Source organism: Bacillus cereus group sp. BfR-BA-01523 (assembly GCF_022662615.1).
Classification (GTDB): domain Bacteria; phylum Bacillota; class Bacilli; order Bacillales; family Bacillaceae_G; genus Bacillus_A; species Bacillus_A mycoides.
Genome location: NZ_JAKUDX010000006.1, coordinates 115343 through 230685 on the forward strand (window position 1 = coordinate 115343; position 115343 = coordinate 230685).

Sequence of the window (115343 nt, forward strand, 5' to 3'; positions counted from 1 at the left end):
TTTCTTGGCCTGCATATACTGACAAATTCCGAAGTGGTAAACTTGCATTTTGATAAACAACCTCAAGTGTCCAACCAGCAGAACGACTGATTGTTGGATCAGCTGAAGTTCTTGCAGCTGGCACGGCACCTGTTGTATATGCGCCTGCCCCACCTGCACTTACAAGATTCGTTACATTAGCAGAGCGAGCATAATAAAACTGCTTTCCTACTGAACCTTGCTGCGCGGTAGCGGGATCTGGCGTAACAGCAAACGTCCCTGATGGTGTTGTAAATGTAATATCATCATTTAAAAACGGTAAAACATCTTCCGTATCAGTCCGGTAAGTACCAGCCCAAACTAATTCCGCATATAACACACTACTCCCCGCCGGAAGATTTAAAATTGCACTTGAAGAATTCAATTGCCATTCATCCGTTGTTCCTGCTGGGAATCCTGGTACTTGTAGCGCTGTATTTACCGTTGTAAATACAGCAAGTGTACCAAAAATATTACCTGGCGCAGGCGATGTAGGGCTAAGCCCTAACGTATTCCCAGTGAACGTGACTGCACCAGGTACTGTCGTTGTAAAGCGATTCATAAAAGGCACATAATCATCTCATTTCATTTATAGTAAAAAGTGCTCTATACTATAAAATGTAGACAAACTATGCAACGTACGTTGTCCAACAAAATTCCACATATATGGAGAGGAGTTTATTACACTATGCGCTACGTTATCGTAACAGGAACTTCACAAGGTTTAGGTGAGGCAATCGCCGCCCAATTGTTAGAAGAAAACACGAGTATCATCTCTATTTCTAGAAGAGAAAATAAAGAGCTTACTAAACTCGCAGAACAATATAACAGCAAATGCATTTTCCATCCCTTAGATCTTCAAGATGTACATAATTTAGAAACTAACTTTAACGAAATCATTTCATCTATTAAAGAAGACAATGTATCTTCTATTCATTTAATTAATAATGCGGGTACAGTTGCACCTATGAAGCCGATTGAAAAAGCAGAAAGCGACCAATTCATTACGAACGTTCACATTAATTTACTTGCACCGATGATCCTTACTTCCGCTTTCATGAAACATACGAAAGACTGGAAAGTAGATAAACGCGTTATAAATATTTCATCTGGCGCAGGAAAAAATCCTTATTTCGGATGGGGAGCTTATTGTACAACGAAAGCCGGTGTAAATATGTTTACACAGTGCGTAGCTACTGAAGAAGTGGAGAAAGAATATCCTGTAAAAACTGTCGCTTTCGCACCTGGTGTTGTTGATACAAATATGCAAGCACAAATTCGTGAAACAAATAAGGAAGACTTTATTAACTTAGATCGATTCACCGCATTAAAAGAAGAAGGAAAGCTACTGTCACCTGAATATGTTGCGAAAGCTATTCGTAACTTACTAGAAACTGAGAATTTCCCGCAGGGTGAAGTAATTCGAATTGATGAATAACAAAGAGGTACGCTATAATAGCGTGCCTTTTCATTCTATTTCTCTAAAAATATGAGTACAGACTCCATCATCTTCTCATAACCAATCTCTTGATAAATTTTATTTGATGTTGGATTTGCCAGGTCCGTATATAATGTCGTTGTTTTGTAGCCTTCATCTAACATACGTTGACTAAGTGCAGCGATACAACTAGATGCGTACCCTTTTTTCCGAGCTTCTTTCGGTGTATATACGAAATTAACTGTTATATTGTTTGTAGTCGGTCTCGTTTTTGCAGCTACAGAAACAATCTTCCCGTCTACTTCTAAACCAAATAGACGATGATTAGTAATTAATGTATGAGCAGTTTGTTTCGCTTCTTCTTTCGTAGTAGGAAGCTTCACATCTTCGCAAAATTGATATATCCACTGCTCTATTAATGTTAGCTCATCACTACTTACTTCTCGAAAGATTCCATCTCCGTTCCACTTTTTCTTTACTTGTTTTAATTCATATATACCTTGCTCCATTGCAATATTAGTTTTCTTATTCTCTAACACTGCAATCTCTTCCGCTAATTTCTGTACGATTTTTTTATTACCAATCAATCCAGGAATATTTGGATATACTTTCGTTAACTCTTTTGCAAGTTCCTTAATAGCTACTGCCGAAATCTCAGACGTAGCAACAATTATTTGTTTCTTTTCTTCTGTTTGAAGAAATACAGCTGCAATTTCTTCCTCTTGTTTTGCTACTCCTATAAATATCGGTTCTTGGACCATTTGTAATACACCTAATATGAGATTATTTTCCTGCTCATTCTTCTCTAAAAATGGTGTAACCTCTTCTGTAAAATTAAGAATCTCTTCATATACATGTAGTTGAATCATCGATAATCTCTTCCCTCGATTTATATTTAAATTAAGTATTGGCGATTAATTCATTAAATCCTTCTTTTACGATTCAATAATATTCGAAGCTAACGTATTCAAATCATTTTCAGCTTGTAAAATTCTTTGTTTTTCCTTTTCAAATACCTCTTCTTCTTTTTGAAATGACTCTTTTCGATTTTTAATCATACGCTCCATCTCTTTTTTACTCGGTCCACCATATACATTTCTTTTTTGAATAAAAGCTTCTGGCGATATAATTTCTTTCCACTCTTCTTCTAATAAATTTACTTTCAAATTTTCTTGTAAGTATACATTTATATCTTTGAAATTTAATTCATGTAACTCCTTTTTCTGCTCCAATGACATATTCGCAATCGCACTTGCTGCATGATGTGCATGCCGAAATGGTATTTCATAGTTTTTTGTTAAAACATCTGCGAAATCTGTAATCGTAATCGCGTGTTTATATGAACGACTTTTTAACGTTTCCTCTTCTACTTTCATCGTTCGAATAACTGCGTTCATCATACAAAAAACACGAATCGCCTTTTCGATTCCTTTATATAAATACGGCTGCAAGTCATCCTCCGTATCGACAATATCGCCAAATGGTGTATTATGAATCATTTGAAATACAGTAAATGCTTCCCCTAAAGCACTACTCGTAATAGCACGGGCATGTTCTATTGAAACAGGATTTCGTTTTTGCGGCATAATACTACTTATTTGCACATATGGCTTCGCTACAGTAATCCCATCATATTCTTTCGTCGCTAATAGTAAAAAATCATGAATCCACCTACTCGTATTCGTCATAATTACCATTAGTAACGAGCTAACTTCTAATAAATAATCCGCTCCAGCAACAGCATCATATGAGTTCTCAATTACATTTGTAAACCCAAGTAACTGCGCCACTCGTTCTCGCTTAATTGGGAAGCTTGTTGTAGAAAGGGCAGCTGCCCCCATTGGAGAATGATTTAAAAGATGATACGCTTTTTTCATTCTTTCTAAATCTCGTTGCATCGTATCGTAAATTGCCAAAACATAATGACCAAATGTTGTCGGCTGCGCTGGTTGGGTATGTGTATACGCGGGCATAATTGTTTCCATATGTTCACTGGCGAGCTCCAGCATACTTTCTTGCAGCAATAAATGATGTTCCATTAACCGCAATACAAATTGCCGTAAACTCATGCGATACATCGTTACACCCATATCATTTCTACTTCTACCGATATGCATATTACTTACAAATTCACACTTTGCTTCTTGAGAAAGCAAATGTTCAACTAAGAAAAAAAGATCTTCATGCTGCTCCGTATATAATAATCTATCCTTGGGAATTGCCTCTACCTTTTTAAGTGCTGCTAGTATAACTTTAGCTTCTTCTCTTTTCATCAACTTTTCTTCAGTTAACATAATAATATGTGCCCTATGCACTTGAAACATATCTTTCAATAAATAATTGCGTTGAAAATCAAATACATGCTGTAATACACAATCCACATATGTTTTCCCAGGGAAATCAGCGCCTTCACTCTTTATAAACTCTTCTTTACTCTGTTTCATCACCTTTTCCCCTCTCACCTAAGTATTACTACCCATCATACCCAGGGATGGCAAAAAAGTGCTTGTACGTAAAAATAAACTCGGTGCTTATAGCACCGAGTTTATTTAATAAAAGTCGCATCATACTTATCACTTTGCAACACTTGGAAATGTAAATTTGCTAAGTGTTTACGTATTTCAGCACTGTCATCTTCATTTAAATTATTTGCTAAGAAAACAATTTCTGTACAGTTTCCGCGTTTATCCATTGCATAAACTGCTTTAGTTACCGTCCATGGTGTATAACCATTCTTTTGTCCAGCATGCCTGAATGTTTTACGATATTTCTTTGCGCTCATATCTGTTTCAACGATATTCGCCCACACTTTTTCTTCAGCTTCTGTAAGACCACCCTTATGATTTGCCTTTTGAAGCAATACCATATAATCATTTGCCGAAGCAGCAGGCAATCTATCCGACCAAATTTTGTCGTATCGTTCCTCTAAATAAAGAGGAATTTCCTTCTGTAATAATGGTCCCTTCTTTTTTAAGCGTTCATGAATAATCATGGCATACTCTCGATATTGCTCTTGGGACATTTCTTTTAACTTTTTCTCTATTTTATATTTTGGAACATGTAATTCTTTATGCAAATATCCTGGAATATATAATGATGAAACAATCGGAAATAGTGGTTGGTGTGCAGGGAGCGATAAGCTTTGTAAATTTCGATTAATGTTATCTAGCCCTAACAATTCCATTAAATATTCAGTATTTGCATTTGAACTGAACTTAACCATTCCTTTTGCAACTTCTTCTAAAGAAACCGCTCCTTCAGTTATCTTCCCTGTTTTTTGCAAATAATTTTGCCACCTGTCTTGTGCACCACCATCTGTATTTGGTACATAATAACGATTCACATCATTAATTGAGACGAAACTAGACGGATCAATTTTCCCTTCGGTAACTTGTTTCGTATATTCAAGCGCCACAATTAATTTCATCGTACTAGCAACTGGCAATACAACATTTGGATTTACAGAATAAACAACTTTATCATTTCTCTTTACTAGAAGCGCGCTATTTTTTTCATCTTTATGTTCTTCAATAAAGGATGCTATATATTCCGCATCATCATTATTTGAACTCCAAACTTTTTTCACTAAAAAGTTACCTGATATTAGCAAAACAAAAATACCCACAACCACTGCGCATACTATAGTTTTTTTCAAGTAAAATTCCTCTCCTATTGTGTAACTCTTCTCTATTTATCTTTTAAAAACAACATAATGGAGATGATTATTTAAATAATCATCTCCATTATTTTAACTTGTATGTTCCTATTATGTCTACGTCATAATTTTCACAAAATCCTCTAGAAACTTTTTATAATGTAAAGACCAGCCAATTTTAACCCAATTTTTCAACGCTTTTGCTTCAGGTTGCGGGCGAAAATCAGCGATACTTTCCCCTTTCGCAACTCCAACCGTATCTACATCAACACGACGATACACGTAATCTAAAAGAGATGGATTTGCCGCTACCATCATTGTAACAACGTCATGTACTGGACTACCTGTTATTTTGGGATTTAACTTTTTATAAGCTTTATAATAATACGTAAATATCGGTTCGATTAACTTATTAAAACTTGTTTTAGAGTTTTTCGTAATATATTTTACCATCTCTGGTGTAATAATTGCTTCGGATGTAACGTTAAGCGGCACTACTGTCACATTTTTTGCATTTTGCATAACTAATTGTGACGCAATAGGATCACCATGAAAATTCGCCTCTGCGACTGGTGTAACATTTCCAGGCATTAAGAACGCACCGCCCATTATATAATATTCTTTCACATACTTCATCATCGGTTTTTCTAAAATAAAAGCTGTTGCCAATGTTGTTGACCTACCAGCATCAACAATAATTAATTCTCCTTTATACTTTTCAAGAATATCGAAAAATGCACAAAAGGGTTTTATATTTGGTGAAAAAGCTTTTGGGGGTTTAATAGGTCCTAAGCCATCTACGCCGTGAATTTCTGGATAATACGTCACAAAATCACCAGACAAAGGTATTTTAGCACCATTAATAACAGGTATATCTTCCCTGCCAGCTATTTGCAATAAATACGCCGCATTACTCGTCGCCTTTTCCTGCGTTACATTCCCATATCCAGTTACTACTCCAACAATATCAATATCAGGATGCAATAATCCATACATAATTGCTAAAGAGTCATCAATTCCTGGGTCTCCTAAAAATAATATTTTTTTCATAGACCTCAACTCCATCCCATCAATTGTTATTACTTTATGAATACATGACGGAATACAGAATGAAAAAGATAAATTTTGTATAAACAAAAAACGTAGGAACTTCATATTAGAAATCCCTACGTTTTTCTATATTTTTATGCTACTTTTTTCATCGTAACCATACTACCAATTATATAAGAGATAAATGCAAAGCAAATCGGGAAAACAACTGTATGTATACCGAATGGATTAGGGTAGCAAAGGTGAATAAACATATAGGAACCTACTCCAACTAAAATAGATGCGAGAGCTCCAGTTGCATTTCCTTTTTTCCAATATAAACCTAACACAATCGGCCAAATGAACGCTGCTTCTAAACCACCGAAAGAAAATAAATTTAACCAAATTAAAAAGTCTGGTGGCTTAATAGCGGCAGCATATACGAGTAATCCTACGATACCAGTAATCAATAGGCTACCTTTCTTTATCGTACTATCCGCGGCATCTTTATTTATGTAGTTCACATATATATCTTTAATAATTGACGAACTTACAAGTAATAATAATGAGTTCACAGTAGACATTATCGCTGCCATTGGTGCAGCTAAGAAAACTCCAGCTAACCAAGGTGGCAACACTTCCATCGCGAGTAGCGGCATTACTTTATCTGGTACCGTTATGCCTGGAAGGACTACTCTTGCAAACACACCTGTTAAATGCATACCAATCATAATCGTACCGACGACAACCGTTCCAATGATTAATGCTTGGTGCATAGCTTTTGAATTTTTATAAGACATAGCACGCACACTAATTTGCGGTAATCCAACGACACCAATCCCAATTAAAATCCAAAATGATGTGACATATGATTTCGTTAAACTTCCATCCGCTCCGAACGGTGTTATTAAATTCGGATTAATTTGAATAAGTTCCTGCATAATCTTTTCAACTCCGCCACCAGCAATGACAGTAGCAATTAAAATGATTGTTGTTCCGACTAACATAATGATTCCTAATAACGTATCTGATAAAGCGACTGCACGAAATCCACCAATTAACACATACACAAGTACAGAAAATGTAAATAAAAATAGTGCCGTTGTGTAGGAAAGTCCTGTTAGCGACTCAATTAATCGTCCTCCGCCAACCCACTGGGCTACTGTTGCTGAGAACAAAAAGATTATAATACATAACGCAGAAAGAACAACTACCGCTTTATTATTGTATCTGCCCTTTAAATAATCAATAAGCGTAATTGCTTCCATCTTTCTAGCGATAATAGCAAACTTTTTACCAATAACCGTTAAAACGATATATCCTGTTACAACTTGAATCGCTGATAACAGCACCCAGCCAAGACCCATATTGTAAGCAATACCAGGCCCGCCGATAAAGCTACTTGCACTACCGTACGTAGCAATCATCGTCATAGCTAATAATAAGCCACCAAGTTCACGCCCACCAAGAAAATATTCTTGTAAAAATTTATTATTAGCGGTTGCTTGTACACGTCTTGATGCATATACACCAATTAAAAACACAACGATAAAAGAAATTATCATTGGGATTATTACATACCAATTCATCTATCATTCCTCACTTTTTTCTTCCTCATCGAGTGAAATATCTTGAAATAAAAAACGAACAACTAAAATAAGCAAAATAACCATTACGATAAATCCAACGATACAGCTATAAAAAAACCATGCTGGAAAACCTAATACATATGTATATTCACTCGGATCCTTACTTCCAAGCCCATAGGCAAATCCATACCATATTATAAAATTAATAATAGCTAATCCAAGACCAATTAACGCTTCTCTATGGGCAACTCGAAAGCGCGGATCATCATGATAATTCTTCATTTTCCCCCTCCTCTCACGATGTATAATTGTACCACTGTTTTTCTAGTTTTTCCTACTAGAAAACAAAAACGCGCAGGATTTTTTGTAATTATATAGAATACAATGTTTCATTACATATTTTTTACAATTGTAACGAAAATGAAATTTGAATTTTCAGCATTTTTTATTTATGATTTTAAGTAGAGGCTTTTCATCTAGTTCCCACATCCTTGATTTCGGAATAAACGCCGTCTCGTACTGCGTTTAAATTATATTTTCAAGGGGGTTATACAATGAGTCAACTAGCTGTAAATCTTCATGAAAAGGTAGAGAAATTTCTTCAAGGCACAAAGAAACTATATGTGAACGGAGCGTTCATTGAAAGCGCTTCCGGAAAAACATTTAAAACGCCTAACCCAGCAACTGGTGAAACACTCGCTATCGTTGCTGAAGCTGGTCGCGAAGACATTCATAAAGCTGTGGTAGCTGCTCGAATGGCTTTCGATGAAGGTCCTTGGTCACGCATGAGCACTGCTGAACGCAGCCGTCTTATGTACAAGCTCGCTGATTTAATGGAAGAGCATAAAGAAGAGCTCGCACAGCTCGAAACGTTAGATAACGGAAAGCCAATCCGTGAAACAATGGCGGCAGACATACCACTTGCAATTGAGCATATGCGCTATTATGCTGGCTGGGCGACGAAAATTGTTGGTCAAACAATTCCTGTTTCCGGTGATTACTTTAACTATACACGCCATGAGGCTGTCGGTGTCGTCGGTCAAATTATCCCTTGGAACTTCCCACTTCTTATGGCAATGTGGAAAATGGGAGCTGCGCTTGCTACAGGATGTACAATCGTTTTAAAACCTGCAGAACAAACTCCACTATCCGCTCTATACTTAGCTGAATTAATTGAAGAAGCTGGATTCCCAAAAGGTGTTATTAATATCGTTCCTGGATTCGGTGAATCAGCTGGACAAGCACTTGTTAATCATCCACTCGTTGATAAAATTGCATTTACTGGTTCTACTCCAGTCGGTAAACAAATTATGCGACAAGCATCTGAATCATTGAAACGTGTTACTTTAGAGCTTGGCGGTAAATCACCGAACATTATTTTACCAGACGCCGACTTATCTCGCGCGATTCCTGGTGCACTTTCTGGTGTTATGTTTAACCAAGGACAAGTATGCTCTGCTGGATCACGCTTATTTATTCCAAAGAAAATGTATGATAATGTCATGGCTGATCTCGTCCTCTATTCTAAAAAACTAAATCAAGGTGTCGGTCTTAACCCTGAAACAACAATCGGTCCTCTCGTTTCCGAAGAACAACAAAAACGTGTAATGAGCTACATTGAAAAAGGGATTGAAGAAGGCGCTGAAGTACTTTGCGGAGGAAGTAATCCATTCGATCAAGGCTACTTCGTTTCTCCTACAGTATTCGCTGACGTAAATGACGAAATGACGATCGCAAAAGAAGAAATTTTCGGTCCAGTTATTTCTGCAATACCTTTTAACGATATTGATGAAGTAATTGAACGTGCAAATAAATCACAATTCGGCTTAGCGGCTGGTGTGTGGACAGAAAATGTTAAAACAGCACACTATGTTGCAAGTAAAGTACGTGCTGGTACTGTATGGGTAAACTGTTATAACGTCTTTGATGCAGCATCTCCATTTGGAGGATTTAAACAATCCGGTCTTGGCCGCGAAATGGGATCTTACGCGCTGAACAACTATACAGAAGTGAAGAGCGTTTGGATTAACTTAAATTAACGAGAAGGAACCTGACCTACTCGGTCAGGTTCTTTTCATTATGTATTCATTTACACTTGCAACCCACCGCTCACATTTAATACCTCTCCTGTAATGTAAGACGCATACTCTGATGCTAAAAAGGCAGCTGCGTTTGCAATATCTTCCGGCGTTCCGATTCTTCCAACTGGAATCGCTCCAACCATTTTCTCTTTTACTTTATCCGGTATTGTTTTTGTCATATCAGTATCCATAAACCCTGGACAAATCGCATTACACGTAATACCAAAACTTCCAACCTCTTTCGCTGCTGTTTTTGTTAAGCCTACAACCCCTGCTTTTGTAGCCGCATAATTTGCTTGTCCAATATTTCCTTCCCTACTAATAGAAGAAATATTAATAATCCGCCCATACCCTTGTTGCCTCATATAAAGAAGCGCTGGCTGCATACAATAAAAAACGCCAGTTAAGTTCACTTGTAATACTTGTTCCCAAGCTGATTTCTCCATCTTATGTAACATTGCATCTTTTGTAATCCCAGCGTTATTCACTAAAATATGTAATGTACCAAATTTTTGCACCGCATATTCAATTAACGACTTCGCTTCATTTTGATTACTCACATCACATCGATATAAACTTATATCATACCCTTCATCTGATAATTCACGTGTCGTTTCTTGTAGCTTCTCTTCATTTACATCACTAATTAATACTTTGGCCCCTAGTTTTGCAAAAACTCGTGCGATTTCTTTTCCAATCCCCTGCGCAGCACCCGTTACAACAGCTGTTTTCCCATTCAACAATTCCATCTCTATCCCCCATTTCTATTAGTTATATTGTATATTTCGGCTCTATGCTTTCCAAATCCTCTTTGTATAAAAAAGTCTATTTGTGTCAAACTAACTTTGCAACGCCGCATAAAACACAAGGAGATTGTGTCGAATGAAAAAAAAGAATGTAAATCGAAACAAAGCTGCCGATGGCATTGATGTTGAGTTCGCTCGCGAACTCGCTGACCACAATGACTTAGAAGCAAACGCACGTGCAAATGCCGCTGATGCACGTCAAAAACGCCAATCAACAGAAAAATAAGGAACTACAACGTTCCTTATTCTTTTCAACAGGGACCTACTACCCATCAAAATAAACCGAGAGTATCTCTCGGTTTATTTTCTATATTTCTTTACGTAGTGCGCTAAAGCAAGTAACGGATATATATGCCCATAACTATGATAGCGAATATAAAAGCCCCCCGGTAACCCTGTACCAGTAGGATATTTTTCATTCATAGTAGACTGCGCGAGCAAATATGTAATTCCTTTTCGAATAATCGGTGTTTCTTGATCGTAGTAAGAAATGAGTGCATCAAGTGCCCACGCTGTTTGTGACGGCGTACTAAAAGGTAAAGAAATAAATTTTTTCTCTACACTACTTTGACAGGATTCTCCCCACCCTCCGTCTTCATGCTGCAAATGTTCGAGCCATGAAGCTGCTTTTTTCAACGATGGATGCGTAGAAGGCACTCCTAATGCACATAAGCCTGTCATCGTTGCCCATGTCCCATATATATAACATATCCCCCATTTTCCATACCATGATCCATTCTGTTCCTGTACATCCATTAACCATTTGATAGCTTTCTTTTTTTGCTCTTCAAGCAATTCATTCGGTGCATACGTTCCGAATAATTCTAACACCCTACCTGTAATATCTGGTGTGGACGGATCGGTTATCATATCACTCGCATTTTCAATCGGCAAATTCGATAGTAACTTGCTCGTTACCCCTCGTTCAAAAGCTCCCCAGCCTCCATCATTGTTTTGCAATCCTTTTACCCATTCCACACCTCTTCCCCACGCATCATCTACTCTATCATTCCCTCTACTTCGCGCTAACGCTCTAAGGGCAGCTGTAGTATCGTCTATATCAGGGATCGTCGTATTAACATCTGAAAATCCCCAACCGCCAGCTACAAGTGATGATGCATGTACGCTCCAATCTACCTTTTTAGTTTGTTGTTTTTGCAATAAATACTCCGTCGCCCTTTGAATCATCTTATTTTCATTTGTAACTTTAGCTTCTTGCAATGAATAGCTAAGTAAAGCGGTATCCCATACGGTAGAAGGAGAATTTTGCAAATGACTTCCTCTGTCCATCTTCCATATATAAGATTTTAATCCTGTCACAGCTTTCTCAATAATTGGAGACTGAATAGAGTGCCCTAATGCAAGCAAAGCATAAATCATATAAAACGTAGCACTGGCGTAACTATATAATGTTCCATTTTCATCTATACGCTCCTTCATAAAGCGCTCTACTTCTTCGTATCCTTTATGATGTAACGATAATGGATAAGATATTACCTTTTTCACATCACCTAACAACGATTGAAACAGCGGAGACCGCTCCTCTCGAAACCATTGCCCACCCCCGCCTGCAATATGATTTAAATTTGGCAATAACTTTTTCTCTACACGGAATCTCTTATTCATACAAATCATCATCGGAATTAAATGTATACGCGCTGAGCTGCTTAGCCCAAATATACTGAGGGGGGAGTCATCTTGTAAAAATAAGATTGGCGTTGGAAAGTGAAAAAGCGCAGGAAATTCATATTCTCCATGAATCGCTAATAAAAATTTCGTCATAAAATGAGCACGAGAAACTCCCCCATGTTCCTTAATAAACATTTCAGCTCGCCTCATATTCATATCTTCTTTCGAATATTTTTCCGAAGCAAGTAAAGCAGCATATGCTTGAATCGTCGCGGATAAATTCCCTCCCTTTTCATCTTCGTATAATTTCCAAGTCCCTTCATTTGTTTGAAGAGATACTAACCTTTTCACAAACGGTTCTATTTCGTCATTTCGCCCTAATAATTTGAGTAAAAAAATCATGTGACAATCCGTTAGCAAAGCTCCTTCAAAACAAAATTGCCACGTTCCGTCTTGCCTTTGCATCGTTTGAAGTGCAGTCGTTCTCCGCTCTATCTCCTCATGCACTTTGTCATATAGTAGCACACCGCTCACCCACCTTTTCTAAGTCCGTATACGATATTCGAAAACTCATCTAAATATGTATGAAAACAAAGAAAAGCAGAACGTGTATTACACACATTCTGCTTACAAACAATACCCAACCCCGACAACAATTCCTAATAGTGCACCAACAACAACTTGATACGGTGTATGTCCAACGAGCTCATTTAACTTTTTATATTCTGTTTGTCTACCATGAAAAAAATCATTCAATATTTTCGCTTGTTTACTTACCGCAAGCCTTACTCCTGAAGCATCGTACATAACAATAATGGCAAAAATAGCGGCAACCGCAAATATTGGACTCTCCACACCTTCCACCACTCCGACACCTGTAGCAAGTGCAGTAACAGTCGAAGCATGCGAACTTGGCATTCCACCTGAAGCAAAGAACTTAGCAAAATCAAACTCGCCTGTTTTTATTAATTTAAAAACGACTTTCGTTAACTGTGCTAAAAACCAAGAAATTATAGCTGCTATAAGTGGATCATTATGTAAAATTGTTTCCATGTTTTTCAGCTCCTCACTGACTATAATGGAATTTCTATATAATATAAGTATAAAGAAAAATGCGTAGAAAATACTACGCATTATGATACTTTTGCTGATTTATTTTTAATGAATTTTGGTTGCTTCTGTAGTAGAAACTTTGTTTTCGCCATTGAAAAGACAAATAAAGCAATCCATATACAGAAAAACGCAATCATATGAGTAGATGTGAAATGTTCACCAAAAACGAACACACCTAAAATTAAACTAATAGTCGGCGCGATGTATTGTAAAAACCCTATCATATAGAGCGGAATAAGTTGTGCTCCTTTAGCAAAATAAAAGAGTGGTAACGCTGTAACAATACCTGCCCCTATTAAAAGAAACGTTGATATTGCCGAAATAGAACCGAACGAACCAAAGCCATGAACTCCTGTCATAAACAAATATATAAGTGCAAATGGCGTCACTAACATCGTTTCCATCGTAAGCCCAATTGTTGCATCATAATTTAATAATTTTTTCGTTAATCCATATAATCCAAATGAAAAAGCAAGTGAAAGAGAGACCCATGGAATTGATCCGAAACGTATCGTTAAAATAACAACGCCCAATCCAGCTAAACCAACCGCAACATATTGCCAAAAATTAAGCTTCTCTTTTAAAACAACTGTACCAAGTAAAATACTTATAAGTGGATTAATATAATACCCAAGACTTGCTTCGATTACATGGTTATGATTTACGGCCCATATGTATACAAACCAGTTTCCACTAATAAGTACCGAAGCAATTGTTAATGACATTAATAATTTAGGTCGTTTAAAAAGGGCCACTAACTCCCCACCAAACTGACGAAACCTCTTCGTTACTCCTAAAACTAACAACATAAAAACAAATGCCCAAACGATGCGATGCGCTAATATTTCATCTGCCGGTACTTCCTCCACCCATTTCCAATAAATCGGAAGGACTCCCCACATCGTATACGCACCTGCTGCATATATAATCCCCTGCTTTTGCTCTGCTGTTTGACTCCCCATCTTCCTTTTTCTCCTCTTCTCTTTTTTTCTTCATTATAAAGTCTCACATGCTTACTTTACCAATATTCAATCTGCATTTCTTTCGACATTCCTTTTGCAAATCCCTTATATGTATAAAAACACTCCTACTGTTATAATAACGAGCACTGGAATACCGAAGACAAATTTACTTTTATGTGTCTTATGATGAAACATATACATACCAATCCAAGCTCCAACCGCTCCTCCAGCTGCAGCTGATAAAAACAACGTACTTTCTGGCGTTCTCCACTGCTTTTTCTTCGCTTTTCGCTTATCAAGCCCCATCATACTAAATGCTATAACGTTAATAATAATAAAGTATATCCATTTCATCTTATTCTCTCCCTTAAAAAATTCGCTTTATTGTAACACGAAAAAACCACGCAGGCGAGTAGCCTGCATGGTTTTATAATTCAGTCTCTTGATTTTCTTGTTCTTTCTGTTCTTCCATTTGTTGTTCAGCGATTTCCGCTGAAATCATTCCATAATAAATTTCTGGATATAATCCAAATATTTGATATACACTTCCTAAAAATGGCATCGGAATCCCTCATTTCTAAAGTTGTATTGTCATTCTTAAGGATTCCCTTTTCACTCATTATACATTCGTTTTTGGCACTTCTTCTTCATCGGGAACATGTAATATATTTTGCCATTTTTTATAAGGCGCACTATTTGGATCCACATACCCTTTCGCATACGAACGATCCCACAATTGTTTCATAAACATCTCTTTCTCTTTCTTCGCAACCATATCTGCACCTGTTCCGTAATAGTTTTGGAAATACAGCTCAATTTCATCAAGGAATAGCCTTAACAAATCGTCAGATGTTTCTTCTAACGTCGGGTCATATTTTGCCTCACGGTCATACATTAAAATCATATCTAAAATATTATGAACATGCTCTTTACGGAGCCATCTTATATCTTGAGCGCCTAATACAAATGCATGTGTATATAAATGTCCACCTTGTATCATTGCCTTTTCTTGTTCTTCTTCAAATCGTGACAAGATGTTTTCATAAATAAACGGATTATGAAGCAATGCTCTGTGCAACTTATAACTTTCACTTGAAATATTTTTCCCCATCGACTGAATTAAAAAGCTACGGCCAACACCGTTATATTGATACACGAACTGTCCATCAACAGCCACTAGGCTAATCCAGCGATACATATACGCGTACAGAAGAGCACGATTACATTTATCGTAATCTAACTTCGTTTGCGTTGCATTCAAGTCTGGCATAAAGGCTGGTAAGTGCCAATATTTATCTAAATGCGGCGTCAAACTAGATTTTTTACTATTTAATTTGTTCACGCGGCGATAATACGATTGAAAATAATCACCTTTATCGTTCATAAAGCCATTCGCAATATGTCCAGATGAAAGCTTAGGAAAATCTTGTAGCGATAATCCGTAATGAGCACGATAACAAATCACTTCAAATGGTGAAAACGCCTCGTTTACCGTATCTTTTTCTTTAAACATTTCTTGCAATAACTCTTCTTGCAATTCTTGTTTTAAAGAAGGATGTACGCCCCAATATTGTAACTCTCTATGATGAGAAACTTTCGGAACGAACGGACTTGCTAACTGGAAAAGATCTTCAATTTTTTCACGAACGTATTCATCACGATCACGTTTCTTGAAATCTGCTTCTTTTCGCAATGCTTCAACGATATTAAGCTCTAGTTTGTCACGATAGCGCACTTGAAGTTCGTCATAACAATAACTCAATATATGTTCACGATAGAAGTCTTCCACCTTTTTCGACTGAATTTCTTCGGCTTTCGCATCACGACAATATTCCCCGTACAAGCTCATATAAATTTCGGACGATATATCTTTCGGTAATACACCTAAATTTAAATGCTGCTGCATATCTTGCCAAATCTTTTCTTGCAATTTCTCTTCAGCTAATACGTATACATTCGTCGGGTTCGTTTTCCCCTCAAATTCCTTGCTTCGCTTTTGGATTTCAAACAATAAATTTTCACGTGTTTCGTGTAAATTATCAAAGAACCTTTCCCAATATTGAATCATTTTATCAACTGCTTGGTATAGCGATTGATACACGAGTTCTAATAACATTTCTTTACGATACTCACTTAATTTGTGGACATATTGCGTTACGATATCTTCAAATTCTTTTTTGAACACACGTTGCTGATTGTAAAACATTTTCCCGACCCAGCCTTGTTGCTGCGCAATTTCAACGCGGCGAACAGCCGTTACCGTTCCATCAATATTACTCACATTAAATTTCTTATCGTAGTTTTGAATTAAATTACGCTTTTGTTCATTATTTTCATGCAGTCGATTCATCTTCTCTACTAACTGCTTTCGAATTTCATACAGCATAAAACGTGCTGCGACTGGATGGACAGGATCCGTTTTCTTTAAAAACCATGTATTTAATTGATAAGACTGTCCTTCTGAGCCACTCGGTGTAAAACGATCTGATTCGATCATGTCATATAAAAGAGTAGTCACATGCTCATGTACACGGCTCGGAATGGCATAAGCATATAAACGAACCGCATGATCAACTCTCGCTACTTCCCCCTTCATTTGTTCCATCATTTTAAGCTTCGCAGCCGATATTTTACACTCATGCTGCAGGCGATTTAATTCTTCATCTTTTTGCACTGTACGGTGTACATAGCTTTCGACAGCCTCTAAAAACAACTTAGACTTCGCGACACCAACCTTACTGCCCTCTGCTCCTTCGCGCGTCTCATTGAACATTTGTCTATAAAAAATATGAGCCTGTTCTGGACGAGTAGCAAGATGCTCTAAATCTTCTAAATAACTTTTCCCACGCTCTGGCTGTTCACGCTGCATACCACGTTTTACATCTTGATCGTATCTTTGCTTCTTCTCTTGAAACAGTTGATCTAAATGAAGCCACGATTCATCTAAACCTTGCACCGCCCATTTTAAAGCACAGTATTTCAAAACGTGCTCATACGGATAAATGAGCTTCGCCGTTCCTGCTCCGCAATATCTCCCTTTCCCACTCGATTCTGCCAATTGCTGAATTTGATTATCTTCTTGGGCAAAATGATTTGCAGACATTGGACTAAATAACTGTAAATAAATCGTATTTGCCATTTGCTCCATATAATCCGATAAATTGTGCAAATGGTGCCCATGTAAATTTTCATAATCATATAAGAAACAATAATTGTACGGTAAATGATGCTGCTTTATCGTATGGTTTGTTCTTCCATCTTCATCCACTTGATCAGGACGATATTCTAATTCAATCGTTACGCCGCCTCGTTTTGATAATTCACCAGTCGACCCAAGCGTAATAGCGTGCAACTCTTTTAACGATGCATAACCATTCGCTTGCACAGTTTCAAACTCTTTCGCACTAACCGTTCTCGTCTTAACTAAAACATCTGGCATTAAAAACGCACCGCGAATTAAAATGTTATGATGCTGCAATTTCTTCCGGAGCATCTCACGCAAATATAATGCGATTTGTAAAAACATCCCTGAGCCTGTTCCGCCGGCTAGTGATGTTACAATAATGACACGTACACCATATTCGGTCTGATCACTTGTAACTGGAAAAATCTTCTCGATTTCTTGCCAAAACGATGTGAGTTTATCTTCTTTCATCGCAGCACGTAACGCTAACCGTGAAATGACGCGTAACTGTCCAGCCCCTTCTGTTAACGGTTTATCGAGTATAGTCGGGTCCATCGGAAACCACTCTGGAATCGTTGGATCTCCCGCAATATACTCTCTCGGTGTTTTACTCGAGCTCGTTTGCGTCTTAAACTTCCGAATATGATCAAATTTACTCAATGTATTCACATCTGTATCAAATACATGCATCGCTACCTTTTTACGACGCTCCTCAGGTAATCTTTCATATATTTGATGTGTGACAGTACTACCGATTCCACCTAAGCCAATTAAAATTGTTGGAACTTGTAATGTCATGTGAACCACCTTCCTATTCTTGCTTGTTTGAAAAGAAGAATAAAGAGAGCCGGGCCTCCTCCGCCCCTCTTACACCCTATCTACTATTCACATTCGTACCGGTAAATCTCCTTACCATATCCTCTATCAATTACTAAAAGTTCATTTGGATACAACGTCTTATGCTCCATTCCTACCTCTTCCTCTGTTATAAACATCCCATCAATAATCATCCCAACCACTTGCGATTCTTTCGCTACAAATATAGATTTCGATCCTTTTTTCGCTATTAATGTTACAGATTGCACAGTCTTTCTTTCTGCTCGGAATGGAATGCCAAAATAGTGCTTCCACCATTTATTTTTAAGTAACTCTGGTTCAGATTGATAAAGCCAATCTTTCGCTACTTCTTGATCCCATTCGTAATATAGTAATGCTTTCCGATGAAATCTCGGACGAACAATCCATCCTAAAATAATAATTCCTACTATTAAAAGTAATAAAGTGATAGGAATTACAAATTTAAAAATGAGCGCATACTTCTCAAAAAACGGCGCATTTTCAATGTGCAGTACGATCTTTTCCTTTACTTCTTGTAATGTTGAATCATTGATCGTGATGGTAGCCTCTACGGTGCCGGTATCTGTAAAATTGAATGTGTCGGAGTAATAAGGTCGAGGATAAACATAAACTTGACTACCATGCTGTTTTAATTCATAGTTGATCGATTGATTCGATGTGACACCAGTAGATTCTAATAGTTTCTTTACAGCCTCTTCTGTCATCGGTTTACCATTTAACTGGGGCTGTAAAATAAATGGTTTACTATTTTCTAAATTTGTTACCTTTTCTTCATAATCTTTCGTAACAGCTTGAAGTGTTAATTTTGGTTTTTCAGCTGGTTCAATCTTGAATTCTTTCGTCTGTCTATAAAATCCCTTTATATTCATATGGACTTTCCCGCGTACTAACTCTTTACCAACCTTTGTCTCGTAATAAAACACATGTCTTTTATCATCCCACTTCATCGGATACTGCTTTCCGTCTATTTCTACTTCTGCTTCGAAATAAGAAGTTTGAATTGGTAATTCAGTAGGTTTCGCTTCAATAACAGCTGTCACACCTTCATACATTTTCTCAACATTTTTTCTATCTTTATCATCTTTGTCGTACGTAGAAACAGTATAATTAAGCGCTGGTTCAACAAGTACTTGTAATCCCTCTTTTTCAATGTCCTGATCCACTTCTATCGTATATGTCCCTGGCTTAATCACTTCCTGATTCGCTGTACTTACATGCACTATATTTCCGAATAATTTAGCTTCTCCTGGTGCATGTATAGAAAAAGAAGACTGCAATTGTAACGGTTTGGAAAGTTGCATAACTTTATAATTAGACAAAGAAGGTGATTGTCGTACAAGCGTCATACGCTTTAATGGAAACGGTGTTGTAATCTCTACTTTTTTCCCTACTATTTTCGTTTTGACAATCGACTCAACAGAAGAAAATGGATCACGATTTGCAACTAATGCTGCCACTTGATTCACACTTTGTACAATACCATCCTCACCGCTAGACGGCATGACAACTCCATTCATTTCTTTTTTCCAAATCTCTTTAAACGTATTTAACTGCTCTTTTTCTTGCTGCCCTAAATCCTCTTCCATCGTGATTAAGACTGGGTGTAAAGAGATCTTTTTAGAATCCATCTCTTTCTTAAACTGTGCTAACTTCTGTGTAATTTGTTCTTTTCCGCCAATCTTATCTTTCTCCAAATCATTAAATGCCCCGTCAGTTAATACAATAAGCCAAAATTCACGTTTCCCATCTATATCTGCTTCCTTCTCTATAGATTGCATCGCCGTTTCTACTGCGCTAAATGGAGTATTTAAATATGTTTTCCACGCGCCGATTGCATTAATTTCTGTTTGCCTTTGATCCTTTGTTAACGAAATGTTTAACGGATCATTTGGCTTACTCATTGGAACGTAAGAAAATTTATCTTTCTCATCTAATAGCGCAACTAAACTTTGCAAGGCGTAATTGGCATACTTCCAGCGATCGTTATTTCTCATGCTGCCCGAATCATCATATACAAGTGAAACGACCCTTTCCTTTGCCTCCTCTCCTTTTGCAAAAACTGAAAAAGGTAAACATATAAATAGAAACAACATGAACGTGGCACAAATTCGAATTTTCATGATGAGGCTTCGCCACCTTTGTAGACAAATTCCTATGTTTAAATTTATGAGGGGAAACAAGATATATGACTTGTATTTTAGGACAACAGTTCAAAGCAATTACATTATGTAAATAAAAATGAACTACTCACATATTTTATTTCGAGTTTTTTCCTTATTATATATCTGAAATAACACATAGCTTTCATACTTTTCCCGCTATAAATTCCACCACTAAAGTTTGATTTTCTTTTCAATACAAGAAATAAAGAGCACGCTATAATTAGCGCACTCTTTATCCCTCTATTTGCGAGCCGTAAGACCCCCACCTCAAATTGGGCTGAAGCAAAGAAGTTAGATGGGAGATCAACTGCTCGTAAAAGACCGATTGGTGTGGGCTAATAATCAGTGGGGGAGGAACAGAACCCCCACTGATTAAAGTTTCACTTTATTTCTTCACATATACTTCAACAATCGGATTTTCCTTTTGATCTGCATGTAAACGTATATTCTCTTCACCCGTATTATAAATGCTAGCTACCAGCATAACTGTTAACAAATTAGGGATTTTCCCGTCACTCCCATATTTTCGTTCAAGAGCTTCTGTATACTCGAAATCCAAATCCCCCTGCACATATGTATACACTTCAAAACCATCTTCCAAATTACATACGACCGTATCAATAATATCCGCTCCTACTTGTTTCTTCATTTCACCTCGCAGTGCTTCTATTAATTCCTCCCAAGGAACTTCGTACGTCTGAAATTGGTCTGTAGATTTCATTTCTCTTCCTCCTCGTTATGTATCCTGTTCGTATATTTCCCCTTTCGTATAACAATTATGATAGATAGGTCATTCGTACAAGCCGCACTTGTCCTGCTTACATATCGTATTACGGTAATACGGAAGGAGGAAAGAACATGCATAGACAAAAATGTTATAATACATGCCAACGTTATTTCGGAAAAGTTGTTCGAATTGAAGATCGTGATGGTCATATCCATTTAGGAAAAATAATAGACGTGACAAATGATTCTGTTTGGATTGAGCCAGTACAGCAGCGTTCATCTTTTGATACAGGATTTGGATACCATGGCGCATATTCAAATGGCGGATGTGATATTTGCGGCGGTCTTAGCAGATGTGATAACTGTGGATTTGGATGTGGTGGTGGATTCGATGGTGGATTCGGTGGCTGCGGATGTGGCCGTCGTGGTTGCGGCGGTTGTGGCTTTGGCGGTGGCTGGGGCCTTGAACTCGGATTTGGCTTTATTTTTGGAATTACTTTGGCTGCATTATTTTTCATCTAACATAGTAAAGAGTTGACTATCTTTAGCCAACTCTTTTTCTATTTTTCACATATAAAAATCCGATGCCCTAAAATATGTTGATACATAAGCAGTACTTGTTCGTGTTGCACCCACGCCTCATACAATTCTTCCGGAATAAACGGTGATACATTCCACTCTGGCTCTTCCACATGTCCTGCAACTGTTTCTGCAATAGTTCCGCCACCGGCAATTGTAATTCTTTTAAAATTTGCTGCTTTAAATAAATGAATCCACTCATTCTCAGTTAATAATTCTTTCATACCGTATAACTGTCCAATCTTTTCCTCCTCTTTCTTCTCAATATGTTTTTCGGTAATCATTTCAATGACAACAAGCTTTCCATCCTTTTGTAATACACGATAACATTCCGAAATAACCTTTTCTTTATTTGTAAAAGCGAGTATAGATTCTCCAAGTACAAGCTCAAAAGAATCATTTAAACACGGTAACCCTTCTACATCGCCTTGAATCAATTGTATATTTAAACCATCAAACAACCATCTATCTTTCGCTTTTTGAATCATAATTTCATTCTTTTCAACCGCTGTCACTTTATAACCCAATTCTTTTGTCATATACGCCGCTGTTTTCCCAGTACCGCAACCTATCTCAAGAACATTTGCTCCGTGTCTAAGTGGCAATTGAGATAGCAATTGCTTCGTTAACGTAAAACCACCAGGATGAGCACTCCCTATTCCGTAATAAGCTAGAAAATCAATGTATGTGTTTCGTTTCATGAGATTCTCCTTTGAGTTTTCTATAATACATATATTCATCCATAAAAAAATAGTGCACAGAAAAACAAGCATTTTCAAGTGCTATAATACCGCAACTTGAAAATGCTTGTTTCTTTTATTATTTCTCTTCTACATACGCCCATTTGAAACTATATTCCGGACTAATATTATGTTTCACAATTCCCTTTACATTTGGTTGCATAACATATGCTTTAGCACTTTGATATAAAGGTACAAGCGCTACATCTTCTTCAAGTAACAATTTCTCTGCCTTCCCTAACTCTGCCCAACGTTTTTTTGCATCAGCCATCCATTCTGTCTTACTTTTATCAATAATGTCATCATATTTTGAATTTGAGTAGCTCATTTGGTTCTGAGAATTCTTTGTTTCAAACATATCAAGGTACGTCATCGGATCCGCATAATCTGGATTCCAGCCGCCATATGAGAAATCATAATCTTGATCTGATTCTAATTTTAGTTTTTGCTTAAATGGTTGAAGTTTAATATTTACTGTTACACCTTTTAGATTCTTTTCAATTTGATCTTTCACGTACTCCCCAACTTTTTTCGCATTACCAGTATCATAATTTAATAATTCAATTGTCACTTGATCTTTTCCAAGTTCTTTTTTCGCTTCTTCCCAAGCTGCTGCTGCCTTTTTGGAATCTTGTTTTAAACCATTCTTGAATGTTTCTGCGAAATCTTTACCGTCTGGTCCACTTGCTAAACCTTTTGCTACTAAGTAATCAACTGGTTTTGAACCATCATTTAAAATTACATTAGTTAAACCCTTCTTATCAACCGATAATGCAATTGCTTCACGTAATTTTTTGCTCTTTAACGGTGTATCTTGCCCACCACGTTTTTGATTTAGACGTAAGTAAAACGTACTTGTTTCCGAATATGCTCCAAACTCATCTTTTTTATTTCTATACTTATCAACGAATTCTCCAGATAAAAGTGCAAAATCAATTGCACCTGTATCATATAAATTCACCCTAGTAGCTGCTTCTTTTACTACACTATAATTAATTTCATCTAATTTCACTGTCTTTTTATCCCAATACTGATCATTTTTCTTCAACTTCCAACCTTGCTCATGCTTCCAATCAGTAAGCACAAATGGACCGTTATAAACTGTTGTATCGGACTCTAAACCGTATTTCTTCCCTTTTTCTTTTACAAACTTTTCATTTAACGGATAGTATGATGCAAATGCCATTAAGTTCAAGAAATATGGTACCGGTCTGTCTAATTCAACTTCAAGCGTATAATCATCAACTGCTTTTACACCTAACGTAGAAACTTCTGCTTTCCCTTGATTAATTGCTTCTGCATTTTTAAGATAGTAAGCAATAAATGCATACTCAGCAGCTGTTTGTGGATCTACTAGACGTTGCCATGCAAATACGAAATCTTTCGCAGTTACAGGATCACCGTTTGACCATTTTGCATCTTTACGTAATTTGAATGTATATTTTTTACCATCCTCGCTTTTTGTACTAGATTCTGCTACAGCTGGGATTGGCTTATTATCTTTATCAAGGCGATATAAACCTTCCATTGTATTCCCCAAAATTTGCGAGCCAAGTGTATCTGTATTTTTTGAAGTATCCATCGTCGGAATTTCATTCGTTTCTGTACGATTTAACACTTGCTTTGCCGCATATTTAATATCGGATTTCTTCTCTTCCCCACCATTATTAGACGTCGTAGTCGTTTTCTTTTCCCCACCGGAAGACCCAGAACATGCTGTTAACGCCATACTCATCGCTAATACTGGCGCTACAACCGCCGTGAACTTTTTCATCTTTTTCTTCATTCTTGTACCCTCCCCAATTATATGTACGCTACTAACTTTTAGAGATTTCTACCAACTTTATTTATCAGAAAATTCTTATTAATTAATATTCTACTATTTTTTTCAGTTTTGTAAAGTATTTTTAAGAATATTCTAAAATTTTATTTTTTTATGATAGTAACTTGTTATTTTACTATTACTACTATATGAATTATCCCCCATCTACTATATGTAAACATACCTCCTCTTATTCTTCTCTATTACTAAGTTCTATATTTTTCTCATCAATATGAACTCTCTGCTATCATTTATCTATCCAATTGTTGAACTCTTTTCTAATTTCCTACAGTAGAATTTTAAAAGCAACCTCAACATTTCTCAAAATTTCCATGTGCCTTGTTCTCCTATTCATACAAAAAAGCATTTCAAAAGCAGCTTAGCCACTTTTAAAATGCCTCTATATTATTTTTTCCCGCCATCCTCAGTTACATACGCCCACTTAAAGCTATATTCTGGACTGATGTTATGTTTAACGACGCCTTTTACATTCGGTTTCATTACATATGATCTTCCTGTTTGATATAAAGGAACTAATCCTGCATCTTCTTCAAGGAATAATTTTTCTGCTTTTCCTAACGCTTCCCAACGCTTCTTCGGATCAGATAATAATTCATTACCTGCTTTTTGCACCATTTCATCGTATTTCGGATTCGAATAACTCATTTGGTTATATGGGCTCTTCGATTCAAACATATCAATAAATGTCATTGGATCCGCATAATCTGGGCTCCAGCCTGCATAAGAGATTTCATAATCTTGCGCTGACTCTAATTTTAATTTTTGTTTGAACGGCTGAATTTTCGTATTAATCGTTACACCTTTTAAATTTTTCTCAATTTGATCTTTAACATAATCAGCAATCTTTTTCGCAGTTCCATCATCATAGCTTAGTAATTCAATTGTAACTTGATCTTTTCCAAGTTCCTTTTTCGCTTCTTCCCATGCAGCTGCTGCTTTTTTCGTATCTTGTTTCAGACCATTTTTAAACGTATCTTGGTAATCTTTACCGTCAGGTCCTGTCGCAAGCCCCTTTGGAACCAATTGATCTGTTGCTTTTGATCCATTATTTAAAATAACGTTTGCTAAGCCCTTTTTATCAACTGATAACGCAATTGCTTCACGCAGTTTTTTGCTCTTTAACGGTGTATCCTGTCCGTTACGCTTTTGATTTAAACGTAAGAAGAATGTACTTGATTCTGCATACTCACCGTACTCATCTTTATTCGATTTATATTTATCTACAAACTCTCCTGATAGTAGTGTGAAATCAATTGATCCTGTATCATATAAATTTACTTTTGTAGCCACTTCTTTTACAACACTGTAATTAATTTCTTCTAATTTCACAGTCTTATTATCCCAATATTTATCATTTTTCTTCAGCTGCCATCCTTGTTCATGTTTCCATGAAGACATAACGAATGGTCCGTTATACACCGTTGTATCTGCTTCTAAACCAAACTTATCTCCTTTTTCTTTTACAAACTTTTCATTTAATGGATAGTATGACGGGAATGCTAATAAGTTTAAGAAATATGGTACTGGTTTTTCTAATTCTACTTCAAGTGTATAATCATCTACCGCTTTTGCACCTAATTCCGTTGCAGGTTTTTCACCTTTATTAATTGCCTCTGCATTTTTAATATAGTAGGCAATAAACGCATATTCTGCAGCTGTATTTTTATCAAGTAAGCGCTGCCATCCATATACGAAATCTTTCGCTGTTACAGGGTCTCCATTGGACCATTTCGCATCTTTACGCAGTTTAAACGTATATTTTTTACCATCTTCGCTTTTCGTACTTGATTCTGCAGCAGCTGGAATAGGCTTATTATCTTTATCAAGACGATATAATCCTTCCATCGTGTTCCCTAAAATTTGTGCCCCTAACGTATCAGTAGATTTAGAAGTGTCCATCGTCGGAATTTCTTGATTTTCCGTACGATTCAATACTTGCTTCGCTGCATATTTAATATCAGATTTTTTTTCTTCCCCACTATTAGATGTAGTAGTCGTTTTCTTCTCTCCACCTGACCCAGAGCACGCTGTCAATGCAACGCTCATCGCTAAAACTGGTACTACAACTGCTGTTAACTTTTTCATCTTTTTCATCTTTTTTCTCTTCATTTTTATACCCTCCCCAATTATATGTACAATACCAACCCTTGAGAAACCCCTTGCTAAGGATTTACTTTTCAGAAAATTATAACTAATATTATTCTACTCTATTTTCTGTGTTTGTAAATAGTTTTATTTTAAATATTCAGATTTTTCCTTCGTAATTTAGTATGATTTATCCCTCATCTACTGTATTTACATACTATACCCCTTATTCTTCTCTATTTAACTGAGCTAAAAAAAAGCATTTCAAAGTAGCTAAGCTACTTTGAAATGCTTTTTTAACTCTATTATTTTTCAGTCACGTATGCCCACTTAAAGCTAAATTCTGGACTGATATTATGTTTTACTACACCTTTTACATTTGGTTGTAAAACATAAGAATCTCCACGTTGGTATAAAGGTACAATCGCTACATCTTCTTCAAGTAATGTTTTTTCAGCTTTTCCTAACTCTTCCCAACGTTTCTTCGCATCGCTCATTAATTCTGTTCCAGCTTTTTTCACCATGCCGTCATATTTAGGGTCAGAGAAGCTCATTTGGTTATGAGAATGTCCAGTCTCAAACATATCTAAGAACGTCATTGGATCTGCATAATCTGGATTCCAACCACCGTATGAAATATCATATTGTTGCTCAGATTCTAATTTTAGTTTTTGCTTAAATGGTTGAAGTTTAATGTTAACTGTTACACCTTTTAAGTTCTTCTCAATTTGGTCCTTAATATATTCTCCAACTTTTTTCGCATTACCAGTATCGTAGTTTAAGAATTCAATTGTAACTTGGTCTTTACCTAGCTCTTTTTTCGCTTCTTCCCAAGCTGCAGCAGCTTTTTTAGCATTTGGTTTTAAACCATTTTTAAACGTTTCTTGGAAGTCTTTACCGTCTGGTCCAGTTGCTAAACCTTTTGGTACTAAGAAGTCAGCTTCTTTTGATCCATCATTTAAAATTACGTTTGCTAAATTCTTTTTATCAACTGATAGTGCAATTGCTTCACGTAACTTTTTACTCTTTAATGGTGTATCTTGTCCATCACGTTTTTGGTTCATACGAATGAAATACGTACTCACTTGTGAATATGTTCCGAATTCATCTTTCTTATTTCTGTATTTATCTACGAACTCTCCAGTTAATAAAGCAAAGTCAACTTGACCGCTATCATATAAATTGATAAGAGTTGCTGGTTCTTTAACAACACTGAAGTTAACTTCTTCAAGTTTTACAGTCTTTTTATCCCAATATTGATCATTTTTCTTTAATTGCCATCCTTGTTCATGCTTCCAATCTTTAAGAACGAACGGTCCATTATAAACTGTTGTATCAGACTCTATACCGAACTTCTCCCCTTTTTCTTTTACGAATTTTTCATTTAATGGGTAGTACGATGGGAATGCTACTAAGTTTAAGAAGTACGGTACCGCTTGCTCTAATTCAACTTCAAGCGTAAGATCATCTACCGCTTTCACTCCTAATTCAGCTACAGGTTTTTCACCTTTATTAACCACTTCTGCATTTTTAATTGGGAATGCGATAAATGCATACTCAGCAGCTGTTTTTGGATCTAATAGACGTTGCCAAGCATATACGAAATCTTTCGCCGTTACTGGATCTCCATTTGACCATTTTGCATCTTTACGCAGTTTAAATGTATATTTTTTACCATCTTCACTTTTCGTGCTAGATTCTGCTGCCGCTGGAATAGGCTTATTATCTTTATCCAGACGATATAATCCTTCCATCGTATTCCCTAGCATTTGTGAAGATACTGTATCTGTTGATTTAGAAGAATCCATCGTTGGAATCTCTTGGTTTACTGTTCGATTCAACACTTGTTTTGCCGCTAATTTTTCCCCTGACTTACTATCTCCACTAGAGCTAGAATTTGTGCTTGTCTTTTTATCTCCGCCTGATGTAGAACATGCTGTTAATGCCATGCTCATTGCTAAAACCGGTACTACAACTGCTGTTAGTTTTTTCATTTTTTTCTTTTTCATTTTTGTACCCTCCCTAATTCTAAACGATAGCTATTTAAGAATTTTCTGATAATTCTGTTTTTCTTTATATATTTATCAGACGATTCTTACTACTTCTTATTCTACTAATTTTTTTAAATTTGTAAAGTGTTATTATTGAAAATTATTAAAAAATTATTTTCTTACAGTAATATTCATAAAAATTCCATATAGTTTTTTAACATCATTTATTATCGTTACATATACACTAATTTAATAGTGTTAATGATACTTTCCAATAAATAGACTGTAAATTGTTGTTAATAAATAATGTATATTCTAGAGATCTCTTTCCTACAAAAACAAAAAAAGCAGATATAGCATCCGCTTTAATTTCCCTCAATTTGCTTCTCACTTAATCCAAGATGTGTTCTGAGTGTATTACTCAAATTTTGCAAGTCTTTTTTATTAGGATTATAATAATATACACGATTCCCATTTGGGCCATTTGGTAAATATATATCATCACCGTTCAGTTGAATCTTCTCAACTGAACAATCTAAACCATATTTATAAAAAGATAAAATATCATCCAATGCTAAATTTGTTTTAAAATCGCCATCGACGGCCTCAACCATTTTCTCCAGTTTTGTAATAGACCCTACACTTTTTAATTTACTTAAAATCGCCTCAATAACAAGTTGTTGGCGCTGTCCCCTCATTGCATCACTATCAATATGACGAGTTCTCGCCAAAGCAAGTGCTTCTTCTCCCGTTAATTTTTGAACCCCTTTTTTCAAGTGAATCGTATCGGGTTCGTCTTTACTATTTTGTTCAGTAAATTCAACCGGGACATCTACCTCAACACCATCGAGCCCATCGACAATTTTAATAAATGACCCAAAATTAAATTTCACAAAATAATCTACCGGTACTTGCAGCAACTTTTCTACCGCCTCAACAGAAGCTTGTGGCCCTCCATCCTTTCCGTTTTTAACGAAACCACTTCCATATGCGTGTGTTATTTTATCTTTTTTCTTTTCGATTGGAACATATGTATAAGTATCTCTTGGTATACTAGTTAATTTCACTGTCTTATCTTCTTTATTAAACGTAGCTAACAATAATGCATCCGTATGAAATGCACCATTATACCCCTTTTGCCGTTCTTGATTTTCATCAATCCCCATAATTAACATTGAAACGTTGTGTGTAATTGGCTTTACAGCTTTCTCACGTAAATTTGATTTTTCACCACGCGATAAGTTCAAATTAGATTTTTGTACGAGATTAGAAGTTTTCATATATACATAAGCACCATACCCAACTCCGCCAAATAGTAATACTCCTAACAATACACTTATGATCGTTGTCTTTTTATATTTTCGTTTATTTTTCTTTTCTCTTGAAGGAGAGGTATTCTCCATATAGTTCCCTCCGTTTTCTATTCATCTAATATGTTTTTCAATTTTTCATAATTAGTGCTATCCTTTTGAAATACATTCTCTTTCAATCCTTTGTTTATTTGTATCCATTCAGTCGTAATCGAATATTGAATCATACCTTCATGGAAACTAAGGAACTTCAACATAATCCCCATATTTTTCTCTACAACCATTTCAAATTTCCCACTCAAATCTTCAGATGTACTTACAGGCATTTCTATGTTTATTACCCCTTCTATTTTGTAGCAATCGAGTCCAAGATACTTCGTTTCTTTATAACTCCAATCTTTATATCGAATTAATAGATCAGCAAATTCTGATTGAATACTGTACTTAGCGAATCCCACATATTCGTCATCATACCGTTTCTTCTCACTTGATTTTCTCAATAACCTTTCCGTAGGGCTTAATTTTAATAGTTCATTATTTCTTTCTTTTGGACTCCATCTCGTCTCTTTATACGTATTATTCTTATCATTAAACTCTTTTTTTCCTTCCTCACTATAAATCATCGTGCTTTTTTTCGATAGCTTGTCTTCTTTAGATGAAATACCACTTTGTTTCTCCGTATCAATCGCATATTTATATGTTGTAGCAATTCTTGTAGAGCTAGAATATTCTTCGAATTGCCCTGAAACATTTTGGAAATGATCAATTGAATCAAGCATCTTTTGATGAATCTTTTCCTTATCTGGATAATTGACGTTCGACTTTATTTCTTCTTCATTCTCATAATCAGAAAACGCATTCTTCTTTACGTAATTAAACATCCCTCCATTTTGTGCAAAGCTCTGTATAGAAAACTCAGACATAGATACAATTGATAGCGTTAGAACAGCGGCACTAATAAACATCATATGTACTCTATAACTCTTTCTTTTTACAGGAAGATTATGAAGTGTATCATTAATTTTTTCATTTAGTGCCTGTGGCAATACGGTATTATCCTTTTCTATTCTCTTTTTTAATTTTTCATCAAATAATTTTTCTTTATCCATTTTAACCACCTCCTACTCCATCTTTAATCGCTCTTCTAATTGTTCCCTTGCACGTGACAATCTTGATTTAACCGTTCCTTTTGGAATTTCTAAAAGCGTTGCAATACTTTCTTGATTCATATCTTCATAATAATAAAGTACAGTTACAGCTCTTAGTTCTTCCGTTAAAGACTGAATAGCATTACAAAGGTCAATATCTTCATATCGATCGAACGCCACCATATTACTATCATGATCCTCAATTACAATTACTTTTTTATAAGAGCGAATTATATTGTTACACTCATTTATTAAAATTCTAATGAGCCAAGTTTGAAAAAATTCTTCCTTTTTCAGTTTTTTTATATTTTCATAAGCTTTTAAAATTGTTGCCTGCATCGCATCCTCTATATTCGTCTCATCACGTAACATCGCCTTCGCAATGCGATACATCTTTACTTTTTCTGTATGTATAAGTGTCATAAAAGCCTCGTGATTACCCTTTTTTGCTAAAGAAACATCCGTTTCTTCTTTTACAATCATCTTATATAAAGGAATTACTTTCACAATTGGTCCTCCTGTTTCAGCCTCTCTATTAATTAAACTTTACACATATTAGACGGAGTATCCTAGAAAAAGGTTCAATTCTTTTGAATATTTCTACAAGAAAAAATGTAAACATTCCATTTTGACTATCTACTTAAATGTTTCTCTAAAAGATATCCCTTCGAATTTACAAACAAAAAAAGCCCACTTTCTCAGTGGACTTTCTAATTTACAACGGTAAATCCCTCTTCCTAAACACTACAATTGCTACTATGAAGATACAAAGTGCTCCAGCAGTTAAGCCTATACTTACTGGCCATATATTATATGTTCCTTCAGCAATTTCTTTCGGACGAAACAATGTAAATAAAGATATATTTCTCATCCACTCTAACTTATCACTTAATTTCCCTACCATATCTAATACGAAAAATAAGATTGTTAAACTGGCTGAGTAGCTAAGTGCCTTTCTTTCATCATTACATATACAAGAAAAGAAAAATGAATAGGCACTAACTACTAAAAATATAAGCCCTCCAACTACATTTATTTTCAAAAATAATTCTTTATTTAAGTTATTATCTTTTAAAAACCAATTTGCACCTAATATACCAGCTACATAAGTGACAATTACAATTATTAGTAGCCCCAATATGAGAACAGTAGCTTGTGTAATTGTAATTTGCACCCTGGATACAGGTGTTGCTAATAAATATGCCATCGCCCCCTTATCTACATGACGAGCAATTAGATGCGTTGCAACCGTGACACAAAAAATTGTTAAAATGATAATAAACAATAGACTATAATATTCACCAGCTAAAAAATCCATTACATTTTGAATCGGACTTTCCATTCCAACAATTTTTTTCACACTATCAGGCATGGCACTTATTAATTCATTTAAACCTTTGGCTGAAACCATCGATGGGAATATCCAAATTAATAACCATAAATAAAGAGCTGCACCAGTAGCATAGCTGAATATACTTTTTTTCGTTTCTTTCAAACTAGCTAAAAATAGTTGTTTATTCATGCTTTACCCCTTCTTTCTTCTCGTAATAATGCATAAATAAATGTTCTAAATCCGTCGCTCTCGTTTGAAGTGCAGTTACATTATAGTTTGAAAGTATTTGTAAAACAGTTTGATAGTTTCCTTGCACAATAATTGACGCCTCTCTACCTTTCATTCCTTCAAATTGCAAATCACATTGTTTAAGAGATTCGATTTCTTCTTGAGATGATACTGTTACATCTATCACCTGTCTTCTCATGCCTTGTAAATCATGAATGTTTTCAACGGTTACAAGACAACCATCTTTAATAATAGCTACTCTGTCACAAGTTCTCTCAATTTCAGTGAAAATATGTGATGACATAAGGATTGTTTTTCCTCTTTGCTTTTCCTCTAATATTAAATCTATAAATACTTGTTGCATAAGTGGATCGAGTCCTGATGTCGGTTCATCTAAAATTAACACTTCTGGATCATGCATAAATGCTGCAACTATACCTACTTTTTGTTTCATTCCTTTAGACATTTTTCGAATTGGTGTTTTCACATCGAACTGCAAACGTTCTATCAATTCATCTCGTCTTTTTATATTTTTTAACCCACGCATTCCTTGCATCAAATTTAAAAATTCTAATCCATTCATTCCTTCAATAAAAGAAATTTCTCCTGGTAAATAGCCAACTTCTCTTTGAATTTTCGCAGCATCTTCCCAACAATCTAATCCGAAAATTGTCGCTTTACCAGCCGTCGGTTTTATAAATCCCATTAAATTACGAATCGTTGTTGATTTCCCAGCGCCATTTGGTCCTAAGTAGCCAAAAACTTCTCCTTCTTTCACTTCAAATGTAATATCAAACAAGCCTTTTCCATTTGAAAACTGTTTTGTAACATTTTGAACTGAAATCATAAACCCACCTCATTTTTTGAAATATTTAACATTTGATATTTCAAAATTATTGTACTCCTCATCTTTCATATTCGCAACAACTTTTTGAAATATTTATATGTCCATATTTCAAAAATATTGTTTTCAATTATTTTTTCTTGTATATTTTAATTGAGGTGATTGTATTGAACGGCTTTGAAAAAGTGAAAGAAAAGAAAAAACGTGCCATTAAAGATGCGGCCTTTACATTATTTTCAGAACGTGGATTTAATGAAGTGAAAATAGAACATATTGCAAAAAAAGCAAACGTTTCTCAAGTGACAATTTATAATCATTTCGGAAGTAAAGATGCGTTATTTAGGGAGCTTATACAAGAATTTATAATATCTGAATTTCAATATTATAAAAAACTTGCAGAAGAAAAATTACCTTTTCATGAGATGATGCAAAAGATGATCATTAGAAAAATGAATACTGGCGGGTTATTCCAACCTGATATGTTGCTACAAATGATGCAAAGAGATGAAGAGCTCCGAAAGTTTATTTATAGTTATCAAAACGAAAAAATCTTGCCTTGGTATTTAGAAATACTAGAACAAGCACAGCAAAAAAATGAAATCAACCCTCACCTTACTAAAGAAATGATGTTGCTATACATTCAAATGTTCACTAAATTAGGTGATGATTTCGGGGCACAGCTTCTTGAAGGAGATCGCGAAAAACATATACAAGATATCGTTACGATGTTCTTTTATGGACTGTCCGTCCCAGAAAAATAATTTTTTTCTAAAGAACAAATAAAATCACCAAAAGGCCCTTTGGATATTTAGATTTCAAGGGCTTTTTGGTGTTAAAAAAATTATTAATACTAACTTTATCTTAACGAAGTTAAATGCTGCTTTATAGATAATACCTTATTATAAATTAACTTTTTTAGCATAACAGGCTGAATTGAGATAATCGTTTCACCGAAATTCAGAAAATAACTTGAAACAAAATCAACTTCTTTCTTGTTAAAATAGCCTGTTATAATGTAATTTTCGTTTTCTTTTTGTATCTTCATGGAGGGATAATTCTCTTTATCAAAAATGTCTTTTCCTTTTTGATTAACAACGACAATAAAATCAGTTGCATCAGGCCTTCTATGAAAATTAGTAAGATAACTTAACAATTCTTCAAGATTTTTTGAATTAGTATTGCTTGTTTCCACAATAGAAAGAATTTTATCACATCTAATTATTTGAACATGATTTGTCTCAAAATTAAAGATTTTAGCATACCACTGGCCAAATTTAGATTCTATTCGAATAAATTGGGCGACCAATACTTTCTCCTCATCTTTTTTTAAATATGTTAAATGATAAACTCGCTCAGCAAAAATCCCCTGTAAAAGTTCTTTTAAGAACGGACTAAAGTTACTATGATTTGTTACTTCAAAGGAAAGCGTTCGTTCCATGATTGAAATATTTTTACTCACATTATCAGGTAATACATGTTTAAATTTATTTTCAAGCGCAATACTTTCTATATTAAATGGCTTTGTTTTGTATCCATTTAATGTAAGCATCGAAAAGTATAACGCATACATTTCATCCACACTAAAATATATTGGTGATAACACACTATTTTCTATAATTTTATAACTCCCATTTCTACCTAGTTCAGAATATATTGGTACACCTATTTCTTCTAATGATTGAATATCTCGCAACGCGGTACTTTTAGAAATATCATATCTAACCATTAAATCTTTTAAATTAAAATATCTTTTATTATTTAAGAAAATAAGCATATCATTTATTCGTTCAGTTTTTTTCATATTTCCCTCCATAAAAGGTGTCATGTATTGAAACCTTTTTAGTCTATATTATAATTATTAACTAATAAAGGAGTTATATATTTATGACATTAGAAATAGCTATTTTTCTTTCAATGAATGGGCAAGCAAAGGAGGCAATTAATTTTTATACACGTAATTTAGAGGCCAAGAAGTTAATGATTGTTACGTATGAAGAACTGGCCAAAAGAGATAGTTCTTTTGAAATTACAAGTGAAAATAAAGATCATATTGCCCACTCTGTTTTACAAATTGGGAATACAAAGCTAATGATAGCCGAAGATACAATGAACCCTACTGAACGTTATAGCGTTGGAAATAACATGTCACTTTGCATTCAAAGTGCTAATTTAGAAGAAATACAAAGATTTTATAATAATTTAATTTCCGATAAGCATGTGAAAATAATCTCTCCACTAGAAAAAAATATATTTAGTGAAGCATATGGTATTATTGAAGATCCTTACGGCATACAAATCCAATTAATGTATGACAAACGACTAAAATAAATAATGAGTCATATTCGCATATTCCTAATAAAAAAAGACACGAAATTCGTGTCTTTTTTTATTTTACCGCAATGACTCTACCCGTTTCACTACTTTCAGTCGCCAATTGAATCAATTTAATAACGTCTAAACCTTCTTGAGCAGTTACAGGTAGTTTTTCACCATTTAATATGCTATCTCGCACGCCTTTATAATACATGTCATAGCAGCCGACTTCTGTTGGAATACGCTCTAAGCTTTCTTCTGTTTCTAAAGTAGCAAAATTCTCTTCAGAGTCTGATCCATAACCATTATCCCCTGGCTTCATTCCAGTCTTTAATTGTTCTTCCTGTGAATCCATACCATACTTCACGATAGAACCTTTATCTCCATGCAGTGTAAAATGTGGTCCAGCTTGCTTTACGTAACTGCTACTATGTAAAATAACGCGCTTCACTCCATAGTGAAGTACAACATGGAAGTAATCATCCACTTCTGCACCTGGTCGTTGTTTTATTACATCTGCGCTTATCGCATCTGGTTTCCCAAATAATGATAATGCTTGGTCAATTAAATGCGATCCTAAATCATATAATATACCTGATCCTGGTAAGTTCTTTTCTCTCCAGCGATCGCGTACATGTGGGCGGAAACGATCGAAATGCGCTTCATATGCGTATACATTCCCTATTCTTTTTTCTTGTAATAATTTCTTTATCGTTAAGAAATCATTATCCAAACGGCGATTATGATACACACTTAAAACGACATTATGTCGGTTCGCTAATGAAATAAGTTCTTCTCCTTCTTCAATTGAAACAACGAATGGTTTTTCCACAACAACATGCTTACCGTGTACAATTGCTTCTTTTACATATGGAAAATGGGTTGTATTCGGTGAAGTAATGACCACTAAGTCAATATCAGCTCGATTTACTAATTCATCAATTGTACCAACAACTTCAGCATTTGGTAATGCTTGTTTCACTACTTCTTCTTTTGATGATAAAATAGCACGAATATCGTATTCTTCTATCGTTTGTAATAACGGGATGTGAAATGTTGTACTAGAAAATCCAAATCCTACAATCCCTACACCTATTTTTTTCATGTTGCCCCTCCATTTGTCCCGCTTTAACGGGCAGTAAGATTCCTAACTCAAAATTCAGCGAAAGCAAAGAAATTAGGTGAGGAATCAACTACTCGTAAAAGCCCGATTGGTTCAACTAATAATCAGTGGGGATAAAGAAAATCCCCACTGATTAAAGTTTCACTTTATGAGAACGATTTCATTTCATCATTATAACAAGATTATTTTTATATACATAATGATTTGCTTAGAAAAAAGCATCTTACTATCATTCATAGTAAGATGCTCCCTTTATCCCGCATTAACGCGCAGTAAGACTCCCACCTCAAAATAAGGCGAATGCGAGGGAAGTTAGGCGTGAGACCAACTGCCCGTAAAAGCCCGATTGGTGAAGGCTAATAATCAGTGGGGGATGAAAAAAAACCCACTGATTAAAGTTTCACTTTATTCCGTTCTTTTCTTTGTCCACGTTTCAATTACTTCACCAGTATCATTAACATCTAGTACTAAACTACCATTACTATACCGGTCTTTATTTCGAAACGCTTTCGGATCAATTTCTTCTACAATGTGTTTCTCTGTCTTCATGTAAACTAATTCATCATCTCGAACAATTTCAATACCGACAATGCGGTACGGATTACGTTTTAACTCTTTAAAAATTACAAGGCCTCGCTTCGCCCTCGTTGATTTCTCAATTTCCGATGCCTTTATACGTTTCACAGCACCTCGCTGCGTAACGAGAATAAGTTGATCTTTTTCACCATTTAACGGTTTACCAGAAGCAACATAGTCATCTTCTTTTAAATTAATTGCTTTCACACCAGCTGCTCTGACACCAACTGGACTTACTTCTTCTTCATTGAATACAAGTGCATATGCACCATGTGTTGCAAGAACAATATCACTTGTCCCATCTGTCGCAAATATATCAACAACTTCATCATCTTTTTTCAAGTTTACAGCAACGAATGCCCGTGAATAACGCTGCACTTTATATTGGTTTAATTCTGTTTTCTTAATCATACCGTTTCGTGTAACAAATACGATAAATCGTTTTTCTTCTTCAAAATTCGGTACGACTGTTGCCCAAATTAACGATTCATCTCGCTCGAGTGAAACAAGATTCGCAACGTGTTGACCTAAATCTTTCCAACGAATTTCTGGCATTTCATACACAGGAAGATAAATATAATTTCCTTTGTTCGTAAATAAAAGAACGGTTTCTGTCGTGTTTGTATCGAAACGCTCAAGTAAGATGTCACCCTCTTTCATACCGAAGTATTTCCCGTTCGATGCATTATGCGAACGCCAACCTGTTCGTTTCACATAGCCTTCTTTCGTTACAGTAACGATGACATCTTCTTGCGGAATCATAACTTCCACATCGATTTTAATTTCTTCAATTTCCTCTTCAATTATCGCACGGCGATTATCACTATATGTTTTCTTTACTCTCTTCAAATCTGTTTTAATAACTTGAAAAAGTCTTTTTTCACTTTGTAAAATTGACTGTAACTCTATAATTTTCTTACTAAGTTCCGCTGCTTCTTGCTCTAGCGCTGTAATATCTGTATTTGTTAAACGATATAATTGCAGTGAAACAATTGCTTCTGACTGCGCCTCTGTAAATCCAAATTTCGCACTTAAATTATCTTTCGCATTACGCTTATCTTTAGACCCACGGATTGTTTCAATCACTTCATCTAAAATTGATAATGCTTTCTTTAAACCTTCTACAATATGCTGACGATTTTCTGCTTTTCTTAATTCATATTGTGAGCGTCTTGTAACAACTTCTTTCTGATGTCCAATATATGCATCCAAAATCTTAGGTAATGTCATAAGTGTCGGACGACGATTATTTATCGCTACCATATTAAAGTTGTATGGAATTTGTAAATCTGTATTTTTATATAAATAATTTAAAATACCTTCAGCATTCGCTTCTTTTTTTAATTCTACAACGATACGAAGACCTGTACGATCTGTCTCATCACGTACTTCAGCAATTCCATCTAGCTTTTTATCTATACGTAATTCATCCATTTTCTTAACAAGATTCGCTTTATTTACTTCGTACGGAATTTCTGTAATAACGATTTGTTGCTTCCCGCCACGAATCGTTTCAACCTCTGCTTTTCCGCGAATAATAATTTTACCTTTACCTGTTTCATACGCTTTTTTAATGCCATCTATCCCTTGTATAATACCACCTGTAGGGAAATCTGGTCCTTTAATAACTGTTAACAAGTCCTCCACAGAACTATTCGGTTGATCGATACGCATAATTGTAGCATCAATTACTTCTCCAAGATGATGCGGTGGAATTTCTGTTGCATAACCAGCGGAAATCCCTGTAGATCCGTTCACTAATAAGTTCGGGAACATTGCCGGTAATACAATAGGTTCTTCACTCGTATCATCAAAGTTTGACACGAATTCTACTGTTTCTTTATCAAGATCACGTAATAACTCAGATGCGATTGGTGATAAACGTGCTTCCGTATAACGCATTGCCGCTGCTGGATCCCCATCAACACTACCGTTATTTCCGTGCATTTCAACTAAAACATTACGTACTTTCCAAGTTTGACTTAAACGGACCATCGCCTCATATACAGAGGAATCACCATGTGGATGATAATTACCGATAACATTACCTACTGTTTTAGCTGATTTACGAAACGCTTTATCATGTACGTTTCCTTCTACATACATAGAATATAAAATACGTCTTTGTACCGGTTTTAAACCGTCACGCGCATCTGGAAGCGCGCGGTCTTGAATAATATATTTACTATAACGTGCAAAGCGGTCACCTAACACATCTTCAAGCGGGAGGTCATGAAACTTCTCTGCCTGCATGTTATTCCACCTCCGTCTCCATAATCATTTCATTTTCTAAAATATTTCCTTCTTCTTGCATACCAAATTGTACATTACGCTCAATCCATTTACGGCGAGGTTCTACTTTATCCCCCATCAATGTCGTAACTCGGCGCTCAGCTCTTGATGCATCGTCAATTTTCACACGGATTAACGTACGTGTTTCAGGGTTCATCGTTGTTTCCCATAATTGATCGGCATTCATTTCGCCAAGTCCTTTATAGCGCTGCAACATGTAGCCTTTACCGACCTTTTTCGTTACATCACCTAATTCTTCATCAGACCATGCATATTCAATTACTTCACTTTTCCCTTTTCCTTTACTTACTTTATATAAAGGTGGAAGTGCGATAAATACTTTACCAGCTTCAATAAGTGGTTTCATATAACGGTAGAAGAACGTCAGTAGTAACACTTGAATATGTGCTCCATCCGTATCTGCATCGGTCATAATAACAACTTTATCGTAGTTAATATCTTCAACAGCGAACTCATTCCCTACGCCTCCGCCAATTGCGTAAATAATCGTATTGATCTCTTCGTTCTTAAAAATATCAGCAAGCTTTGCTTTTTCCGTGTTAATTACTTTACCACGTAATGGTAGTACCGCTTGGAAACGACGATCTCGCCCTTGTTTTGCTGAACCACCAGCCGAGTCACCCTCTACTAAATACAATTCGTTTTTCTGAGGATTACGTGATTGTGCAGGTGTTAACTTCCCGCTTAAAGTACCTTCTGATTTTTTCTTCTTCTTACCAGTACGCGCTTCTTCTCTCGCTTTACGAGCAGCCTCACGTGCTTGTGCTGCTTTAATTGCCTTTCTCACAAGAAGTGTAGCTACATCCGGGTTTTCTTCTAAAAAGTAAGCTAAATGCTCAGATACAATTGCATCAATTGAAGAACGAGCTTCACTTGTACCTAGTTTCCCTTTCGTTTGCCCTTCAAACTGGAGTACGTCTTCTGGTACACGTACAGAAACAATCGAAGCTAATCCTTCTCGAATATCTGTACCCTCTAAATTTTTGTCTTTTTCTTTTAATAAAGAAACTTTACGAGCATACTCATTGAACACACGTGTCATTGCTGTTTTAAATCCAGCTTCGTGTGTACCACCGTCTTTTGTACGTACATTATTTACAAACGAAAGAATGTTTTCTGAGTAACCATCATTAAACTGAAAGGCTAACTCTGCTTCAATTCCATTTTGCTCACCCGAGAAATATACAACTGGATGAATCGAATCTTTCTCTTCGTTTAAGTATGAAACGAAAGCCTCAATTCCTGTTTCATAATGAAACACATCTTCTAAATCATTACGTTCATCTTTTATCGAGATTTTCATTCCTTTTAATAAGAATGCAGATTCACGTAATCTCTCACATAATGTTTCATAATTATAATTTGTTGTGCTGAAAATAGTTGTATCTGGTTTGAAGTGCATCGTTGTACCAGACTCTTTCGTTTTCCCAATTTTCTCTAACGTCGTTGCAGGAGTACCACCATTTTCAAAGCGTTGTTCATAAATGCTACCATCTCGCTTAATCGTTACTACTAGCCATTCTGATAAGGCGTTTACAACTGATGCCCCAACACCGTGTAAACCACCACTCGTTTTATAGCCTCCTTGGCCAAACTTACCACCAGCATGAAGTACAGTTAAAATAACTTCAGGTGTCGGCTTTCCAAGCTTATGCATTCCCGTAGGCATTCCTCGCCCTTTATCAATTACGCTAATACTATTATCTTTATGTATTACGACAGAAATTTCGTCGCCAAATCCCGCTAATGCTTCATCAACGGAGTTATCTACTATTTCATATACTAAATGATGCAATCCACGGCTATCCGTACTCCCGATATACATACCCGGGCGTTTTCGAACGGCTTCAAGTCCTTCTAACACTTGAATTGCATCTTCATTATATTGGAACTGATGCTTCGCCAAACTCCTTGCCCCTTTCCTAATCAAATCAGAACATATGTTTCTATTATAGAATAACGCCTCAACTATAGTTTTGGCAAGTTATCTTATCTCTTTTATATACTATTTTCAATAGAAAAATCCTTGTTTTTTTCACAAGGATTCCTCTAGGCTACTATTTCAGAAAAATAATCGTTTGTCAACGAGAAATGGATATGTATTCCAATATTATACATTCCAAACCTTTATCATGATCCAAATGATCAATATCCAAAATGGGATAACAAGTAACAATCCCCAAAAACAGCCTTTAAAAAATCTCATGATGAACACCTCGTTCATCCGCCCTACTTATGTAAAAAGCGAGGGCTGAATCAATCTTTCTATCTTTAAAATCTATACTATTTTGTCATTACATGCTCTACTTTAATGCAACGATCCATTATTACTGTGTAGCCTTTTTCTTGTAAAAGTTTATATGTATCTTCATCTTGTACTCCTAATTGTGCCCAGAAAACATCTGCATCAATCTCTACAAACTCTTCCGCAACATCCTTTAAAAATTCTGAACGACGAAACACATTTACAATATCAACATGTTCTTTAATATCCGTCAGTGAAGAAACCGCCTTTTCTCCGAGTACTTCATCTACTGTTGGATTTACTGGAATAATGCGGTACCCAGCATCTTGCATTGCTTTTGAAACCATATACGATGTGCGTTCTGGCTTATCTGATAATCCAACAACTGCAATCGTTTTACTTTTCTTTAATACTTCACCAATTTCCGTACGAGTTGGGTTTTCAATTGTCATAATTTATCCCTCCTATTCCTTTAGTATATCCGATAAAGAAAGTCTCTTTCAACATGAAAGAGACTTTCTTTTATTCCGATTATTGATTCTTTGTAGCTGAATTATCTGCTAATGTAGCTGTTTTCGTCATTTTTTGGCCATTGCGATAGAATGTAACTTCTACTTTCTCGCCTACTTTTTTCTTTTCATATAAATATTTACGGAATTGAAGTGAATTCTCTACTTTTTGATCATCTAACGCTACTACTATATCATATTGCTCTAAACCAGCTTTTTCCGCTGGTGATATTGGATAGATTTTACCTAATACAACTCCATTTGTTACTTCTTTTGGCACTTTTAATTGATTTACTGCATAAGCTTGCACATCTTCTAATGAAACGACACCGACTCCTAGTGCTGGACGTTTCACCACTCCTTCTTTTTCAAGGGATTCAATAACTGGCTTTGCAATATTAATTGGAATAGCAAATCCAATTCCTTCAACTTCTTGTTGTGCAATTTTACTTGAATTAATCCCAATTATTTCACCGTTTTGATTAAATAACGCACCACCACTATTACCTGGGTTAATCGCTGCATCTGTTTGAATAACTTGAGCATTCCAATCTGCACGCTTATCGCCATCAATATCTACTGGAATTTCACGTTCTTTGCTACTAATAATACCTTCTGTTACACTTCCATCAAACCCTAGTGGGTTACCGATTGCAATCGCTTTTTCACCCGCACGAAGTTTACTTGAATCACCTAAAGTGGCAACTTTATTTACATTAGATCCATCAATTTCTACAACCGCTAAATCTAACCAAGGGTCTTTCCCTACAAGCTTTGCATCTACCTTTTTACCATCACTTAGTTTTACAGCAAGTTTATTTGCTCCATCTACTACATGGTTGTTCGTTACAATATACGCTTTATTTCCTGCTTTTTTATAAATAACACCTGATCCTGAGCCAGCTTGTTGCTCTTGGCCTGTCGGTTGCATTGCAAATGGATCAACACTTTGTTGCATATTAATAACACCTACAACAACATCCTTCGCGCCTTCGATCATTCCCGGTAAATCAGTTTCATTTTTCGCTTTATTTACAACTGGAACTACAGTTCCTTCTACTTGTTTATTAGAATTGAATGACGAAACAGCTGCATTATTATTTTGCACCCATGGCATGTACGGTGCTGCAAAACTAATCGAAACCGCCCCGACTACAGCTCCAACTAAACCTGTGAAAAAATATCCTTTTTTACTACCTGATTTTTTCACTTCTCTCGTTTCACTATGCTCTTCATTCAAATTCGGTCCGTCGTAATATCCCATGTTTTATTTCCCCTCCCTGGTGAATTCGTACTTTCAGTATAGTCACATTTTGTGTCCTTCTTGTGAACTCATCGTGAAATCCAATTAAAAAAATACTCCTATCTACCATTGTAGACAAGAAAAGTATTTTTTGTACATTCCACCTACAAAGGAGAGTGTAAATTTGCTATATCCCAAAGCCGAGATGCATAGTAACTTAAAGGTTATTCTTCGAATTTGTAACCTACTCGAATAACAGTGCCGATATGCTTCGCCTTATCTCCTAGCTTATTTCGCAGTTTTTTAATATGTGTATCAACCGTTCGGTCATCACCGTAGTAATCATATCCCCATAACTGATCTAATAAATGTTGACGTGACAACACAATTCCTTTGTTCTCCATTAAATAAACAAGAAGTTCAAACTCCTTATGTGTCAATATAATTTCTTCACCATCTACTAAAACTGTTCTAGATAGTCGATTCACTTCTATTCCAGCTAAAGACATAGTATTTTCTTCTGATACTCCTACCGCTCCATCCGCACGTTTCAATAACGTCTTCGCGCGAGCTACTAACACTTTCGGGCTAAATGGTTTCGTTACATACTCATCTGCACCTAATTCAAAACCTAGTAATGTATCATCCTCATCCGAACGTGCTGTTAGCATAATAATTGGTACTGCTGATTCTTTTCTAATTCGTCTACAAACAGACCATCCATCTATTTCTGGTAACATAATATCTAACATAATTAAATCAATTTCATGCTCTGCAAATAATTCTAACGCTTTTTTCCCGTCTTCTGCTTCGATTACTTCAAAGCCTTCATTACGAAAATAATCACTAACAATTTCACGTAATCTTCTTTCATCTTCAACAAGTAATACTGTTTTATTCATATAATCTATCCCGCCTTTTTACTCTTTCAATCGAATAATACGTTGATTGGAGCTTCCGCGAAATGGAAGTGTTAAATCTTTTTTCTCGATTTCAAATCTTCCATCGACTAAAACATCCCCATACTGTAACAACTCTATCATATCATTATTTCGAGAACTCTGTATCTCTTCTAACGTATAACCTGTATACATCCATAGATTTTTTTTCAAATCTTTCACAGCTTTTGCTACTTTTTTCACTTCAGCAGCTTGGAAGAATGGATCTCCACCTGAAAATGTTACATCTGTTAATGAATTACTTTCAATCTCTTTCACAATTTCTTCTACCGTCATTTCAGTTCCATTGCAAACATTCCAAGATTTCGGGTTATGGCACCCGAAACAACGATGCGGACAGCCCGCAAAAAACACGACTGTCCGCAACCCTTCTCCATCTACTACACTATCATGAATGATATTCATAACTTTCATTTATGCTTCACCCGATCCATCTCTTCACTACGTTTCGCACTATTCCACTTCGACATATCTCCTACAAGATAGCCCGTTATACGGCGAATTCTTTCTATATTAGCCTCATCTTCATTTCCACAGCTTGGACATTCATTCCCAATAACTCCGTGATAACTACAGCACTTACAACGATCAACAGGATGATTTATTGAACCGTACCCAACGCCATTCTCTGCCATCGCTTGCACAATTTGCTTTAATGCCTTTTTGTTATGCATAGCTGCTCCGTCTAGTTCAATATACGTAATATGTCCCCCGTTACATAGGGCATGGAAAGGTCCTTCTAAACGAATTTTATTTATCGCTTGAATGTTATAATAAACTGGAATATGGAATGAATTCGTATAGTAATTATGGTTCGTTATACCGCTAATCTCACCAAATTCTTCTCTATCTTTTTTCACAAACTTACCTGATAAACCTTCTGCAGGCGTTGCAATTACAGAGAAATTGAGTTGATGTTTTTCCATCGCCTTATCCATGCTCTCTCTCATAAAGGAAATAATTTCATATCCAAGCTTCCACGATTCTTCATTTTCTCCATGATGCTTTCCAGTTAACGCTACTAAACATTCTGCAAGACCGATAAAACCAAGACTTAACGTCCCTTGTTTTAAAATCGGTGCCACAGCATCTTCAGGTTGTAACGTCTCTCCACCACGCCATACACCTTGTGAATATAAGAACTGAAAATCTCTTGCTCTCTTTGTACATTGATAAGCAAATCTCTCTAATAATTGCTTAACGCCTAAATCTAAATAATAACTTAGCGCTTCAAAAAACGCTTCTTTTGAACCACTAATTAGCGCTAATTTCACTAAATTAATAGAAGTAAACGATAAATTCCCTCTTCCAATTGCTGTTTCTTCCCCATGTATATTAGACATAACACGAGTACGGCACCCCATATAACATACTTCACTTTCAGGTCGACCATCATAATGCACAGCATTAAACGGAGCATCTAAAAACGAAAAGTTAGGGAATAATCGCTCAGCGGTCGTTTCTAACGCTAATTCAAATAAATCATAGTTCGGATCACACTCTTCAAAGTTCACGCCTTTTTTCATTTTGAAAATTTGAATAGGAAAAATCGGTGTTTCCCCTTTACCAAGTCCAGCTTGCGTCGCTTTTAAAAGTTGCTTAATTAAAAGTCTTCCCTCTTTCGATGTGTCTGTTCCGTAGTTAATAGAAATAAATGGTACTTGTCCCCCGCCCCTACTATGCATACTATTTGAATTATGAACGAAAGCCTCACACGCCTGATACGTATCATTTTCTGTCTCTTTCCATGCAAATTCCTCTATTTGTTCTTTCGTAAGCGGATATGACTGTAGTCGTTTTTTATGTCTCTTTACTGTTTTTCTCACATATGGAGCTAAATCAATATCAAAGAGTGCAAACGATTGACCACCGTGCTGCATATTTTGATTCGCCTGAAAAATAATTGAAGAAAGCGCCAACGCACTTTTAATGTCTTGCGGTTGTCTCATATGTCCATGTCCAGTATGAAAACCGTTAGCTAGCATTTGCGCTAACGGAATTTGCGAACAAGTCGTCGTTCCTGTTGCATAAAAATCTAAATCATGTGGATATAATATATTTTGATTTATCGCTTTTTTCACTTGATCTGATAATAATTTTTCTACTGCATAATACTTTGCGCTCTCAGATGCGAACGTTCCCATTACTCCCATTGGAGATCGACCATCTACATTTGCATTTTCCTGCATTAAATCTTGTTCATTACCGTGGATAATTGTCTCAAATACTTTCATTAATTCTTCTCCACGTACATTTTGTTTCAACATTCATAACCCTCCACCAACATGTTGTTGTCTTTTGATTAAAATCATACAACATATAGTTCTTCTGTTCCTGTGAAAAATGTAACATTCCTGTGAAAGTTTTTTTAAAAATTAATGACTTTTTCATTTATAAAAAAGAAATGTGCTCTTTACAAATGTATGGTACAATAAATGGGAAAAACTCTTTTTACCCTTTATCAACACATTTGTATAAAGGAGACTGAACTCATGGTTATTACATATCTTTTATTTATCGTTGCCTATCTACTCGGTTCGATTCCATTTGCATTAGTCGTTGGAAAAATTGGTTATGGAATCGACATTCGTGAGCATGGAAGCGGTAATCTAGGCGGAACAAATACATTCCGTACATTAGGGAAAAAAGCAGGTTTTATCGTAACAATTGCTGACATTTTAAAAGGTACATTAGCAACAGGTCTACCGATTATTTTCGGGTCAGATATTCACCCACTATGGTTTGGATTAGCCGCTGTTCTTGGACATGTCTATCCGATCTTCGCAAAATTCCGCGGGGGGAAAGCAGTTGCAACTTCTGCTGGGGTGCTATTATGCTATTCACCAGTTGTTTTTGCAATATTAGCTGTTGTCTTTTTCAGCCTTTTATTTACAACAAGATACGTATCACTTTCTTCTATGATAACAGCTGTCGTTGCTGTTATTGCATCCATTGTTAGCGGGGATAAAATCTTCATTATTGCGATGTGTTTATTAGCAGGTATGGTTATTTATAAACACCGTGCAAATATCGGACGAATTATAAATAAAACTGAACCAAAAGCAAACTTTTCAAAAAAGCAAAAATAAGATCGTAACCCACATAACGCAAAAAGAAAACGTGAAGCATATTAATAGCGTCTTTTTGCGTTATTTTTTATACTAAAAGAAAAAGCAACATAATTTGGAGGAACTATACATGAATCTTTCCGTAACAAAAGAAGCAGCACAATGGTATAAAAACGAATTAAACTTACAATCGGGTGAAACAATACGCCTTTTCGTACAATACGGCGGTTGCAGTACTGTGCAAAAAGGACTTTCTTTAGGTATTCGTAAAGATGACCCTGCGCACCCTGCTGTTCAAACTCAAGAAGAAGGTATTAACTTCTTTATTGAAGGCGATGATGAGTGGTTCTTCGATGGACATAATTTATTAGTTACACTTAACGACGGTGATGATTTCCCTCAATTTAATTATGAAAAATAAAAAAGCGTGGCTTCTGCCACGCTTTTTGTATCCCGCTATTTGCGGGTAGTAAGACCCCCACTGATTAAAGTTTCACTTTATTTCTTTTTAATTTCCTCATATTTCGCATACCACTCAGGATATAATTTTTTAAATGATACAGGGCGGAAACCTTCTTTTTTCGCACAAATATTCGTCGTGCTTGCAGTAATACAAAGTTCGCCATCACTATTATAAATTTCATATCCATATACAACGCGGAGCGGGCTCACAGTATCAACCCACGTTTTCACAATAGCTTTTTCGCCGTAACGCATCGCTTTACGATATGAAATTTGCAAGTCTAATACAGGAGAAATAATTCCCTCTTTCTCCATTTCAACATATGAAAATCCTAATTCTTGTATAAGTTTAGTGCGCCCAAGTTCCAGCCACACTAAATAGTTTGAATGGTAAACAACACCCATCTGGTCTGTTTCCGCATAGCGGATTTCAACTTCATGTTCTGCTACAAACATTTCTATTCGCCTTCTTTCACTTCTGCTACCTTGCATACATTTAATCATAATACAGTGGAATCAAAAATAAAATAAAAACAGTGAATCTTTTACCGAAAGGGGCAAGCACATGATCCAAATTGTAACTGTTCGTAGCGGTGATAGTGTTTATGGTTTAGCATCAAAGTACGGATCTACACCTGAAGAAATTGTAAAAGACAATGGACTAAATCCAGCTGAAACACTCGTTGTTGGTCAGGCACTTATCGTTAATACAAAAGGCAATAATTATTATGTACAGCCAGGTGACAGCCTTTATCGAATTTCTCAAACGTATAACGTCCCTCTCGCCAGTTTAGCTAAAGTTAATAACCTTTCATTAAAATCTATTCTCCATGTCGGACAGCAATTATATATACCGAAAGGAACAAAACGAGCAGTAGAATCCATTGCTTATTTACAGCCTTCAACAATACCGATAAAAGAAAGTTTAGTAAATGCTACACGTGCTATTAATCCATTTTTAACATATTTAGCCTACTTCAGCTTTGAAGCAAAAAGAGACGGCACTTTAAAAGAACCGACGGAAACAGCGAAAATCGCTAATATTGCAACGCAAGGTAACACCATCCCTATGCTCGTTATTACAAATATTGAAAATGGAAATTTCAGTGCCGATCTGACCTCGGTTATTTTACGCGATGCAACAATTCAAAACAAGTTTATTACTAACATTTTGCAAACAGCTGAAAAATATGGCATGCGAGACATTCATTTCGATTTCGAGAGTGTGGCACCTGAAGATCGCGAAGCGTATAATCGTTTTTTACGAAATGTGAAAACACGCTTACCTAGCGGGTACACATTAAGTACAACACTTGTACCGAAAACGAGCTCAAATCAAAAAGGGAAATTTTTTGAGGCTCACGATTATAAAGCACAAGGACAAATTGTAGATTTCGTCGTCATTATGACATACGACTGGGGTTGGCAAGGTGGACCACCGATGGCGATTTCCCCAATTGGTCCTGTAAAAGAAGTACTTCAATATGCAAAATCTCAAATGCCTCCACAAAAAATTATGATGGGGCAAAATTTATATGGATTTGATTGGAAACTTCCTTTCAAACAAGGGAATCCACCCGCAAAAGCAGTTAGCTCTGTCGCAGCTGTTGCACTTGCTCGTAAATACAATGTTCCTATCCGCTATGATTTCACAGCCCAAGCTCCACATTTTAATTACTTTGATGAAAACGGCGTACAACACGAGGTTTGGTTTGAAGATTCGAGGTCTATTCAAAGTAAATTCAATTTAATGAAAGAACAAGGCATTGGCGGTATTAGTTACTGGAAGATTGGTCTACCATTCCCACAAAATTGGCGTTTACTCGTTGAAAACTTTACAATTACGAAAAAAGGCTGACGAAAGTCAGCTTTTTAAATATTTTTTACAATATTATCCAAACGCACAAAAAGGAGAATGATGACATTCTCCTTTTTTTAACCGTTATCAACAATTGGTTGTTTGCCAGTTTGGTCTTGCATTTGCTTCCCTTTATTGCCACCAGCTTTTTTCGATTGTGTTCCAATTTGATTTGGTGCAAAGTCTTTTGAATTCTTTTTCGGATTACCCATTACTATCGCCTCCTTAACACTAGTATCGTACTAGTGTTAAGAATTATTCAGCCTGCTTAAAAAGTTTCATTTCATAACGTTTTTCAATTCGTTTTTCAATTCGATCCATTGCATCACGATCGCTTAATAATTGTTGTTTATTTTCATTTACAAGTTCTTCAAACGATCTACGGCGACTTCTTCTCATGTTGCTCACCCTTTCTTCTACGCTTTCTTATTACATAGTATGAGCAAATGAAAAACTCTTTAATCAGATTTGCAAGAAAATTTTATGTTTTGATAAAAAATCCCATGCGCATATATTGCACATGGGATTTTTTACACCATCGTATTTAAATATTTTTTAATTTCTTCATCCGCATTTACTTTATTTGCTCTATATTCATCCAGCGCTCGTAATACAGAATCGTATTCTGCTACAATGTAGCTCTCTAGCTTCAAAATGTCCTCTACACTGTCAATCATAATTCTCGTGTTGCCAATCTCACTTTTCAATGCTGCCTCGTATGTTAAGCTCGTACAAATTTCTCTTACATCGTCTTCCATTTTTTCTGTTAACACATATTTCTTTCGCCCTTTGACCTTTAACCTTATAATTGGGTAAAAGGCTTTTATATCTAAATAACTCCCAACATTCATACAACGAATCCACTCAATATCACGTTTATTTCGTACAAGCATTTCTTTTACTGCTTCAAATACCGCTGTTTCATCAAGTACTTCCTTATTCGCTTTTCTTTTTCCTTCTTCTTCAACCGCTGCACATTTTTGATAAACAGCCGCACACGTAATACAGTCGTCAAATGCATTATGAGAACTTAACCGAATTCCAAGCATTCGTTTTAACGTTTCAAGTTTATGATTAGGCGCATGCTTCATATATTTTTTCGCTAAAAATACAGTATCAATAACGTTATTTTTAGGCTCAGGTAGTCCAAGCATATTTACATTACTTTTTAAAAAACGCATATCAAAAGATGCATTATGAGCGACAATAACATTTGTATGTAAAAATGCTAAAAATAAAGGTAATACTTCTTCAATCGTCGGTGCATCTGAAACACGATAATTTGTAATACCTGTTAAACTTGTTATTCGGTCCGGAATTGAACGCTCTGGATTCACATAAGAAACAAATTGATCTACTAGTTCATGATTATGATATTTCACTGCTGCAACTTGAATAATTTTATCATTATAAGGGTTAAATCCTGTTGTTTCAAAATCAATTACAACATAATCTAACGGTAAGGATACATTCCCCACTCCAGACACTCCTTTATCTCTAAACATTTATATTTCTTTTATCATATCACGAAGCTTTCACTACTTGAAAAAGAAAAGGCAGAAATGATTATATTCCATCTCCACCTTTTCACCGTTATTTTAATTTAGCAATCCGTTTCTCCATCTCTTTTTGCGTCATCGGTCCAATGAACTTATCTTGAATGACACCTTCTGTATCAATAAAATAAGAAGTTGGAATGGTAATTACTTTATACGCTGTTGTCACATCAATGTTCTTGTCCAATAAAATAGAAAAAGTAATTCCTTTTTCTTTAGCGAAGTTCCTTACCTTTTCTTCTCCCCCTCCTTTTTCTGAAGGAGTATAGTTTATAGCTAAAATTTCTACGTTTTCTTTATGTTCTTTATAAAAAGCCTCCATATCAGGCATTTCTTGCTGACAAGGCCCACACCACGTTGCCCAAAAGTTTAAAATAACTTTCTTTCCTTTTAAATTGGATAACTTTACATTCGTTCCATCTATCTTTGCTAATTCAAAATCTGGTGCGCTCTTTCCAATTTCAATACCGTTCCTTGCGAAAATCTCTTTCATAGCAGCTTCACTTTTGGCAGGCTTTTCTTGCATTACTTGATCCTCTTTACCAAACTGTTCATAAGCTGCATATCCTGCTAAACAAAGTAACACTACAATAATGGTAAGCTTCCGCCACATATTATATCACCCTTACGTGTTTATCTTCTTATTACATAATCACCAAAATACTATATACCTTATTTTAGCTTATACGGACAAGCTTGGAAATATTCACAGTCGAAATAGTCGGAATTTTTTTAACTAAGATGAAGTATTTCCCTTTTTATCCTTTTTGGCAAGAAGACTCCATCTGATTTGTGTTACGGGTGAAACCCAACAATTCAGGTGGAGATGAATTGCCGTCAGAAGGTAGGTTGAACGCTTTTGTTTCGTTCATAACAATTTTCCCGGGGCGAATATTTGTTTCTTTTGTCTTACGATATAATCTGCCCCTAGATAAGGAGGGAATATATCGTAAGACAACGAAATTGGATAATAATAATCATTTGGTTACTTGAGGCAAAAGGAATTACGATGAAGGCCATGTTCAAATTTTGTTCCGTTCCGTTTCAAATATTGATTTGTCAAAAGTAATGAACTCTCTACGAAAGGTGGTGAAAACAATGGTTAAAAAGAAAGCAGTGAAAGTATTACGGAAACAAAAGAAAAGAGAAACCATGCAACGATTCACGCAGAAACAGAATATCGGACGAGCTTGTCTTACAGCTAAAGAATTCCGCTTACTGCAACGCATGTCACATAGTTCAAAAGCGTTGCGAAATGTTGGATTGTACACGATTAAACAAAGTTATCTGAATAATAACAAGATGGCTACTGTAAAAGAAGTGGACACTGCCATGCAAGCCGATATGAACTACTCGGGCGTCCAATCAAACTCTGTTCAAGCGATTCGTAGAGCCTTATTTACAGAAGTAAAAAGCTTTTTTAAAGCATTGGAACAGTGGAAGAAAAAACCTGAAACCTTCACAGGTCGTCCTAAGTTTCCGAATTATTCTCGTTCAACTGACAAACGAATTATTGAAATCTATCAAGTTCCAAAGGTGGATGATAACGGGTATTGGATGATTCCAATGAATGTTGCATTCAGAAAAAAATTCGATTCCATTAAAATACGTATGCCTAAAAATGTAAGAAATAAAAAAATCTCCTACATTGAGATTGTACCGAAGCAAAAAGGTCGGTTCTTTGAGGTGCATTACACATATGAGATGCACGTTTCTCAAATGAAGAAACCATCCACGACTACTAGTAATGCTTTGAGTTGCGATTTAGGTGTAGACAGATTAGTAAGTTGTGCGACAAATACAGGTGATACATTTTTAATTGATGGAAAAAAACTTAAATCCATTAACCAATACTTCAACAAAATGATACGTAATCTACAACTGAAAAATATGGAAAATGGACTTTCAAAACGTGTTGTAACGAACCAAATGGCTGCACTTTGGCATAAACGAGAACGACAAATAAATGGTTACATTTCACAAACTGTAGGCCTGTTGTTCAAAAAAGTGAAAGCATGCAACATAGATACGGTTGTCGTAGGGTATAACGCGGGTTGGAAACAAAAATCTGATATGAGAAAAAAGAATAATCAAAAATTTGTTCAAATCCCGTTTCATAAACTGATTGCAGCGATTGAGAATAAATGTATAAAAGAAGGCATCCGATTTTTAAAACAAGAAGAAAGTTATACTTCAAAAGCTAGTTTTCTTGATAAAGATAAGGTTCCAGTTTGGTCTAAGGAGGATAGGACGCATTATCACTTTAGTGGCAAACGAATCACTCGTGGTCTGTACCAAAGTAAAGCAGGAACATGTATCCATGCTGATATTAATGGTGCATTGAATACATTGCAAAAATCAAAAGTTGTAGAATTGGATGAAAACCTTAAAGTGAAAACGCCGATTCTATTAGAAGTGCAAACACGTAAGGCTGTTGCTTCGCGCATAGCTTAGTGGGTGCGTCAACCATCCATGTGTACTCGACTTGTCGGGACTTGTAGCACACGCCGGATTCATCTGAGTGGTGGCTTCTTCCATAAGGAAGAACTGCTCTTTTTCGAAAGGGTGGTGCAAGTGGGGAAACGATTGTTCGTTTCTAGTACCAACCAAAAACTTACTTGGGGTGTTACCATAAGGTGGCATGAATTCTAGAGCGTCAACTGTCTAGCGATAGACGAAAAGACCTAGCGTTCTAACTCAAGCCCCCACTGAAACGCTTTATCTCAGTGGGGGTAGTTGACCATATAATTAGAAATAAACACAAAACTTTCGAGGTGATATGTATTTTACAATTACTTATCAACCCTTTTACTTTTGTTTTCTTCACTTTGCCATTACTATGTATTTGTTTTAGCGGCTTGCTATATAAATCCAAATGGGCTGCTATTATTATTTCTTTTACTGTTCCACTTATATTTTTCATTATCGTCTCGGGATTTGATATACACCTAGCTTTACAAAACTTAGACGCTTGGATTGTTTATAGTGCTGTTTATTCTGTACTTTCCTACATAACAGCAGCGCTAATACGAAGAAAACTGCACATGTAGAGCTTTCAAAAAGGGGGATTTTTATGAATTCATTTGAAAAAATACTATTATATATTCTTAGTTTTATATTTTCCCCAATCGGGATTATCACTTGGATCATCTCGCTCTTCAGTAAAGATCCCGAAAAAAAGCAAGTTGGACGTATTTGTCTCTATATCGCTTTAATCTCATTTATCCTTTTAGCTGGTCTCGGTATTCTTAGTTTCTTCACGATGACTACCACCACTACTATACAATAGTTACAGAAAGGATGATTATTTTGGGAGAACACCCTATAAGTAAAGAACTTCGCTATATACGAATATGTTTAGTTGTTTTAGTAATCGTTCTTTTATTTTTCAACGGTGAAAGAGTTGTTGAAATTTCTACAAATCATGATGCGGTAGAAAACGTTTCAACCAGTAATATGACACAGATTGCTGAAAATACATTTGCTATTCAAGAATATAATCCATCACTAAGTAGCGAACGTACGGTCAAAATTTTCAAATATAATCCGGATACAAATCACCTTACTCTAGTCAAAGAGTTTAGCACTAACGATACTGAGTCTTATACGTATCAACTTAATAAGAGATGCTAATAAAAAGATAAGAGCGCTATATAGCTCTTATCTTTTTATTAGCATCTCTTTAAACAATGACTTACACGTTAATAATTCTCTAGGATCCCCGCATTCCACAACAATTCCATTCTTCATGACCACAACTCGATCCGCTATCATCGCCCTCTCAACATCATGTGTCGTCACAATTCTCGTTACATTCCCCCCTAGCCCTTTAAGCATATTCCAAACCACTTCTTGATTGCTCAGATCTAATCCCGCAGTCGGTTCATCTAGAATAATGAGGTTCGGATTTGATACAATCGCTCGCAATAACGCAAGACGCTTTCTCGCTCCTCCCGAAAACTCTTCACCGCTTTTATGTAGTACAGTCTGAATCCCTTTAGATAAACTCCTAATAATTGACTTCGCATTTACAAGTTCAATATTTTTTTCTAACTGTTTTTCTAAGACACCTTCCCCAAAATACATATTCTCTTTTACTGTCGTTCGAAAAAAACGAAGTTCCTGCCATATAGTAGTCATACGAGCTTTATTACCGTAATAAGCAATACTACCATTAGATGGTTTATATAAACCCATGATTAATTTTAAAAGCGTCGTTTTTCCTGCACCACTTTCCCCCACAATAATAACGAGTTCGCCAGGATTAATTTGCAAATGTATATTTTTAATTCTACATCTCTCTTCACCGTTCTCTTGAAATGAAACATTTGTTAATCTCATTCCCATCGCTCTCTCTACATTTCTGTATTCAGCCGGTATATCTAAAAAGCCAAAAACTCGATTTGTCGAAGCAATAGCAACTTGTGTCATCATCAATAAATCACTCGCATAACGAACTGGGAAAAATAACATCTCAATTGTAGCTAATACCGCCACAAGCGAACCGACTTCCATATCCCCTTTTATTATTTTTTTTGCTCCTATAATAAGAACAACTATATATGCTCCTGTTTCTATTACCGTTCCAACTATCCCAATACAATGTTGTATCATCGTCTTCCTTACTTCTGTTTTATAAGATTGTGCCGTCACTCCTTTAAACAAATGAATTGCCCATTTTTCTTTTTGTAAACTACGTAAATCTTGTATACCTTTTACAAACTGTGACATCATCTCTACAACACTTGATTGATTTTTTTGAGCAATACTTGCAATATTTCTTACTTTTCCCCCATAAGCATTGGAACAATTGCACTTAAAAATAAAAACGGGGTTATCCACCATATAAACTGTACATCGATTTGTTGTAGAGCTATGAACGCACCAATAAATTGTGCAATGGCGTGGATGTATTCTATTAATATAGATCCATATAACCTTACCCAATTCGGAATATCAGAAACGACTAATGTTTCTAACTCCCCTTGTTTTACCTTCTCACTTTCTTCAAACGGTAATAAGAAAAAATGACGTAATACATCTATACGCTTCTCTCGTAATATTCGCTGACTTACTTTTGAGCTTACATAATCAAATAACAGATTGTTCACCCACATCAAAAAGCGACTCCCCGCAAACAAAGCAATATATACATACGTACCTTTTAACTTCCGCTGAATAATGTTATCTACAATTACCCCCATAAATAGCGGACGGGATAAATTTAAAATGGCAGCTACTATTCCGCTACAAATCGCACTAATTAGCAATAGCTTTTCTTGCAACAGCGGCAACATTATTCTTCTATACTCATTCATTGTCATTCCCCCAATTTTGCATAATAAAAGGAAAGGGATGAAACCAAATGGTTTCATCCCTTTCCCTCTGTACATAAAGCAAGGAAGCTAACAAATGTTAGCTTCCTTATCATTCATTTCAATTATTTAGTTTGACACTTTAGACTCTTCGATTTTCGAACGAAGAACCATTTGCAAGATACCACCGTGACGGTAGTAGTCAATTTCAACTTCACTATCGAAACGAGCTACTACTTCAAATTGCTTCTCTTTTCCTTCTGCATCGATTGCAACTACTTTTACAAGATCGCGTGGTCTAACCGTTTTGTCAATTTGAATTTCAAATGACTCGTCACCAACAAGACCTAATGTTTCAGCACTGTCGCCATCTTTAAATTGTAATGGTAATACGCCCATTAACACTAAGTTACTGCGGTGAATACGCTCGAAGCTTTCTGCGATTACTGCTTTAATACCTAATAAGTTTGTACCTTTCGCAGCCCAGTCACGAGAACTTCCCATACCGTAGTCTTTACCAGCAATAACTAGAAGGCCTGTGCCATCTTCTTTATACTTCATAGCAGCATCATAGATAGATGTTACTTCACCAGTTGGCCAATATGTTGTATATCCGCCTTCTGTTCCTGGTGCGATTTGGTTTTTAATACGGATGTTTGCAAATGTACCACGCATCATAACTTCATGGTTACCACGACGAGAACCGTAAGAGTTAAAGTCGACTGGTTGTACGCCGTTTTCTAGTAAATAACGTCCAGCTGGCGTGTGCTTACCAATTGAACCTGCTGGTGAAATGTGGTCTGTTGTTACAGAATCACCAAATTTACCAACTATGCGTAAACCTGATAACGTTTCAACTTCACCCGGCTCTTTAGATAATCCTTCGAAGAACGGTGGGTTTTGAATGTATGTTGAATCATTATCCCAAGTATATAAAGCTTCATTTGAAGTTTGGATTTCATTCCAGCGCTCATTGCTGTTAAATACTTGCGCATATTCTTTTTTGAACAATTCAGATGTAACAACACTTTGAACTACATCTTCAATTTCTTTAGCTGCTGGCCAAATATCATTAAAGTAAACAGCATTACCATTTACATCTTTACCGATTTCATCATTTTTTAGGTCAATATCAACAGTACCTGCAAGTGCATATGCCACAACAAGTGGTGGTGATGCTAAGTAGTTTGCTTTTACAAGTGGATGAATACGCCCTTCAAAGTTACGGTTACCAGATAAAACAGATGTTACTAATAAATCATTTGCTGCGATTGCTTCTTCTAATTCCTCTGCTAATGGACCAGAGTTACCGATACAAGTCGTACAGCCGTAACCAACTGTTTGGAAACCTAATTGATCTAAATACGTTGTTAAACCAGACTTATCTAAGTACTCTGTAACAACTTTAGATCCTGGTGCTAACGATGTTTTTACGTAACCAGGTACTTTAAGTCCTTTTTCAATTGCTTTCTTCGCAACTAACCCTGCTCCAATTAACACGTACGGATTTGACGTATTTGTACAGCTTGTAATTGCAGCGATTGCAATTCCACCTGTTTTCATCGTTACTTCTTGATCTTTCAATGTAACTTTCACTTCTTTATCAAACTCTTGCTCATTGAATCCAAGTCCTTGTGTTCCAACTGGTGCTACAACAGCTTTATGGAACTCCTCTTTCATATTTGAAAGCGGGATTAAATCTTGCGGACGTTTCGGTCCAGAAAGGTTAGATTCGATTGTATTTAAATCAATTTCAACAAGATCAGTATAGATTGGATCTTTACTATCTGCTGTATAGAATAAACCGTTTGCTTTACAATATTCTTCAACAATGCGAATTTGCTCTTCATCTCTACCTGTTAAACGTAAGTATTCTAATGAAATATCGTCGATTGGGAAGAATCCACAAGTTGCACCGTATTCTGGTGCCATATTTGAAATTGTTGCACGGTCAGCTAAAGGCATACTCTTTAGTCCACTACCGAAGAACTCAACAAATTTACCAACTACACCTTTTTGACGTAACACTTGTGTTACTTTTAATGCAACATCAGTTGCTGTTGTACCACTTGGAAGTGTACCAGTTAATTTCACACCGATTACTTCAGGTACTGGGAAATATGAAGGCTGTCCAAGCATTCCTGCCTCTGCTTCAATACCACCAACGCCCCATCCAAGAACACCAATACCATTAATCATTGTTGTATGTGAGTCAGTTCCAACTAATGAATCTGGGTATGCAACTAAGTCACCTTCAGCATTTTTCACCGCATGAACAACCGGTGCTAAATATTCAAGATTTACTTGGTGTACAATACCTGTTGCTGGTGGAACTGCACGGTAGTTATCAAATGATTTCTGTGCCCAGCTTAAAAATTTATAACGTTCTTCATTACGTTTAAACTCTAAGTCCATGTTGAATGCAAGCGAGTCCGCTGTACCCGCTCTATCAACCTGTACAGAGTGGTCAATTACAAGGTCTACAGTAATTTCCGGATTAATTTTATCAGGATCTCCGCCCATATCTGCCATTGCTTTACGAAGCGAAGCCAAATCTACAACAGCTGGAACACCTGTGAAGTCTTGTAAGATTACGCGAGATGGTTTAAACGGAACATCGATATCTTGAACATCTTTCGTTCCCCATTTCGCTAAATTTGTAACATGTTCTTCTGTAATTACGCGTCCGTCTACTTGACGAAGTACAGATTCAAGTAAAACTTTCACGGAATATGGTAATTGAGATACGTTGCCAACCCCTGCGTTTTCAAGCGCTTTCAATTGATAATAATGATACGTCTTTCCATCTAGTTCAAAAGTTGCACGTGATTGAAATGGATTATGTTTGACCATTATGTTTCCCCCCTGTTAAACGTGACTAATTTGTCTGAATATAAAATGTAGACAAACTTTTCAATACCTTACGATAATATCTTATTACAACTTTCTAAATAAGTAAATAATAAGAAACTTATGGATTATCATAAGTTTTCTTTATCTTTCTAAATTTGAATAGTGTCCATGCTCTTTATTAATACTATTACTATAAAGTAAAGCACTCTTTCAGCGTTTTACTTTACGTTCATATATGCTATGAACGACTCATGGTTCGTCTATAAAAAACATTATAGAGGTGAGAAAAATGGGTAAAAGAAAAGCCAATCATATTATTTCAGGAATGAATGCTGCATCCACCCAAGGGCAAGGAACTGGCTATAATGAAGAATTCGCAAATGAACCTTTAACTCCGGCAGAGCGACAAAATAATAAAAAACGAAAAAAGAATCAGTAACGAAAAATCCCAAAAGGTATACCTTTTGGGATTTTCTCTAATGTTTATAACGTAACAACTCCGAAACTGTTACAAATCGATAACCCTGCTTTTTCAGCTCAGGTAAAATTTTTGCTAATGCCGCCACTGTTTGACTACGATCACTTCCTCCATCGTGCAACAGTACAATATCTCCACTTTTAGCATTTTTCACAACATGATTTACTATGGATTCTGTACCTGGATTCGCCCAATCACGAGGGTCTTGATGCCATGACCATAGAACAATTTGATACCCAGCTCTTTTTGCCGTAGTAAATACAGCATCATTAATATATCCACCTGGTGGACGGAACAATAAAGGTTCTTTCACCCATTTTTCAAAATATTTCTTTCCATTTAAAATATCATGTTCTAATTTTTCATCTGATGAATTACTCGCATACAAATGATTCATCGTATGATTTCCGATTTCATGCCCTTCTTTCAACACTTGCTTTACTAAGTACGGATTACGCTGAACTCGAAAGCCAATCATAAAAAAAGTCGCTTCCGCTTTATATTGACGTAATAACTCTAATACTTGCGGTGTATAAGTTGGGTCCGGTCCATCATCAAATGTAATTGCGATAATTTTTTCATTATTTGGCACTTCCCATGTTACATAGCCAGTTGGCTCTAGCTCTTTTCTTAACAACATTTTAGCTTCCACTTTGTCCACTTGAAATATATGTACTGCACAAATTAAAGAAAAAATTGATAGAATAATTTTTCGTTTCAGCATAGTAGCACTAAAAGTAATGAGGTTGTTGAATTCACAACAACCTTTTTCACTTTTCTATTTGATCTACATTTCGCATAATATTTTGGAGATTACTTTCATATTGCTCAAGTTGTGGACGCTGCGTTTCTGATGCTACTTCAAGTGCATTTTGAATCTGTTCGTACGCCTCTTGCACTTCTTGGCGTAACTCTTTTAAATCATGGCCGTAATTCGGGTCATTTTTCACAATATTATTGAATATATTTTCGGCTTGAACAACCCCTTGCTGCGCAGCCTGAAAAGCCTGTTGCTTATCTTTATGATATGGCATAACACTTTCCCCTTCCTATATGAGTTAGTCCTACTTATCTTTACCCGTTTCTCAAAAAACATTCTCGTATAAATTCGCAAACTTCTCTCATTCTAAATAGGGAGAGGAGGTGTAAAATACAATGGGTAAAAACAATAATCAATCTAATCGTCAAAACGAGAAAAAAGGGCAATCTTCTGGACAGCCCGAACCTTTAAGTGGATCTCACAAAGTTAAAAATCGTAATCATTCACGTCAAAAAAACCATGCACATCATGATATGTAAAGCAAAAGTATTCACACACACTGTATCTTTCACATAAAATGTTTATATTTTTCTATTTGTTCTTCACCTCTATTTCATTCATGCATAACATAGTATGAATTGAGATTTTACGGAGGGTGTCTTTCATGGGCAAGAAAAAGAAGGATTGTCTTTTTCATGTTGATGGTTTCGAAGAATGGATGGATCAATTTTGTTCTGATTCTTGTAGTAACTTTAGTTTTCCAAATCAAATTCATATTGACCTTTGTGAAACAGAACAAGAATACATTTTGGAAACAGATGTACCAAATGCAACTGCACAAAATGTACTCATTAAAAAGATGGAGACAGGCCTAAACATTTGTATACTTTATAAAAACACTTCTTTACAGCGGATTGTTCCTTTACCTACTAATATCATTTATAACAAGATGCTAGCCTGTTTAGAGAATGGATATTTAGCCATTCATATTTCCAAAAACGAAGTTGCCAATAAGCATGAAGAGAAAGTCTTTTTTCGAATTAACGATTGATATAAATATAAGCCCGAGCAACCTTTTGGTTTGCTCGGGCTCATGTTATTTCGCATGTATTTCTATTTTAGAATTTCTAATATATCTTTTTTTCATTAAACCTTTTGTCACTAAAAGAACTGGGAACGCTATGCTTGAAAATACAGCTAATGTTAAAAATACTATAAAGCCATTTTGATATCCATAATGATCGAGAAGTATCCCGCCAAACCAAGGACCAATTACTACTCCAATTCCTGAAAAGCCCATAGCTCCAAAATATGTCCCTTTCAAATGTGAAACAGCTATCTCATCAATAAATACATCTGTCATTGAAAACATTAATACTTCTCCGAATGTAAAAATAATTGTACATATAGCAGCCCCTAACATAGATTCTACTAGTCCAAATCCAAACAATCCCCCGCTCACAAATAACGTTCCAACCATAATAGATGCTAACGGCGTATATTTTTTACACATTTGAATAACAGGGTATTGAATAACTACTACTGTAATCGCATTTAAAGTTAGCATATATGAGAACAACTTTACTCCATCTTGAAATATATGTGCGTTTGCAAAATATTGAGATAGTGTCGTCGTTAAATGTGAAAAACCACTATTACTCAAAATGATTCCGACTAAAGCAACTAAAAATACTATATCTTTTCGCAAAATCCGAACCGCACTTAACATTGTGACCGGATTTTCTGTAGTTACTTTCTTTTTATCAAGTGGATATTTCTTAAATTGAAACGCTAATATAACTGTATATAAAATGTACACTCCAGCGGCTACTAAAAAAGGAATCGTTGATTTTGCACTTCCAATCTGTAATCCAACAAGTGGACCCATCGCTACTCCAACATTTATTGCACCGTAACGCAAATTATATACGAGTAAACGATACTCTGGTTTCGTTAAATCTGATAATAAAGCTCTTGATGTCGGTTCAAAAAAAGAACGACATAATCCATTCAAAGCGTTTAATAGAAAGAAACTCAAAACATGATCTGCAACTGAAAATCCTATAAATACAAACACCCAAACAATCATGGACCATATTATAATCATCTTTCGACCAAATCGATCCGATAAATTGCCTCCAATAAAACTAGCAAACACTCCAACAAGCGCACTCGTTCCAATGATAGCACCGGTCATTCCAGCCGATACGTCTTTAACAGTCGTTAAATAAATCGCTAAAAAAGGAATGCTCATTGAAGTTGCAAACCTAGCAAATAATGTCCCTATAATGATACTCATTCCAAGTGGATGAATATTTTGTAACTTCCCCTTCATCTTTAAACCTACTCTCCCTTTTCTTACATAAAAAAAGAAAGCAAAGGATCTGCTTTCTTTTTCCTTTTTCTACACTTGAGATGTTTATACCCGAGCTGTTCTCGTTATTTCCATATCAATTCCGTATGTAAACTGTAGTTCTTTACAAACATCTTTAATTAAAATAGCTACATTATACTTTTCATTAAATTCTAAAACAATGCTTTCTACTTCTTCATATGTATACTTATATTCGCCAGTAATTACACTTTTTAAATCAAAGCATTCATTAATACAAAGCTGGACGAGTAATTGTTCATACTTCTCTATGACATCTTCTTTTTTCCAAAGTAACTCCTTTACATATAACCGATCAAATTTCACACTTTCTCGATTACAATCCGTTAAAATCCGGGTCATCTCATTTAATTCTCGATATAATTCGGAAATATTTCTGCTTAAACTAAGCAACTTATCTACGCCGTTTTCATATGGCATTTTCATTCCCCCCCGCATTTTCTTCTTATTATAGCAAGAAAATTCTAAAAAAAGTTTCTTTCTTCTGAAATATTAGGAAACTAATTTCAATTGCTTTACAATGAAACTAGCTAACACGAAAGGGGAAAGAAAATTGGAGAAAAAATTATATTACATCGACGCTTATAAGAAAGACTTTACTACTAAAGTTATAAAACAAGAGCATGATACAGAAGGAAACTTATATGTTGTCTTAAATGAAACTGCATTTTATCCAACAGGCGGCGGACAACCACATGACACTGGAACTTTAAATGGTGTTCCGGTAAGTAACGTTGAAGAAGTAGATGGAGAAATTCTCCATTTCATAGTAGAACAATTACATACGGAAGAAGTAGAGGGTAAAATAGATTGGCAACGTCGTTTTGACCATATGCAACAACATACAGCTCAGCACATTTTATCCGCTGCTTTTTGGGATCACTTTAACATACCGACGATCGGGTTCCATCTTGGAAAAGAAACTATAACCATTGATTTAGAAACTGCCAATCTTTCTACAGAAACTGTTGAGAAGGCCGCACAAATTGCTAATCAAATTGTTTTTGAAAACCACCCTATTCGTATTAAATGGATGAACTTAGAAGAGGCCAAAGCATTACCCCTTCGCAAAGAACCAACTATGACAGAAGATATACGCGTTGTTATTATCGCAAATTATGATTACAACGGCTGTGGCGGAACGCATCCGAAACACACTGGTGAAGTAGGCCCTATTCAAGTACTAGGATGGGAGCGCAATAAAGGTGGTATACGCTTAACATTTATTGCTGGTTGGCGTTCTCTTAAATTAATGGGACAACATCAACAAATATTAACAGATGTTTCTAAGCAATTGAACAGTAGCGAAACTGATATTCCAGTAAAAGTAGCACAACTTCTTACCTCTCAAAAAGAAAACGAAAAGGCAGTACAAGCAATGAATGAAAAACTATTATTTGTAGAAGCAAATGAACTACTGCAACAGCCTTTAGAAATACACGGTGGAATACTTATTTCTAAAGTATTTACAAACCGCCCTATGCAAGAAATTGCAAAACTGTCTGCTATTATTACGGAACAACAAGAACACGCAATTACATATTTCGTTATTGAAAATGAGGACAAATTACAATGTATTCTCGCTTGTGGTAAAGCAGTGACACTCGATATGAATACACTTTTAAAAGATGCCCTCCCTTCTATTGAAGGAAAAGGTGGCGGAAATAAAAAGAATGCTCGCGGCGGTGGAAAAGCAATTATGAGTGGGGATGAGTTTTTAAATCAACTTGTTTCTTCTTTACAGTCAGCAGTGTAGATTATTTTATGAAGTGGATGTCATTGAACTGTGTGACATCCACTTCTCTTTTCTGCTTCATGCACAGTAGTACAGTAAATGAAATTATATGAACGATTCTATAAGAAATATCGATTTTCCAACAAAATACGACAATAAACACAACTTATAGAGTAAGAGGAGGCTGTTCTAAAATAACAGCCTCCTCTTATGTTTACAAACCAATATTTTGTTTTAACCCTTGATAACTTCCTGCGTTCAAGAACTTTTCAGATGCAAGTTTAATAAACTTCTCAGAAAAACCATATCTACTCAATTCTTCTATCGCTACCATTTGTACATCATGAATTGGATTAAGATCAAATTCATTAGACGGAAGCTTGATTTCACCTGCAATCCTTTCAAGCAGAAATGTAATATGCAATAAAGATGGGATAGCATCTGGTTTATCACAAACATAGAGTAGTCTCTTAATCTTAACTTCTAATCCGGTTTCTTCTCTCATTTCTCGAATCATCGCTTCTTCTAACGTTTCACCATTCTCTACTCTTCCTCCAGGTAAAGACCAATTCCGATTAGCGACTCTTTGTTTTACTAACAATACTTTTTCATCTTCAATTAAAATTCCAGTAACACGAACTTGCATTACATTTTCCATATGTAATCTCCTCTTCCCATTAAATTTATAAATTAATCCTTCCACAAAAAGAACGTATGTTTTATAATTAAAGAAAATTATGGAAGAAAGAAGTTGTTATATGCATGCGCCCACCTTTAACAAAGTCTATATCTCTTGAAGATTTCCAAAACTATTATTGGTTAAAAACAGAACTGCAAACATTTTGTCGTGAGCATGATTTACCAGCTAGTGGCTCTAAGATTGAAATAAGCGGGCGTATCTCACATTATTTAACTACGGGTAAAGTATTAAAAAACAGTTCTCATCAAAAAGTGAGTAAAGCTTCCCTCTCTTATAAAGATCTTTCTCTTCAAACAATTATTACTGAAAATCACCGCTGTAGTGAAGATGTGCGTGCTTTTTTCAAAGAAAAAATTGGAGCAAACTTTCGCTTTACAGTAGCTCTTCAAAAGTTTTTTAAAGAGAATATTGGAAAAACATATGAAGACGCGATAACGTTTTGGTACGAAGAAAACGAACGTAAAAAAGAACCATCCTATAAAACAACTATCGGTACACAGTTTGAATACAATCGCTTTACTCGCGACTTTTTCGAAGATCCAAATAACAAAGGAAAATCAAAAGCTGATGCTATCGCTGCTTGGAACAAAATAAAAGCAAAACCTGGTAACAACGCCTATATTCCTGAAAAAATAGAAAACTAGTTATCTTGCTAGTTTTCTACTTTCTCAAATAATAGCGCAAGCCCTATTCCACCACCAATTCCTAACGTCGTAATTCCATATTTCATATGCTCTCTTTGTGCTTGATAAAACAAACGTGTCACAAGCATAGCTCCAGATGCACCGTACGGATGACCGAGCGCAATTGCTCCACCATTTACATTTAATTTTTCAAAAGGAATTTGTAACTCCTTTGCACAAGCAACAATTTTTGAAGCAAATGCTTCATTTATTTCAAAATAATCGATGTCCTCTACTTTCATATTCATTTCGTTTAATAATTTGTTCACCGCAAATATCGGACCAGTCCCTGGAAGATTGGGATCCACGCCAACTACAGCACTACGAACGAAACGAAGTACAGGCTTGTATCCTAATTTTCGGGCTTGCCCCTCTTCCATTACAAGAACAGCACATGCTCCATCATTTACACCGCACGAATTACCTGCCGTTACCGTTCCATTTTGTAAAAATACAGGTTTCGTTCTCTTAATCATTCTTTCATAATTCATTTCTCGCTTTATAGATTCATCTAATAATCCATTAAAATAATGAGGTAATATCTCTTCTTCTATATATCCTTTTTCTAATGCTTGCAGTGTCCTTTTATAACTAAGACAAGCGTATTCGTCTTGCATTTCTCGTGTTATATTATAGCGCTCTGCAACATATTCAGCCGCCACTCCCATATTAGGATCACCAATTGTTTCTGGTGAAAATCGCGCTCTATTTTGAATGGGTGATGTACTTGTACTCTCTACTCCTCCTGCAATATAATAATTACCTGCGCCGCCTTGAATGAAATGACATGCGATGCGAATCGCTTCCAATCCAGCGCCGCATTGCCTATCAATCGTTACACCAGGAATATGATAACCAAGTCCTGCCGCTAAAGCAGATAATCTTGCAACATTACCTCCCGGTCCAACAACATTCCCTAATATGACATCGTCTATTTCTCTCTCAATTCCTTTACTTAAAAACGTAAGAAGCGGCGTTACTAATTGCTGAACTTCATAATCTTTCAACATCCCATTTTTCTTACCAATAGGTGTTCTTTTCGCTTCTACAATAACCGCTCTATTCATATATCTTCTCCCGGTTTTCAATCATATTTTTTGCTGCATTGCGAGCTATTTTCCCGCTATTTGTATAAGGTATTTCATCAACAAAGTACCATTCTTTCGGTATTTTAAAAGATGATAATCGTTGTAGGCAAAAACTCTTTAATTGTTGCTTTGTAGCACTTCCTTTTACGATAGCGACAGGCTTTTCACCCCAGTAACTATCTTCTACACCAACCACAACTATTTTTTCAACAGCTGGATGTGTCTGTAATACCCTTTCTATTTCTTCTGGGAAAATATTGATTCCTCCAAATAAAATCATATTCTTCTCTCTACCAACAATATATATAAAGCCTTCTTCATCTTGGTAGCCCACATCCTGCACTGTCATCCAGCCACCTTCGGACAATTGCGGGATTATAGCTCCATCCGATACATAGCCCATAAAAAATTGATCACTTTTCACATACACAGTTCCTATCTCACCTGTCTGTACTTCTCCTCCTGCTTCATTACATATTCGAACTTGTACATTATGACAAGGTTTCCCTACTGAATTCGGTTTTCTTTCACTCTCTTCATCAACCAATGCCGTTACAAAGCTTAGCTCAGACGCACCATAAAACTCATATCTTTTTGCATAAGGAAACACATTCTTCATCTTCTCTTTTGCTTCAGCTTCCCATTTCGCTCCTGACGAAATAATTTTCATTTCACTTTCAATTACTTTATTTTCTTTATACAAAGACTCAAGCATTGTAGGAACTGTATACATTACAGAAATATTCTCTATCCTTATACTAGATAGCACTTGAACTGGTACAAACTTTCTCATTATGTGTACCGTTTGCCCTAAAAACAATGCACTTATTGCCCCGTATAAGAAAAGAGAATGAACAAGCGTCCCAGCTATTAAAATAGAATCTTCCTTTTTCATATAAAAATCATGTACATTACAATCAAAACTATGTACCCACGACTGTTGAGCACGTAAAAACGCTTTTGCTTTTCCAGTCGATCCTGATGTAAATCCCATATAAAAAGGAGCGTTTTGTACATTTTCTACAGAATGATATGCAGGAAGATAGTTCTCAATCATTTCTTTCCATTCTTCAATCTCAATAATCCTTCCTTCTTCGCACGATATATCACTAAGCCTATACTGCTCCGCCACAATAATATCTGGTTTACTAATCGCTATTCTTTCTTTAAGTTCATCTCGTTTCCATTTTATATCTAGCGGCACACAAACCCATCCAGCCATAGCAGAACCAGCAAATAGTTGTAAAAATTCCATACTATTCTCTAATAAAATTGCTATCGTTTTATTCTGCGATTCTTTTTCATTCAACCATTTTGCTACTTTACACACTGACTCAAACCATTCTTTATATGTTAATACTCTATCGTTTTCTTTAATCGCTATTTTATTTGGTTGTAAAGAGGCATACTTTTTATATTCTTTTGTAATCCCCATATGAGACTTCCTTTCTTTACAAAATAATAAAAAGAAACACGCAAGTAACGTGTTTCTCCTTTTTCTTACCCTGCATTTGTAATTTTTTTATTCTTCAAAGCAGGCGTAATAATATGTTTCAATGAGCGATGTAATCTTGTCACAAGAATCGCTGCTATAATCGCTTTTATGCAATCACCTGGTAAAAATACGACACTTACTTTCATCGTTTCCCATACGGAAATATCCATTACGAAAGCTTGGACAATAATACCAAATACATAAACTACGAAAATACCACCAATTATATTAATGCATAGTACTTTTATAATAGAAACTTCACGTAAACGCTCAATTAAATATCCAATGACAAACGCTCCAACGATATAACCAAGTAAATATCCTGCACTTGGTCCAACAAATACACCTGGCCCCCCGCGTCCACCAGCAAGTAATGGTGCTCCAACTCCAACTATAAGTAAGAAAATAAGCTGACTTAACGCACCGAGACGTGAGCCTAACAACCCACCAGCAAGCATAACACCGAGTGATTGTAATGTAATTGGAACTGGTGTAATAGCAAGAGCAATTGGAGGTATTAACCCTAACACTCCCATAATAGAACTAAATAAAGCGACGAAAACTAAGTTTTTTGTATTCATATTTGCTTCTCCTATTTGTAAACTTAAATTAGATTTTAGATAACATATTATAGGAGTTATATTATCTTTCCCTTCGACATTTGTCAACCACAATTAAAAATAAGTTTACAAATAAAAGTTCGGTTATTTCTCTTTATGCAAATGCTCAAGTTCTTTTCGAAGTGCCTGTTTTAAAAACTTCCCAACAGATGTTTTCGGTATTTCTTCCATAAATACAATATCATCTGGTAACCACCACTTCGCAAACTGCGGTTTTAAAAACTCATATATTTCTTCTTTTGTAACCGTACTATTTTTCTTTTGAACAACGCAGGCAACTGGGCGTTCTTGCCACTGCGGATGAGGAATTGCAACGACAGCCGCTTCAAATATAGCATCATGTGCCATTAAAGCATTTTCAAGATCCACTGAAGAAATCCATTCTCCTCCGCTTTTAATAACATCTTTCGTACGATCAACAATTTTCACGCAGCCTTCCTCATCAACTGTAACAACATCACCAGTATATAACCAACCGTCTCGGAATCCTTCGACAGTACGATCATCGTTATAATAGCTTTCAGCGATCCAAGGTGCTCGTAAGCATAACTCTCCCATCTCAGTACCATCCCACTTCACTTCACCGTTTGTACCGACTACTTTCATCTCTACACCAGGGACAAGATATCCTTGTTTTGAGCGGATTTCTAATTGCTCTTCATATGATAATTCTGTTTCATAACTTTTTAAACGTGCAAGTGTTACGAGCGGGCTTGTTTCAGTCATACCATATGCATGTACGAAAGGAACATTATATTTTTGCTCAAATGCTTTAATAACGCTTTTCGGTGCAGCAGCACCACCGCATAATATTCTCGTTATACTAGATAAATCGTAACTATTATTTTCTAACTCTTGTAATACACCGAGCCAAATTGTCGGCACACCTGCTGCTATCGTTACTTTTTCAGCTTGAATCATCTCTAATAAAATTTTCGGAGTAAACATTGGTCCTGGCAGAACTTGTTTAGTTCCAAACCAAGTAGCTGCAAAAGGAAGCCCCCAAGCATTCACATGGAACATTGGTACAATTGCCATAGCCGCATCACTTTCCGATAAAGCAGCTGTATCGGCTAAACCGAGTGCCATACAATGCAAAACCGTACTACGATGCGTATAAACAACGCCTTTTGGATTCCCTGTAGTCGCTGACGTATAACACATACCAGCAGGTGTATTTTCATCAATATCTTTTACAAATTGGAAATTGGGATCGCCTTCTTCTAATAGCTTTTCATAATGATATACAGGCTCCAGTGTAGTTTTGGGAAGTTCGTCTTTATCAGTCATAATAATGTAGGCTTGTACAGTTGATAATTGCGATTGAATATTTTCAACAAGTGGTACGAGATCTTCATCAATGAGTAAAATGCGATCTTCTGCGTGCTGAATAATGTATGAAATATGTTGAGGAGATAAACGAATATTAATTGTGTGTAAAACGGAAGCAATACCTGGAATAGCAAAATATGCTTCTACATGTCGATGATGATTCCACGCTAACGTTCCTATGCGCTCGCCTTCTTTAATCCCAAGCTTTGTTAACGCACTGGAAAGTCTTCTTGTCCTTTCCCCTAGCTGCTTATACGTTAAGGTCGTAACTGTATCATGCGTCCGTGAAATGATTTCTTTCTTCGGGAATAGTTTTTCTGCCCTTTCCATCATAGAACTAATTGTTAGAGGTACATTCATCATCATATTGTTTACATCCTCCCTTTAAAGCGTTTTCATTTCTGTATATTATAACAGACTTCTACAAAAAATTACGATATTTTTCTGTATTTTCTGAATTATTTCTTTGGAAATAATTCTAATAAATAAAAACCATGTTTTGAATACATACGATACAAAACATGGTTCTCTCCTATTTAAAAACTATCTACCTTTTTTCTTACTTTCTTTTTTAATTTAAAAATGACACGATTACTATATTCTTTATTTTCTACTAAAATCCGATACATCTCCCACACTCCTACAACACGAACAAAAAGATAGACTCCAATAGCAATAAGTACAACACAGTACGGATAATACTGCACTAATTCGCCTGAAGTGATATGCTTTTTCTCAAATAAAAATGGTATCGCTCCTGCTGCAATAAAACAAAATCCAACAATCATCACTGCAGCATACCTCTTCTTAATTACTTCATATCTTTTTGTCAATTCTTTTAAAAAGTTTTGATCAAATAGTAATTCTTCTTTTTTTAATACATTGTATCGACTCTCTTCTATCGTTGCAGGTACCATCATTGCTCCAATTCCAAGGACAGCAATAATAATGACAAGAAATGTCGACATTGTTACATCTTCTTTGAATAATAAATACGGTATTGTAGATAAAATAAGCAAACTAAACCCTAACGCGATATATTTTGAAATCTTTTGTCCGTACACTATATACCCTTCTGCCATTTCCGTACTTACATAATAACCATGTTCAGTTTCATTAATTTGTTCAGCAGTTTCTTTTAATAAGTAATCAAGAGATACTTCAAATACATTTCCAATCATTATTAACTTTTCAGTTTCAGGAAATCCTTGACCGTTTTCCCATTTACTAACTGCTTGCCTTGTTGTGTTTAATTTCTCAGCTAATGCTTCTTGAGAAAGGCCCTTTTCCTTTCTTAATTTAAAAAGCTTTTCACCAAATCCCATATGTGTGTCCCCCTTTGTTTTCTTAACTAAATTGTATGCAAACATTGCCCCTATCTCTATCTTCCTGCGGTTGCACTTTGTCAACTTACGGTTGCGATTGTGTTATATAGCGGTTTCTATACGATTTAGCTAGTTTTCTTCTATGATTGTGGTATTAAGAAAAACAATATTCCTCAATAACCAATTATAACAATTAAAGGTAATTATTGTTATACATAAAACAAAAACCCCCTTATTCAATTAAAGGAGTTTTCAATATAAAATATTTCATTGATTCATATATCTTTTCCTAGATATACAATACCTCTTCGTATCACGATACTTACCTTTAATGAACAGATCCTTTTGAATTGTACAATCGTATTCCATATTCAAACGTTTCATTAATTTTTCAGATGCTTCATTTTCTGAATTACATCCTGCTTCAATACTATTAAGACGTAACTCATTAAAACCATAGCTAGAAAAAGCTGAAGCCGCCTCGGTAGCTAATCCTCTACCCCAATATTTTCGTGATAAGGCGTATGCAATTTCCGCTTTATGTTCAGTTACATCATATTTTATAAATCCACAAGTCCCTATGAGTTTTTGTTCCTCTCTTAATACAATTCCAAGGGGAGCTACTTTTTCTTTCTCATATTGACTCACAATTTCTTCTATATATTTTTGTGTGTCATGTAACGATTGATGAGCATCCCATACTGTATACGTTGACATTTCTTTATCTGAGGCATACTCATATATATGTAAAATATCACTCATATTAATTCCCCTTAATATAAGACGTTTCGTATACAACGCTGGATATGACCACTTCTCAACAATCATAGCGGCTTCTGCTTAAACCTTTCATAATTCCGTACCTTTAATGAAAGGATATTCCCGCAATCTGTACAAATATAAGCATCCACTGGTGAAGATGTGAACATCGTTTCCTTTTTCCGTATTTGTGCATAACCGATAAACTCACCTTCTCCTATGTTTTGAGAACCGCAATGAGAGCATGTCTGCACGTCTTTCTGTTTCATGAGAGCACCACCTTTAATCTGTTTCCACTCCCTTCGACAGTTCGCTTCCATTTCCCTTCCAAAATTCTTCTTATTCTCTTACATTTCAACAGGAATCTCAGAACAAACATCGTATATGTACTATGAAATATATTTATTGACGGAGGAATCGTATGAGTACAATTATGACAGTCAATACAGCACAAGAAATCGAGAACGCAGAAATACATATGCTTTCTTCTAGATTAGAGGCACTACAAGAAATAAGCGGAAATCCAATGCAAGTACAAATGAAAAAGTTCGGGAGTGCCACTGCCTTTTCATCAAAAATAATTGCTGGTCCTGCTTTTAATACGGTAAAAGGCATTACATTTACAAATACAGATGAGATAGATGAAATCATCGCTTATTATCAATCACTACAAATCCCTTGCCGTTTTGAAATTACACCGGCTCAAGGTACAACTGAACTATTTCAATACTTATCTCAACAAGGCTTTTACCAATCGAGCTTCCATACCACTTTATATAGCATACCGGGACAAGATTTTCCGCTTCCCCCTTCTAACATTTCAGTACGCAAACTGAAAGAAAATGAGTTTCATACTTTTGCAGATATTTATATACGTGGATTTAATATGCCGTCCTTTACAAAAAATGGTGTTCATCAAAATAATGAAATTCTTTACAATAAACCAGGATGGCATTTTTTCATAGTCGAAGTTCAAAACACTCCTGCTAGTATAGGGGTACTTTATATAAATAAAGGTGTTGCTTCATTAGCTGCTTCTGCTACTTTGCCAGAATTTCAACGTAAAGGGTGTCATACCGTATTAATTCAAAAACGAATTGAGACCGCTCTTGAATCCAATTGTAATTTAATAGTTGGACAAGCAAGATTCGGTAGCGGCAGTCAAAATAATATGGAACGTGCCCATATGAAAATTGCTTATACAAAATCAATATGGACTGCGAAAGACATATAATTAACTTTCTTTTTCTTTCCATTACGAATGTATACATTTTATGACAATTACCTTTCTATCCTGTTACTCATTTGAATATTCAAACTAAATTTGTTACGCTATTACTAGATACATCATTCAACTTGCAATATGAAAAGAGAATTCTACTCAAACTACAAGGAGGAGAAATGTATGACTAAACATGATCATGGTTTAAAAGAAAAAGTAGAAGGTGCCATTGATAAGGTAAAGGGTGAAGTAAAGGAAGTTGTCGGGAAAGTAACTGACAATAAAAAATTACAAGCCGAGGGAAAATGGGATAAGGTGAAAGGCACTGCTAAAGATACTGTCGGTAATGTAAAAGAAAAAGTACATGAATATAAAGAACATAAATAATAAAAAACACGTTAGATGCATTTTCATCTGACGTGTTTTTTAGTTCAGCTTATATACATAATTAACCAAATATCATACGGTATATTTTTATTTCTCTATACTCTTTGTAAGTGGTTCTTTAAATGCATTTCTATTCCATACAGCAAAAACAATAAGAGAAATAATAAAGAATACAACAAGACATATACCCAAATAATCAAAATTAACTACCTGAATGAGATTCCAAAACGGTCCCTGTAAATTATAGCTTTCAATAAGTAAAGATAATAGTTGATAACCCCCTATTAAAAAAGCCGTTATAACAGATATTGAGGTAATTAATACGTTATATGAATTTCTAATTCGACTATTTTCCATTGCCCACTTATAATTCGTATTCATGAATGTACTATCTAATGTATCCATCAACGACATTCCTGCAGCAAACAAAATGGGAAAAGCAAATATACTTACAAGCGGGATAGATTGACTTGTTGCAGTTACTGTAGAAAGAGCAATTAATCCGATTTCACTTGCTGTATCAAAACCAAGCCCAAATAAAAAACCGATCATATACAATTGCTTTTGACTATCAATAAACCTAAATAAGCGCTGCGTGAAACGATATATAAATCCTAAGTTTTCTGGTTGCTTATCCTCTTGGCTTCGTAACACTTTAATAAGGTACAACAGATTGGTAAGCCCAATAATAATAAGAAATGTACTAGAAACAATTGTGCCGATAATACCGCCTATAGTAGAAAAACTCTCCATTCCATGTTTTGCTGTTTTTCCAATTAAAGCAATTAATACGATCATCACAAATACTACAGTAGAGTGTCCTAATGAGAAGTAAAACCCCACCCCCTGTGAGTTTTTACCTTTTTCAATTAATTTCCGAACAGTATTATCAATTGCGACAATATGATCACTATCAAACGCATGACGCAATCCTAAAGAATATGCAATAATAGCCATTCCAATTATGCTATTGCCTTTATACAGTGCAGGTAATAATAAGAGAATTCCAAGCACATGAAGAAATATAATAATAACAAAAAAATTAGTTGCTTTTTTCAGTTCACTTTTCCACATAGTTACTAACCCTTTCTACTTTAGATTGAATACTCTTGAAAAAGAAAAGTGCCATAATAAAAACTACAATCGTTATAATAGTCACTAAAATAATTACAAAATCATTTAACATGCCTGTATGATTTGTAAGTGTTAACAGGGCTGGTATCGTTGCAGTAATCCAAGATTCAACGAAGCAAACAATCCCTACATAAATATGAATCTTCTTTTTCAACCCATCTTGCAGGAAAAATAAAAACCAAAGGAACGCCCAAAAGAACCAAATTATTGTACTTTGTAGACTTCCACTCTCATGTAATTGATTCGCTATTCCCATAACCGTTGCAATAATAGCAACCCAAAGAGAATAGTAACCTACACCTGAAGAATCAAGTTCTAATATATTCGTAAGGCCAACATATAAATAAGTAAAACCAAATAAAAAAATAGTTCCATTAGATAGGATAGTCCACTCATTAGATTGACTTCCTGTAAATAATAAATATAGTGGTGTCAAAGTTTGTAATGCCCCTACAAATAAATTGAAGTACCCTACACTTTTGCTATCAATGAGTTTAAAAGCTGCTAGTGCATTCATGAATAGAACTGCACCGACAAATAATAATCCCACATTAGTCATAGTATCCCCTTCTCCTACTTAATATTTTCGATAGGATGTTAATTCTTCATGCAGACAATTCTCTCTAACAAAACGATGACACTGAAAAAATATAGACTCCATATCCTCTGTATTATGACTAAGTATGCGTATGACAAAACCTTTACATGGCATAGAAGATATTCCAATCTTCATATTGTTAGTGTTAGAAAGCGAAGTTTTCAATGCTGCAATTAAATCATTTGTAATGTTCTCATTAATAACCATGAAAGTACCATAATGGGAATATTGATTTAATATTCCCATTTGATCTAACGACTCTTTGAAAGGGTTTAACAATAGATGATCGTAAACTACAAGTTTGTTTTCCATATATACTTTTGTTAGCGAATCAAAATACTGGTATGTGAACTTCTCCATATTTGGAGACCAACCAGGCGTAACTGAATCGCATAAAATCAATGTAGAATTATTTTGCATATATATATTTACTTTTTGCTTATATGCTGCATCCTTGTACATAATCAACGGATCTGGTAAATACTCCATAACAGCATTTTCACCAATATAAACATTCAATTCTTGCAAAGCATAACTATTTGGAGTCTTGTAAACTTTCGTTGCTGATTGGCTTGTTATATATGTTTTCGCATCTTCATGAACATTTATATTTATAGAATAGAAGTCTCCTTTTAAATAACCTCCACCAGAATTCATGATATAGTAATATGCTCTACCATAATCATCCAAATATATTGGCTGCGTTACTTTTAAGGCATCTTTATGATAAACCTTAATAGGTACCGTTTTATGTCTCTTTTCCATCACATCAATGTTTAAGACACCTGTAGGGGCTTTCATTTCTTCAATCCTTCTAACATGATGTTTTGTCGCATCCAATTTATTAACCCCTGTAAGCCTTCCTCATCCTTCAAATTTGTAAAAAAATATGGTTTATTATGTCGGTAATTTTTCGTATCCTGCTCCATAACTCCAAGATCAGCCCCTACATAAGGTGCCAAATCCGTTTTATTAATCACAAATACATCAGATTTGATCATTCCTTGTCCACCTTTACGAGGAATCTTTTCTCCTTGTGCTACATCAATAATATAAATTGAAAAATCCACTAGCTCTGGACTAAATGTGGCAGCTAAATTATCACCCCCACTTTCAATAAAAATAATATCTAAATTACTATGTCTAATCATGAGCTCTTCAATTGCTTCAAAATTCATAGAAGCATCCTCTCGAATTGCTGTATGTGGACACCCTCCTGTCTCTACACCAATAATTCTATCTTCTGGTAAAACACCCGTTTTCAATAAAATCTTTGCATCTTCTTTCGTATAAATATCGTTTGTAATTGCTGCAATTTCATAATCTGTATTTAAATATTTTGTTAACTTTTCAACTAACATTGTTTTCCCAGCACCTACGGGGCCACCAATACCAATTTTAATAGGTTTTATCATTTTATTTTTCCTCCCTATGACATGAAGACTCTTACATTTACATCTTCATGTTGCATTTGATTTATTTCGAATTCAGGATCATTCAATCCAAAATTATCTAATGAAAGTATTTGAATTCTATCAATAGATTCACAGATCAATTCATGGCATTCTTGTAATAGTTTTTGACCATCTGTTTGTCCAAGAGGAATGGCTCTCACACCATTTTGAATTATGCTTCCAACACTTGAATATAAGAAAACTAAGAGCGTTTCTTCTACTGTCATTTTCAATTCCGCCCCTAATATTCCGTATACGATACTCGGATGACCTTGTAATTTATTACCCATAACATCTTCTTTGTATATATTTAAATTTGCAAATGAGAACAGTTCACACAATAGTTTAGAAGTACTTTTACTAATCATTCTATTTGCTCTTCTACATTCAAAAGGCAATGTTTGTGCTGTTATTAAATCATCTAAAAATGTAATTTGTTTTCCATCATTATTCTTAGTGGCTTCGTAAGTATATTTGCAAATTAAGCCGTCCGTGTGTGTTAATTGCACTTTTACATATCGATTAATCCATTTGAAAAATTCTCCTTTATTTGTAACTTGTCCCTCTTGAATAAATGTTTCTAATCCAAAAGAGTGACTAAAACTTCCTGTTGGGAAGTTCGAATCACTAATTTGGAGTAGGTTAAGTAGGTTAAATGTGTTTGTGTGAAGCATGCTTGAACGGTTTGGGTAATACTCTATTTTCTTTTTGATAAGGAACACCTTCCTTTTTGAGTAAATCTTCTACTAAGTAGTCGTTCGCCAAAATCATACACCCTTCATCGAATTGTGCTGGCAAATGTCTATTTCCTAAGTTATGCGCAATAATTCCCATTTCTTTTATTGACGTTGGAGTAATTACAATTACCTCTTCTGGTAACACTTCAATATATACAATACGATGTTCATCTTCATATAAAATATCACCGTTCTTTAATGTTTCTCCATTATCTAAAGACACCCCAATTTCAAAACCAGATTCTGAATATAATTTCTGAACCCTCTTTAGTAAAAGCTCACTAGAAATCAATATTCTATCAAGATGCTTTTTTGTATTTGCAAAATAATTCATATTGCATACGTTGTTATTAATTTTTTCAATAATCATTTTATCTCCTCCGTTATATCAAAATAAAAAATATCTTTGAGCCATAGGTAATACATCTACTGCTTCACACGTAATAACTTGTCCATCAACTTTAACTTCATATGTCTGCGGATCTACTTCAATTTCTGGTGTTGCATTATTCAGCTTCATATCTTGCTTAGAAATCTCTCTCGTATTTCTAACAGGTAATACAACTTTATTTAAACCTAATTTTTCTTTAATATTATTCTCATAAGCTACTTTAGATACAAATGTAATCGAACTTGACTGTACCGCTTTTCCATATGCACCAAACATCTTTTTTTCATAATATGGTTGTGGTGTGGGGATCGAAGCATTCTCGTCTCCCATTAATGCCATCACTACCATCCCGTTTTTCAAAACCATATCTGGCTTAACACCGAAAAATTGTGGATCCCATATTACAAGGTCTGCATATTTCCCAACTTCAATAGAGCCGACATATTCTGAAATCCCGTGTGTAATAGCTGGATTAATTGTATACTTAGCTATATAGCGTTGAATTCTATTATTATCGTTATACTCTTTATCTCCCTCTAAACTACCAATCTGCTTTTTCATTTTATCGGCGGTTTGCCAATTGCGAATAATAACCTCTCCAACCCTCCCCATCGCCTGCGAGTCAGAGCTAATCATGCTGAAAACCCCTAAATCTTGCAAAATATCCTCTGCCGCAATTGTTTCTTTTCGAATCCTTGAATCCGCAAACATTACATCTTCTGGAATATTTGCTTTTAAATGATGACATACCATGAGCATATCTAAATGTTCATCCAACGTATTCACTGTATATGGCAAGGTCGGGTTCGTTGAAGAAGGTAAAATATTATTCAGTGCAGCAATCTTTATAATATCTGGTGCATGCCCACCACCAGCCCCTTCAGTGTGGTACGTATGAATAACACGATTATCAATAGCCTTTATCGTTTCTTCCACAAAACCACATTCATTTAACGTATCAGTATGAATAGCAACTTGAATATCATATTTATCAGCAATCTGTAACGAGTGATTAATTGCTGAAGAAGTCGCTCCCCAATCTTCATGAATTTTTAATCCAATAGCTCCTGCAAATATTTGTTCTTCCAGGGCAGGTAAACTTGAACTATTTCCTTTCCCTAAAAACCCAAGATTTATAGGAAAAGCTTCTGCTGCCTCTAGCATTTTTCTTAAATTCCAAGATCCAGGCGTTATTGTAGTTGCCTTAGTACCCTCTGCCGGTCCTGTTCCTCCACCAATTAAAGTTGTTATACCTGAAGCTAATGCTGTATCAATTTGTTGTGGGGATATGAAATGCACGTGTGTATCAATACCTCCAGCTGTAACGATTTTTCGCTCGCCAGAAATTACTTCCGTTGATGTTCCAATGATGATATCAATATTATCCATAACTGAAGGATTACCACTCTTACCAATTGCTGAAATCTTTCCATCTTTTATACCAATATCCGCTTTATATACTCCTGTATAATCAATAATAATTGCATTCGTAATAACAACATCCACAACACCCTGTTCCCTTGTAAGTTGCGAATTTTGTCCCATACCATCCCTAATTGATTTTCCTCCACCAAAGACAGCTTCATCACCATATACGGTGTAATTTTGATCAATATGTGCGAATAATTGTGTATCCGCTAAACGAATAGAATCTCCTGTAGTTGGACCATATAAATCAGCATATTGTTTACGTGACATCTTAAAACTCATGCTATCTCCCTCTTTTTTTATAAGATTCAATATCGCCATCCACTTTATTTTTAAATCCATATACTTCTTGCTTCCCTGAGTACGGAACTAATTCAATCGTTTTTTCATCCCCAGGCTCGAATCTTACCGCTGTACCCGCTGGAATATTTAAATGTTGTCCAATTGCTACACTACGATTGAATTTTAACGCCTCATTCACTTCATAAAAGTGGTAATGAGACCCAATTTGAATCGGTCTATCTCCCTGATTTAACACCTTAACTTTCGTTGCTTTTTTATTTTCATTACATACTATGTCTTCTTTCGCAAGGATATATTGCCCTGGAATCATAACATTCACTTCCTTTAATGAATTGGTTGATGAATAGTTACTAATTTTGTTCCATCAGGAAAAGTTGCCTCAACTTGAATATCTGATATCATGTCTGCAATCCCATCCATAACATCTTCAGCACTTAAAATATTTTTTCCAAGCTCCATTAATTCCGCTACATTTTTACCATCTCTTGCTCCTTCCAAAATTTCATACGTAATAATAGCGATACTTTCTGGATAGTTTAACTTAAGCCCTCTCTCCTTTCGTCGATAAGCTAAATCAGCCGCAACAACTACCAGCAGTTTATCAATTTCTCTTGGAGTTAATCTCATTACAATCTTCCTTTCTAAAATATTTTAAAACTAAGAATATTCTAAAAATAAAAGATGTACTTCCAATGTCCTTTCCGTGTTTTCTCCATGTTTTTTCTGCTAATCAAATAAAAAAAGACTAGAATTTCTAGTCTTTTTTTATTTCCCTTCATTCTTCTCTAACACATACAAATCTTCTTCAATATTTGTTAATTTCTCACTTACAAGTTTTCTTGCATCTCCAATTGCTTGATTGTATGCAAATGGTCCTACTAACTTTATCATTTCTTCTATTAAACGTTCTGCTTGGAAACGTCCAATTTCATCTAAATCTTCTTCAACGAAAAATTGCTGAATTTGTGCTACAAGCTCTTCTTTTTTATCATTCGTTATTTTTATGTTCATCATCATTCGTTACTCCTCTATATTTAAGATAATACTTTTCTTAACTCTACCATAGAAAATCGATTTCCTGGACAAGTTTTTGTAACCCCTTCTAACTCCCTATGGCCGAGTATATTTCCTTTCTCTATGGCAAACTGCTTCACAAACATTTTACATAAAGAATATAATGAATTCATTTGTGCAGTAGTTGGATCATATTTATCAAAATTTCCCGTCATACATATTCCAATTGTGTCACTATTATTATCTTTCGCATGTGCTCCAATATGTAAACCTCGCCCTTCGACTACAGTTCCATCTTCTTCAATAAAATAATTGTAACCAATCCCGCTCCATCCTCTTACCTTTTGATGAAATTCGTGAGTTTTATACACATCCCATCCATCTTCTGACGTATGGTGGACAATCAGTTTATTTACTTTCTCTAAAGGAACTAATTCATCTTGAAATGTTAAATTTACACATTTAATTTCCATTTGAACTTCCTCTCCTTAAAAATCAATTATAATAATTGTTTTATCATCTGGTCTTATTCTATTTTCTCCTTCTAGCCTTTCAATGATTGCTACATATTCTTTTATACTATTCTTTCTTATATATATCACAATTTGTTCTAACGACCACTCCGGATGGAACAATCCGTCCGAACAAATAAAGATCCCACTTACATCAGCTACATGTAATTCCCCATGTTGTAAATAAGTCATTGCTTCTTTCATCCCATTTGCAACTGCGTAACCGTTTGGCACATTCGCAAGATAGCGGTTGTATTTCAACTGCTCCCGAACATCTTGAAAAACCTGTTCTTCCGGGACTGGTAATCCTTTTTTACGATCCTCTTCTCTCTTCTTTTTTGCGCGTTTACTAATTCCCTTAACTGTATCTTTCGTTAATACTCTTATCGCTCCATCCTGAAGTATTGCAACGATCATACAATCACCTAATTGTGCATATTCAAGTTTATCGCCTTCTATTTGAACTGCTGCAATACATGTACACCACAGATGGTCTTTTTTTCTCGTATCAACCTTGTACTCTAGCATCTTGCTTTGCAATAATTCATTCGCCTTTGCAACTTCATCTTGTAAACTATTGATCTCTCGTAGCGAAGTAAAATGACTTGCAAATAAATGTGAAGCGATGTATGCTCCATTATGTCCTTCTTCATCACAAAATGGAACTAACGGTGTTGCTCCATCGCATACACCGTAAATTATTTTATCTTCATTACAAAAAAATGAATCCTCACACTCTTGTTTTAAAAGACTCTTCTGTTGATACGTCGTTATCTTCATATCTGTATCCCCTCCCAATTTATCAAACACTCGAACTATTTAGATTAATCTAATTTTCCAAAATAAACTGTTTTCCCCAAAAACTTTCAATTTCATATATAATCTTGAAATAATATGATTATTTAGTGAAGGACGGGAAATAGATGGTCAGATTTCTTGGTGTTATTTTTGGTTCTATTATTATCGCAATTGCCTTTAATCTTTTCCTTATCCCCCATAAAATTTTAAGTAGTGGAATTGGCGGAATTGCTATTATTTTAGGGATTGTAACCCCTGTAAACACAGGTATTATTAACTTTGTATTGAACTTACCTATCCTTATTTTAGGATACATAGGTCTTGGAAAAAAAGTAATTTTTAACACGGTTGTTTCTGTAATTGTATTATCTGTTGCATTATACTATGTTCCAGTAAAAGTCGTAGCAACAGATCCACTTTTATCATCTGTATTTGGCGGTGTCATCGCCGGAGCTGGTATTGGTCTTGTCTTTAACTGCCATGGTTCAACTGGTGGATTTGATATTATCGGTATGTTGTTATCTCGTAAGCGAGATATTAAACTTGGTGGATTCCTTATTGCATTAAATACTGTTGTTGTTATCATTGCAGGATTTTTCTTCACTTGGGATGTTGCCCTTACAAGCTTACTTTCAATTTATGTAACTGGTAAAGTAATTGATGCCGTTCATACGAAACATCGTAAAGTTACACTTATGATTGTAACAAATCAAGCAGAAGAAATGAAAAAAAAGCTTCTTTCAACTGTAGTACGTGGAATTACGTTACTTGATGGTGAAGGTGCTTATTCAAACGAAAAAAAACGTGTACTTATGACAGTCGTTTCACGTGAAGAATTAGCAAGTATGAAACTAACGATTTCGGAAATTGATCCTCATGCATTCGTTAATATTACGGAGACTGTTGAAGTATTAGGATTGTTTAGAAAAGTGTAAAAAACTAGGTGGACCTTCACCTAGTTTTTATTTTCCATAAATTCAATTCGATTGCCAAACGGATCTGACACGTAAAATCTGATTACATCTGGTCGCGCATGATCATCTATTACTTCAATACCTTGCTTTATTAACCTTTGTTTAAATTCATTAATTTTCAAAACATAAAAAGCTGGATGCGCTTTTTTAGCTGGATTAAAATTTTGCTCAACTCCGATATGAATCTCTTGATTTCCACACTTAAACCAACACCCACCACGCTTCTTTAATTCCTCTGGCTTTGGGATTTCCTCCATACCAATTTTATTACCATAAAATTCTCGCGCTTCTTCTTCACATCCTACTGGCGCCGCTACTTGTACATGATCAATTCCTTGAATATAATTTTTCATATTCCTTCCCCCTCTTCTATTCTAATGTTATAACGAAAATACATTCATGTAACTTAGAAAATATTAATAAAGCAATATAAGATTCTCTTATTACTACCCTTTTTTACCTTCCACTAAAAATAAAAAAGAAAATTTATTATATAATTTCCATTTTTTATAGAAATACACATTGCACCTATATTATAGTTAGTACTAGATTCATCTTTTTTAGATGCTAGTTGTACGGAGGAAATATTATGAGTCGTAAAAAACATTCATCTACTCAAAAAAAGCGTCACCCAAACGTATCGGAGCGCTTGCGAAACCATATACAAAATCGTTCTTTAGCAGAAATGTATGCATCCCTTTTTGAACATAACCCCGATAGTATTATTTCATTGAATTTAGAAGGAGTTATTTTACATATTAACCCCTCTGCGGAAAGAATATTAGGTTATACTTCTAACGAATTAGAGCGAAAAACAATCACTTCTATTTTAGAGGCACATATTTCTGATCAAGTGCTACAATACATAAAAAATGCTGCAGCTGACAATCAAAAAGAATATATCGTCTCTATTTATCATAAAGACGGATATTTACTAGATGTCGTAACAAAATTAGTTCCTATTTTTGTTAAAAACCGTTTAACAGGTGTATACGCCATTATGAAACCCCTTGAAAAATCAGAAAGAATTGAGAAAGTATTACAAGATAGTGAGAAACGATTACGCACATTAATGAATTCAATGCCTGCATTTGTTATTTTTAAGGATCATGAAGGACGCTGGCTTGAAGCGAATGACTATGCGCTTTCTTGTTTCAATTTCCATAACGTTCCTTATCATGGAAAAAGAGATAATGAACTCATTCAATATAACGAAGCATACCGCGAATCTTTTTTGCATTGTGAAGAAGTCGATGAACTAACATGGCAAAAAGGACAAATTCTTCACGGAGAGGAATTTATTATACATAGAAATGATTTCGACCTAGTTTTAAGCATTTCAAAAGTCCCACTCTTCCATCCTGATGGCTCACGCAAAGGTCTTATAGTGATGGGAAGAGACGTTACCGAACTAAAAGAAACTGAAAAGTTATTACGGAAATCCGAAAAACTTGCAGTAGTAGGACAACTGACAGCTGGAATTGCCCATGAAATTAGAAATCCGCTCACTTCATTAAAAGGATTTTTAACGTTATTACATCCAGAAATAAATGAGGAAAATAAATGGTATGTGGACGTTATGTTGAGTGAAATTTCACAAATGGAATCTATAACAAGCCAATTTATGGCGATGTCTAAACCACAAGTGTTATCTATTCATACATGCAACGTACAAACATTAATTGAAGAAGTTGTAACTTTTATTTTACCAACAGCAATTATGCATAGCGTTCATATCATCATGGATCATTTCGATTATATTTCTGACATTCAATGTGATAGTAATCAATTAAAACAAGTTTTGATTAACATATTAAAAAATGCAATCGAGGCGATGCCTGATGGTGGTAACATATTCATTCAAACAACTTCGTTAGAAAATGATTTTGTTTCAATACGCATTATGGATGAAGGGTGTGGGATTCCTGAAGAGCGCATGGCTCGTCTTGGCGAACCTTTTTATAGCTTGAAAGAAAAAGGAACTGGCCTCGGCTTAATGATGTGCTATAAAATCATTCAAGAGCATCACGGAAAATTATTCATTTCCAGTGAATTAAACATAGGAACAACTGTCGATATCCAATTACCGATTGCTACAGCTCAGCCTGTAACAAACTCTTAACTATGCTACATTAATATAGTAAAAGACATCTGTTATAAGTAGTCGAGTTATTGTGGAAAACATCTACACTAATACGTTAAAAAGCTCAAAGTCCCTATATGACTCTGAGCTTTATTTTTGTATACGATTTATTTTATTAAATCCACTCTTTTCCATGTTTACGAATAAACTGAATATCATTTTCATAATGTTCAAGATGCCCTTCATCTATCATCTTTTGGAAGTTCATATCGCCTTCTAGTGCTTTTCTTTTCATGTATTTACATAATCCTTCTAATCGTAGAAGTACCATCTCCAAATAATCCTCGGCGATGCCATCACTTTTATAGGACTCAAAAAACAATTTAACTCTTTGTTTTATGCGGTCTGCATGCTGTAATGAATTATAATAAACCGCCGCACCTGTTTCCTTATAATAAACTCTACTTAATGGGACACAAGTGTAAAGAGTATAGGCTATGTCCCAAAGTCTGGGTCCAGGACCAGCAACATCAAAATCAATAATACCTACTGGTTTTTCGTTATTAAAAATAATGTTGTATATTGCAAAATCATTGTGGCATACAACCTCTATTGTATTTGGAGTATTATCCATCGGTTTCCAATCATCTGATAACGGGAAATCACTCACAGCATCATGATAAAGACGGAGCATCTTCGCTATTTCTTTTAAAACATCATTAGACCACATGTACTCTTTTAAAGGGTAATTACCAGCTTCTCCTTCAATAAATGATAATATCTCTCTATCTTTATCATCAATACCTAAAAACTTTGGTGCATAACTAAAACCTTTGTTTTCCAAATGATTTAATAGCTTATGAATTTTGGTACTGCCTTGCTTTAATTCTCGTCGAACAGTATCTTCCGAACGATATACGTTTGAGACATTCCCTCCCGTTAGCATTTCTTCATTTTCGTAGTTTGACATCTAATAGTTCCCCTCCATTATTCTACATTTTCTTTATATTTTAACATAACTTTCCTATTCTCTTTTAACCCCTTAAATTGCAACAAAAAAATCGAGTATAAAATCTTTATGATTTTACACTCGATTTAGTCTACTATTTATGCATGTGAAAATATTTTTTCATACCATTCTGTTGCCTTCTCTACTTCATTCATCGTTAATTGATGTCCTCTATTTTCCCAATGCATTGTTACATTAACATCTACATTTTCTAATAGCATCTTCAATTCCTCTGACTCAGAAGGTGAACAAATTGGATCATTTGTTCCAGCAGCGATAAATACGAATTTCTCTGCTAAATTAGGTAACTCTATTCCTCTTCTAGGCACCATTGGGTGATGAAGGACTGCACCTTTTAATGCATTTTCGTAATGGAATAATAAGCTCGCCGCAATATTTGCTCCATTTGAATACCCAACAGCTACGATATTATCTCTATCAAATTCATATGTTTTTGCTGCTTCATTTAAAAATTCATTTAATTCCTTCGTACGGAAAACAAGATCCTCTTCATCAAAAATACCTTCTGCTAATCGGCGGAAGAAACGAGGCATCCCATTTTCTAATACATTTCCACGAACACTTAATACAGAAGCTTCCCGATCAATTCTTTCTGCAAGCGGTAATAAATCTAATTCATTTCCTCCTGTACCATGAAGCAATAACAATACTGGTTTTGACGTATCTTTTCCTTTTTGAAAAACATGTTTCATCATATTCCTTTTCCCCTTTCAATCACTTTAATCTAGATTTCTCACTTCAAATGGTAAGAGTGTCTGTTCAATTTGTTTTCTATGTTGTTCATATTGATCCGGTAATTTTAACTCCTCACCCATCGTCTCTAAAGATTCGTCATGGGCAAAACCAGGAGGGTCTGTTGCAATTTCAAATAAGATTTCGCCGTGTTCTCTAAAATAAATTGCGTTAAAATAGTTTCGGTCTTGTACAGGGGTTACACCATATCCAAAGCGAGAAACATGCTCTTTCCAGTCTAATTGATCAGCATCATCACTCGCTCTCCAAGCAATATGATGAACTGTACCAACACCCATTTGCCCACGTCCAATTGTTGATAATCTCAAATCGATAATATTTCCAATATCAGCAGAAGAACGGAACCGCATAAACTCTCCCTCTTCTCCTACTTTCTCAAGACCCATAACATGCTCTAACAATTCAGCAGTTTTTTGAGGTTGTGCAGATAAAAGAACAGCACCGCCAAATCCTTTAATTGCTACTTCTGGCGTAACTTCCCCAAAAGTCCAATTATTTAATTCGCCCTCTTCTCTTTCAACTAATTCTATATGCAAACCATGTGGATCATCAAATTCTATATACTGTTCTCCAAACCGAGTCATTTTTGTATACGGTACGTCGAATTTTTCTAATCTATTTTCCCAAAACTCCATTGTACCTTTTGGTACGACATAAGACGTAATGCCTACTTGACCGTCCCCAATAATACCTCGACGAGCACCTGCCCATGGAAAAAACGTAATAATTGTTCCAGGCTTTCCTCCTGTATTACCAAAATAAAGATGATACGTACCTGGATCATCAAAATTCACTGTTTGTTTTACTAAACGCAATCCTAATACACCTGCATAAAAATCTACATTTTCTTGTGGGTGTCCTACGATTGCTGTAATGTGATGAATTCCCATTGTTTTCTTTTCCACTTTCTCCACCCCTTTTTTTATTTCATTACAAAAAACGTTTATTCGCTAAAATTCATTATTCATTTTGTCCATATGATAAAGTTCAATCCGCAATACTATCTTTTTCAAAATTGAGGTATTTCTCTAAAAAACTAACACATTTCATTTAGTTCAAAAAATATCTTGAATTCGAGATATTTTACAAAAAAACTACAGTTCTTATGATTATATTTTAAATATTGATTTTATGATTTTGACTATCCTTCAAAAAATATCTTGAATTCGAGATTTATTATAGTCTAATTAGTTTTTATTGTCAATGCGGATATCATTTCATTTTTTCATCAAAAACAATATTCTGACAACTCATCTCCATCAAACAATTTGTTTGAAAAAGAGCAACCGAAAAGCGGGAACATTCATGTAATAAATTTCTACTTTTCCCATAACCAAAAAAGCCATACAAATGTATGACTTTTTTGATTTTTTTTGTTCAGCTACATATTTACTTCCCAATTACGGAAGGAAACAATTCCGAAAGTGGAACTACTTTCCCCATCTCATCTTTAAACACAATATGCTCTCTCGTTAAGTGGCGCGGGCTCTTTACCCCTGCTGCTGCCGCTAATGAAAACAAACTATATCTCATACTAATAACATAGTTCATTACTCGCCATTTTTTCTCATACGGATCTAATGCTTTTTGGTAGTGTGGATTCGTGGTTGCAACCCCAGATGGGCATTGCCCTGAATTACATTGAAGTGCCATAATACAACCGCTTGCCATCATAAATCCGCGTGCTGAATTTACGGCATCTGCACCGATAGCTAAAGCAATCGCCACTTTATCTGGCGTGATTAATTTTCCGGAGGCAAACACCTTTAATTTATCCCTGACACCGTAATGATTTGCTGTATCAATAAATGTAAGTAATGCCGGTATAAGCGGAAGCCCCATACTATCTGCCATCGATTTATATGTTGCCCCTGATCCACCTTCTGAACCGTCGATTGTAATAAAATCTGGATAGATGTTTAATTCTTTCATTGCTTTTAATAAATCTTCCAAAGGCTTCTGTTGACCAATTACAATTTTCATGCCCACTGGTTTACCACCGTTTTCTTGTAAATCTTGAATAAAATATAAAGCCTCTGCGGCACTACTAATAAATGAAAAACGATTTGGCGAATTAATCGTTTCTCCTTCTCGTACTTTCCGAACGGAAGCGATTTTCTCATTTACCTTCTGTCCTTCTAAATGACCACCACGTATTTTTGCTCCTTGCCCAAATTTCAATTCAAACGCTTTAATATTACTTTCTTTCGCCTTCTCCATAAATTCCTTCATCGAAAAATTCCCGTCCTCGTCACGGTATCCAAATAATCCCGGACCAATTTGGGCAACGATATTTGCACCCGTATGTAAATGTTCTGGAATGACGCCCCCTTCCCCAGTATTAATCCACGAACCACCTGCCATTTTTGCACCAAACCCAGCTGATAAAATATAATTTTCTCCAATCGCACCGTAAGATGTCGCTGACGCTCCAAACATCCCATACAGTTTCCATGGATATTTACGATTTTCGCCGACTATAATTGCATCTTCTTCTTCATACAACCAAAGGTTTGTTGTATCCGCTGTCAATTTTTCTCTTCTTGAAAATAACCCTTCTTTATGAATCATATATTTTTTCCCCTCACGTTCTTGCGTGAGATTCACACTTAATTCATCTGTTAATGTGGGGAATAATGTATTAGCAATATAATAGCCAGATTCCTCAAAATCTCGTTTTGATCCAAAACCAAGTATTTCAGAACGGTATTTTGCTAGAAACATAACACTTTGAAAATCGTAGCGCGAAAAGGGCTTTCCGTCAGTATCATGATCAAACCAATATTGCCGAAATTCCGGGCCTATTTTTTCGAGCAAATAGCGCATTCTACCTAAGTATGGATGCAGTTTTAATATAGAATGATGCGTCCGTTTTTTAATAAAAAATGTAATGATAAAAAAGACAATTAAAAGTAGCATCAAAAAGAGCAATATACTAATAATAATGAGTAGCGCTTCACTCATTCCGCTTCCCCCTATATATGAAATTCCATAATAAAAAGAGAACACTCCATGTGTTCTCTTTTTATCCTTATTCACACTAACGTAGCAAGATGCTCTTTCGCGTCATATTCAACCAAACTTTCAGCATTTTTAATTCGCTGAACAAAATCTGGATTAGCGATTAATGGTCTTCCGAACGCCGCTACATCAATTGTTCCTTCTTGCAGTGCTTCTTCTGCCTCTTTCGGATTCAAATTACCTACTCCTACGATAGTACTATCCCAATACTTTCTTACTAATTGATGAAAATTCTTGCCGTCAGCAATAACTTGCGTATAATTCATCGTTGAAGGGTGAATCATCGTTAATCCAACTTCTTTAAACATATTTACAAACGTTTCAATTGCAAGTTCAGGGTGTTCCCACATATAAGTAGGATTATCACCTTTAAAGGCAGAGAAGCGAAGAAGCGTTTTATCAGCTCCAACTGCTTCAATTACAGCCTGAACAACTTCTTTCATAAACGTTAACCTTTGTTTTAAGTCACCGCCGTATTTATCAGTACGCTTATTCGCAAATTTATAAGTAAATTGGTCAATTAAATATCCGTGTGCACCGTGAATTTCTACACCATCAAATCCAGCTTCTATCGCATTCTTTGCGGCTTGTGCATATTGACCGATAACTTCTTTTATTTCTTCTATTGTCATTGCTTCTGGTGTATCAAATGGTTTACGAAAACGCGGAACATTCCCCTCCGCAGCAATAGCAGAAGGTGCTTGCGGCATTTGATCACCAATTATTTCGTGATGACTCATACGTCCAACATGCCATATTTGAGCAATAATCGTTCCGCCTTCTTTATGTACTGCCTCTGTAACAGGTTTCCAAGAATCGACTTGCGCTTGTGTATAAATACCTGGTACTCCTGGATTCCCTTTTGCTCTCGGGCTAATGACAATTCCTTCTGTAATAATTAATCCAATCCCATCAGCAGCACGTTTTCGGTAATATTCGACTACGTCAGCACCAACGACTCCAGTCTCATTATTTGCAAAACATCTCGTCATCGGTGCCATCGCTATGCGATTACGAAGAGACCAAGATCCAATTTGAATCGGATGAAATAACTTCGTTTCTTCAATATTTTCAAAAGACCCCCAAGCGTTTATATTTGTTCCTTCATAAATACTTGCCGCTTTATTATTTGAACTTGTCATTTTTCTTCCCCCTAAAAAAATCTAACTATAATCGCATCATACTTACTTTTAGATAGTAACGTCAATTTATACGTCTTTACCATTAAAGATTCGAATATTAAACAAACAGAATGATAAAAACAAAAATTAAAAAGGTTTCCTAAGTAGGAAACCTTTTTTAGTTGACCATATAAGGCTAACAATTCGTTTATCTCTTTTAAATAAAGAAAATAAACAATTATTATCTCCTCACATATGGAAAATCTCTTAACAATAGAAGTGGGAGTGGTTCAGTATTCTTCTAAAAATAATAACTTATATACCTAAAACAATGAAAGCCCTACCTCTCTTTCATCCTTACGGCTCCTCGTCCGTGCCAGTGTGAATCAGGATTGCAAAAATCAAGTAACTATTTTATCGAGTTATTTAATTAAACTTCGAACATTCGTAAAAGAAATTAAAAAATAAAAATGGATTAAATTGTAGTAATAACAAAAGAGGTTAATGCTCTAAAAGTGGTTTGAAAGAGTTGAATGTCTTTGAAATGATTGATTTTCTATAATTATATTCCCAAAAAATTCAAGATCTTTTTTGGGATGTAATACATTATCTACAATGAATCTTAACAAAAGCTTTTTATTTGATTTTCTGTGATACCTTCAATTAATCCCAGCTCACTAATCAAAAATTCATGTGCGTTATCTAACATTTTCTTTTCGCTTGCATTAAGTGCTTTTTCTTTCTGCATACGTAATAAATCACGTACAACTTCAGCACCTTCTTGTATTTTACCCGTTTTTATTTTATCAGTGTTTAATTTATACCTTTGTTTCCACGTAAGTAATCTATCTGATTCCCCATGCTGAAAAATATCTATTATGTTTGTTAATGCCTTTATATCTGTAACTGGTCGTATATTTGAACTCAATATTTTCCCCATAGGAATCATTACTTCCATATTACTAGCCGACATTTTTATAACATAATACTGTCTTTTTTCTCCTGAGATTTCCTTTTCTTCTATGGCTTTAATTATACCTGCTCCGTGCATTGGATAAACGATGTTATCGCCAATTTGAAACAAATAATCCACCTCCATATATGGTAACCTTCTCAATCTTAACACACATTTATTTTTTTAGCAAAATTTTTATAATATCACAAAATTATTTTCTATGTCAATTTATTTACACATAAAAATTCAAGCTGTACAGAAACACTAAAAAACCCGCGATTTTGTTACATTTCTACACCCATTTTCTCCAATTTTATATACCTTGTAAAACAAAAAAAACACATCACTACATATAAGTAGCGATGTATTTTTATATAATGACAAAAACGGTTGCTTCAAAACTTCACACACGATCCTTCGCTTATATACTAACCTGTTTACTAATCGTTTCTCGCGCTAAAAGAAAACTCATAATCACTTGCGCAGCTACTCTACTCGTCATATCCCTAAAATCAAGAGTTGGATCAATTTCTACTATATCCATCCCTTGAACGAGTGGCTCTTTACCAAGAAATTCAATTGCATCAAGTAAAGTTGTACTATCCATCCCACCAGGGCCAATTGCTGGACAGCCCGGCGCAAACGCTTGGTCTAGTACGTCCATATCAAGAGAAATATAAATAGAAGTCACATCTTGTTTTCTTAATACTTCAATACTTTCTGAAATAAGATCTTTTATTTTTCGCTCTCTTACATCTTTCATTGTATACACTGTCACACCATGCTCTTTTGCATATTCATGGTACGCTCGTGCATTTGAAAAATTACGAATCCCAATTTGAACGAGCTGTTTTCCTGTAATCACATCATTTTCTAGCAAACTACGGAACGGTGTACCATTTGATGGACCACCATCATCTAAATTACGTAAATCATGATGGGCATCAAATTGAATAATACCGACCTTCCCTTTACTATTTGCAAAACCAGTTATACTCGGAAAACTAATCGAGTGGTCACCACCAAGAACGATTGGTATCATTTTCGGATTTACTTTCGTCAAGTGACCAACTGTTTTCGCAATTCGGTTATGACTCTCTTTTATATCTGTCACATGCATCGTAATATCACCACAATCATGAAGAACACTTTCTTTCATATCGTGTTCTTCTGTAATTGCGTACGTGCTATATGCATCCAACATTGAACGAATTGTTTTTGGTGCAAAACATGCTCCTGAATGGCTAATAGATGGTTTAGAAAGGGGCGCTCCAATTAAGGCAGCACCGAATATTTCCACACCTTCCTCCCAATTTTTAATCATTTCGCTCCACTTCGTCACTTCACGATCGATAAACTTTGCATTTTTCTTTAAATAGTGGCCGTGCTCCACGATTGTTCACCTCTTGTATATGCGATATTCCCATTCTTCCATACTGTATTTACATGACTTACGCCGTAATGGTACGGTACATAAGCGTAATTATAAGCATCCCATAAAACTAAATCCGCCTTACGACCAACTCTAATTTTCCCAGCTACATCGCCTCGATTAATGGCATAAGATGAGTTCACTGTTACCGCATTCCAAACTTCTTCTGGTGTCATTTTCAGTTTCAGCATCGCAATGCTCATAATAAGCTGAATGTTTTCAGTTGGACAGCTACCTGGGTTAAAGTCTGTAGCTAAAGCAACTGCAACACCTTCATCAATCATTTTGCGGCCGCGTGCGAAGCTTTCTTTATTTAAATAGAAAGTTGTTCCTGGTAATAAAGTTGCTACTGTATTAGAATTCGCAAGCATTTCAATTCCTTTATCAGAAGCGCCAACTAAATGGTCCGCTGATGCTGCACCAATTTCAGCCGCTGCTTCCGCACCACCAAGAGGATCGATTTCATCTGCATGAATTTTCACATCAAAGCCAAGCTCTTTCGCTTTTAATAAAAATTCTTTTGATTCTTCTACAGAGAACACACCTGTTTCGCAGAAAATATCAACGAACTCAGCTAATTGCTTCTCTTTCATTTCCGGTAATAAATCTAGCATCCATTGTAAAAATTCTTTCGATCTTCCTTTATACTCTTTCGGAACTGCATGAGCACCTAAAAATGTTGAAACTAAATCAATTGAATGCTCTTTTTGTAATTGTGCAGTTGCCTCTAATTGTTTCCATTCTGTCTCATCATCCAATCCGTAACCACTCTTCGCTTCTACAGTTGTAACTCCAAAAGATAGCATACGGTCTAAATGGAATTTAGCTTTTTGAACAAGTTCTTCTTTCGACGCTTGTTTCGTTGCATTTACAGTTGAAAGAATACCTCCACCTTGTTCTAAAATTTCCAAGTACGGAACTCCTTGTAGTTTTAGCGCGATTTCATTTTCACGAGATCCACCAAATACAAGATGAGTATGCGGATCAACAAGACCAGGAGAAACCATTTTCCCGTCGCAATCAATAACCTCTTTCGCTTGTAATCCTTTAGCTTCTTCCGCTGTTCCAACGAAAGTAACTACACCATTTTCAATTCCAACCGCACCGTTTTCAATAACAGGAAGCGTATTCATCGCTTCCCGTCTTAACAAGCCATCTTCTTGATCCATTGTTAGTAATTGACCGATATTTATTAGTAAAGTGTCCAGCATGTTTCTTCCTCCTTATTTCATCATTGGGATGTTAACGCCTTTTTCTTTCGCAGTTTGAACCGCTAAGTCATAGCCAGCATCAACGTGACGAACAACACCCATACCAGGGTCAGAAGTTAATACGCGTTCAATACGTTTTGCCGCTGCTTCTGTTCCATCTGCAACGATAACCATTCCAGCGTGAAGTGAATAACCCATACCAACGCCACCACCGTGATGAACAGACACCCAGCTTGCACCGTTTACACTGTTAATTAATGCATTTAAAATTGGCCAGTCTGCTACTGCATCACTACCGTCTTTCATAGATTCTGTTTCACGGTTTGGAGATGCTACTGATCCACAATCTAAATGGTCACGGCCGATAACGATCGGTGCTGATAATTCACCATTAGCCACCATTTCATTAATAATGCGGCCAAATTTCGCACGCTCGCCATAACCAAGCCAACAAATACGTGATGGAAGACCTTGGAACTCAACTTGCTGACGTGCCATACGAATCCAATTACATAAATGCTCATTATCCGCGAACTCGCGTAAAATAACTTCGTCTGTTTTATAAATATCTTCTGGATCACCAGAAAGTGCTACCCAGCGGAATGGTCCTTTTCCTTCACAGAATAATGGACGGATAAATGCTGGAACGAATCCCGGGAAATCGAAAGCATTTTTTAATCCTTCATCGAAAGCAACTTGGCGAATGTTATTTCCGTAATCAAATGTAATCGCGCCTTTTTCTTGCATTGCAAGCATTGCTTCTACATGTTTTTTCATACTTTCTTTTGATAATTGTACGTAACGTTCTGGATCTTCTTCACGAAGCTTCGCTGCTTCTTCTACTGTGTAACCTACTGGAATATAACCGTTTAATGGATCATGGGCAGAAGTTTGATCCGTAACTAAGTCAGGGATAATATTACGGTTTACTAACTCAGGTAAAATTTCTGCTGCATTACCTAATAATCCAATTGAAATAGGCTCTTTCTTCTCTTTATATTCGTTTGCAATAGCCAATGCTTCTTCTAATGATTCTGTATACTTATCACAATATCTCTTTTCAATACGACGATCGATACTACGCTTATCTACATCAATAGCAATTACAACACCGCCGTTCATCGTTACAGCAAGCGGTTGTGCGCCACCCATGCCACCTAAACCAGCAGTAATCGTTACAGTACCTTTTAATGAACCATCGAAATGTTGACGTGCCGCTTCACCAAATGTTTCATATGTTCCTTGTAAAATCCCTTGTGTCCCAATGTAAATCCAGCTACCCGCTGTCATTTGTCCGTACATCATAAGACCTTTTTTCTCTAATTCACGGAAGTGATCCCAGTTCGCCCACTTCGGTACTAAGTTTGAGTTCGCTAAAAGAACGCGAGGCGCATCTTCATGTGATTTAAAAATTGCAACTGGTTTTCCTGATTGAACAAGTAACGTTTCATCGTTTTCTAACGTTTTTAATGAATCAACAATTGCATGGTAGCTTTCCCAGTTACGAGCTGCACGGCCAATTCCGCCGTATACAACTAATTCTTCTGGTTTTTCAGCTACTTCAGGGTCTAAATTGTTCATTAACATTCGAAGTGCAGCTTCTTGAACCCATCCTTTCGTTTGTAACTCAGTACCTCTTGCCGCACGAATTGTTTGTTGTACTTTTTCCATTTCAATCTCTCCCTTTTCTCGTTTTATAGTGCTGCATTTACATCCAATCTTTCCTTTATTGAATAATTCGTTTTTAACCAATGCGCGATATTTTCAATATCCGTTGAGAATATACGGTCATTTGTAATAGATGGCACTTGCTGACGACCTTGATGATAGAACGTTTTTGTAACTGTACTCATGTTTTCAATTCCGCGATATTCTGCTGCTTGCATCGCACAGATCATCTCAATTGCAAGAACGCGTCTTGCATTTTGAATAATTTGATGCGCATGACGTGAAGCGATTGTTCCCATACTTACGTGATCTTCTTGGTTAGCTGAAGACGGAATTGAATCTACACTCGCTGGATGAGCTAACGTTTTATTTTCTGAAACGAGTGAAGCCGCTGCATATTGCATAATCATGGCACCTGATTGAAGTCCTGGTTCTGGACTTAAAAATGGTGGTAAGTCATTTAATTGCGGATTTACTAGGCGTTCAATACGGCGCTCTGAAATATTTGCAAGCTCCGCCATCCCTACTTTTAAGAAGTCCATTGCAAATGCAATTGGTTGTCCGTGGAAATTACCACCAGAGATTACTTTTTCACCGCCATCAAAAATAAGTGGATTATCTGTTGCTGCATTCATTTCAATTTCTAATTTTTCTTTCACATAATTTAAAACTTGCCAAGAAGCACCGTGAACTTGCGGGATACAACGAAGTGAATATGCATCTTGTACACGAAGTTCTCCTTGTTTTGTCACAAGTTTACTATCATGAAGAATATCACGAATTCTGCTTGCCACTTCGACTTGCTCTTTATAACCACGCGCTTTATGAACATTTTCATCGAATGCATCAATAATGCCGCGTAATCCTTCCATTGTCATCGATGCAATTAATTCTGATTGATAAGCACTTGCTTCAGCTTCTATATAAGAAAGAACCCCTTGCGCTGTCATTGCCTGCGTACCATTGATTAACGCAAGACCTTCTTTTGCTTCAAGTTCAATAGGTTCAAGTCCTTCTTCTGTAAGAGCAACCATCGCATGAACTCGTTTTCCTTTGTAGAACACTTCACCTTCACCTAATAAAACGAGAGCAAGATGAGATAAAGGTGCTAAATCGCCACTCGCACCAAGTGATCCTTGTTGCGGAACGACTGGATGAATTTTACGATTTACAAACTCAAGAAGCATGTTTACAACAAGTGGTCTAACACCCGATACTCCTTTTAACATCGTATTAGCTCGTAAAATCAACATACCGCGTGATACTTCTTCAGGGAATGGATCGCCTATTCCGCACGCATGTGACTGAATTAAGTTGTGCTGAAGTGCTTTTACATCATCTTTTTGAATAAGCACATCACTAAACTTTCCAAATCCAGTTGTAATACCGTAAACGACTTTTCCGTCCTCTACGATTTTCTCAACTACTTCGCGGCACTCTGCTACCTGTTGCATACTATTTGGACAAGCTGTTACACCTTCACCTTCAAGTAACAACCTCTTCATTTCTTCAACTGTCAATGTGTGTCCTGTTAACGTAATCATTCTTTTTCCTCCTTATAAAGGCAAAAGGGGACCTTATCTTTTTAAGACAGACTCCTGTCCTAAAAAATAAGGCCCCCTTCTAACTAATAGACTATGGGCAAATCATATGTGATTAATTCCTAAACCAATCGCCTCATGCTCAGATCCTTTTACAGGTGCACCAATCGTTCCATAAAGCGCAACAGCAACCCATTCGCCTTCTTTTTTTCCGTCGTATGGTGTACCGCGCACAATCGCAAAGCGAAGTCCTACTGTACGAAGAACGTCTGCTAACTGAATTTGACCTCTCGTCACTCCGTACAAAGCTTCCATAATTGCATGATAAAGTGCATGTGTTTCTCTGTAAACATCTGTTTCAATAACTCGGTTGCTCTTAGCCGCTGTTTCCATTGCTGCTACTACTTTTTGCGAATTCATAGAACCAACTTTCCCAGTACAATATTTCCAACCTTTCGGAATAGATAATACGGGACTTTCATTCTCATCCGCAAGTGCCAACAGCATGGCCATACGACCAATTCGATGTGTTCCTTGAAGAAGCATGTGACTCTCTCATTTCTTTTGAATTATTTGAATATTACTTAATTTAAGAATATATGAAAACGGTTAAATCGTCAATAGTTTAAAATATTATTCAAGCAATTTTTTATCCCTCTCATACTTGTACTTGTGTACACAATTTATTTACAGATTTTTTTCAGACGTGCTATAGTCTCACTAACAGATACAAAGGGGCGAAATTTCAGTGGCGAAGCGAAAAGATATTCATTTTCGAATTGAAGAAAAATTACTTACAAGGTTTGAAGACGTACTCCATTACGAAGGTTTAAATAAAACAGACGTATTAACACATGCGATTCAGCAATTTTGCATAAAGGTGGAATGTGAAAAAATGAATGATGTAAAACGTCAATACAACGTTAGTGACCATTTACAAACACGTATCGATACGCATAAACATTACGAAGAAAAACAAGTGAATGTAGATGAAGTCGTCATTGAACATTTACAACTCCAAGGGGAAGAAAAAATATTAGAGGTCGGGTGTGCTAACGGAAAATTTCTTTCCCTTTTGCAAACTAATGGTCATAAAGGCCAGTTAACCGGCTTTGATCAATCGAAAACCATGATTTCTGAAGCCGCTATAACGAATAATACGATTGAATGGAAACTCGGTGATGCTAGTAAACTTCCTTTCGAAGCTAATTGTTATGACCTGATAATCGCAAGGCATATGTTATACCACATGAAAGATGTCGAAAAAACAATTCAAGGATTCCATAAAGTAATTCGTCCCGGTGGCTCACTTCTAGCTACAACAAATTCTAAAGTTTCAATGCCTCGTATAGTTGAAATGTGTAACAGTATGCTAGACGCATTTGACTTACCGAAAACATCACCAGCTGTAGCTCCATTTTGTTTAGAAAATGGTAAAGAGATACTACAATCTATTTTTTCAACTGTTGAAGAAACAATTATTCATAATGCACTCGTTTTTCATCATGCCACTCCAATCGTTAACTATATTTCTAGCATGTTCCCGTCGCTGAATATACCTGATAATATGTCCCTTCACACCGAAATGAAGGAATGGCTAAAAGAAGAAATAGAAAATGATTTATCACTTCACAACGGTATATGGCGCGATCCGAAAACGTTAGTGATTTATCGATGTAAAAAAGAAAAGAGCTAGCATTCGCTAGCTTTTACACGTTTTCCGGTAAAAGATTCTCCATCATTATATTGCCCTTTCCACTATAAAAATTTGTATTATGTTCATTCACTACTCCAAAATAGGAGGCAATCGCTAGTCCAAATGGCACAAATGCATGTCCTTGTGCTGTAATAATATTTGCGTGCTGTACAACTTCTGTATACACAAAATTTTCTACTGGAAAACAATCTAATTTTTGATAATCTATAGTCACTGTATAAGAGATTTCTTTAAATAAACCTGCTCTTGCTAACGCATACGGTCCAGCACAAATCGCTGCCACTAATTTTCCTTGCTCAGAAAATTGACGAATAACTGAAAAAAGCGGTTTCGCCTCTTTCATATGTATTTCATCTCCGCCCGGAATGATAATCCCCTCATATTCTTCTACACGCACTTCACTTAATTCTATATGCGGCTGTACTTGTAAGCCTGTTTCACTTATAATCATTTCTTTTGTTAAACCCGCTGTAATGATTTCATATTTCTTTTTCAGCAATGCTGTTGCTACCGTTATTTCAAACTCTGCAAATGTCGGGTATACGAATAATAATATTTTTTTCATAGCCTTTTCTCCCTTAGCCACCCTATAAAATATGCCTCTAATTCGTCCACTGATAATATATTAGTGTCCACATAAGTTACGGGAAATTGTTTATACCATTCTTTTTCAACTTCTACTAATTTAAATTGTTCCTCAAATGTACTTCGATTTCTTGTCCTATCATTATTTCTCCTATCATACAAACTCTCTTTCGAAACATCTAAATAAAAAATTGCATCCGAACGGCATTCTCTTAATTTATACAATTCATCTTTTAATTCTGTTTCTATATCCCACTCTTTCCCTATCATCTTCGGATAAAAGAGTGTATAAAATTCAATTTCTTCTGGTCCGCGGTCAAAAATCATGACTGATTTCACATTTTGAAACTCTTTTATTTTTGCTTCAATAAACATTTTTTGATTTGTAATAAACCCCTCTTTTGTGTAAATATCCAAATTTAATTCTTTCCGCTTTTCTACAATTGGATAAGGGTTTTCATATATAACTGAAAGCCCACATCGCTCTAAGCTTTTGGCCAATGTTGTTTTTCCACTTGCCATCGGTCCTTGGAGTGAAATTACGTATGTCATCTCTCTCATTCCCTTGTACTGTAATACATAAATAATAAACAGAATTTTGAAAACTATCAACAAGATATATATCATCTTGTTTCTTATTCTTATCTAACTTATAATAAAAAATAGAGATTATGACGGACGCATCAATAATGTAAGCTTGGAAATCCAAGCTTACATTATTTTTTGCTTTCCCTTTTCTTATAAAAAGAGTATACTAGATTAGAACGTATGTTCTTAATAATTACATACAGTAAGGAGATAGAACAATGGTATACGACACAAAAGCAATTTCTTGGAATGCATCTTTAAAACAACTTCAACGCCGCTATACAAACAAACAAGTTGACCGAAAAGAATTTGAAGATATTGAACTAATGGAATTCTTCCGCGATAACGACTACATTCCTTTACCTACACATATAAGCGGCCTATCAACAGCACGTTTTACTTCTTACTCTATTTTCACAACTGAAGATAAAGATCGTAAAGTTGGCACACTCATCATTGAATATGTAGAAAATGACAATGATATTTTATGTGTTGAACAACTATACTTCGTTTAAACTACAACGCTTGGTCAAATTGACCAAGCGTTCTTGCTTTCTATGAATCTCACTGTTTATAATATGAATAAAAGAAAACCGCAATCATTAAGGGGGGATACACTTGCTCGAAGGATGGTTCAGTTGGTTTATTGTATTATGGACTGTTATTTTATTAGGACTTATGTCTATCGGTGGATACTTTATGTTCAGAAAATTTTTAAAACGATTACCGAAAGAAGACGGTATGTCCATTTTAGATTGGGAAGAGCATTACATAAATAAAACGAGACATTTATGGGCTGACGAACAAAAACAATTGTTAGAAGAACTAGTAAGTCCCGTTCCTGAACTATTTCGTGATGTTGCCAAATCAAAAATTGCCGGTAAAATTGGGGAACTTGCAATAAAGGAAAACGCTCCAAAAATTACACAAGATTTAATCATACAAGGATATATCGTTGCCACACCGAAGCGCGATCATAAATTTTTAATTAAGAAACTACAAGAAAAAGAGATTGATTATTCTAACTATAAAACTTTACTTGCAAAGTAAGCCCATTATTCCTTATAAAAAAGATTGCTATTTTATAGCAATCTTTTTTATAAGCTCAACTTACAGTTACTGATTTTGTAGCAATTAATCTCGCTTTCGCTAAATCTATCTGTAACCCTACAGCACTCGTATAAATCGTATCACCAGTACCTGTAATATTTACAGAGGTATATGTTGTATTCGCAGCAATTGATCCTGTTGCATTTATATTTGCAATATTAGATTCGGCTCAAGACACTTAAGCTAAGCGAAATTTCGTCATTAACATTCCACTTTCATGTTGTATCAGTACCATCAAGTGGAGTAATTGTTAATGAAGGAACGTCTCCTATACGCTCCAACCTAATCTAACTTAGCCACCAATTACCGATGATAAAACTTCAAACCAAATAGTATTCCTTATATCGGTCCATTCGTAACGTCAAACTTAAATTGCTTCTTCGATGGTCGACAATTTATACATCACAACTAGAATTGAGGAAGTTACCTTTCAGTGATTAACAAAAAACAACGTCTAATCAGACGTTGTTTCTTTATACATATAACACTCTTTACGTTAACTTCATATCTTTTTCATTATAAAAACCATCTTCTTTTTCCATTTCCTTCTGTAATTTCGTAAAGGAACGGTACATTGCAATTCTCCATGAAACGATCATTGCAAACGCAAGTAAGAAGAACATGCCACTAAGTTGTCCTAAATCAAGAGATTGGCTTAAGTATGTTTTAAATACAATCCGCACGACAAGTAATCCAATTAGTATAAAAACAAATGCTTTTGAACGCTTCAAATAAATCTCTTGTCCTCTAATTTCAAATTTAGATGTTTTAATAAGAAAAATAGAGAAAAACAAACCGACGCCAATTGCTTCTAACATTTCTGCTGGAGTTAATCGAAATTCAGGAAAAACAAACATCAACGCTCCCGTGCTCATAAAAAATGGGGGAAGTATAATTTTTTTCAATGTTGCAGGTTTCTTAGCTGCTTTTAAACGAATAAACATCGCACCGACAGCCATACAAACAGCAACGATACTTGATAACAGAACTATGTTCATATTTTCTCATCCTTTTTTGTGGCTATATGCAAAATATAATTTTATTATATGCTTTTCCGTTAGTATTTCCAACATTTTCACAGAATAATACTAAAAACCGGTAAAACCACCAAATAAACTTGAGAAATATACGATAATTTTCGTCATCCAGTTAAAATATAGGAAGATACCCATGACAATCATAACGTATCCTCCAATCTTCATGAATTTCATACTATTTCTTTTAATCCAAGACATTTTCGTAATAAAGAATGAAAGTACGAAAAATGGGATAGCAAATCCAAGTATGTAAGCAATCATATAAATCATTGCCGATTCTGGATTTGTTGCTGCTAATCCAATGACAGACACTAATATAGGCCCAGTACAAGGTGTCCATCCAGCAGCAAAGGCCAACCCAATTAGAACGGATCCAAAATAGCCACTCGGACGATTTTTAAACGTAAATTTACGGTCTTGCATTAAAAACTTCGGCTTAAATACACCGACAATAATAAGACCAAACACGATGATAAATATACCGCCTAACTGTCTAATTAAATCTTTATAATTTGTAAAGATGCCTCCAATAAAACTTGTACCAAATCCAATTGCAATAAAAATAATTGAAAAACCAAGTAAGAAAAACGCTGTATGTATCATACTTCTTTTGCGAAGCATTGCATTTTCTTCTTTCAATTCAGAAACCGACATACCTGTTATGTATGATAAAAATGCCGGATAAAGCGGTAAGCAACATGGGGATATAAATGATAAGAACCCAGCTCCAAACGCTAAAAAAATACTAATATCTTGCATTATTCCACTCCTCTCCTCTTCAATATTGTAGCAAAAACAATTGAAAATACTATGGACATTTCATGAATTCACTTTTCCAACATGACAATAAGAAAAACTACCCTTTCACACATTTTCTAATAAAACGTTTTCATTCCCTTCTATTATATAGAAAAATCTCAATTGAATTATGAAACTCTTTCTAATTGTTACTAACATAACAAAGGTTCCACAGTTTCTCAAATGATTAGCACATTACAATTGACTTCACACCTATTGGCCTTAAAAATTTTTTTCAAATGCTGTCTTTATACAACATAAAGCTGATTTTACAATACTTTAATTATTATTAATTTCAAGATTATGCATAAATATCATACTTTTATTATTATTCTATAAAATTTTGCACTTTTCTTTCATTTGACCCTTCATTTTTAATTTTGTATACTTCCCTCTAGTTATATATGTCCGTTACGGAACAATTTCATATAGATGGGAGGAATTTTTCATGCTTCGTTATTCTCTTTTAGTTTTATTAGGAGCGTGTAGTTATGGGGTTTTAGCTATTTTTGTTAAACTTGCATATGCAGAAGGGTTTTCACTTGGAGAGGTAATTGGTAGCCAGTATTTGTTCGGTTGGATTATTTTACTTGCTATTACACTTCTATTTTCTAGACATCGTGTTCCACTAAAACAAATGTTAATTTTATTCGTCGCAGGAACGTCTGCAAGTTTTACTGGAATTTTTTATTACGCTTCTTTAAAAACTGTACCAGCTTCTATTGCAATTATACTTTTATTCCAGTTCGTTTGGGTTGGGATTATCATTGAAGCAGTCGCAACAAAAACATTACCTTCAAGAGAAAAAGTTATTTCAGTAATCTTCTTACTTGCAGGTACATTTTTATCAAGTGGGTTATTAGAAACATCAGCTGGTGATTTCGATACGACTGGAATCATTTTAGGCTTATTATCTGCTGTTACATTTGCAACATACATTTTCGTAAGCGGGAAAGTTGCCGTTGAAGTACCTTCATTAACACGCGGTGTCCTTTTAATGGCTGGCGCTTTAACTTTAGTCATGATCGTATTCCCGCCAACATTTATTTTTAATGGGGCGATCTCTCAAGGCCTTTGGAAATACGGCTTAGGATTAGGAATATTTAGTATCGTTATTCCATCTATTGCCTTTACAATTGGCATTCCAAAAATCGGTTCTGGATTAGCAACTATTCTTGGTGCAGCAGAACTGCCAGTTACAACAATTATGTCTGTATTCGTTTTAAAAGAAGCTGTACTATCTTCACAATGGATCGGTGTATCACTTATTTTAATCGGTATCGCAATTCCGCAAATTGCATACGCAATGCGTGGACGTTATAAAAAACAGCATACTCATAAAAAAGTTGCAGCATAAAACGAGAGAGGATTTTCATTTGAGAATCCTCTCTTTTATTATTGTATAATTAATACAAATATTTCACTTAAGAAAGAGGGCATAATAAGTGGCATCTATTCCTGATCAATTAACAGAAAAACTTATTTCCATTCGCCGGCATTTACATGAAAATCCAGAACTATCATACGAAGAATTTGAAACGACAAAAGCGATAAAAAATTGGTTAGACGAGGCCAATATCACTATTATTGATTCCAATTTAGAAACAGGAGTTATCGCTGAAATTTCTGGTAATAAAAACGGACCGGTTGTAGCGCTTCGTGCTGATATCGATGCCCTTCCTATCCAGGAAGAAACAGACCTTCCATACACTTCAAAAATACAAGGTAAAATGCATGCTTGTGGGCATGATTTTCATACAGCTGCTATTATTGGTGCAGCCTATTTATTAAAGGAAAAAGAATCTTCTCTTAACGGAACTGTCCGCCTTATATTCCAGCCAGCTGAAGAAAGTAGTAATGGCGCTTGCAAAATTATTGAAGCTGGGCATTTACGTGGCGTGCAAGCTATTTTCGGTATGCATAATAAACCTGATTTACCAGTAGGTACAATCGGCATTAAAGATGGGCCACTAATGGCCGGAGTTGATCGATTTGCAATTGAAATCCATGGTGTTGGTACACATGCAGCTGTGCCTGATGCCGGCGTCGATCCTATCGTTGCATCATCTCAAATCGTTATGGCACTTCAAACGATTGTAAGCCGAAATATTAGTTCTTCTCATAACGCTGTCGTAAGTGTAACAAACATTCATTCAGGGAATACGTGGAACGTTATTCCCGAAAAAGCAATATTAGAAGGAACTGTCCGTACATTCCAAGCTGAAACACGTGAAAAGATTCCGGCATTAATGAAACGTATCATTAAAGGCGTTTCTGATGCACTAGGTGTAAAAACAGAATTCCGATTTTATCCAGGTCCTCCTGCTGTTCAAAACGATAAAGTACTCACTGATTTTTCTATTCATATTGCAGAGAAAATGAATCTAAACGTTATCTCTCCTACACCATCAATGGCAGGAGAAGACTTTTCTTTTTACCAACAAGAAATACCAGGTTCATTCGTCTTTATGGGAACAAGTGGTACACATGAATGGCATCATCCAGCTTTTACAGTAGATGAAAAAGCATTGCCTATTAGCGCAGAGTATTTCGCCCTATTAGCCGAAGAAGCTATTCATCAATTATTACAAACAAAAAGCCGTTAAGTTATCCTTAACGGCTTTTGCTTATGCTGTTAAATCTCGTTTTATAAATACAGTATAGGAAACCCCTAAAAATACAGCTAAGTATAGAAGAAGCATACAAGAAGCAAATGGGAATGTTACTCCATCAATAAAGCTTCCACCCTTTAAAAGCCCATATAAATCTGTATTCGCTGGTAATAAATATTTCGCCCATTCATATCTTGCTGCCGGAATTAGCGCTATTCCCCCTGATAATGCAAGAAATAAAGAAATCCCGATTGCACCTCCGCTCGATCTCGTTAAAACGGAAATCATAAAGGCAAATGCAGCATACACAAGAGTTGGTAACCAAGATAAAATATAATATTTACTTGCTTCTACGAAAATATTTTGTTTTATTATATTTCCATTTTGAACGACAAATTCAGCCCAAGCTGGTTGTTGGAATTTATAAATAATCAACCCGCATAATACGGAAAAAATCATATTAAATATAAATAATAATGCCGCAAATATAACGATTGCCAAAAACTTAGATGTTAAAATTTTAAATCGGCTCGCTGGACGAATTGTTAAAAATTTATATGTTCCCCAGCTATATTCATTCGCAAAAATCGTACTCGCATATACGAGAATAAACGGAAGTAAAATTGGAAATACGATAAAACCTGTATCTCTCATAAATGAAAGCGGAGAACTACTTGCTGGCGCTGTATTCGTATCTAAATGCTTCATTTTAAGCTGGTATTCCTTTACAAGCTCGTCTCCTGACTTTTCTGTTAAAATATCCTCTTTTTTCATGCCGAGCTTTTTCTCAATTTCTACAGTGCGTTCTGTATAATCCGCTTTCCACCCTTTTGTTTCTGGCTCTAAATATTTTACCGTAACCCATCCTAATCCAATAATTAATACCGCAATAACTGCAAAAGGAATAATCGTTCGCTTTCGCTTAAATATTTTATACAGCTCGTTATAAACTAAATTAAACAATATCTTTTCCTCCTGTTAATTCTAAAAACTGCTCTTCTAGCGTTTTTCTTTCTTCATATACACGATAAACTTGAATGTTTTTCTCCATCAATGTACGAAGAATATTTGGAACTTCTTCATCTTTCACGTTTATAATTAATTCGTTTTCTTTTACTAAAACATCGTATTCTAAAACCTCTGCCGCTTTATTCGCATCATCTACACGTATATGTATTTCTTCTGTTTCTTCCTTTTTATCACTTTGAATATTTTGTGTTGCGACATATTCTCCATGCTGAATAATAATAACCCTGTCACACATTAATTCAACTTCTGAGAGTAAGTGACTAGAAACAAGAACAGCTTTTCCTTGTTCATGCGCAATTTTCTTTATGTACATCCGCATTTCATGTATACCACTAGGATCTAATCCGTTCGTCGGTTCGTCTAGTATTAATACATCTGGATTATGTATAAGTGCCTGAGCAATTCCTAAACGCTGTCTCATACCGAGTGAATATGCTTTTACTTTACGGTCAATTACTTGTCCCATTCCTAACAATTGCACTACTTCATCGATACGCTCTTCAGTCACATTCCCATTCATTCGTCCGAAATATGTTAAATTTTCATAGCCGCTTAAGAAAGGATAAAATTCTGGTGTCTCAATTACAGCACCAATTTTCGCAGCAGTTTTTTCAAATTGCTGTTTTACAGATTGACCATCAATCCATACTTCCCCTTCTGTCATACGGATCATTCCGACCATCATTCGCATTAATGTCGTTTTTCCAGCACCATTTGGTCCTAATAAGCCAACTACTTCACCTTTTTTCACTTCAAAACTAATATTTTCTACTAACGTCTTTGAACCAATTCGCTTTGTTAATCGATCAACTTTTACGATCGCTTGCTCATTTATCATTCCATACAACCTTTCTTCTTAACTCTTTTTTTCAGTTCTTCCCACTGTATCATGATTAATAACATGTGTAAAATGAAGAAAAAGCCATGATTTCTCATGCCTTTCTCCTCGTTTCATATGACTTTTCATCCTTTAACCTTTGTGTAAACCTACAACATTGCCACATTGATATTATAATGACGGTTATCATAACAACTGCTGTTATCACTACCGCATACATCGGAATCGGTGCATTGGTTATCCCTTGGATTCCTACTGCTTTCATAAAAATAATAATAAATAATTTCAAAAATAACATACCATGAATTAATCCGAAAACAAAAGCTCCTCCGTAAGTTAATAATTGCTCCTGACATAATAAACATAACATTTCTTTTCTTGTCATCTTCACTACTTCATACGATTTAAACTCCTCTCTTCTTACCTGTAAAAGAGAGGTTGTCATTTTATATGTAACGAAAATACACACAAAAACTATAAATAGAAACATAGCATAAAACCACTTTACAAACATAGGTGTATATTCCGCTTTACTTATTACAGCTTCATTAAATCGGAATGATATCATAAAAAAACAAAGCATTGTATTCATAGCAATCCACATAAATTGTTTTAACCTTTGGGCAGCAAATGTTTGTATATTTTTTCTCGCTAACCGAAATAAAGACATAATTTCCCCCTACCTTGCTTCATAACATACGCATTCTATACTACTAGTGTATAAAAATATGACATTTTAAACATCGCACTTCAATCGGAATCTTTACTAAGCCTTTAGTCCTAGAAACCAAGCATATTTACCTCTTTAGCATTGAATAAAAAACAAAAAACGGAAATGCACTTTAGTTACATTTCCGTTTTTTGTTTAACGAGGTGAATCTTTATATAACTTAATTATCATGACTGCCTTGTAACTCCATCAACTATTCAGCCTTCGCATCTTCCACTTCAATCCTTTTTTTCTCTCTTGCAATTTTCAAAAACTCTAACAACTCTGGATTGTTATTCATTTTTTTATAAGCCACTGACATTTCTGCAACAAAATTAGAATCACATAACTCTTTATATACAACTTCTGTTTTATACAATTTATTTGCGGATACAGGTATTACCGTAATTCCAATACCTGCCGCTACAAGCCCCATAACAGTTTGATACTCCGTTGCTTCTTGTACAATGTGCGGACTAAAACCTACATCACGGCAAAGCGATAAAATTGTATCATATAACGCTGGCCATACTGGTCTCGTAATAAATACGAACGGTTCATCCCTTAAATCTTCGATATGTATTTCGTCCTTTTCAGCAAGAGGATGTGCCTTCGGTAAACATAACGTACATGAAAGTTTTTGAATTGGTTCTAACTCAAGTAATTGCGTTGGAATTGGCGGACGTAAAAATCCAATATCAATTCGATTATCATGAAGTGCATGTACCTGATCCGGTGTGGACAATTCATGTAATGCCACAGAAACTCTCGGAAATTTCTTTCTATACTCTCTGACGATTGACGGTAAAATATCATATATCGCCGCACCTACAAAACCAATTGAAAGTGATCCAACTTCTCCCCTTTGAGCACTTTGTGCAACTTCTACTGCTTTTTCAATTTGTTCAAACGCTTTTTTTACTTCTTTTAAAAACATTTCTCCTGCTTCTGTTAATTCAACCTTTCTCTTCGTTCTTGAAAATAACATAACTCCCATTTCTTTTTCTAATTGCTGAATTTGTTGACTAAGCGGTGGTTGTGTCATTTGTAAACGAGCAGCTGCTCGTCCAAAGTGTAATTCCTCTGCCACTACAACAAAATATTGCAAATGCCGTAATTCCATTTTGGACACCCTTTTCACTTTCGATTAATACATCTAATATATTAATAACATATAATTTATATATTAGACAAATATTTCGAATGAACGTATAGTAGAAATTGTTAATTATTTTTCACAATTTTTATGTAAAGAACAAAGAGGTGGTTACTGTATGAAATGGTGGAAGTTAAGCGGACAAATTTTATTATTATTTTGTTTCGCTTGGACAGGTGAATGGATTGCAAAACAGGCACACCTCCCAGTTCCAGGAAGTATAATCGGTATTTTTTTATTGTTAATCTCATTAAAATTTAATATAGTGAAAAAAGAATGGATACAAGACGGTGCAGACTTTTTATTAAAAGAACTTATTTTATTTTTCATCCCTTCTGCAGTCGCTGTCATTCGTTACAAAGATACATTATCACAGTATGGAATCGATCTCGTTTTAATTATCGTGATTAGTACACTTTGTGTCACTCTCGTAACAGGACTTTTAACAGAATTGCTATTAAAGCGGAAAGGATCAACACAATGATCGGCTTTCTTTGTTTACTATTAACACTATTCACATATTGGGTATCTAAAAAAATGTATCAACGCTGGAATTGGAGTTTGCTTTCTCCCCTTCTTGTATGCCCAATCATTTTAATAGCTTTATTACTTGGATTAGATACACCATACGAAACCTACGAATCTGGTAGTCATTGGCTAACAGAATTATTAAAACCTGCAACAGTTGCTTTCGCATGGCCAATCTATAAACATTTTGATCTATTAAAAAAACACGGCACTGCTATTTTAATTAATGTCATTGTCGGTTCTTTTCTATCTGTTATTACTTCCGCACTACTAGCTAATTTTTTTCAAATTGACTCTACAATAGAACAAAGTTTAGCACCGCACATTGTAACAACACCTATTGCAATGGCTATTTCAGAAATGATTGGCGGCATGTCACAATTAACAGCAGTTTTCGTTGTATTAACTGCCTTAACTGGAGCTTTATTCGGTCCTACACTCATACGCATATGCCGTATTAAAACAGCGCTCGCAAAAGGTATAATGCTAGGTACTAGCGCGAATGGGACTGGAACATCAAAAGCATTTGAAATCGGTCCTGTAGAAGGTACAATTGCAAGTTTATCAATGCTTTTAACAGCTGGAGCTAGTTTAGTTATCGTTCCACTTTTCTTATCTTGGATACAATAAAAAAGCAAGTATTTACACACTTGCTTTTTTATTTATATATCGGTATATTAGCTCGTAATCCTCCGGAAAAGCTAATGCTAATTTTCCAACTTCATGTATCCCTTTCCAATCAATCTCATGTATTAACTCATCCGGATCTTGGATTTTCATATTACCGCCTATTTTTTTAACAAAGTAATAATGAACATACACCGGAATCCCGTATGTAATACCTTCTTTTTCGTATATTTTATTTACAACCTCCACATTGTAGCCTGTTTCCTCCCAAACTTCCCTGATACAACATTCTTCTAGTGTTTCTCCCTTTTCAAGTCCTCCACTTGGGACAGACCACCTTTTTTCTTCCCCTTCTTTTCCCTGCAATACCATTAAAATTTCATTTCTTTCATTCATACAAATAGCTGCCGTACCTATCCATCTCTCCATATACATCCCTCCCCTACTAAAATTCACCTTCTTTTTTATTTCCCCTTTGAAAAAAAAGAGGAAATAAGTAAAAAGATGCCGAAAGTTTACATCAACTTCATGAGCAGTCCCTTCTTAGAAATTCAAACCGGAAGGATGAAATTATGATTTCTAAATATGTTGTGGAATGTGTTTTTTGTGAAGAAAACCGAAAACCTCGGCAAGCCATTGTCACAGTGCCTGCTACTTCTCAGCTACTAGCCATTCAAAAAGTACGAGCTGAATGTAAACGTCGCTTCGGAAAAACTTTATTACTGCAAACAGAAATTAAAGAAGACTTACTCATTGAACAAAAAGAAAGCTGACCATAAATTGGCCAGCTTTCTTATCCGATCATATTTTCACATGAAGATTAGGGGCATCCTCTTTAAGGATCGGGATTTACCCATTATGTGCGTTCCATAATGGTCATCGAACAATATATTTCTATACAATAAACTATTGAATAGAATAGGGCAAAACTTGTTCGCATTTTTAGAAAAGGGATAGGGATATAATTCAAGTAATACTTCGAATACTCGAACTTTATACTCATTATATTAAAGCAAATCCTTTTATATGAGAAATATGAATTACTTATATAATTCATTCGTAAAATATATTAATAGTTTTCTTTACTCTACTAACAACATACATCCAGCTAATATTGGTGTCATAATCATCGAAAACCTTAGAAGCATGCGAGGTGCATAATTTGTAAACTTAGCTCCTATATATGCTCCTAACATTGTCCCGATTAAAACTTGTACTAATAATACATAATCTAAATACCCTTCCGAACTATATCCAAACCCACCTCCAATTGCGATTGGTAATATAACGAGCATTGTCGTCCCTACAGATTGACGGATTGTTAAACCTAATAGAACCATTAATCCGAGTTGGATAAAAGGTGCTGAGCCAATACCAAATGCACCTGCTAAAATTCCAGTCACCAATCCGAGGAATATACATTTAATCAAGTTATCTTTCGAAAGTTCTTTATGCCCTTTTAAAGACGACTGTGATCTTTTTTGAAACATAATCAACCGAATAAACATAAAAATTGCAGATAAAAATAACATTCCCGCTGTAAACCAATGTAGAAGATTCGCTGGTATTAGCGAACCAAACTTCGAACCAATAAAGGAACCAATCGCTCCAAATCCCCCAACAATTCCGCCTATTACAAATACAACATTCCCTTCTCTATAATGACTTACTACCCCAGATAATGTCGTAAATGCCATGGCAGTTAGAGATGTTGCAAGAGCAACGTGAATAGGGATATGGAATACTAAAGTGAGTATCGCGATGATAAATCCAGCTCCTCCTGCTCCGACAAACCCTAATAAAACTCCCATTAATAGCATTGTTATAATAATTGCCACATATTCCCCCTCCAATATTCCAATTATCTATCACATGCGCACCTCTATACAAACAAAAAGCATCCTAAATGGATGCTCTTTCTACTTTTCTATATTAATAATATGTACTTACTCTTGATTAATCAAAATAACAGCTGGACCAGAAACAACTACTCCTGCCACTTCTATCTTTTCAAATTCCATCACTGTAATAGATATAACCCCTTCTCTTTCCATCAATTCCTTACTCAGGACATCAGTCGGTATTGATTTCACCGCCCTACCTCCTTTTCATTTTATACGAAATTACAAAAAACTACCCAATGCATCTAAATATATGCATCACCTCCACTTTCATTCCTTATTCCAGCCAAAATTCACATCCCCTTTCTATAACATATTGAAAAATAAAAAGCACTCGCCAAAGCGAATACCTTTCCATTATTTACTCTCTATTACTTTTAACATTCTATTAATAAATGCTGCCGATTCCCCACGTGTTGCAGAACCTTTTGGCATAAACTCATTATTCTCATTCCCTTTTACGATACCTAACCCATAAACACGTTGAACCGCCTGTTTATCATACGCTAAATTTTGATCCGTAAATGGTAATGGAACTAAATTACCTTTAATATTTTTGTATTGCAATGCACGATCAATCATAATGACAGCTTCATCACGTTTAATCGTATCATTCGGAGCAAATATATCATTTCCTCGTCCACTTATAATCCCAGCACTAGCTGCACGATTAATACCATCTACTAGCGATGGATGAGCTGTGCTTAAATCTTTGAAATTCGATTTCCCCTCTGGTAATTGCAATGATCTTGAAACTAAATTCGCAAATTCACCACGTGTTACAAGACGTTCTGGCCAGTAAGAACCCTTACCGTCTCCAACCATAATACCTCTTTTATCTAATTCACGAATATCTGCTTCATACCAACCGCCAGTTATATCATCTTTATGATGCGCATCATAATAAGCTTTCGTTCCCTGTAAAAATGGCTCCCACGCATTATTCCTTATCATAATGGCCGGACAATTCTTTCCGCTCCAAAATTGATGTTTTTTCACATTTTCTAAAGGAATATTTAATTCCCCCATTAAATAGGCTGCTAGTTTGCGAGCATTTTCCACAGCTTTATTATAATCACCATCTTGATTGACAGCAATTTCAATTGCAATTGATTCTCTGTTACCGGTTCCTTCTGATCCATCTCCAGCATGCCAACCATTTTCATTTAATGGTAGATGTTGATAAATTTCTTTATCATCTACTGTAAAATGCCAAGATGCTGAACGGTC

Annotated in this window: 117 protein-coding genes and 1 pseudogene (2 of these 118 running past the window's edge); 29 read left to right on the forward strand and 89 right to left on the reverse strand. The window is 35.5% G+C overall.

What is annotated here, in order from left to right:
• On the reverse strand, nt 1-589 hold the 5' portion of the coding sequence (locus MR066_RS17335; RefSeq protein WP_242247957.1) for a DUF7507 domain-containing protein. Its footprint begins 6884 nt before the window's first position; only the first 589 of its 7473 coding nucleotides appear in the window; it begins with the start codon at nt 587-589; its stop codon lies off the left edge, out of view.
• Nucleotides 590-706: 117 nt separating this feature from the next.
• Between MR066_RS17335 and MR066_RS17340 the strand changes: the two genes are divergently transcribed.
• Complete coding sequence (locus tag MR066_RS17340) at nt 707-1456, forward strand: (S)-benzoin forming benzil reductase (protein WP_002137669.1); 750 nt, start codon at nt 707-709, stop codon at nt 1454-1456.
• Nucleotides 1457-1491: 35 nt separating this feature from the next.
• Here the strand turns inward: MR066_RS17340 and MR066_RS17345 are convergent, their stop codons facing one another.
• From MR066_RS17345 to MR066_RS17370, 6 genes are all read right to left on the reverse strand, one after another.
• The gene (locus MR066_RS17345; RefSeq protein ID WP_043313737.1) at nt 1492-2325 is read right to left on the reverse strand and encodes a GNAT family N-acetyltransferase; all 834 of its coding nucleotides are present in this window, start codon (nt 2323-2325) and stop codon (nt 1492-1494) included.
• A gap of 66 nt (nt 2326-2391) precedes the next feature.
• Entirely contained in the window at nt 2392-3900 is a 1509-nt protein-coding gene (gene argH / locus MR066_RS17350; protein ID WP_002137671.1) for an argininosuccinate lyase, read from the reverse strand.
• A 101-nt stretch (nt 3901-4001) separates the two neighbouring features.
• Complete coding sequence (locus MR066_RS17355; RefSeq protein ID WP_002137672.1) at nt 4002-5111, reverse strand: serine hydrolase; 1110 nt, start codon at nt 5109-5111, stop codon at nt 4002-4004.
• Between the two features lie 117 nt (nt 5112-5228).
• The gene (locus MR066_RS17360) at nt 5229-6161 is read right to left on the reverse strand and encodes a nucleoside hydrolase (RefSeq protein WP_043313738.1); all 933 of its coding nucleotides are present in this window, start codon (nt 6159-6161) and stop codon (nt 5229-5231) included.
• Between the two features lie 134 nt (nt 6162-6295).
• Nucleotides 6296-7729, reverse strand: a complete 1434-nt coding sequence (gene panF, locus MR066_RS17365; protein WP_002087740.1) for a sodium/pantothenate symporter — start codon at nt 7727-7729, stop codon at nt 6296-6298.
• 3 nt (nt 7730-7732) lie between these two features.
• Nucleotides 7733-8011, reverse strand: a complete 279-nt coding sequence (locus MR066_RS17370) for a YhdT family protein (RefSeq protein ID WP_002014357.1) — start codon at nt 8009-8011, stop codon at nt 7733-7735.
• Nucleotides 8012-8283: 272 nt separating this feature from the next.
• Between MR066_RS17370 and dhaS the strand changes: the two genes are divergently transcribed.
• The gene (gene dhaS / locus MR066_RS17375; RefSeq protein ID WP_002087742.1) at nt 8284-9768 is read left to right on the forward strand and encodes an aldehyde dehydrogenase DhaS; all 1485 of its coding nucleotides are present in this window, start codon (nt 8284-8286) and stop codon (nt 9766-9768) included.
• A gap of 50 nt (nt 9769-9818) precedes the next feature.
• Here dhaS and fabG read toward each other — a convergent pair whose 3' ends face one another.
• Complete coding sequence (fabG, locus tag MR066_RS17380; RefSeq protein WP_242247958.1) at nt 9819-10559, reverse strand: 3-oxoacyl-ACP reductase FabG; 741 nt, start codon at nt 10557-10559, stop codon at nt 9819-9821.
• Nucleotides 10560-10692: 133 nt separating this feature from the next.
• Here fabG and MR066_RS17385 point away from each other — a divergent pair, with 133 nt between their 5' ends.
• Complete coding sequence (locus MR066_RS17385; RefSeq protein ID WP_002066466.1) at nt 10693-10842, forward strand: YfhD family protein; 150 nt, start codon at nt 10693-10695, stop codon at nt 10840-10842.
• Between the two features lie 74 nt (nt 10843-10916).
• On the opposite strand, the gene MR066_RS17390 is transcribed toward MR066_RS17385, so the two are convergent.
• The 8 genes from MR066_RS17390 to MR066_RS17425 all read right to left on the reverse strand — a co-directional run bounded on the left by MR066_RS17390 (nt 10917) and on the right by MR066_RS17425 (nt 21245).
• Complete coding sequence (locus MR066_RS17390) at nt 10917-12770, reverse strand: terpene cyclase/mutase family protein (RefSeq protein ID WP_242247961.1); 1854 nt, start codon at nt 12768-12770, stop codon at nt 10917-10919.
• 102 nt (nt 12771-12872) lie between these two features.
• Nucleotides 12873-13298 carry a divergent PAP2 family protein gene (locus MR066_RS17395; protein ID WP_000447809.1) on the reverse strand — a complete coding sequence of 142 codons (426 nt, stop codon included), beginning with the start codon at nt 13296-13298 and terminating at the stop codon, nt 12873-12875.
• Between the two features lie 80 nt (nt 13299-13378).
• Entirely contained in the window at nt 13379-14320 is a 942-nt protein-coding gene (gene rarD, locus MR066_RS17400) for an EamA family transporter RarD (RefSeq protein ID WP_002014350.1), read from the reverse strand.
• A 105-nt stretch (nt 14321-14425) separates the two neighbouring features.
• Entirely contained in the window at nt 14426-14674 is a 249-nt protein-coding gene (locus tag MR066_RS17405; RefSeq protein WP_000871335.1) for a DUF1294 domain-containing protein, read from the reverse strand.
• Between the two features lie 73 nt (nt 14675-14747).
• Entirely contained in the window at nt 14748-14882 is a 135-nt protein-coding gene (locus tag MR066_RS17410; protein WP_002014348.1) for a hypothetical protein, read from the reverse strand.
• Between the two features lie 57 nt (nt 14883-14939).
• Nucleotides 14940-18302, reverse strand: a complete 3363-nt coding sequence (locus MR066_RS17415) for a tubulin-like doman-containing protein (RefSeq protein WP_242247964.1) — start codon at nt 18300-18302, stop codon at nt 14940-14942.
• 83 nt (nt 18303-18385) lie between these two features.
• The gene (locus MR066_RS17420) at nt 18386-20482 is read right to left on the reverse strand and encodes a vWA domain-containing protein (RefSeq protein WP_242247966.1); all 2097 of its coding nucleotides are present in this window, start codon (nt 20480-20482) and stop codon (nt 18386-18388) included.
• A 427-nt stretch (nt 20483-20909) separates the two neighbouring features.
• Nucleotides 20910-21245, reverse strand: a complete 336-nt coding sequence (locus MR066_RS17425; protein WP_201064870.1) for a hypothetical protein — start codon at nt 21243-21245, stop codon at nt 20910-20912.
• A gap of 137 nt (nt 21246-21382) precedes the next feature.
• On the opposite strand from MR066_RS17425, the gene MR066_RS17430 reads away from it, so the two are divergent.
• Nucleotides 21383-21772 (forward strand): hypothetical protein, encoded by a 390-nt coding sequence (locus tag MR066_RS17430; RefSeq protein WP_061689989.1) that lies wholly within the window; start codon nt 21383-21385, stop codon nt 21770-21772.
• Nucleotides 21773-21810: 38 nt separating this feature from the next.
• On the opposite strand, the gene MR066_RS17435 is transcribed toward MR066_RS17430, so the two are convergent.
• From MR066_RS17435 to MR066_RS17475, 9 genes are all read right to left on the reverse strand, one after another.
• Nucleotides 21811-22530 (reverse strand): class I SAM-dependent methyltransferase, encoded by a 720-nt coding sequence (locus tag MR066_RS17435; protein WP_016092062.1) that lies wholly within the window; start codon nt 22528-22530, stop codon nt 21811-21813.
• 118 nt (nt 22531-22648) lie between these two features.
• Entirely contained in the window at nt 22649-24355 is a 1707-nt protein-coding gene (locus tag MR066_RS17440; protein WP_201064862.1) for a peptide ABC transporter substrate-binding protein, read from the reverse strand.
• Between the two features lie 441 nt (nt 24356-24796).
• Nucleotides 24797-26521 carry a peptide ABC transporter substrate-binding protein gene (locus MR066_RS17445; protein ID WP_377897847.1) on the reverse strand — a complete coding sequence of 575 codons (1725 nt, stop codon included), beginning with the start codon at nt 26519-26521 and terminating at the stop codon, nt 24797-24799.
• A 281-nt stretch (nt 26522-26802) separates the two neighbouring features.
• On the reverse strand, nt 26803-28506 hold the full coding sequence (locus MR066_RS17450; protein WP_061676023.1) for a peptide ABC transporter substrate-binding protein: 1704 nt from the start codon (nt 28504-28506) through the stop codon (nt 26803-26805).
• A gap of 347 nt (nt 28507-28853) precedes the next feature.
• Nucleotides 28854-29891 (reverse strand): LCP family protein, encoded by a 1038-nt coding sequence (locus tag MR066_RS17455; protein ID WP_242247972.1) that lies wholly within the window; start codon nt 29889-29891, stop codon nt 28854-28856.
• A 17-nt stretch (nt 29892-29908) separates the two neighbouring features.
• On the reverse strand, nt 29909-30907 hold the full coding sequence (locus tag MR066_RS17460; protein ID WP_242247974.1) for an anti-sigma factor: 999 nt from the start codon (nt 30905-30907) through the stop codon (nt 29909-29911).
• Between the two features lie 12 nt (nt 30908-30919).
• Entirely contained in the window at nt 30920-31453 is a 534-nt protein-coding gene (locus MR066_RS17465) for an RNA polymerase sigma factor (RefSeq protein ID WP_000864747.1), read from the reverse strand.
• Between the two features lie 208 nt (nt 31454-31661).
• Complete coding sequence (locus MR066_RS17470) at nt 31662-32468, reverse strand: ABC transporter permease subunit (protein ID WP_242247975.1); 807 nt, start codon at nt 32466-32468, stop codon at nt 31662-31664.
• Nucleotides 32461-33354 (reverse strand): ABC transporter ATP-binding protein, encoded by an 894-nt coding sequence (locus MR066_RS17475; protein WP_002033569.1) that lies wholly within the window; start codon nt 33352-33354, stop codon nt 32461-32463. Before MR066_RS17475 ends, MR066_RS17470 begins: the two co-directional genes overlap by 8 nt.
• Nucleotides 33355-33491: 137 nt before the next feature.
• On the opposite strand from MR066_RS17475, the gene MR066_RS17480 reads away from it, so the two are divergent.
• Nucleotides 33492-34112: a TetR/AcrR family transcriptional regulator gene (locus tag MR066_RS17480; protein ID WP_079998970.1), complete on the forward strand. Its 621-nt coding sequence runs from the start codon at nt 33492-33494 to the stop codon at nt 34110-34112.
• Nucleotides 34113-34207: 95 nt separating this feature from the next.
• On the opposite strand, the gene MR066_RS17485 is transcribed toward MR066_RS17480, so the two are convergent.
• A complete protein-coding gene (locus MR066_RS17485) occupies nt 34208-35176 on the reverse strand; it encodes a helix-turn-helix transcriptional regulator (protein ID WP_242247977.1) in 969 nt (322 codons plus the stop codon).
• 59 nt (nt 35177-35235) lie between these two features.
• Between MR066_RS17485 and MR066_RS17490 the strand changes: the two genes are divergently transcribed.
• The gene (locus tag MR066_RS17490) at nt 35236-35679 is read left to right on the forward strand and encodes a VOC family protein (RefSeq protein ID WP_002014318.1); all 444 of its coding nucleotides are present in this window, start codon (nt 35236-35238) and stop codon (nt 35677-35679) included.
• 58 nt (nt 35680-35737) lie between these two features.
• Here MR066_RS17490 and MR066_RS17495 read toward each other — a convergent pair whose 3' ends face one another.
• The 8 genes from MR066_RS17495 to MR066_RS17530 form a co-directional block, all read right to left on the reverse strand.
• Nucleotides 35738-36769, reverse strand: coding sequence for an oxidoreductase (locus tag MR066_RS17495; RefSeq protein ID WP_002014316.1), 1032 nt, complete (start codon nt 36767-36769; stop codon nt 35738-35740).
• Between the two features lie 423 nt (nt 36770-37192).
• On the reverse strand, nt 37193-39616 hold the full coding sequence (gene parC, locus MR066_RS17500) for a DNA topoisomerase IV subunit A (RefSeq protein ID WP_002014315.1): 2424 nt from the start codon (nt 39614-39616) through the stop codon (nt 37193-37195).
• A gap of 1 nt (nt 39617) precedes the next feature.
• Nucleotides 39618-41582 (reverse strand): DNA topoisomerase IV subunit B, encoded by a 1965-nt coding sequence (parE, locus tag MR066_RS17505; protein ID WP_002014314.1) that lies wholly within the window; start codon nt 41580-41582, stop codon nt 39618-39620.
• A gap of 377 nt (nt 41583-41959) precedes the next feature.
• The gene (locus tag MR066_RS17510) at nt 41960-42373 is read right to left on the reverse strand and encodes a CoA-binding protein (RefSeq protein ID WP_193663220.1); all 414 of its coding nucleotides are present in this window, start codon (nt 42371-42373) and stop codon (nt 41960-41962) included.
• A gap of 79 nt (nt 42374-42452) precedes the next feature.
• Entirely contained in the window at nt 42453-43694 is a 1242-nt protein-coding gene (locus MR066_RS17515; RefSeq protein WP_002014311.1) for a S1C family serine protease, read from the reverse strand.
• A 203-nt stretch (nt 43695-43897) separates the two neighbouring features.
• Entirely contained in the window at nt 43898-44575 is a 678-nt protein-coding gene (locus tag MR066_RS17520) for a response regulator transcription factor (protein WP_002014310.1), read from the reverse strand.
• 18 nt (nt 44576-44593) lie between these two features.
• A complete protein-coding gene (gene nrdG, locus MR066_RS17525) occupies nt 44594-45046 on the reverse strand; it encodes an anaerobic ribonucleoside-triphosphate reductase activating protein (RefSeq protein WP_002137702.1) in 453 nt (150 codons plus the stop codon).
• Entirely contained in the window at nt 45043-46899 is a 1857-nt protein-coding gene (locus MR066_RS17530) for an anaerobic ribonucleoside triphosphate reductase (protein ID WP_242247978.1), read from the reverse strand. The genes nrdG and MR066_RS17530 overlap by 4 nt, the downstream gene beginning before the upstream one ends.
• A 225-nt stretch (nt 46900-47124) precedes the next feature.
• On the opposite strand from MR066_RS17530, the gene plsY reads away from it, so the two are divergent.
• Nucleotides 47125-47721, forward strand: a complete 597-nt coding sequence (gene plsY, locus MR066_RS17535) for a glycerol-3-phosphate 1-O-acyltransferase PlsY (protein WP_002014306.1) — start codon at nt 47125-47127, stop codon at nt 47719-47721.
• Nucleotides 47722-47830: 109 nt separating this feature from the next.
• On the forward strand, nt 47831-48121 hold the full coding sequence (locus MR066_RS17540) for a HesB/YadR/YfhF family protein (protein WP_002033558.1): 291 nt from the start codon (nt 47831-47833) through the stop codon (nt 48119-48121).
• A gap of 77 nt (nt 48122-48198) precedes the next feature.
• Here the strand turns inward: MR066_RS17540 and MR066_RS17545 are convergent, their stop codons facing one another.
• Entirely contained in the window at nt 48199-48618 is a 420-nt protein-coding gene (locus MR066_RS17545; protein WP_002142699.1) for an acyl-CoA thioesterase, read from the reverse strand.
• Nucleotides 48619-48727: 109 nt separating this feature from the next.
• Here MR066_RS17545 and MR066_RS17550 point away from each other — a divergent pair, with 109 nt between their 5' ends.
• Nucleotides 48728-50020 carry a glycoside hydrolase family 18 protein gene (locus MR066_RS17550; RefSeq protein WP_002066644.1) on the forward strand — a complete coding sequence of 431 codons (1293 nt, stop codon included), beginning with the start codon at nt 48728-48730 and terminating at the stop codon, nt 50018-50020.
• Nucleotides 50021-50097: 77 nt separating this feature from the next.
• Here MR066_RS17550 and sspN read toward each other — a convergent pair whose 3' ends face one another.
• The 4 genes from sspN to MR066_RS17570 form a co-directional block, all read right to left on the reverse strand.
• A complete protein-coding gene (gene sspN / locus MR066_RS17555) occupies nt 50098-50232 on the reverse strand; it encodes an acid-soluble spore protein SspN (protein ID WP_000527988.1) in 135 nt (44 codons plus the stop codon).
• A 43-nt stretch (nt 50233-50275) separates the two neighbouring features.
• Nucleotides 50276-50419 carry an FbpB family small basic protein gene (locus MR066_RS17560; protein WP_002014298.1) on the reverse strand — a complete coding sequence of 48 codons (144 nt, stop codon included), beginning with the start codon at nt 50417-50419 and terminating at the stop codon, nt 50276-50278.
• Nucleotides 50420-50550: 131 nt separating this feature from the next.
• A complete protein-coding gene (locus MR066_RS17565; protein ID WP_242247980.1) occupies nt 50551-51498 on the reverse strand; it encodes a 3'-5' exonuclease in 948 nt (315 codons plus the stop codon).
• A gap of 115 nt (nt 51499-51613) precedes the next feature.
• Nucleotides 51614-52189 carry a TlpA family protein disulfide reductase gene (locus MR066_RS17570; RefSeq protein WP_242247982.1) on the reverse strand — a complete coding sequence of 192 codons (576 nt, stop codon included), beginning with the start codon at nt 52187-52189 and terminating at the stop codon, nt 51614-51616.
• Nucleotides 52190-52674: 485 nt separating this feature from the next.
• Here MR066_RS17570 and MR066_RS17575 point away from each other — a divergent pair, with 485 nt between their 5' ends.
• The 3 genes from MR066_RS17575 (at nt 52675) to MR066_RS17585 (ending at nt 55209) form a co-directional block, all read left to right on the forward strand.
• Nucleotides 52675-54030 carry an RNA-guided endonuclease TnpB family protein gene (locus MR066_RS17575; RefSeq protein WP_242247984.1) on the forward strand — a complete coding sequence of 452 codons (1356 nt, stop codon included), beginning with the start codon at nt 52675-52677 and terminating at the stop codon, nt 54028-54030.
• 619 nt (nt 54031-54649) lie between these two features.
• Nucleotides 54650-54865, forward strand: a complete 216-nt coding sequence (locus MR066_RS17580; protein ID WP_242247988.1) for a hypothetical protein — start codon at nt 54650-54652, stop codon at nt 54863-54865.
• Between the two features lie 11 nt (nt 54866-54876).
• Nucleotides 54877-55209 (forward strand): YmzC family protein, encoded by a 333-nt coding sequence (locus MR066_RS17585; protein WP_242247990.1) that lies wholly within the window; start codon nt 54877-54879, stop codon nt 55207-55209.
• A 27-nt stretch (nt 55210-55236) separates the two neighbouring features.
• Here the strand turns inward: MR066_RS17585 and MR066_RS17590 are convergent.
• A pseudogene (locus MR066_RS17590) lies at nt 55237-56951 on the reverse strand (ABC transporter ATP-binding protein).
• A gap of 69 nt (nt 56952-57020) precedes the next feature.
• Nucleotides 57021-59744 (reverse strand): aconitate hydratase AcnA, encoded by a 2724-nt coding sequence (gene acnA, locus MR066_RS17595; RefSeq protein WP_061676017.1) that lies wholly within the window; start codon nt 59742-59744, stop codon nt 57021-57023.
• Nucleotides 59745-60033: 289 nt separating this feature from the next.
• Here acnA and sspO point away from each other — a divergent pair, with 289 nt between their 5' ends.
• Nucleotides 60034-60183, forward strand: a complete 150-nt coding sequence (gene sspO / locus MR066_RS17600) for a small acid-soluble spore protein O (protein ID WP_242247992.1) — start codon at nt 60034-60036, stop codon at nt 60181-60183.
• A 37-nt stretch (nt 60184-60220) separates the two neighbouring features.
• On the opposite strand, the gene pdaB is transcribed toward sspO, so the two are convergent.
• The gene (gene pdaB / locus MR066_RS17605; protein ID WP_080019777.1) at nt 60221-60946 is read right to left on the reverse strand and encodes a polysaccharide deacetylase family sporulation protein PdaB; all 726 of its coding nucleotides are present in this window, start codon (nt 60944-60946) and stop codon (nt 60221-60223) included.
• A 46-nt stretch (nt 60947-60992) separates the two neighbouring features.
• Nucleotides 60993-61256 carry a hypothetical protein gene (locus MR066_RS17610; RefSeq protein WP_002014282.1) on the reverse strand — a complete coding sequence of 88 codons (264 nt, stop codon included), beginning with the start codon at nt 61254-61256 and terminating at the stop codon, nt 60993-60995.
• A gap of 121 nt (nt 61257-61377) precedes the next feature.
• On the opposite strand from MR066_RS17610, the gene MR066_RS17615 reads away from it, so the two are divergent.
• On the forward strand, nt 61378-61521 hold the full coding sequence (locus MR066_RS17615; RefSeq protein ID WP_002014281.1) for a small acid-soluble spore protein P: 144 nt from the start codon (nt 61378-61380) through the stop codon (nt 61519-61521).
• Between the two features lie 125 nt (nt 61522-61646).
• The gene (locus MR066_RS17620; RefSeq protein ID WP_002033545.1) at nt 61647-62033 is read left to right on the forward strand and encodes an Hsp20/alpha crystallin family protein; all 387 of its coding nucleotides are present in this window, start codon (nt 61647-61649) and stop codon (nt 62031-62033) included.
• A gap of 45 nt (nt 62034-62078) precedes the next feature.
• Here MR066_RS17620 and MR066_RS17625 read toward each other — a convergent pair whose 3' ends face one another.
• Together MR066_RS17625 and MR066_RS17630 are read right to left on the reverse strand one after the other, a co-directional pair.
• Nucleotides 62079-63317 carry an MDR family MFS transporter gene (locus MR066_RS17625; RefSeq protein WP_242247993.1) on the reverse strand — a complete coding sequence of 413 codons (1239 nt, stop codon included), beginning with the start codon at nt 63315-63317 and terminating at the stop codon, nt 62079-62081.
• Nucleotides 63318-63401: 84 nt separating this feature from the next.
• Nucleotides 63402-63794 carry a hypothetical protein gene (locus MR066_RS17630; RefSeq protein WP_002137716.1) on the reverse strand — a complete coding sequence of 131 codons (393 nt, stop codon included), beginning with the start codon at nt 63792-63794 and terminating at the stop codon, nt 63402-63404.
• 133 nt (nt 63795-63927) lie between these two features.
• On the opposite strand from MR066_RS17630, the gene MR066_RS17635 reads away from it, so the two are divergent.
• Nucleotides 63928-65130 (forward strand): alanyl-tRNA editing protein, encoded by a 1203-nt coding sequence (locus MR066_RS17635; protein ID WP_242247994.1) that lies wholly within the window; start codon nt 63928-63930, stop codon nt 65128-65130.
• 193 nt (nt 65131-65323) lie between these two features.
• On the opposite strand, the gene MR066_RS17640 is transcribed toward MR066_RS17635, so the two are convergent.
• Nucleotides 65324-65767 (reverse strand): NUDIX hydrolase, encoded by a 444-nt coding sequence (locus MR066_RS17640; protein WP_002137718.1) that lies wholly within the window; start codon nt 65765-65767, stop codon nt 65324-65326.
• Between the two features lie 104 nt (nt 65768-65871).
• Here MR066_RS17640 and MR066_RS17645 point away from each other — a divergent pair, with 104 nt between their 5' ends.
• Entirely contained in the window at nt 65872-66453 is a 582-nt protein-coding gene (locus MR066_RS17645; protein WP_002014269.1) for a DUF6434 domain-containing protein, read from the forward strand.
• 8 nt (nt 66454-66461) lie between these two features.
• Here MR066_RS17645 and MR066_RS17650 read toward each other — a convergent pair whose 3' ends face one another.
• The 7 genes from MR066_RS17650 to MR066_RS17680 form a co-directional block, all read right to left on the reverse strand.
• Entirely contained in the window at nt 66462-67559 is a 1098-nt protein-coding gene (locus tag MR066_RS17650; RefSeq protein ID WP_242247995.1) for an acetyl-CoA C-acyltransferase, read from the reverse strand.
• Nucleotides 67552-69015, reverse strand: a complete 1464-nt coding sequence (locus MR066_RS17655; protein ID WP_242247996.1) for an acyl-CoA synthetase — start codon at nt 69013-69015, stop codon at nt 67552-67554. Before MR066_RS17655 ends, MR066_RS17650 begins: the two co-directional genes overlap by 8 nt.
• A 65-nt stretch (nt 69016-69080) precedes the next feature.
• Nucleotides 69081-69656 carry a biotin transporter BioY gene (locus tag MR066_RS17660; RefSeq protein ID WP_002066624.1) on the reverse strand — a complete coding sequence of 192 codons (576 nt, stop codon included), beginning with the start codon at nt 69654-69656 and terminating at the stop codon, nt 69081-69083.
• Between the two features lie 123 nt (nt 69657-69779).
• Entirely contained in the window at nt 69780-71393 is a 1614-nt protein-coding gene (locus MR066_RS17665; RefSeq protein ID WP_219375458.1) for a long-chain fatty acid--CoA ligase, read from the reverse strand.
• Nucleotides 71394-71563: 170 nt separating this feature from the next.
• Nucleotides 71564-72352: a helix-turn-helix domain-containing protein gene (locus tag MR066_RS17670; protein ID WP_002165275.1), complete on the reverse strand. Its 789-nt coding sequence runs from the start codon at nt 72350-72352 to the stop codon at nt 71564-71566.
• A 267-nt stretch (nt 72353-72619) separates the two neighbouring features.
• Nucleotides 72620-73180 (reverse strand): GNAT family N-acetyltransferase, encoded by a 561-nt coding sequence (locus MR066_RS17675; RefSeq protein WP_201064805.1) that lies wholly within the window; start codon nt 73178-73180, stop codon nt 72620-72622.
• Nucleotides 73177-73380, reverse strand: a complete 204-nt coding sequence (locus MR066_RS17680) for a hypothetical protein (RefSeq protein ID WP_033708017.1) — start codon at nt 73378-73380, stop codon at nt 73177-73179. Before MR066_RS17680 ends, MR066_RS17675 begins: the two co-directional genes overlap by 4 nt.
• Nucleotides 73381-73532: 152 nt before the next feature.
• Between MR066_RS17680 and MR066_RS17685 the strand changes: the two genes are divergently transcribed.
• Together MR066_RS17685 and MR066_RS17690 are read left to right on the forward strand one after the other, a co-directional pair.
• Nucleotides 73533-74345 (forward strand): GNAT family N-acetyltransferase, encoded by an 813-nt coding sequence (locus tag MR066_RS17685; RefSeq protein ID WP_242247997.1) that lies wholly within the window; start codon nt 73533-73535, stop codon nt 74343-74345.
• A 171-nt stretch (nt 74346-74516) separates the two neighbouring features.
• Complete coding sequence (locus tag MR066_RS17690) at nt 74517-74720, forward strand: CsbD family protein (protein WP_000160408.1); 204 nt, start codon at nt 74517-74519, stop codon at nt 74718-74720.
• Between the two features lie 87 nt (nt 74721-74807).
• Here the strand turns inward: MR066_RS17690 and MR066_RS17695 are convergent, their stop codons facing one another.
• The 12 genes from MR066_RS17695 to MR066_RS17750 all read right to left on the reverse strand — a co-directional run bounded on the left by MR066_RS17695 (nt 74808) and on the right by MR066_RS17750 (nt 83071).
• Nucleotides 74808-75794, reverse strand: coding sequence for a HoxN/HupN/NixA family nickel/cobalt transporter (locus MR066_RS17695; protein ID WP_002128522.1), 987 nt, complete (start codon nt 75792-75794; stop codon nt 74808-74810).
• On the reverse strand, nt 75781-76413 hold the full coding sequence (locus MR066_RS17700; RefSeq protein ID WP_242247998.1) for an AmiS/UreI family transporter: 633 nt from the start codon (nt 76411-76413) through the stop codon (nt 75781-75783). The genes MR066_RS17695 and MR066_RS17700 overlap by 14 nt, the downstream gene beginning before the upstream one ends.
• Before the next feature lie 18 nt (nt 76414-76431).
• Entirely contained in the window at nt 76432-77253 is an 822-nt protein-coding gene (locus MR066_RS17705) for an urease accessory protein UreD (protein WP_002165271.1), read from the reverse strand.
• Nucleotides 77250-77867 (reverse strand): urease accessory protein UreG, encoded by a 618-nt coding sequence (gene ureG / locus MR066_RS17710; RefSeq protein WP_000594929.1) that lies wholly within the window; start codon nt 77865-77867, stop codon nt 77250-77252. Before ureG ends, MR066_RS17705 begins: the two co-directional genes overlap by 4 nt.
• 14 nt (nt 77868-77881) lie before the next feature.
• Nucleotides 77882-78580: an urease accessory protein UreF gene (locus tag MR066_RS17715; RefSeq protein ID WP_242248041.1), complete on the reverse strand. Its 699-nt coding sequence runs from the start codon at nt 78578-78580 to the stop codon at nt 77882-77884.
• A complete protein-coding gene (locus MR066_RS17720) occupies nt 78558-79013 on the reverse strand; it encodes an urease accessory protein UreE (RefSeq protein WP_242247999.1) in 456 nt (151 codons plus the stop codon). The genes MR066_RS17715 and MR066_RS17720 overlap by 23 nt, the downstream gene beginning before the upstream one ends.
• Before the next feature lie 18 nt (nt 79014-79031).
• Nucleotides 79032-80744, reverse strand: coding sequence for an urease subunit alpha (ureC, locus tag MR066_RS17725; protein WP_219303310.1), 1713 nt, complete (start codon nt 80742-80744; stop codon nt 79032-79034).
• A gap of 1 nt (nt 80745) precedes the next feature.
• A complete protein-coding gene (locus tag MR066_RS17730; protein WP_242248002.1) occupies nt 80746-81075 on the reverse strand; it encodes an urease subunit beta in 330 nt (109 codons plus the stop codon).
• Nucleotides 81076-81089: 14 nt separating this feature from the next.
• Complete coding sequence (locus tag MR066_RS17735; protein ID WP_001241327.1) at nt 81090-81392, reverse strand: urease subunit gamma; 303 nt, start codon at nt 81390-81392, stop codon at nt 81090-81092.
• Nucleotides 81393-81530: 138 nt separating this feature from the next.
• Nucleotides 81531-81782 (reverse strand): DUF2164 domain-containing protein, encoded by a 252-nt coding sequence (locus tag MR066_RS17740; protein WP_002033529.1) that lies wholly within the window; start codon nt 81780-81782, stop codon nt 81531-81533.
• 17 nt (nt 81783-81799) lie between these two features.
• Nucleotides 81800-82252: a peptidoglycan recognition protein family protein gene (locus MR066_RS17745; RefSeq protein ID WP_242248004.1), complete on the reverse strand. Its 453-nt coding sequence runs from the start codon at nt 82250-82252 to the stop codon at nt 81800-81802.
• Between the two features lie 15 nt (nt 82253-82267).
• On the reverse strand, nt 82268-83071 hold the full coding sequence (locus MR066_RS17750; RefSeq protein WP_242248006.1) for a protein phosphatase 2C domain-containing protein: 804 nt from the start codon (nt 83069-83071) through the stop codon (nt 82268-82270).
• A gap of 143 nt (nt 83072-83214) precedes the next feature.
• Here MR066_RS17750 and MR066_RS17755 point away from each other — a divergent pair, with 143 nt between their 5' ends.
• Nucleotides 83215-84024 carry a YitT family protein gene (locus tag MR066_RS17755; RefSeq protein ID WP_016130078.1) on the forward strand — a complete coding sequence of 270 codons (810 nt, stop codon included), beginning with the start codon at nt 83215-83217 and terminating at the stop codon, nt 84022-84024.
• Nucleotides 84025-84044: 20 nt separating this feature from the next.
• Here the strand turns inward: MR066_RS17755 and MR066_RS17760 are convergent, their stop codons facing one another.
• A complete protein-coding gene (locus tag MR066_RS17760) occupies nt 84045-84416 on the reverse strand; it encodes a VOC family protein (RefSeq protein ID WP_002033526.1) in 372 nt (123 codons plus the stop codon).
• A gap of 236 nt (nt 84417-84652) precedes the next feature.
• Here MR066_RS17760 and MR066_RS17765 point away from each other — a divergent pair, with 236 nt between their 5' ends.
• The gene (locus tag MR066_RS17765; protein ID WP_242248007.1) at nt 84653-86185 is read left to right on the forward strand and encodes a BA3702 family sensor histidine kinase; all 1533 of its coding nucleotides are present in this window, start codon (nt 84653-84655) and stop codon (nt 86183-86185) included.
• A 136-nt stretch (nt 86186-86321) separates the two neighbouring features.
• On the opposite strand, the gene MR066_RS17770 is transcribed toward MR066_RS17765, so the two are convergent.
• From MR066_RS17770 to hutP, 11 genes are all read right to left on the reverse strand, one after another.
• Entirely contained in the window at nt 86322-87116 is a 795-nt protein-coding gene (locus MR066_RS17770; RefSeq protein ID WP_063219749.1) for a phosphotransferase, read from the reverse strand.
• A 137-nt stretch (nt 87117-87253) separates the two neighbouring features.
• On the reverse strand, nt 87254-87868 hold the full coding sequence (locus tag MR066_RS17775; protein WP_002142733.1) for an alpha/beta hydrolase: 615 nt from the start codon (nt 87866-87868) through the stop codon (nt 87254-87256).
• 27 nt (nt 87869-87895) lie between these two features.
• A complete protein-coding gene (locus MR066_RS17780) occupies nt 87896-88834 on the reverse strand; it encodes a ring-cleaving dioxygenase (protein ID WP_242248008.1) in 939 nt (312 codons plus the stop codon).
• Nucleotides 88835-89318: 484 nt separating this feature from the next.
• On the reverse strand, nt 89319-90893 hold the full coding sequence (locus MR066_RS17785) for an FMN-binding glutamate synthase family protein (protein WP_002128539.1): 1575 nt from the start codon (nt 90891-90893) through the stop codon (nt 89319-89321).
• 71 nt (nt 90894-90964) lie between these two features.
• Nucleotides 90965-92092: an alkene reductase gene (locus MR066_RS17790; RefSeq protein ID WP_242248009.1), complete on the reverse strand. Its 1128-nt coding sequence runs from the start codon at nt 92090-92092 to the stop codon at nt 90965-90967.
• A gap of 601 nt (nt 92093-92693) precedes the next feature.
• Nucleotides 92694-93155, reverse strand: coding sequence for a CarD family transcriptional regulator (locus MR066_RS17795; protein WP_170935206.1), 462 nt, complete (start codon nt 93153-93155; stop codon nt 92694-92696).
• Nucleotides 93156-93447: 292 nt separating this feature from the next.
• Entirely contained in the window at nt 93448-94419 is a 972-nt protein-coding gene (hutG, locus tag MR066_RS17800; protein WP_002128542.1) for a formimidoylglutamase, read from the reverse strand.
• Nucleotides 94398-95669, reverse strand: coding sequence for an imidazolonepropionase (gene hutI / locus MR066_RS17805; protein WP_012261421.1), 1272 nt, complete (start codon nt 95667-95669; stop codon nt 94398-94400). The genes hutG and hutI overlap by 22 nt, the downstream gene beginning before the upstream one ends.
• 12 nt (nt 95670-95681) lie before the next feature.
• Nucleotides 95682-97340, reverse strand: a complete 1659-nt coding sequence (hutU, locus tag MR066_RS17810) for a urocanate hydratase (protein WP_002033512.1) — start codon at nt 97338-97340, stop codon at nt 95682-95684.
• A 23-nt stretch (nt 97341-97363) separates the two neighbouring features.
• A complete protein-coding gene (gene hutH, locus MR066_RS17815) occupies nt 97364-98881 on the reverse strand; it encodes a histidine ammonia-lyase (RefSeq protein ID WP_063219752.1) in 1518 nt (505 codons plus the stop codon).
• 102 nt (nt 98882-98983) lie between these two features.
• Nucleotides 98984-99424, reverse strand: coding sequence for a hut operon transcriptional regulator HutP (hutP, locus tag MR066_RS17820; RefSeq protein ID WP_000926519.1), 441 nt, complete (start codon nt 99422-99424; stop codon nt 98984-98986).
• Between the two features lie 202 nt (nt 99425-99626).
• Here hutP and MR066_RS17825 point away from each other — a divergent pair, with 202 nt between their 5' ends.
• Entirely contained in the window at nt 99627-100574 is a 948-nt protein-coding gene (locus tag MR066_RS17825) for a class I SAM-dependent methyltransferase (RefSeq protein WP_002014232.1), read from the forward strand.
• Nucleotides 100575-100587: 13 nt separating this feature from the next.
• On the opposite strand, the gene MR066_RS17830 is transcribed toward MR066_RS17825, so the two are convergent.
• On the reverse strand, nt 100588-101160 hold the full coding sequence (locus tag MR066_RS17830) for a DJ-1/PfpI family protein (protein ID WP_002137752.1): 573 nt from the start codon (nt 101158-101160) through the stop codon (nt 100588-100590).
• Nucleotides 101157-101732, reverse strand: a complete 576-nt coding sequence (locus MR066_RS17835) for an AAA family ATPase (RefSeq protein WP_242248010.1) — start codon at nt 101730-101732, stop codon at nt 101157-101159. The genes MR066_RS17830 and MR066_RS17835 overlap by 4 nt, the downstream gene beginning before the upstream one ends.
• Nucleotides 101733-101986: 254 nt before the next feature.
• Here MR066_RS17835 and MR066_RS17840 point away from each other — a divergent pair, with 254 nt between their 5' ends.
• On the forward strand, nt 101987-102283 hold the full coding sequence (locus MR066_RS17840) for a hypothetical protein (RefSeq protein WP_002014228.1): 297 nt from the start codon (nt 101987-101989) through the stop codon (nt 102281-102283).
• A gap of 103 nt (nt 102284-102386) precedes the next feature.
• Nucleotides 102387-102818 (forward strand): DUF2621 domain-containing protein, encoded by a 432-nt coding sequence (locus MR066_RS17845; protein WP_002165260.1) that lies wholly within the window; start codon nt 102387-102389, stop codon nt 102816-102818.
• 551 nt (nt 102819-103369) lie between these two features.
• Here the strand turns inward: MR066_RS17845 and MR066_RS17850 are convergent.
• Together MR066_RS17850 and ccdA are read right to left on the reverse strand one after the other, a co-directional pair.
• The gene (locus MR066_RS17850) at nt 103370-103876 is read right to left on the reverse strand and encodes a CcdC family protein (protein WP_002014224.1); all 507 of its coding nucleotides are present in this window, start codon (nt 103874-103876) and stop codon (nt 103370-103372) included.
• A 90-nt stretch (nt 103877-103966) separates the two neighbouring features.
• Nucleotides 103967-104674: a cytochrome c-type biogenesis protein CcdA gene (gene ccdA / locus MR066_RS17855; protein ID WP_001152684.1), complete on the reverse strand. Its 708-nt coding sequence runs from the start codon at nt 104672-104674 to the stop codon at nt 103967-103969.
• 487 nt (nt 104675-105161) lie between these two features.
• Here ccdA and MR066_RS17860 point away from each other — a divergent pair, with 487 nt between their 5' ends.
• Nucleotides 105162-106070 (forward strand): EamA family transporter, encoded by a 909-nt coding sequence (locus tag MR066_RS17860; protein ID WP_002033502.1) that lies wholly within the window; start codon nt 105162-105164, stop codon nt 106068-106070.
• 88 nt (nt 106071-106158) lie between these two features.
• Nucleotides 106159-107319 carry a M20 peptidase aminoacylase family protein gene (locus MR066_RS17865; RefSeq protein WP_242248011.1) on the forward strand — a complete coding sequence of 387 codons (1161 nt, stop codon included), beginning with the start codon at nt 106159-106161 and terminating at the stop codon, nt 107317-107319.
• Between the two features lie 21 nt (nt 107320-107340).
• On the opposite strand, the gene MR066_RS17870 is transcribed toward MR066_RS17865, so the two are convergent.
• The 4 genes from MR066_RS17870 to alsR all read right to left on the reverse strand — a co-directional run bounded on the left by MR066_RS17870 (nt 107341) and on the right by alsR (nt 111024).
• Nucleotides 107341-108288, reverse strand: a complete 948-nt coding sequence (locus MR066_RS17870; RefSeq protein WP_002128553.1) for an ABC transporter permease — start codon at nt 108286-108288, stop codon at nt 107341-107343.
• A complete protein-coding gene (locus MR066_RS17875) occupies nt 108281-109192 on the reverse strand; it encodes an ABC transporter ATP-binding protein (RefSeq protein ID WP_002014392.1) in 912 nt (303 codons plus the stop codon). The genes MR066_RS17870 and MR066_RS17875 overlap by 8 nt, the downstream gene beginning before the upstream one ends.
• A gap of 94 nt (nt 109193-109286) precedes the next feature.
• A complete protein-coding gene (locus tag MR066_RS17880) occupies nt 109287-109862 on the reverse strand; it encodes an FtsX-like permease family protein (protein ID WP_242248013.1) in 576 nt (191 codons plus the stop codon).
• Nucleotides 109863-110115: 253 nt separating this feature from the next.
• Nucleotides 110116-111024: an acetoin biosynthesis transcriptional regulator AlsR gene (gene alsR, locus MR066_RS17885; RefSeq protein WP_002033496.1), complete on the reverse strand. Its 909-nt coding sequence runs from the start codon at nt 111022-111024 to the stop codon at nt 110116-110118.
• A gap of 151 nt (nt 111025-111175) precedes the next feature.
• On the opposite strand from alsR, the gene MR066_RS17890 reads away from it, so the two are divergent.
• Both MR066_RS17890 and MR066_RS17895 read left to right on the forward strand, forming a co-directional pair.
• On the forward strand, nt 111176-111541 hold the full coding sequence (locus tag MR066_RS17890; RefSeq protein ID WP_242248015.1) for a CidA/LrgA family holin-like protein: 366 nt from the start codon (nt 111176-111178) through the stop codon (nt 111539-111541).
• Entirely contained in the window at nt 111538-112215 is a 678-nt protein-coding gene (locus tag MR066_RS17895) for an LrgB family protein (RefSeq protein WP_098632834.1), read from the forward strand. The genes MR066_RS17890 and MR066_RS17895 overlap by 4 nt, the downstream gene beginning before the upstream one ends.
• A 12-nt stretch (nt 112216-112227) precedes the next feature.
• Here the strand turns inward: MR066_RS17895 and MR066_RS17900 are convergent, their stop codons facing one another.
• Nucleotides 112228-112641, reverse strand: a complete 414-nt coding sequence (locus MR066_RS17900) for an NUDIX hydrolase (RefSeq protein ID WP_242248016.1) — start codon at nt 112639-112641, stop codon at nt 112228-112230.
• Nucleotides 112642-112784: 143 nt separating this feature from the next.
• On the opposite strand from MR066_RS17900, the gene MR066_RS17905 reads away from it, so the two are divergent.
• Nucleotides 112785-112985 carry a DUF3903 domain-containing protein gene (locus tag MR066_RS17905; RefSeq protein ID WP_002137765.1) on the forward strand — a complete coding sequence of 67 codons (201 nt, stop codon included), beginning with the start codon at nt 112785-112787 and terminating at the stop codon, nt 112983-112985.
• 309 nt (nt 112986-113294) lie between these two features.
• Here the strand turns inward: MR066_RS17905 and MR066_RS17910 are convergent, their stop codons facing one another.
• The 3 genes from MR066_RS17910 to MR066_RS17920 form a co-directional block, all read right to left on the reverse strand.
• Nucleotides 113295-114050: a sulfite exporter TauE/SafE family protein gene (locus tag MR066_RS17910; protein WP_242248017.1), complete on the reverse strand. Its 756-nt coding sequence runs from the start codon at nt 114048-114050 to the stop codon at nt 113295-113297.
• A gap of 108 nt (nt 114051-114158) precedes the next feature.
• Nucleotides 114159-114305, reverse strand: coding sequence for a BC1881 family protein (locus tag MR066_RS17915; RefSeq protein WP_002033491.1), 147 nt, complete (start codon nt 114303-114305; stop codon nt 114159-114161).
• Nucleotides 114306-114470: 165 nt separating this feature from the next.
• Nucleotides 114471-115343, reverse strand: the 3' portion of a protein-coding gene (locus tag MR066_RS17920) for an S-layer homology domain-containing protein (RefSeq protein ID WP_242248018.1). The gene runs 855 nt beyond the window's last position; the window shows 873 of its 1728 coding nt (coding positions 856-1728); the start codon falls outside the window, past its right edge; it ends in the stop codon at nt 114471-114473.

Excerpts from the sequence above, each read along its gene's own strand:
- MR066_RS17730 (WP_242248002.1), bottom strand. The coding sequence starts at position 81,075 with ATGATTCCAGGGCAATATATCCTTGCGAAAGAAGACATAGTATGTAAT.
- MR066_RS17340 (WP_002137669.1), top strand. The coding sequence starts at position 707 with ATGCGCTACGTTATCGTAACAGGAACTTCACAAGGTTTAGGTGAGGCA.
- MR066_RS17385 (WP_002066466.1), top strand. The coding sequence starts at position 10,693 with ATGAAAAAAAAGAATGTAAATCGAAACAAAGCTGCCGATGGCATTGAT.
- MR066_RS17580 (WP_242247988.1), top strand. The coding sequence starts at position 54,650 with ATGAATTCATTTGAAAAAATACTATTATATATTCTTAGTTTTATATTT.
- MR066_RS17515 (WP_002014311.1), bottom strand. The coding sequence starts at position 43,694 with ATGGGATATTACGACGGACCGAATTTGAATGAAGAGCATAGTGAAACG.
- MR066_RS17615 (WP_002014281.1), top strand. The coding sequence starts at position 61,378 with ATGGGTAAAAACAATAATCAATCTAATCGTCAAAACGAGAAAAAAGGG.
- MR066_RS17440 (WP_201064862.1), bottom strand. The coding sequence starts at position 24,355 with ATGAAGAAAAAGATGAAAAAGTTCACGGCGGTTGTAGCGCCAGTATTA.
- MR066_RS17495 (WP_002014316.1), bottom strand. The coding sequence starts at position 36,769 with ATGAAAAAAATAGGTGTAGGGATTGTAGGATTTGGATTTTCTAGTACA.
- MR066_RS17860 (WP_002033502.1), top strand. The coding sequence starts at position 105,162 with ATGCTTCGTTATTCTCTTTTAGTTTTATTAGGAGCGTGTAGTTATGGG.
- MR066_RS17545 (WP_002142699.1), bottom strand. The coding sequence starts at position 48,618 with ATGTTTGTAGCAGAACATGAAGTTGAAATCCGCTATGCGGAAACAGAC.
- MR066_RS17900 (WP_242248016.1), bottom strand. The coding sequence starts at position 112,641 with ATGGAGAGATGGATAGGTACGGCAGCTATTTGTATGAATGAAAGAAAT.
- MR066_RS17790 (WP_242248009.1), bottom strand. The coding sequence starts at position 92,092 with ATGACAAGTTCAAATAATAAAGCGGCAAGTATTTATGAAGGAACAAAT.
- MR066_RS17425 (WP_201064870.1), bottom strand. The coding sequence starts at position 21,245 with ATGAAATCTACAGACCAATTTCAGACGTACGAAGTTCCTTGGGAGGAA.
- parC (WP_002014315.1), bottom strand. The coding sequence starts at position 39,616 with ATGCAGGCAGAGAAGTTTCATGACCTCCCGCTTGAAGATGTGTTAGGT.
- MR066_RS17640 (WP_002137718.1), bottom strand. The coding sequence starts at position 65,767 with ATGGAAAATGTAATGCAAGTTCGTGTTACTGGAATTTTAATTGAAGAT.
- MR066_RS17620 (WP_002033545.1), top strand. The coding sequence starts at position 61,647 with ATGGGCAAGAAAAAGAAGGATTGTCTTTTTCATGTTGATGGTTTCGAA.
- MR066_RS17740 (WP_002033529.1), bottom strand. The coding sequence starts at position 81,782 with ATGATGATGAACATAAAAATAACGAATGATAAAAAAGAAGAGCTTGTA.
- sspN (WP_000527988.1), bottom strand. The coding sequence starts at position 50,232 with ATGGGTAATCCGAAAAAGAATTCAAAAGACTTTGCACCAAATCAAATT.
- MR066_RS17610 (WP_002014282.1), bottom strand. The coding sequence starts at position 61,256 with ATGCCATATCATAAAGATAAGCAACAGGCTTTTCAGGCTGCGCAGCAA.
- rarD (WP_002014350.1), bottom strand. The coding sequence starts at position 14,320 with ATGGGGAGTCAAACAGCAGAGCAAAAGCAGGGGATTATATATGCAGCA.
- MR066_RS17785 (WP_002128539.1), bottom strand. The coding sequence starts at position 90,893 with ATGAGTGAAGCGCTACTCATTATTATTAGTATATTGCTCTTTTTGATG.
- MR066_RS17765 (WP_242248007.1), top strand. The coding sequence starts at position 84,653 with ATGAGTCGTAAAAAACATTCATCTACTCAAAAAAAGCGTCACCCAAAC.
- plsY (WP_002014306.1), top strand. The coding sequence starts at position 47,125 with ATGGTTATTACATATCTTTTATTTATCGTTGCCTATCTACTCGGTTCG.
- MR066_RS17435 (WP_016092062.1), bottom strand. The coding sequence starts at position 22,530 with ATGAAACGAAACACATACATTGATTTTCTAGCTTATTACGGAATAGGG.
- dhaS (WP_002087742.1), top strand. The coding sequence starts at position 8,284 with ATGAGTCAACTAGCTGTAAATCTTCATGAAAAGGTAGAGAAATTTCTT.
- MR066_RS17430 (WP_061689989.1), top strand. The coding sequence starts at position 21,383 with ATGCATAGACAAAAATGTTATAATACATGCCAACGTTATTTCGGAAAA.
- MR066_RS17530 (WP_242247978.1), bottom strand. The coding sequence starts at position 46,899 with ATGTTGAAACAAAATGTACGTGGAGAAGAATTAATGAAAGTATTTGAG.
- MR066_RS17830 (WP_002137752.1), bottom strand. The coding sequence starts at position 101,160 with ATGAAAAAAATATTATTATTCGTATACCCGACATTTGCAGAGTTTGAA.
- MR066_RS17665 (WP_219375458.1), bottom strand. The coding sequence starts at position 71,393 with ATGATGATGAATGTACCTCTAACAATTAGTTCTATGATGGAAAGGGCA.
- MR066_RS17410 (WP_002014348.1), bottom strand. The coding sequence starts at position 14,882 with ATGCCATTTTTAGGAAGTGTATATCAAATATTTGGATTATATCCAGAA.
- MR066_RS17520 (WP_002014310.1), bottom strand. The coding sequence starts at position 44,575 with ATGAATAAAACAGTATTACTTGTTGAAGATGAAAGAAGATTACGTGAA.
- MR066_RS17625 (WP_242247993.1), bottom strand. The coding sequence starts at position 63,317 with ATGAAGGGGAAGTTACAAAATATTCATCCACTTGGAATGAGTATCATT.
- MR066_RS17760 (WP_002033526.1), bottom strand. The coding sequence starts at position 84,416 with ATGAAAAATTATATTCAAGGAATTGATCATGTACAAGTAGCGGCGCCA.
- acnA (WP_061676017.1), bottom strand. The coding sequence starts at position 59,744 with ATGGTCAAACATAATCCATTTCAATCACGTGCAACTTTTGAACTAGAT.
- MR066_RS17675 (WP_201064805.1), bottom strand. The coding sequence starts at position 73,180 with ATGATTGTTGAGAAGTGGTCATATCCAGCGTTGTATACGAAACGTCTT.
- MR066_RS17670 (WP_002165275.1), bottom strand. The coding sequence starts at position 72,352 with ATGGGATTTGGTGAAAAGCTTTTTAAATTAAGAAAGGAAAAGGGCCTT.
- MR066_RS17455 (WP_242247972.1), bottom strand. The coding sequence starts at position 29,891 with ATGGAGAATACCTCTCCTTCAAGAGAAAAGAAAAATAAACGAAAATAT.
- MR066_RS17850 (WP_002014224.1), bottom strand. The coding sequence starts at position 103,876 with ATGAACATAGTTCTGTTATCAAGTATCGTTGCTGTTTGTATGGCTGTC.
- MR066_RS17840 (WP_002014228.1), top strand. The coding sequence starts at position 101,987 with ATGGTATACGACACAAAAGCAATTTCTTGGAATGCATCTTTAAAACAA.
- nrdG (WP_002137702.1), bottom strand. The coding sequence starts at position 45,046 with ATGAAAGTTATGAATATCATTCATGATAGTGTAGTAGATGGAGAAGGG.
- MR066_RS17705 (WP_002165271.1), bottom strand. The coding sequence starts at position 77,253 with ATGAAAGCCCCTACAGGTGTCTTAAACATTGATGTGATGGAAAAGAGA.
- MR066_RS17490 (WP_002014318.1), top strand. The coding sequence starts at position 35,236 with ATGACATTAGAAATAGCTATTTTTCTTTCAATGAATGGGCAAGCAAAG.
- alsR (WP_002033496.1), bottom strand. The coding sequence starts at position 111,024 with ATGGAATTACGGCATTTGCAATATTTTGTTGTAGTGGCAGAGGAATTA.
- MR066_RS17690 (WP_000160408.1), top strand. The coding sequence starts at position 74,517 with ATGACTAAACATGATCATGGTTTAAAAGAAAAAGTAGAAGGTGCCATT.
- MR066_RS17550 (WP_002066644.1), top strand. The coding sequence starts at position 48,728 with ATGATCCAAATTGTAACTGTTCGTAGCGGTGATAGTGTTTATGGTTTA.
- argH (WP_002137671.1), bottom strand. The coding sequence starts at position 3,900 with ATGAAACAGAGTAAAGAAGAGTTTATAAAGAGTGAAGGCGCTGATTTC.
- MR066_RS17470 (WP_242247975.1), bottom strand. The coding sequence starts at position 32,468 with ATGAATAAACAACTATTTTTAGCTAGTTTGAAAGAAACGAAAAAAAGT.
- hutP (WP_000926519.1), bottom strand. The coding sequence starts at position 99,424 with ATGCTTCTTCAAGGAACACATCGAATTGGTCGTATGGCCATGCTGTTG.
- MR066_RS17395 (WP_000447809.1), bottom strand. The coding sequence starts at position 13,298 with ATGGAAACAATTTTACATAATGATCCACTTATAGCAGCTATAATTTCT.
- MR066_RS17715 (WP_242248041.1), bottom strand. The coding sequence starts at position 78,580 with ATGCTTCACACAAACACATTTAACCTACTTAACCTACTCCAAATTAGT.
- panF (WP_002087740.1), bottom strand. The coding sequence starts at position 7,729 with ATGAATTGGTATGTAATAATCCCAATGATAATTTCTTTTATCGTTGTG.
- MR066_RS17720 (WP_242247999.1), bottom strand. The coding sequence starts at position 79,013 with ATGATTATTGAAAAAATTAATAACAACGTATGCAATATGAATTATTTT.
- ureG (WP_000594929.1), bottom strand. The coding sequence starts at position 77,867 with ATGATAAAACCTATTAAAATTGGTATTGGTGGCCCCGTAGGTGCTGGG.
- MR066_RS17345 (WP_043313737.1), bottom strand. The coding sequence starts at position 2,325 with ATGATTCAACTACATGTATATGAAGAGATTCTTAATTTTACAGAAGAG.
- MR066_RS17510 (WP_193663220.1), bottom strand. The coding sequence starts at position 42,373 with ATGACAATTGAAAACCCAACTCGTACGGAAATTGGTGAAGTATTAAAG.
- hutH (WP_063219752.1), bottom strand. The coding sequence starts at position 98,881 with ATGATTACGTTAACAGGACACACATTGACAGTTGAAGAAATGAAGAGG.
- MR066_RS17835 (WP_242248010.1), bottom strand. The coding sequence starts at position 101,732 with ATGACATACGTAATTTCACTCCAAGGACCGATGGCAAGTGGAAAAACA.
- pdaB (WP_080019777.1), bottom strand. The coding sequence starts at position 60,946 with ATGCTGAAACGAAAAATTATTCTATCAATTTTTTCTTTAATTTGTGCA.
- MR066_RS17450 (WP_061676023.1), bottom strand. The coding sequence starts at position 28,506 with ATGAAAAAGAAAAAAATGAAAAAACTAACAGCAGTTGTAGTACCGGTT.
- MR066_RS17415 (WP_242247964.1), bottom strand. The coding sequence starts at position 18,302 with ATGACATTACAAGTTCCAACAATTTTAATTGGCTTAGGTGGAATCGGT.
- MR066_RS17475 (WP_002033569.1), bottom strand. The coding sequence starts at position 33,354 with ATGATTTCAGTTCAAAATGTTACAAAACAGTTTTCAAATGGAAAAGGC.
- sspO (WP_242247992.1), top strand. The coding sequence starts at position 60,034 with ATGGGTAAAAGAAAAGCCAATCATATTATTTCAGGAATGAATGCTGCA.
- MR066_RS17895 (WP_098632834.1), top strand. The coding sequence starts at position 111,538 with ATGATCGGCTTTCTTTGTTTACTATTAACACTATTCACATATTGGGTA.
- MR066_RS17540 (WP_002033558.1), top strand. The coding sequence starts at position 47,831 with ATGAATCTTTCCGTAACAAAAGAAGCAGCACAATGGTATAAAAACGAA.
- MR066_RS17775 (WP_002142733.1), bottom strand. The coding sequence starts at position 87,868 with ATGAAACATGTTTTTCAAAAAGGAAAAGATACGTCAAAACCAGTATTG.
- MR066_RS17650 (WP_242247995.1), bottom strand. The coding sequence starts at position 67,559 with ATGAATAGAGCGGTTATTGTAGAAGCGAAAAGAACACCTATTGGTAAG.
- MR066_RS17905 (WP_002137765.1), top strand. The coding sequence starts at position 112,785 with ATGATTTCTAAATATGTTGTGGAATGTGTTTTTTGTGAAGAAAACCGA.
- ccdA (WP_001152684.1), bottom strand. The coding sequence starts at position 104,674 with ATGCAAGATATTAGTATTTTTTTAGCGTTTGGAGCTGGGTTCTTATCA.
- MR066_RS17750 (WP_242248006.1), bottom strand. The coding sequence starts at position 83,071 with ATGAAGATAACGACGTATCAACAGAAGAGTCTTTTAAAACAAGAGTGT.
- MR066_RS17770 (WP_063219749.1), bottom strand. The coding sequence starts at position 87,116 with ATGTCAAACTACGAAAATGAAGAAATGCTAACGGGAGGGAATGTCTCA.
- MR066_RS17735 (WP_001241327.1), bottom strand. The coding sequence starts at position 81,392 with ATGAGATTAACTCCAAGAGAAATTGATAAACTGCTGGTAGTTGTTGCG.
- hutI (WP_012261421.1), bottom strand. The coding sequence starts at position 95,669 with ATGCTGGACACTTTACTAATAAATATCGGTCAATTACTAACAATGGAT.
- MR066_RS17630 (WP_002137716.1), bottom strand. The coding sequence starts at position 63,794 with ATGCCATATGAAAACGGCGTAGATAAGTTGCTTAGTTTAAGCAGAAAT.
- MR066_RS17575 (WP_242247984.1), top strand. The coding sequence starts at position 52,675 with ATGGTTAAAAAGAAAGCAGTGAAAGTATTACGGAAACAAAAGAAAAGA.
- MR066_RS17460 (WP_242247974.1), bottom strand. The coding sequence starts at position 30,907 with ATGGATAAAGAAAAATTATTTGATGAAAAATTAAAAAAGAGAATAGAA.
- ureC (WP_219303310.1), bottom strand. The coding sequence starts at position 80,744 with ATGAGTTTTAAGATGTCACGTAAACAATATGCTGATTTATATGGTCCA.
- MR066_RS17560 (WP_002014298.1), bottom strand. The coding sequence starts at position 50,419 with ATGAGAAGAAGTCGCCGTAGATCGTTTGAAGAACTTGTAAATGAAAAT.
- MR066_RS17445 (WP_377897847.1), bottom strand. The coding sequence starts at position 26,521 with ATGAAGAGAAAAAAGATGAAAAAGATGAAAAAGTTAACAGCAGTTGTA.
- MR066_RS17875 (WP_002014392.1), bottom strand. The coding sequence starts at position 109,192 with ATGATAAATGAGCAAGCGATCGTAAAAGTTGATCGATTAACAAAGCGA.
- MR066_RS17755 (WP_016130078.1), top strand. The coding sequence starts at position 83,215 with ATGGTCAGATTTCTTGGTGTTATTTTTGGTTCTATTATTATCGCAATT.
- MR066_RS17585 (WP_242247990.1), top strand. The coding sequence starts at position 54,877 with ATGATTATTTTGGGAGAACACCCTATAAGTAAAGAACTTCGCTATATA.
- MR066_RS17485 (WP_242247977.1), bottom strand. The coding sequence starts at position 35,176 with ATGACACCTTTTATGGAGGGAAATATGAAAAAAACTGAACGAATAAAT.
- MR066_RS17655 (WP_242247996.1), bottom strand. The coding sequence starts at position 69,015 with ATGGGGATTACAAAAGAATATAAAAAGTATGCCTCTTTACAACCAAAT.
- MR066_RS17370 (WP_002014357.1), bottom strand. The coding sequence starts at position 8,011 with ATGAAGAATTATCATGATGATCCGCGCTTTCGAGTTGCCCATAGAGAA.
- MR066_RS17660 (WP_002066624.1), bottom strand. The coding sequence starts at position 69,656 with ATGAATACAAAAAACTTAGTTTTCGTCGCTTTATTTAGTTCTATTATG.
- MR066_RS17700 (WP_242247998.1), bottom strand. The coding sequence starts at position 76,413 with ATGACTAATGTGGGATTATTATTTGTCGGTGCAGTTCTATTCATGAAT.
- MR066_RS17695 (WP_002128522.1), bottom strand. The coding sequence starts at position 75,794 with ATGTGGAAAAGTGAACTGAAAAAAGCAACTAATTTTTTTGTTATTATT.
- MR066_RS17645 (WP_002014269.1), top strand. The coding sequence starts at position 65,872 with ATGCGCCCACCTTTAACAAAGTCTATATCTCTTGAAGATTTCCAAAAC.
- MR066_RS17420 (WP_242247966.1), bottom strand. The coding sequence starts at position 20,482 with ATGAAAATTCGAATTTGTGCCACGTTCATGTTGTTTCTATTTATATGT.
- MR066_RS17745 (WP_242248004.1), bottom strand. The coding sequence starts at position 82,252 with ATGGAAATTAAATGTGTAAATTTAACATTTCAAGATGAATTAGTTCCT.
- hutU (WP_002033512.1), bottom strand. The coding sequence starts at position 97,340 with ATGGAAAAAGTACAACAAACAATTCGTGCGGCAAGAGGTACTGAGTTA.
- fabG (WP_242247958.1), bottom strand. The coding sequence starts at position 10,559 with ATGGAATTGTTGAATGGGAAAACAGCTGTTGTAACGGGTGCTGCGCAG.
- MR066_RS17680 (WP_033708017.1), bottom strand. The coding sequence starts at position 73,380 with ATGAAACAGAAAGACGTGCAGACATGCTCTCATTGCGGTTCTCAAAAC.
- MR066_RS17685 (WP_242247997.1), top strand. The coding sequence starts at position 73,533 with ATGAGTACAATTATGACAGTCAATACAGCACAAGAAATCGAGAACGCA.
- MR066_RS17360 (WP_043313738.1), bottom strand. The coding sequence starts at position 6,161 with ATGAAAAAAATATTATTTTTAGGAGACCCAGGAATTGATGACTCTTTA.
- MR066_RS17570 (WP_242247982.1), bottom strand. The coding sequence starts at position 52,189 with ATGTGGCGGAAGCTTACCATTATTGTAGTGTTACTTTGTTTAGCAGGA.
- MR066_RS17890 (WP_242248015.1), top strand. The coding sequence starts at position 111,176 with ATGAAATGGTGGAAGTTAAGCGGACAAATTTTATTATTATTTTGTTTC.
- MR066_RS17880 (WP_242248013.1), bottom strand. The coding sequence starts at position 109,862 with ATGTCTTTATTTCGGTTAGCGAGAAAAAATATACAAACATTTGCTGCC.
- MR066_RS17405 (WP_000871335.1), bottom strand. The coding sequence starts at position 14,674 with ATGAAATGGATATACTTTATTATTATTAACGTTATAGCATTTAGTATG.